A 112,272-nucleotide genomic window follows, 5' to 3' on the forward strand; every position below is an offset into this window, starting at 1 on the left:
TGGTGGATCAGGGCTTCAACCTGATTCCAACCGCACCCGGGCGATTGCTGCTCGGGGCCACCGTGGAACCCGGCGATCGCGCTTCGGAGGATCCTCTGACCCTGATGCGCAACCTGAATGAGCGGGCACCAGAGTGGCTGCGCTCAGCCACGGTGGTTAGCCATTGGAGTGGCCTGCGAGCCCGGCCCGTGGATCGCCCGGCCCCTCTCCTGGAAGAACTGGAACCCGGGTTGATCCTTGCCAGTGGGCACTATCGCAACGGCGTTCTGCTCACGCCCGGCACCGCCGAGTGGGTCGCCGCTGAACTGGAGCAGAAATCACTCGAGCAGGCATAAAAAAGGGCCCCGCAGGGCCCTAACGCGATGGTGAATTAACCGATCACTTGGTCTCGGTGAACTCCGCGTCGATGACGTCGTCACTGGCATCGCCACCACCGGCGTTGGCACCGGCACCGGCGTCAGCACCAGGCGCACCAACACCAGCTGCAGCCCCTTCCTGCTGATAGACGGACGCACCCACGGTGTAGAGCTCCTGCTGCAGTTCCTCCAGCAGGGTCTTCATCGCGTCGTAGTCGTCCTTCTCGGTGGCTTCTTTGAGCTTGAGGCGCTTCTCCTCCAGCTTCGCCTTGGCGTCGGCATCAACCTTGTCGCCCAGTTCTCCCATCTGCTTTTCAGCCTGGTAGACGAGGGTTTCGGCCTGGTTCTTGAGGTCGATCTTTTCGCGCTTTTCCTTGTCAGCGCTGGCGTTGGCCTCGGCGTCCTTGACCATCTTGTCGACCTCGGAATCCGAGAGAGTCGACGCACCGGTGATCGAGATGGACTGCTCCTTGCCGCTGCCCTTGTCCTTGGCGGTGACGCTGAGGATGCCGTTGGCGTCGATATCGAAGGTCACTTCGATCTGAGGCACGCCCCGGGGAGCCGGGGGAATGCCATCGAGACGGAAGGTTCCAAGCGACTTGTTGTCGGACGCCATCTCGCGCTCACCCTGGAGCACGTGGATTTCCACGTTGGTCTGACCATCCACAGCCGTGGAGTAGGTCTCGGTCTTCTTGGTGGGAACCGTGGTGTTGCGGGTGATCATCTTGGTCATCACACCGCCGAGGGTCTCCACACCCAGGGAGAGGGGCGTGACGTCGAGCAGAAGGATGTCCTTCACCTCGCCGGCCAGCACACCGCCCTGAATGGCAGCACCAACAGCCACCACCTCATCGGGGTTCACCGTCTGGTTGGGGTCTTTGCCGGTGATGCGCTTGACCAGTTCGAGCACGGCCGGAATGCGGGTGGAACCACCCACCATCACGATCTCGTCCAGCTCGCCGGAGGAGAGCTTGGCGTCCTTGAGCGCCTGCTCCACAGGCATGGCGCAGCGGTCGATCAGCTTGGAAGCCAGTTCCTCGAACTTGGCGCGGGTGAGGGTGAGATCCAGGTGCTTGGGACCCTCAGGCGTGGCCGTGATGAACGGCAGGTTGATCTCGCTCTGGGTGGCGTTGGACAGCTCCACCTTGGCTTTTTCAGCGGCTTCGGTGAGGCGCTGCAGGGCCTGCTTGTCCTGACGCAGATCGATGCCTTCGTTGGATTTGAAGGTCTCAGCCAGGTGATCAACGATCACCTTGTCGAAGTCGTCACCGCCGAGGTGCGTGTCACCAGCGGTGGACAACACCTCAAACACGCCGTCGCCAACTTCCAGAACGGACACGTCGAAGGTGCCGCCGCCCAGGTCGAAGACCAGGATGCGCTCATTGCTCTTCTTGTCGAGGCCGTAGGCCAGAGCCGCAGCGGTGGGCTCGTTGATGATGCGCAGCACCTCAAGGCCAGCGATCTTGCCGGCGTCCTTGGTGGCCTGCCGCTGGGAGTCGTTGAAGTAGGCGGGAACGGTGATCACCGCTTGGCTGACGGTTTCACCGAGGTACTTACCGGCGTCCTCGGCCAGTTTGCGCAGCACCTGAGCAGAAACCTCTTCAGGCGCGAATTGCTTGTCGAGAACAGGGCACTTCACCTTCACGTTGGAGCCGGCCTTTTCGACGCCGTAGCTCACCTCTTTCGATTCCTCGTTCACCTCATCAACCCGACGGCCGATGAAACGCTTGACGGAATAGAAGGTGTTATCCGGGTTCATCACCGCCTGACGTTTGGCGATCTGACCCACCAGCTGATCCTGGTTCTTGGTGTAAGCAACCACGGAGGGCGTGGTGCGGAAGCCCTCGGCGTTCGCGATCACGGTGGGCTTGCCGCCCTCCATCACGGAAACACAGCTGTTCGTAGTGCCAAGGTCAATGCCGACAACCTTGCCCATCGGTGCCCACCTCCAGAAATGGTGATTTGAATGGGCTCATCCTCCACAGCAGACCCGGTGACAGGCGAGGTGTGGTTCCCGAACAGGCAGGCTGGTGGAGCGATCCGGCCCTGGCAATGATCAACGGCGGCACCAGCCTTGTGGGCCTGCTTGGCAATCCAGTGCGCCACTCGCTTTCGCCGGTGATGCAGAACGCCGCCCTCGAAAGCATGGGGCTCAACTGGCGCTACCTGGCCCTGCCCTGCACAAGCGAAAACCTTGATCAGGTGCTGAAAGGTCTCAGAGCCGTTGGCTGCCAGGGCCTCAACGTCACCATCCCCCACAAACAAGCCATCGCCGAGCTCTGCGAGGAGCTGAGCCCACTGGCGAAACGGCTCGGTGCCGTCAACACCCTGATTCCGGGAGCAGGCGATGGCTGGTTCGGCACCAACACCGATGTGGAAGGCTTTCTGGCGCCCCTCGGTGCCAACGAGGCCTGGGCAGGTCGCCATGCCGTGGTGATCGGCTGCGGCGGATCAGCTCGAGCCGTGGTCGCCGGTCTGCAGACCCTGAACCTCAGCAGCATCACCGTTGTGGGACGGCGAAGCAAGGCACTACAAGCCTTCATCACTGATCTGCAGCAGAGCCACGCCCCCCTGACGGCCTGTCTCGACACCGCTGTTCAGCTCAACGAGAACGTGGCTCAAGCGGCTCTCGTGGTGAACACCACCCCGGTGGGAATGGCCCAGCACGGTGACCCCGAGGCGATGCCACTGGGGGCCGAGCTCTGGCAAGACCTGAACGGAGAAGCGGTGTTGTACGACCTGATCTACACACCAAGGCCCACCAGCTGGCTTGCCGCTGGGCAACAACGGGGCCACCGCTGCATTGATGGTCTCGAGATGCTGGTGCAGCAGGGTGCTGCCTCGCTGCGGCTCTGGAGTGGACGTGACGACGTTCCTGTCGCGGCGATGCGCAGCGCCGCCACCACTGCTCTTGCGACCTAAGGTCCCAACAATCCCTAGCTCCACCGTGCAGATTCCCCTCTGGCAGCGGCTGCTTGCACCGCTGGTGTACCTGCTCCCCTGGAGTGACGCCATTCCCTTTGGCCTCGGGGCTGACGGTGTGTTCAACCAGATCCCGTTGCTGAGACTGCTGATCGTTCCTGCGGTACCGCTGATCCAATTGGATCGGGGGGTTCCCTTCGGTGGCCTGCTGCTGTTCTTCGTGCTGTTTCTTGCGGTGGTGCGGAATCCGGCCGTTCCCTACTTCCTGCGCTTCAACACCCTGCAGGCCCTGCTCACCGACATCGTGATCGTTGTGCTGAGCTTCGCGTTTGGGATCCTTCTCCAACCGATTGCCGGAGGCAGCCTGCTGCTGGGCACCCTGTCCAGCACGGTCGTGGTGGCGGTGCTGGCAATCCTTCTGTTCGCCCTGGTGGAGTGCTGGCGCGGTCGCGAACCGGATCTGCCCGGCATCAGCCAGGCCGTACGCATGCAGCTCTACTGAAGCTTCTGGGGCACCCCAGGGGATAAGGTGTTGGATCCGTCGCTCACTTCGGTGAGCCTGATGCCCCCTTCGGTGCTGCCCATGACGCACGATCCGTATTACGAAACCATGTACATCCTTCGTCCGGACATTCCGGAGGAGGAAGTTGAAAGCCATCTCACCAAGTATCGCGACATGCTCGTGGAAGCTGGTGCCGATGTGCTGGACAACCAGATGCGTGGGAAGCGCCGTCTGGCCTATCCGATTGCAAAGCACAAGGAAGGCATTTACGTGCAACTGAGCCACAACGGCGATGGCCAGCACGTTGCTGTTCTCGAGAAGGCAATGCGCCTCAGTGAGGATGTGATCCGCTATCTGACCGTGAAGCAGGAAGGTCCCCTTCCCGCACCTCGGGTGATGCCGGGCAGCGAAGCTGCTCAACAGCAACAGGCCGAAGCCGCTGCATCAGCTGACTGATCAGCATTGTTGGATTCGTGGGTGGGCGATACCGTCCGCCCATGGATTCGAAACACGACCACCCTCAACCAACCGAACCTGTTTGGAACGAGCGTCATGGCGACGCTGAAGTGATTCGGTTGCTGAAACAGAGAATTTCCGAGCTCGAGGGCGAGATCGAGGCCTACAACGAGCTTCTGGCCGAACTGCCTGAGGTCTTTGAACGACGTTTCCAACAGCGGCTTGAGCCGTTGATGGAGCGTTATCAACTGCTGGCTGAACAGGTTGATCAAGACCAGATCGAACGGCCTCAGCCAGCCCTGCCTGGAAGCTCAGACCCAGACAACGTTGTGCGTTTTCCGGGCCTGAGGCTTCTCAACTTCCTGCAGAAGCGGCAGCGCTCAGCTTGAACGGCGCTGGGATGCTGACCAGAGGCGGGTCGGCAGACCCCAGACGTAGATAAAGCCCTCTGCAGCGCGGTGATCGAACTGATCCTCACTGCCGTAGGACGCCATTTCGGGGACGTAAAGGCTGCTATCGGCTGAGCCGCGGCCGGTGACCCTGGCCGTTCCTTTGTGCAGCCGAAGACGAACAACACCATTGACGGTGGTCTGGGTGCGGTCCATGAAGCCGTCCAGAGCATCCTTGAGAGGGCCAAACCAAAGGCCCTGGTAGACGAGATCGGCCCACTGCATTTCCAATTGCCGCTTGCTGCGCAGCACATCGGCGGCCATGGTCAGGCTTTCCAGTTCCTGGTGGGCCTGGATCAACAGCAAAAGGCCGGGCGTTTCGTAGATCTCCCGGGATTTGATCCCCACCACACGGTTCTCGATCATGTCGAGACGGCCGATGCCATGGGTGCCCGCCAGGCGGTTGGCTTCACGGATCAAGGCCACCGGGTCCAGCTGCTGACCGTTGATCGCCACAGGATTGCCTGCTTCGAAAGCAATCTCGATCTCTTCAGAGGCATCCGGAGCAGCCTCCACCGATCGCGTCATCGCAAACACCTCCTCCGGCGGAGCCACCATCGGGTCTTCAAGGGGTCCGGCCTCAATGCTGCGGCCCAGCAGATTGAGATCGATCGAGTAGGGCGACTTCTTGCTCACCGGTGCGGGCAGACCAAAGCGTTCGCCGTAGGCGATGGTCTCCTCACGGCTCATGCCCCACTCACGGGCTGGGGTGAGCACCTTGAGATCCGGTGCCAACGCAGCGATGGCCACATCGAAACGCACCTGATCATTGCCCTTGCCTGTGCATCCGTGGGCGACAGCATCGGCACCCACTTCCCGGGCCACCTCCACCAGGCGCTTCGCGATCAGAGGCCTCGCCAGGGCCGTGGAGAGGGGGTAACGGCCTTCGTAGAGGGCGTTGGCACGAATCGCCGGAAAGGCGAAATCCTTGATGAAAGGCTCGATCAGATCTCCCACCAGCGACTGACTGGCACCGGCATCCAGCGCTTTCTGACGAATCGGCTCCAGCTCGTCGCCCTGGCCGAGATCAGCGGCAAAGGTGATCACATCCTCAACACCCCATTCCTGCTTGAGGTATGGGATGCAGACACTGGTATCAACTCCCCCGGAATAGGCGAGTACCACCTTCTTGGCGCGGCCCATCAATGGGTCTCCTGATCACAATCGTCTGATTCTCTCGTCTCGCCGGCCGCCACCTGTGGAGAAGCCACAAGCAACCATGCAGCCAACACCGCAGCCGGGACAAAGACCAGCAGCAGCGCCAGAGTCCAGGAGGTCTGCAACGGTTCAGGCCGCTGCAAACCCCACCAATGCAGACCAGAACTGATGATCAGGGCCAGACCCCACAGAAGAACGAGCAGCGCAGATTTGTTCAGTGGAGGGTCAAAGACAGCACATGGTCTATATTGGTTGATTGGCCCGCGTCCCTCCCTGCATGAGTGCTCTGGTTGATTTAAACGCCCTGGACAGCGTCAACCCGTCCCTCACCCGCTACGGGCGCCGCGACCCTGCACCCGTGCTGCCCCTGCGTGAGGAGCCTGACCTTCTGTCTTGGCTGGAAACCAGCGGCCGTCTCGTTGCCGACGAAGAATCCGGTTCACCTGAAGTGAGCACCGTCGAAGAGGAGGAACTCTCCGCGCTCATGGGTGAGAAAGAGGATTACAACAAGGATGACGAGCAAAACGAGGAGCAGTGGGAGGACTGACGTCCCCCAAGCACTGAGCTGGTCGCCACTGAGCGACTCACGTAGGGTCCCAGCGATCAGTCCAGTGCAGCTTTGCAATCCACGGATTTGAACCACCGTCCTTGGTGGGAGAACGGCTCATTGAGTGCCAGCTTGCTGATGCTGGTGGTCTTGATGACCAGCTTTGCAGCCGACAAGTGGATCACCAATGCGCAACTGAGCCTGCCGCTCTTGATTTCAGCGGTCTGCGCAACAGCGACTGCAGCCTTGGGCATTCCCCTTCTGCGGCGCTTGAAGATGGGGCAGTTCATCCGTGAGGAAGGCCCGAAAGCCCATCACAGCAAGGCGGGAACGCCAACAATGGGGGGCCTTCTGGTGGTTCCCGTCGGGGTCATTCTCGGGAGCCTGATCACACGGGACGCCGTGGCGTCACAACAACTGCTCTGCTTGGCAGCCCTGACCCTGACGTTCATGCTGATCGGCGGCATCGATGACTGGAGCAGCCTTACCAAACACACCAATGCTGGCCTGACGGCGCGAGGAAAATTGCTGCTGCAAGCCATGGCAGCCGCAGCCTTTCTGGCCATCGCTGCCTGGCAGGGCTGGATCAGCAGCAGCATTGCCCTGCCCTTTGGCCTTGAACTGCCCTTAGGGCTTCTGATCTGGCCGCTGGGGCTGTTTGTCGTTCTGGCGGAGAGCAACGCCACCAACCTCACCGATGGCCTGGATGGCTTGGCCAGCGGCTGCGGAGCACTGGTGTTTACCGGTCTGGCACTTCAACTGATGCTCCGGGGAGACAACGGAGATCCCGCCTTGGCTGGCTTCTGCATGACCATGGCCGGGGCATGGCTTGGGTTTCTGGTGCACAACCGAAACCCGGCTCGGGCCTTCATGGGCGACACGGGATCCCTGGCGATGGGAGCCGCCCTCAGCGGTGTGGCTCTGTTGTCCAACAGCCTCTGGCCCCTGCTGGTGATGGGAGGCGTCTTCGTCGCGGAATCCCTCTCCGTGATCATCCAGGTTTGGGTGTTCAAGGCCACAAAAGGCCCTGATGGTCAGGGGCGACGCGTGTTCCGCATGGCGCCGCTGCATCACCACTTTGAGCTGGGCGGCACCGATGAACGAAGCGTGGTGCCTGCGTTCTGGCTGGTCACAGCAGGGCTTGTCCTCCTCGGACTGGTGCTGCGTCCCTAAGCGCCGATCGTTTGATCCAATCCCGAGGACCATCATTGAAGTGAGCTGAAGGATGCAGTTGCTTCAGATCGACAACGAAATTGAACTTGGTTGCGTAACGCAGAAAGTCAATACCTGCTTAAAAATGGCCCTGATACAGAAAAGAATGACCGACATTTTCAAGCTTTTTGAGTGACCACAACACGGGGTCTCTTTGAAGGGAGGCCTGAACGACACAGTCGGTACTCACAGGATTTTTGAGATCCAAAACGAACGCTTTGCACCGCTCACATCCCTTAAAGTCATGTTTTAAGGCGGCAAGGCAGGATGACCTATTTCACCTGGCGTGAATCCGGTCTCACCGCTGACTGCTCAAGCCTCGAGGCGATGGCTGCCCGCTTTGAGGAGTCGGCCAGTTTGATGCGGCGCATGTCAAGCGAAGGGTTCCAAATGGAGCGCCATGGAACGGAGCAGCGCATCACGCATCCCGATCCCACCGTGTTTGAAGCCTGGGGTTTCGTCAGCGAAGCATCACCGGTTCGCCAACTCACGCTGATCCCCGATCTTCAGAACTGATGGACAACCTGCTTGCCAAAACCGCTGAGCTGCTCGCCAGCGCCGCTGCAGATCCTGATCGAGTTCTGCGGTGGGTGCTGATCTATTTCGGTGTGTCGTCGCTTGGATTCATGGGCGTGTGGCTGATCGGCGAAGTGCGCCGTCAGAGCAGCACCGATTCGAACTGAGCCCTCAGCGGCTCGCTTCCACCGAGCGCTGACGCCATTGAGGCGTTTCCCAGCCTTGAGTGCCGACAGCAGCAGGCACACGCAAACGAAGCTGCCCCTGCTCGAGAAGGATCAGTTGACGGCTGGAACGATGCAGCACCAGCTGCTTCTTGGCACGGGAACGAACAGCAGCGGGCAGCAAGGCCAGTGCCTCCGCATCACTGAGCCAGGGGGCAACCGGTGGAATCGGATCCGCAGGCCTGGCCTGAACAGACTCGAGCTGGAGACAGGCTCCAGCAAGAACCGCCAACAACTTCGCCCGAAGCACTGGACTCAATCAACAACGCATCCTTCACCTAGCGGGAGATCGGGCGCTGCACCCCAGGCTGCGGAAAGTCTCAGGACTTGCGTTGATTGATGATGCAGGCAGGCCATACAAGGATCACCATGCCGTCGTTTCCACGCACCGTGATGCTGCTGGGCAGCGGGGAGCTGGGCAAGGAAGTGGCCATTGCTGCCCAACGACTTGGCTGCCGAGTGATCGCCTGCGATCGCTATGCCGCTGCCCCGGCCATGCAGGTAGCGGACGTGGCCGAAGTGCTGCCGATGACGGATGCCGATGCCTTGCTGGAGGTGGTCAGGCGCCACCAACCCGACGTGGTGATCCCGGAGATCGAAGCACTCGCCGTGCATGCCCTGGCGGAACTTGAACAAGAGGGCATCACCGTGATTCCCACGGCCCGCGCGACGGCCGTCACGATGAACCGAGACCGCATCCGCGACCTGGCGGCCGGCGAACTCGGTCTCCGCACCGCCCGCTTCGCCTATGCCTCCAGTGCTGAAGAACTCACAGCCGTGGCGGAACCACTGGGCTGGCCCGTCGTGGTGAAACCGGTGATGAGTTCCTCCGGCAAAGGCCAGAGCGTGGTGACCTGTGCAGACGATCTGCCCAAGGCCTGGGAGGCCGCCATGGCCGGCGCACGGGGCACCTCAACCCAGGTGATCGTGGAGGAATTTCTCCATTTCGATCTGGAGATCACCCTGCTCACCATCCGCCAGCGCAATGGCGAAACCCTGTTCTGTGCACCGATCGGCCACGAACAGGAAGGAGGGGACTATCAATGCAGCTGGCAGCCCGCTCAACTCACCGACCAACAACTGCGTCAGGCCCAGGCCATGGCCAAAACCGTCACCGACAACTTGGGCGGTGCCGGTCTCTTCGGGGTGGAGTTTTTCCTCTGTAGCGATGAGGTGATTTTTTCTGAACTATCGCCCCGGCCGCACGACACTGGCCTGGTGACCCTGATCAGCCAGAACCTGAGCGAGTTCGAGCTGCATCTGCGTGCTGTTCTCGGTCTACCGATCCCCACCATCACGGCAGCTGATGCGGCCGCCAGCCGCGTGATCCTGGCCCAAACGAACATGGAATCCGTGGCTTTTAAAGGAGTCGAACAAGCACTCACGGAAGCGGACACCCAAGTGCTGCTGTTCGGCAAGCCCACAGCCCGCCCCGGTCGTCGCATGGGTGTGGCCCTGGCAAGGGGAGGAGATCGGAAGGAAGCACAAGCAAAGGCCGACAGGGCAGCCGCCAGTGTGACCGTGATTCCAGGATCAACGGCTGCCTGAAAACCGGTAGTGGGTTAAGCCATCCAGCACGGCTCCAACACTGGGGCGTTTCGAGACGTACACCCGCTGCTGGGTCCGTTGGCCCAACAGGCAGGGATCGTGATCCGCAGGAACCACGGTGGCGGGCAAACCATCCAGCAACTCTCCATCCCCCTGCTGACTGGCCACCACCAGAACCTGCTGCAAAGGGAGCTGCCAAGACTGGGCCAGAAAACGGATGGCCTCACTGCGGGAGGCGCGCTGGGGAAGAACATCCAAAAACCAATGGCAGCGGAGCTGAGGCTCCGCCTGCAGACCATGGCGGCGCAGGCACTGACGGGCCAAACCAATCAGACCGCGGTTGGATGCACGCAACAGGTAGCTGACCTTGAAGGGACTCTGATGATCCGGGTCCTGAAGCTGAAGGTGTTCCTCGAGTTGACCCATCGCTGCGAGCACAGCCTCACGATCCCAGGCTTGGCTGATGCGCTTCGCCCACACGGGATCTTCCACGCGATCCGAGCTGTGGTGAATCTCGGTTCCAGCCCGGCAGATCCAGGCCTTGGGTTCGGGAAGATGCAACTCCTGGTAGCGCTGACGCGCCTGATCCAGCGACCGCCCCGTGAGAATCACCAAGCCTGTCGACGCGGCGAAGGGTTCGGCATGAAGCCGATCGCGCAGATGCGCCAGGGAGCGTTCCTCCGGCAGCTCCAAACAGCTGTCGAGATCCAGCGCCAACAGCCTGGAGACGGGGCTGGACCGCCGCACCACCGACATCCCACGCACTGGTGACACGCGGATTTTCTGCTGCATCAGGGCGAGGTACTGACACACATGGGCATCCCAGCTGAAATACCGGCTGATGGCCTCAACCCCGTTGTCACTCCAACAGCGCCAACGGGAGCGATCACTGCCGGCCAATTCCAGGGCCTCCTGAAGTGCCCCGGGATCGGTGACGTCTGCCAGAAGACCGTTATCGCAACGGTGTTGGATATCCCGTGGACCGCCATCGTCGGTGGCCACCATCGGCAAACCACAGGCCGCGGCCTCCAGAAGGGTGAGCCCGAAGGGTTCGGTCAACGCCGGGTTAACAAACAGCCCCCCACGGCGCGCCGCCCAGCGGTAGAGGGCAGGAATCTGGGCACGGCTGTGTTGTTTGGGATAGGCCACCTGGCCATAGAGATCAAAGCGATCCACCAGATCGAACACCTGCTGAAGCACATCGCGCTGCTGCTTCTCGAGCTGACGCGGGTCATCCCGGCAGCCCAGCACAAGCACCAGGTTGTGACGCTGCCGCAGCACCGGCGACTGACCAAAGGCTTCCACCAGAGCGGGAATGTTCTTGCGCCGCACCGCTCGGGAAATCGCCAGCAGGGGCGGACGATCCGGGTCCCTGAGGAAAGGCTGCAACAGGCTTTGCAACGCGGAGCATTCCTGCGATGAACCGTGGGGATGGAACCGGGAAGCATCAACGCCAGGGGGCACCACCGCCGCCTGATCCGCCTGAAAGTGACCGTAGCGGCAGTACTGCTGATCCGCCTCCTGACGGGTGCTGGTGATCACCAGATCCGCCTGGGCCAGAGCACGCTCTTCGGCGTCAATGCGCCGGCTGATGGCATAGGTCTGCTCAAGTTGAGAGCGATCCAAGCCACCAGCCAGGAGACGACGCTGTTTCTCCCGGCCGAGGGAATGACCCGTAAAAACAAGCGGAATCCCTAACCGCTGACTAACGAGAGCACCCACCAGACCGGCATCGGCGTAATGGGCATGAATCCAATCCACCCTCTGGCCAGGCTGGCTCAGGTGTTCCACCAGCTGATCAGCCAGCTCCTCGAGATGGGGCCAAAGCAACTCCTTGCGCAGATACCGCTTGGGACCGAAGGGAAAGCGCAGGATGCGGGCCCCTGGAGCAATGGCTTCAACGCGTTGGCTGTAATCGAGATCGACCCGACGGTCCTGAATCAGGCGGGTGACCACATCAACCTGCTCAACCTCAGCCCGCTGGGCCAGGCTGCGCACGAGCTCCAGCACGTACAACGTCTGACCACCGGTATCAGCATCCCGCCCCAGTTCGAGCTCATGGGAACGAAACAGACCGTGAAGGTGCAGATGCAACAACCGGATCCCCATTCGCTCCACTCACAAACAACAACGGGACGCAGATTCGGTGCCGTTGGTTTTTCTTTAGAGGCGGAAGAAGGAGTAAAAAATGAAAAAAACCTTAGAAGACCTGCGAATCAAACCGAGTAAGAAAGCTGAGTTGTGCTGTCGTGCAATGGATCTGAGCCGTATGGACAACAGTCAAAGGCTCGGCTTGTTGTAACAAGCCAGCAACGTCAGAGGCGGGCGCTGACATCAACAAGGCTGCCCTGCTCGTCACCCCAACCACCCGCAGAGAAGGTGGAGCCATCCACCTCAAGCTGCTCGTTGATCCAGCCAAGGATGACCGGCCCAAGCTGTGCCAGGAATGGCTCACCCCGAAAACTACGAAGGCTGAAGTGGTCTGCACCCTGCACCAACACCAAGCGATGCCCCAAACGAGCAGCCTTGCTTTCACGCATCGGAGCGATCGCTTCGGGACCCGAAGGCACCACCCAATCGCGGGTACCGCTGATCAGCAGCAACTTGGCTGGAAGCCTCTCCAGGCGACTGCCGTCGAACACCAGACGCAAGGGCGGGCTGACGGCCACAACAGCCTTGACCCTTGGGTCAGCAACAGCGGCTTGGTTCACATTGGAGCACCCAGCTGATGTTGCGCTCCGGATCCTTGAGGTCACTGCAACGGGCTTTGAGCCTGGAATCAACAGGAACACCACCGGCCAACTGAAGCGTCGTGGTGGCTCCCCAGGAGTGACCCACCACCGCAACGGCCTCGGTGTTCAACCTGGCCCCAGGCAGAAGACGCCCTGAACTGGTGGCATCCAACAAAGCGGACACATCCAGGGGCCGAAGCCGCAACTCTTCAGGCCCCGGCGGCGGCACATCACCAGCGAGCATCGCCTTCTGCTGATTGAAATCACTGCCGGGGTGGTCGGGCAGCAGCACGGTGTAGCCATGGGCAGCCAGCACCTCACCCCAACCTTCAAAGGATTCCGGATCGTCCCAGAGCCCGTGGGAGATCACGACCAAACGTCCGTTGGCTGGCGCTGCAGGCTGAAGCGTCAGAACCCGCAAGGGTCTGGGCCGATGGGGCACGGACACCTGAACAACCTCACGGGACCCACCGGAACGCAGAGGCTTCCGCAGAGCAGCCGTCACAGATACAGCTTCAAGGGAACGGGCCAGAGCAACCCCCTCCTCAAGATTGGTTTTAAGCCGGTTGGCCACCTCAGCGAGGCGGGATAAATCGATCGACGCCTGCTCTCCGGGCAACTCCCTCAAAAAGCCAAGAATGTTGGGTTGCCCACGGCGTTCAGCGCGAATCAAGGCTTCGGTCAGCATCCGCCCGCTGTCGTCCAGCTCAACCCCCTCAAGAGACACAACCTGCGTCGCCGCATGGAGGGCCTGCTCCAGCAGCGGCTGACCGGTCGATTCAGCCAGCAATGCCTTGGTCTCCAGGGGCAGCGGCGTCAGGAACACCTGGCGCAGCAGCGGCAACAACTTGCCACCACTGGCCAGTTCCAGATCCTGCAGATCCGGACTGGCCTGAATCAATTGTTCAGCCGACTCACCGTCAGCGAAGTTGATCGTGATCTCCGTCTCCAGAAACGGCAGGCGCAACACGAACCGCTCCAAAGCTGAAGCTGGGCCTCCACCAAGGGCCAGTGACATGCCAAACGCCAGAGCCGCCAGGTGGGTGCGAAGTCGGGCCATCAAGCCGCCAGGGAAACGGGGAGTTCTGGTGGATGCTGCTCCAAAACGCGAGCCAGGTAGCGGCCGGTGTGACTGGTGGGGTGCTGGGCGACCTCTTCTGGAGTGCCGGTGACCAGGATCTCGCCACCCTTGTCACCGCCCTCAGGGCCAAGATCAATAATCCAGTCGCTGCAACGGATCACGTCAAGATTGTGCTCGATGCAGATGATCGAGTTTCCCTTGTCCACCAACCGCTGCATCACATCCATCAGCTTGTGCACGTCGTAGAAGCTGAGGCCGGTGGTGGGCTCATCAATCAGATAAAGAGTCTTGCCAGTGGCCCGCCGTGACAGCTCCGTCGCCAGCTTCACCCGCTGGGCCTCACCCCCCGAGAGGGTTGGCGCCGGCTGGCCGAGCTTGACGTAGCCAAGGCCCACATCCACCAAGGTGCGCAAGCGATCGGCCGCCTGAGGAATCGCATCAAATACCTCAGCGGCCTGCTCCACCGTCATTTGCAGCACATCGGCGATTGTGTGGCCCTTGTATTTCACCTGCAGGGTTTCGCGGTTGAACCGGGCGCCCTTGCAGACGTCGCACTGGACATACACATCCGGCAGGAAGTTCATCTCAATCACGTTCACGCCCTGACCACGGCAAGCCTCACAGCGGCCACCCTTCACGTTGAAGCTGAACTGACCCACCTGGTAACCGCGAGCCTTGGCCTCCACCGTGGCGGCGAACACCTGACGGATCGGATCAAAGGCACCGGTGTAGGTGGCTGGATTGGAGCGGGGCGTGCGTCCAATCGGGCTCTGGTCGATCACGATCACCTTGTCGATCGACTTCAACCCACGCAGCTCACCCAGACCCTGCGGAAAGGGCACTTTGAGACCCAGTCCGTTCTCAAGAGCCGGGTGCAGGAGCTCATTCACCAGGGTGCTCTTGCCGCTGCCACTCACCCCGGTGACGGACACCAACCGACCCAAGGGAAACTCAACCGAAACGTTCTTGAGGTTGTTGCGGTTGCAATCGATCAACTTGAGCGAGCGGGAACCGCTCTGGCGACGTTCAGCCGGCGTTGGAATCGAGCGACGGCCACTCAGGTAAGCGCCGGTGAGCGATTCACTGCTCGCCACCAGATCATCGAAACTTCCCTCCGCCACGATGTGGCCCCCATGGACGCCGGCACCAGGGCCGATGTCCACCACGTGATCGGCAGCACGAATAGTGTCTTCATCGTGTTCCACCACCACCAGGGTGTTTCCAAGATCCCTGAGCCGAACCAGGGTGTTTAGGAGACGGTCGTTGTCCCGCTGATGCAGGCCGATGCTCGGCTCATCCAGCACGTACAGCACCCCGGTGAGACCAGCACCGATCTGGGTCGCCAGGCGGATGCGCTGAGCTTCACCGCCGGAGAGCGTCATCGCCGGTCGATCCAGGCTCAGATAGTCGAGACCAACATCAAGCAGGAATTTCAAACGCAGGCGGATTTCCCTGAGCACCAGATCACCGATCTGGATCTGACGGGCATTCAGCAAGGGCTCTGAGCCCTCATGGGCGCCCACACCCATCAGTTTTTCGATCCGTTCCAGGGTCTGACCAACGCTGACGGCCGTGAGTTCTGGAATCCGGTACGGCCCCACCTTCACCGCCAGGGCCTCGGGACGAAGTCGCTGACCGGCACAGCTGGCACAGGGAACCAACTCCAGATATTTCTCCAGCTTCTGGCGCTGCGACTCGCCGCTGGCATCACGGAGCTGACGCTCAAGGATCGGAAGAATTCCTTCGAAAGGTCGGGTGTATCCGCCTTTGCCCTTGCGGTAACGGCTGTCGGCCTGGATCAGAATCGGTTCGCGGCTTCCATTGAGCAGCACATCCCGCTGCTCATCGCTGAGTTGATCCCAGGGGGTCTTGATCTCGAAGCCAAAGGCTTCCCCCACCGAGAACAGCAAGGAGAAGTAGTAGCTGTTGTCCTTCTCTGCCCAAGGCGCCACAGCCGCATACACCGGCTGACTGGGATCCGGAATGACCCGGTCACAGGTGAACTTGCGCAGATGGCCGATGCCATGGCAGTCCTCACAGGCGCCGTAAGGGCTGTTGAACGAAAACAGTCGCGGTGACAGCTCCTCCATCACAGCGCCGTGAACGGGGCAGGCGAAGTTTTCGGAGTAGAGACGCTCCCGCTCAATGCCGTCGGGAAGCTCCTCTCCTTTCTTGGGCACTACCTCCACCAACGCCAGACCATCGCCGCGTTTGAGGGCCGTGCGCAGCGAATCGGTCAGCCGTTCCTGGATCCCCTCGCGGGCCACAAGACGATCGACCACCACTTCGATGTTGTGGCTGTGGTTCTTGTCGAGCTCGATGTTGTCGGCCAGCTCACGCACCTCACCGTCGATGCGCACCCGGGCGAAACCTTCGGCCGCCAAACCGCTGATCAATTTGGTGTGGGTGCCCTTCTTGCCGCGCACCACCGGCGCCAGCAGCTGATAGCGGGTTCCTTCCGGCAGCAGAAGGATCTGATCGACCATTTCGTCGATGCTCTGGGGCCGGATCGAGCGTTCACATTGCGGGCAATGGGGCTCGCCGGCGCGGCCGAACAGCAGACGGAGATAGTCCTGAATCTCCGTGACCGTGCCCACCGTGGAGCGGGGGTTGTGACTGGTGGATTTCTGATCAATCGAAATCGCCGGAGACAGGCCCTCGATGGCATCAACATCGGGCTTGTCCACCTGCCCGAGAAACTGGCGGGCGTAGGCCGAAAGACTTTCGACGTAGCGGCGCTGTCCCTCGGCAAAAATCGTGTCGAAGGCGAGTGAACTCTTGCCGCTGCCACTCACTCCGGTGAAGACCACCAGTTTGTTGCGGGGAATGGTGACGTCGACGTTCTTGAGGTTGTGCTGGCGAGCGCCACGCACGCGGATCACATCTTCAAGACTTCCGCCCGAAAGGTTCACGGGGGCCTTCTGACCGGTGCTCTTGGCAGCAGCTGGCGCCATCAGGACCCGTTGGAAAGCTCAAGAGCTTAGGAAGAACTCAAGCCTTCAAGCTGTTCGCTGGTCCAGCAGGCTCGCTGCATAGGCATCGGCTTGATCGCCACCAGCGAGGTCTGCCAGCTCCTGGCGGCGTTCCTGAGTGTCCCGCAGTCGGGACACTCGCGAATGGGTGATGCCGTCTTCAACATGCTTGCTAACCCGGAAATGGTGATCGGCCACTGCCGCCACGAGCGGTTGGTGGGTGACGCAGAACACCTGACGCTGACGAGCCAGGGTCTGAAGCAGATCGGCCATCGCTCCACTGACGCGTCCACTGACCCCGGCATCAATCTCATCAAAAAGAAGCGTGCTGGATCCATCCACTGCGGCGAGGGTGGTCTTGAGTGCGAGCAGAAAACGGGACATCTCACCGCCGGAGGCCACCTCCGTTAGCGGTGCCATCGGTTGACCGGGATTGGCGGAGAACAGGAATTGAACAGCGTCCGCCCCATGCTCAGCCGGATCACAGGGGGTGAGATCCACCTTGAAGCGCACGTTGGCCAGGCCCATGGGTGGCAACAGCTTCAGCAACGAGGCCTCTAAGGCCTCCGTCGCCTTAAACCGCTCGCGACGCAGGGCCGCATTGGCCTGATCACGCGTCTGGCGACGGACGGTTTCGGCCTGTTGCAGGCGGGCGAGATCCGCCGCGAAGCCTTCCGATCCCAAACGATGAAGCAGCTCGTCGCGCCGCTGAATCAAACCGGCCAGATCAAGGCCGTAACGGCGCTGCAGCCGTTTTAAAACCGACAAACGGTCCTGAATCCGCTCCAGCTGGTCTGGATCGCTCTCCAGCGCCAGACCGTATTGATCGAGGGAGCGCAACAAACCGTCCACACCTGCTTCGAGATCCAGCGCCTGATCACGCAGGGGCTCAAGCGAACCATCCAGCTGCGCCATGGCCTGCAGCTCCTGGATGCACGCCGCGAAATGTTCCTGCAGGGAAGGCGCCTGATCCACACCGTCGCGGAGACGCCCAAACAACAAGGCCAAACCCTCCAGCAGCCTCACGCCATGGACGAGGCGGTCTTGATCCTGTTCCAGCCGCTGCTGCTCGTCGGGGTCGTCGAGATCGGCAGCTTGCAGCTGCTCCAACTGCTCTTCCTGTTCAGCCTGCTCCTGTTCGGAGCGCTGCTGCTCCTGCTCAAGTGCCGTCAGGGCATCTGCGGCCTGGCGCCATTCGGTCCAGGCATCAGCCACCTGAACTTTGAGCTCAGCCAATGCCGATCCACCGAGACGGTCAAGCCAGAGCCGTTGCTGCCCCGCCCGCGACAACAACTGGGTCTGTCCCTGAACTGTGAGATCAATCAACAGCGGCCTCAGCTCAAGCAACTGATGACGGTTCACTGTGGAGCCATTCAGCCGACAGCGACTGGAATAACGATCACCCTCCTGCCGTTTCCATTCCCGGCTAATCAGAAGCTCTTCTTCGGGATCAAACTCCGCCGCAATCAACCACTGCTCCAGGGCAGGGTTGAGTTGAAACGCAGCCTCGATCCTGGCGCGATCCGAACCTGTCCGCAGCAGACGAACGCCGCTGGAGCCCTGCGCTCCACCCAGCACCGCATCGAGGGCATCAAGAAGGATCGATTTACCGGCGCCGGTCTCACCGGTGAGCACCGTGAAACCCGAGCTGAACTCCAGTTCAAGACTCTCAATCAGAGCGATGTTCTGCAGCAGCAGACCGGTGAGCACGTCCAGCCCTGTGATGATGCCGACCGTAGCGGCAGCTCGGTTCGTTTAGAAGGGGTGTCGGACATCCCGATGAATTGATGGCGCAGGAGCTCGGGGATTTCATCGAAGCCGCTGGGTTGCTCGAGTACGACCCCGCCGCCATCACACGTATTTATGCCGGCCATCCCCAGCGGCTGATCCGCCGGCTCTGGCAAACCCTCGTACCCATCGGCCTGTTGCTGCTGGGCGTCGCCTTCGACTGGATCTTCCAGTTGCTGAAGGATGAGGAACGGGCCCGGGCTCGAGCTCGCGAATGCGCTGAACTTCTCGTGGATCTTGGTCCCGCCTTCATCAAGGCCGGCCAGGCGCTCTCCACCCGACCGGACATCGTCCCCCCGCTGCTGCTGGAAGAACTGGCCCAGCTCCAGGACCAACTGCCCGGCTTCGACAGCGGCCTGGCCATGGCCTGCATCGAGGAAGACCTGGGCGCACCAGTGGATGACATTTTCGAGCAGCTGGACCGGGAACCGATCTCAGCCGCCTCCTTGGGTCAGGTGCACAAGGGAACCCTCAAGGGTGGCGCAAGGGTGGCGGTGAAGGTGCAGCGCCCGGGGCTGCGCGAACAGATCACCCTGGATCTGTACATCGTGCGCAACATCGCCGCCTGGTTGAACAGCAACATCGGATTGATCCGCAGCGACCTCGTCGCCCTGATCGATGAACTGGGGCGACGGGTGTTCGAAGAGATGGATTACCTCAACGAGGCCTCGAACGCTGAGACCTTCGCTGAGCTGCATCAACACAACCCTCGCATTGCTGTTCCGACGATTTATCGCAACGCCACCAGTCGCCGGGTGCTGACGATGGAGTGGATCGACGGCGTCAAGCTCACCAACCTTGATGCGGTTCGCGAGCTCGGTGTGGACCCGGACGACATGGTGGAAGTGGGCGTGAACTGCAGCCTTCAACAGTTGCTTGAGCATGGCTTCTTCCATGCCGACCCCCACCCCGGCAATCTCCTGGCTCTGGAGGACGGTCGCCTCTGTTATCTCGACTTCGGGATGATGAGCGAAGTGAGCCGCGAGTCACGCACCGGCTTGATTCAGGCCGTGGTTCATCTTGTGAACCGGAACTTCGGGAAGCTCTCCAAAGACTTCGTCACCCTGGGGTTCCTGGCGGAAGACGTGAACCTGGAACCGATTGTTCCCGCCTTTGAAAAAGTGTTCAGCCAGGCCTTGGAAGCCGGCGTCAACCGCATGGATTTCAAAGCGGTCACCGACGACATGTCCGGTGTGATGTACAAATTCCCCTTCCGGGTGCCGCCTTACTACGCCCTGATCATTCGATCACTGGTCACCCTGGAAGGCATCGCCCTCAGTGTTGATCCGAACTTCAAGATCCTCGGTGCTGCCTACCCCTACTTCGCCAGGCGGCTGATGGAGGATCCCGATCCCCAGTTGCGTCAGAGCCTTAAAGAGATGCTGTTCGACGGGGACGCGTTCCGTTGGACTCGTCTGGAAAATCTGGTCTCCAGTGCTGCAAGCCAGGCCCAGCTGGATCTGGAGGCCTTGCTCGATCAACTGCTCGACTTCCTGTTCTCACCCAAGGCAGGACTGCTTCGGGATCAACTGGTGACCGCGACGGTTGATCGTCTGGATGCTCTGGGTTGGTCGACGATGCAACGCCTGGGTCGACGCCTCCCCAAACGACTGCAACCCTCCGCCATTGCCCAGACACCTCCCGGGCTCTCCGATCCACTGATGCAACTGGAGCCGGTGCGGGAATTGATCCAGGTGTTGCAATCCTTGCCGGGATTCACCCCTGAGCTTCTGCTGCGTCGAATGCCAAGGGTGCTCAATGAACCAGACACCCGGCGCATGGGCTTCAAGGTGGCTCAGGGGCTAGCCGAACGGGGAGTTGTCCGCTTGGTGCGGGTCGCCGCTGGAGTTCCGGCCTAACTTCCGGCCAACACCTTCAGCGTGATGCTCCCCAAGCCCTTCACCCGTTCCTCTCTGCTGGCGATGGCGGCAGGGCTTGGGCTTAGTTTGAGCTGCGTCATGCAACCCCTGCATGCCGCCACGGAGGTCGCCCTAGTGAGTGGTGCCTTCCGCCGCTCCATTCCAGTGAAAGAAATCGAACACCTCGCCGAAACCGGTGATGCCACTGGTCTGCTGGAGGATCTGCTGGAGCTCTCCGAGCAGGACCCCAACGAGGTGGCGCAGATGCTCAACCAGAGCCTCGAGCTTCCCCTGGTGCTCACAAGCCGTCTGATCAACACACGGATCGGTGAAGCCATCCTGCGTCGTGTCGCACGCATCATTCATCCGATCTACACACCGGAACCTGAGGTGAGTGTTCCGGCGATCCGCGCCGGAGTGATCAGTGGATTGCAAAGCGAAGATGGCCTCACGGCAGTGAGCTTTTTGAAGAGCTACCCCAATGCCGTCATGGCGGTGAATCTTCCGGCTCTGTTTGGAGTGATCGAAAAAGCGGAATCCATCGCCGGTCTGGTGCAGTTTTTCTCCGACTCCCCCTTGGACGGATTGAAGGAAGCGCAACCCTGACCAAGCCCTGAACGGACGCCGCCTAGATTCCGGCAATCCCCCCATCCCAGCCGGTGTCCCTGTTTCAGAACCTCCGTCGGCGTTTCACTGCCACCCCTGTGATGCAGGACTGGCCTGGACTGATTGAGGCCTATCGCAGCTGGCTGCCCGTCAGCGATGCGACGCCCGTGATCAGCCTGCGTGAAGGCGCCACCCCTCTGATCCCCGTGCCATCGGTTGCGGAACAGATCGGCAAGGGCGTGAAAGTGTTCGTGAAATACGACGGCCTGAACCCCACAGGGTCCTTCAAGGACCGGGGCATGACCATGGCCATCAGCAAAGCCAAGGAAGCCGGTTGTGAAGCGGTGATTTGTGCCAGCACGGGCAACACCAGTGCTGCGGCTGCGGCCTATGCCAGGCGGGGTGGGATGCGGGCCTTCGTCTTGATCCCGGATGGCTATGTCGCCCAGGGAAAACTGGCTCAGGCGCTGGTGTACGGCGCTGAGGTGTTGGCAATCCGCGGCAACTTCGACCGCGCCCTCGACATCGTTCGCGAAGCGGCAGAGAAGTATCCCGTCACCCTCGTGAACTCGGTGAATCCCTACCGGCTGCAGGGCCAGAAAACGGCGGCCTTCGAAATCGTGGATGCCCTCGGTGATGCACCCGACTGGCTGTGCATTCCCATGGGCAACGCCGGAAACATCACCGCCTATTGGATGGGTTTCCAGGAATATCAACAGGCCGGCCGGAGCCGCAGCCTGCCCCGAATGATGGGATTCCAGGCCAGCGGATCCGCCCCACTGGTGAACAACACCACGGTGACGGACCCCGAAACCATCGCCACCGCCATTCGCATTGGCAACCCGGTCAACCGAGCCAAAGCGCTGGCAGCTCGCGAAGCCAGCAATGGCGCGTTCCTGGATGTGACCGACGCGGAGATCCTCTCGGCCTACAAGCTGCTTGGCGGCCAGGAGGGAATCTTCTGTGAACCCGCCAGCGCTGCCTCTGTGGCAGGCCTGCTCAAGCGCAAAGATGAAGTGCCAGCCGGCGCGACTGTGGTCTGCGTTCTGACCGGCAACGGCCTCAAGGATCCCGACTGCGCCATCAGCAACAACGCCGCCGCCTTCCACACCGACCTCAATCCAGATCTGGGCACCGTCGCCAGTGTGATGGGCTTCTGACACACCGACTTGCATCAACGCACTTCTGCCCCCGTCAGGGGGCTTTTTTATGGCCGTAAGACAAAACCAACCGACAAAGCGGCTGCGGAAGACGCCCGAAAACCATCCCAACACGCTGTGGAAAACAGGCGAGAACTATCCAGCCGTTTGTCGCGCGGGTTTTCCACCCGCTGTGAAGAGGTGGAAAACAAAGCCTCACTCCCCATCCTGTGAAAAATTCTCCTCAGCCCTGGCTCATGGAGAACTGTGATGAGCGCTGGTTTCTGAGCTACTTTCCCCCTTTTCCCCAGGCCCTACGACGGCTGTTTTTGTTTTTTATTTTTTAAATCCATAAGAACCAAACAGCCGAACAGAGGCTCCCGAACCGTTGGCCATTGCACTTCCCCTCAGCCTGTGAAACCGTGGGACACCTCAGCGCGCTCAGGTCTTCAGGACGATGAAGGTGGTCTGTTCACAGTCCGAACTGAATAGCGCTCTGCAATTGGTGAGCCGTGCAGTCGCCACACGCCCCACGCACCCGGTTTTGGCCAATGTCTTGCTCACCGCCGATGCCGGCAGCAACCGCCTCAGCCTGACCGGTTTTGACCTGAGCCTGGGAATTCAGACGTCCCTCGCCGCCAGTGTGGAAACCAGCGGGGCCATCACACTGCCGGCCCGGCTGCTGGGAGAAATCGTGTCTCGCTTGTCCAGCGATTCTCCAGTCACCCTCGCCGTAGACGATTCCGGTGAGCAGGTTCAGCTCACCAGCCTCAGCGGCAGCTATCAGATGCGCGGCATGAGCGCTGACGACTACCCCGATCTTCCGATGGTGGAGAGCGGTATGACGCTCAAGCTGCAACCTGAACGGTTGGTGCAGGCTCTCAAAGGCACCCTGTTTGCCAGCAGTGCTGATGAAGCGAAGCAACTGCTCACCGGCGTGCATCTCAAATTCAACCAGCGGGCTCTGGAAGCGGCTGCCACCGATGGTCACCGCCTTGCTGTGCTCAATGTTGAAGATGCCCTGCAGGATGCGGCCCTGACCGATGCGGTGCACGACGAGGGGTTCGCCGTGACGCTTCCATCGCGCTCACTGCGGGAGGTGGAGCGGCTGATGGCGTCCTGGCGGTCCGATGAACCGGTCAGTTTGTTCTGTGATCGCGGCCAGGTGGTGTTTCTTGCGGCCGACCAAATGGTCACCAGCCGCACCTTGGAAGGCACCTATCCCAATTACGGCCAGCTGATCCCCGATGGTTTCACCCGCACCTTTGGAATGGACCGTCGCGCTCTGATCGCTGCTTTGGAGCGGATTGCTGTGCTTGCTGATCAACACAACAACGTTGTGAAATTCAGCAGTCAGCCCGAGGACGGTGTTGTCCAGATCAGTGCCGATGCGCAGGATGTGGGCAGTGGATCTGAATCGCTTCCCTCCAACTTGGAGGGTGACGCCATGCAGATTGCCTTCAATGTTCGCTACCTGCTGGATGGCCTGAAAGCCATGGGCTCTGATCGGATTGTTCTGCACTGCAACGCGCCCACCACGCCGGCTGTGCTCCGTTCCGAGGATGCGTCCGAAGCCTTCACCTATCTGGTGATGCCTGTTCAGATTCGTTCCTGATGTGTCGCTACCGGATCAGCTGCTCCTCAGTGATCTTCTGAGTCATACGGTTCGTTGTGATCTGGGTCTGGATCACGGGCCTGGGGTCATGGCCTGGATGCATCCGCCGGTGCATCGTCTTCTTGGCTGGGTCAGCCGTCCATCGGCTCTGCGCATGTCACGGGATGTCTGGCGTTTGAACCAGTGTTGTGGTTTGAGCGATCAACAGGTGTTTGTGCGTGGCGAGCCGGCGGTCACCGATCAGGTGACCCTGGAGCGCTTGCCCACGCTGATGGATGCAGCCTTGCTGGATCGTGACGGTGAGCGGATCGGCAGCGTTGTGGACCTTGATTTTCGACCTGCCGATGGCGCGATTCTTCACTACCTGATTGCCCGCAGCGACCCGCGTTTGCCGGGGAGTTCCCGATGGCGTTTGGCTCCCGATCGCATCCTTGATCAACAACCGGGTCAGATCCAAACCGGCCTGATGGGATTGGACGATCTGCCCATGGCCCGCGCCAGCGTTCGGCACGATCTACTCCAACGCACACAACTCTGGCGGGACCAGTTGCGTTCCATGGGTGATCGGGCCAGCGATCGCCTGGAGGGTTGGTTGGACGACTCGCCCATCGATGAGCTGCGATCGGAAAGCGTGCGCTTCAGAACCGACGACGAGGACGAACCAAGAAAGGTGTTTGGACCTGAAGTCTGGGATGACGAAAGCTGGGATGAGCCCCCCTCTCGCCGCCGCCGCGAGGACGAAGATCCCTGGGTCTGACGGGCGGTCGGCAACACTGGGGGGAGGTGCTCCGCGATTCGTGGTTTCCTCCCCTGCGTACGACATAGCTGCAGCCCTGAAGCAGGAAGGGCTCAAGCCCAGTGACTGGGATGAGATCTGTCGGCGTCTCGGCCGCGAGCCGAATCGAGCCGAACTGGGCATGTTCGGCGTGATGTGGTCCGAACACTGCTGTTATCGCAATTCCCGGCCTCTCCTGAGTGGCTTCCCCACGGAGGGACCACGCATTCTTGTGGGACCCGGTGAAAACGCTGGTGTGGTGGATCTCGGTGGGGGCCATCGGTTGGCCTTCAAGATCGAAAGCCACAACCACCCCTCCGCCGTCGAACCCTTTCAGGGGGCAGCCACAGGGGTGGGCGGCATCCTGCGTGACATCTTCACGATGGGGGCCCGTCCGATCGCGCTGCTGAACGCTCTGCGCTTCGGTCCTCTTGAGGATCCCGCCAACGTTGGCCTGATGGAAGGCGTTGTGGCCGGCATTGCCCATTACGGCAACTGTGTTGGGGTGCCGACGGTGGGTGGCGAGGTGGCTTTTGATCCCTCCTATTCCGGCAATCCGCTGGTGAATGCCATGGCCCTTGGCCTGATGGAGACCGAGGAGATCGTCAAATCCGGTGCGATCGGCGTCTGCAATCCTGTGGTGTACGTGGGCAGCACCACCGGTCGGGACGGCATGGGGGGAGCCAGCTTTGCCAGTGCTGAGCTCAGTGCCGATTCCTTGGACGATCGCCCCGCCGTTCAAGTGGGCGATCCGTTTCTGGAGAAAGGGCTGATCGAAGCCTGCCTTGAGGCCTTCGCCAGTGGTGATGTGGTGGCAGCGCAGGACATGGGTGCCGCTGGTCTCACCTGCAGCTGTTCGGAAATGGCGGCCAAAGGGGGCCTGGGGGTGGAACTGGATCTGGACCGTGTTCCGGCTCGTGAAACCGGGATGACGGCTTACGAGTTCCTGTTGTCGGAATCCCAGGAACGGATGTTGTTCGTGGTGAAGGCCGGCCGGGAGGACGCCTTGATGCAGCGCTTCCGTCGCTGGGGCTTGCAGGCGGCGGTTGTGGGCAAGGTGCTCCAGGAACCGATTGTGCGGGTGTTGCATCACGGTGCCGTCGCCGCTGAGGTGCCGGCCACGGCTCTTGCCGACGACACCCCAATCGAAAAACATGCCCTGTTGCAGGAGCCCCCGGCAGACCTTCAGGCGCTCTGGAGCTGGACCGAGCAGGAGCTTCCGGAGCTGAGCGATGCCGCGGCAGCACTGCTGCAGCTTCTGGATGACCCCACCATTGCAAGCAAGCAGTGGGTTCACCGTCAGTACGACCAGCAGGTGCTGGCCAACACCGTGGTCTCGTCTGGAGCTGCTGATGCCGCTGTGGTGCGTCTCAGACCTCAGCAAGGCGATGGATCCATGGCTGCAGCCAATCGAGGTGTTGCCGCCACGGTGGATTGCCCCAACCGTTGGGTTGCCCTGGATCCCGAACGCGGCGCTCAGGCGGCCGTTGCCGAAGCGGCACGCAACCTGAGTTGTGTGGGGGCGGAGCCTCTAGCGGTGACCGACAACCTCAATTTCCCCTCACCGGAGACACCCAAGGGCTTCTGGCAGCTGGCCATGGCCTGCCGTGGGATCTCCGATGCCTGCCGTGCCCTCAACACCCCTGTCACTGGCGGCAATGTCTCGCTCTACAACGAGACCAAACAGGATGACGGCACGATGCAACCGATTCACCCCACGCCGGTGATCGGCATGGTTGGTGGTGTGGATGACATCAGCCGTGTGACTGGCTTGGCCTGGCAACAGCCCGGCGATGCGATCTTCCTCATCGGTGTTCCGCCGGAGGATGGTGCCGATCCCAGCCTTGGTTTGGCCGGCAGTGCCTATCAGCAGCAGACCCTTGGCTCCTTGGCCGGACGACCGCCCAAGCCCGATCTTGCCGTCGAAGCAGCGGTGGGGCATTTGGTGCGTGAGGCCATTGCTCAAGGTTTGTTGGCCTCCGCTCACGATTGCAGTGATGGCGGCTTGGTCGTGGCGTTGGCTGAATCCTGCATCGCCTCTGATCTGGGCATCAGCGTGACCTTGTTAACAGGCTCAGCGCGCCTGGAGCGGGTTCTGTTCGCTGAAGGCGGCAGCCGGGTGATTGTGTCGGTGAATGCAGCATCCCTCCCTGCATGGGAGCAGTTGATCGGATCCAATCCAGCGCTTTGTGTCACCCAGCTGGGCAGCGTGACCGCGGAGTCTCGACTGGTGATCCGATCCGAATCGGCTGTTCAGCTCGATCTTGAGGTGCAACGCTGTGCTGCTGTTTTCCGTGATGCGTTGCCCCGAAGGATGCATTCGGAGTGATTGAGTCAGGCGTTGCCTGACGGTCGTTTCTCTTCCTTATCTCTCTGACTTCGGATTCATCATGTGCGGCATTATCGGAATGTTCTGTGTTGACTCGGTCAACCAACAGATCTACGACAATCTGCTTCTGCTTCAGCACCGCGGTCAGGATTCGGCAGGGATTGTCACGATGGACAATCACACCTTCCATGTGCACAAACAAAGGGGACGTGTGCGTGAAGCCTTTCGCACAAGAGACATGCGAAAGCTGCTGGGAAATGCCGGGATTGGCCACGTTCGTTATGCCACCCGTGGTGCTGCTGCGTCAGAAGAGGAAGTTCAGCCGTTTTATGTGAATGCCCCCTATGGCATCACTTTCGTTCACAACGGCAATCTCACCAACACCCTTCAGCTTGAGCAAGATCTGTTCAAGATTGATCGTCGTCACACCAATTCCACCAGCGATACGGAGATGCTGGTCAATGTGTTGGCCACGGAGATTCAATCTCAACTCACAGGACGTGATCTGACACCGGATCAGTTGTTTGATGCGGTGGCGTCACTCCATCACCGCGTTCAGGGCTCCTACGCGGCGATCGCTTTGATTGCGGGCCACGGAATGCTGGCCTTCCGGGATCCCTACGGAATTCGTCCCCTGATTCTCGGCAGGCGGTTGTCTGACCAGGGTCGTGAGGAGTGGATTGTCGCCAGTGAATCGCTGGTGATTGAAAACAGTGGCTATGAGATCGTTCGCGATGTTGATCCCGGTGAGGCGGTGTTCATCGACGCTGATTCGAACTTGCACCAGCGTCAGTGTGCTGAGTCTCCCCGCTTGATTCCCTGTGCTTTTGAGTACGTGTATTTGGCGCGGCCGGATTCCGTTATGAACGGCATTTCCGTGTATGAGTCGCGCTTACGAATGGGTGATCGTCTGGCTAAGACCATTGCTGAAACATTGCCTTCTGGTGATATTGATGTTGTGATGCCGATTCCTGATTCAGCAAGACCTTCGGCGATGCAGGTGGCCAAGCAATTGGGTCTTGAGTATCGAGAAGGGTTTTACAAAAACCGTTATGTCGGCCGCACTTTCATCATGCCGGGTCAAGCTGAAAGGAAGAAATCAGTGCGGCAGAAGCTCAATGCTCTCGGAACTGAATTCGCCGGGAAGAATGTTCTGATTGTCGACGATTCGATTGTTCGTGGAACAACATCCCGCGAGATTGTTCAGATGGCACGCAGCGCTGGAGCCAACAAGGTGACGTTCACGTCGGCTGCTCCACCGGTTCGCTACCCCAATGTTTATGGGATCAACATGCCAACCCGTGCGGAGCTCCTTGCCCACGGTCGAACCAGTGATCAGATCTCAGATGTTCTCGGGGCTGATCATGTTGTTTATCAGACCGTTGAGAATCTGCTGGAAAGCATTGTTGAAAACACTGAGATCAAGGATCTCGAAATGTCTTGTTTCGACGGCCACTATGTGACCGGCGGAATCGACGAAGATTATTTCCAGTGGCTGGAGCAGAATTGCCGCTCCTGATCGGGGGTTAGGAATTCGATTGAATCGCGTTAATCACATCAACGATGGCCTCTCCCTTTTGAAGAGACGCCTGCTGCGTGGGTTTATCTCCGGATTTTGAGATCTTGATGTTGTCCGGATCCAAGCGCCCGTGACGATCCTTGCTGGTGCGCACACCAACAAGACCGGGTCCAGTGCTGATGCCCACCAGGCGATCCGATTCCGCATCAATCTGTACCGCCATGCTGCCGAGATCGCCCCGCTGGTTGTAGCGCAGGCCTGAGCAGTCGATTCGCACGATTACCCCCTGTTTGGTGATCAACATCAGTGGTGTCTGTTCCGTGCATACGGCTCCAACCATCTGTTCCCCGGGGAGCAATCGCATGGTCATGGGTCCCTGTGCCAATCGACCCATCAACGGAAGTGAATCTTCAGTGACTCGCAGTCGCAGCAGGCGACCGATGTCGCTGATCAGCATCAGTGTTCCCTGATCGCGGCAGATCACTGCACTGTTGAGCTCGACTCCCTCTTTTAACTTGAGAACGCTGGTGGCTCGACCGGAAAGGTCCACCACTTCGCTGAGGGGGAGCCGCTTAAAGCGTCCATCGCTGCTGAGCAAGCCCAGACTCAGGTCGTCGATGTTCTGGCTGGGCAGCGACAGCAGCGAAACGATGGGGTCCCCGTCGAGGCCCGTGGGCAGGAATCGGTCAATCGGGCCGGGTTGCTGTCCAGCAAATTCCCAGCGCACCTGGGCGATGCGTCCCCCCGCACTTACTGCCAACAGTCGTGGTGGTGGCTCGATCGGCAGGATCACCCGTGCCGGAGATGGTGCATCACCAATGGGGCAAGGATCATTGAGGTGCAGTCGGCCCAGCACCTGGGGGGTGACGATCTTCACTTGGCCATCGGCCTGGATCAGCACCCGTCCATCTCCGGGAAGTGCAGCCAGGGCCTGCTGACGCAGCAGTTCCGTGTTCGGCCGTTGGCTGGCTGCCCGTTCGGCCATCAGGGCATCACCGCCCTCCACCAGGCGGGTTCGCCGCGGGGTGCTGAAGTGTTTTTTCAACGCCTTGAGCTCTGTCACCATCGCGTCCAGCAGCTGATCCCGGTTGTCCAGGAGCAACTTCAGGCGTTGACGTTCCGCTCGAAGCTCATCCAGCTCCTGGCGCAGGCTTTCCTGTTCGAGTCCGGTCAGGCGCCTCAGGGGCATGGCCAACACCGCATCCGCCTGCCGTTCGCTGAGCTCGAGGCGCACCATCAGGCTGGCGCGGGCTGAGGCGGCGTCATTCGCCTCCTGAATCATGGCGATCACAGCCTGAAGGTTGCTCAGGGCTGTGATCAGTCCTTCCACCACCTCAAGCCGATCTTCGGTCTTGCGCAGGGCATGGCTGGTGCGCCGGATCAGGGTCAGTTCCCTGAAATCGAGGAAGGTCTGCAGCAGTTGGCGCAGCGACAGTTGCTGGGGTTGTCCATCCACCAGGGCGAGAAGGATGGCTCCGAAGTTGCTCTGCAGTGCCGTTCGCCGTTGCAGATCCTTCAGCACCTTCTCGGGATCTGCATCGCGACGCAGCTCCACCACCACACGCATGCCTTCGCGATCGCTTTCATCGCGGATGTCTGCAATTCCGCCGATTTTTCCGTCGTTGACGGACTCCGCCAGTTTTTCGATCCAGCCGGCCTTGCTGAGCTGGTACGGCAATTCGGTGACGACCACGGCATTGCGTTTGTGGCGCCCTTTGCCCGGTTGCACTTCTTCGGTGTGGGCCACGCCGCGCATCGGGATGCTGCCGCGTCCATGCAGGTAGGTGTCCCGCAGGCCTGAGCTGATCAGCACTTCACCGCCTGTGGGGAAGTCGGGCCCTGGGATCAGCTCCATCAGTTTTTCGTCACTCAGCTCCGGTTTGCGGATCAGGTCGATCAGGCCATCCACAACCTCTCCCAGGTTGTGCGGGGGAATGCTGGTGGCCATGCCAACGGCGATGCCGGAGCAGCCGTTCAGCAGCAGGAAGGGAAGCTGGGCTGGAAGAACGGTGGGTTCCTGCTGGGACCCATCGAAGTTCGGTGCGAAATCAACCGTGTCCTCACCGATCTCCTCCAGCATCGCCTGGTGAGAGATCGGCGCCAGGCGGGTTTCGGTGTACCGCATGGCCGCCGGTGGGTCGTCATCCACCGAGCCGAAATTGCCATGGCCGTCGAGCAGTGGATGACGGCTGGAGAAGCTCTGAACAAGCCGCACCAAGGCGTCGTAAACGGCTTGATCACCGTGGGGGTGGTATTTGCCGAGGACGTCTCCAACAACCCTCGCGCATTTCCGATAGGGACGGTCTGGGGTGAGCCCCAGTTCCTGCATCGCGTACAGAATCCGCCGCTGGACGGGTTTGAGACCATCGCGGGCATCGGGCAACGCCCGACCCACGATCACGCTCATCGCGTATTCGAGGTAGGAGCGCTGCATCTCCTGATGCAGGGCGATCGGTTCTACGCGCTCCTCAGCCATTCGGTCTGTCGCTCTCCGACCGGAAGGCGCTCAGCCTACAGATGATCACTGGCTTTTCTTCCACGTTGCGTTGGCTTGGGCTCGTTCCACGCTGTTGGTGAGCTGCGGCTCGCTCAGCAATTCTGCCGTCGCCTCACGGATGCGCACACCCCAAAGCTGTTCGGCTTGATGCAGGGGCAGAACGTAGTTGGGGTTCTTGGCCAATGCTGTGGATGCCAGCTGGATCGCCTCGGTCTGCTCACCTTGTTGATGCAGCGCTGCGGCCAGGGCCAGCATCGGTTCTGCGTTGGTCTCCAGCTTCAACACCCGGCGCCAACGCCGCACGGCTTCCTGCCGCTGGCCCATCTCAAAAAGCACCAGGGCCTGGTTGTTCAGGGCTTCCCAGAACTCCGGCTTCAGGGCCGTGGCTTGTTCGAACGACTTCAGGGCCAGATGGAGTTCGCCCTGCATGATCCTGGCGTTGCCGAGGTCGAAATAGGCCGAAGCGTTGTTCGGATCCAATTGGAGTCCGCGGGTAATCAAGGGAACGGCATGGTCCGGTCGCTCTGCCCGCAGGGCGATCGCTGCTTCGGCGAACCACAAGCCGGCTTTTTCAGGATTCAGCTGCTTGGCCCGGGCCAGAGATCGGCTTGCGTCCTTGAGGTCATTGTTGCGCAGTTGAGCTTCCGCAAGGATCGACCAGAATCGTTCGTCATTGGGGTTGAGCCGCACCGCCAGAGCCGCCAGTCGTGCTGCGTCCTTGGCTTGTCCCAGCTGAAGCAGCTGTGCAGCGGTCCGACCGATGCCGATCGATGAGCCCTTGAGTTCCGCTTCGGTAGGCAGATAGACGTAGGGGATCAGGGCGTTGGCTGCCGGGGCGCCGAACCAACCCCCCAGAACGACCAGTGCAGCCGCCAGCGTTCGACGCAAGCCAATTCGACGCAGCACTGGAGCGAGAGTGGAGTCGCTAAAGCGTAGGTGTGGGATCCGGTTGTGCTGCAGCGGCGTTGCGACGCCACATCCAGGGTTTGATCCGTCGCAACGCCGATCCCCGCAGGTTTTGGTCCCAGGCGCTGTCGTCCCAGCTCTGGATCTGCTCCTTATGCAGATTCAGCAGCCATCGGCGTGGCTGCACCTCGGGATCATTGCTTTGGGGCAAGCTTCGATGGTTCCAGGGGCAGACGTCCTGGCAGATGTCACAGCCCGCCACCCACGGTCCAAGGGCGGCGCGAATGTTCTTCGGTAAGTCGTCCTCACGGTTTTCGATTGTGTGAAAGGCCAGGCACCGTCTTGCATCCACCACAAAAGGTTCGCGGATCGCATGCGTGGGGCAGGCATCGATGCAGGCAGTGCAGCGTCCACAGAGGCTGCGGGCTGGTGGGTCGGCGTCCAAGGGCTCCGTTGTCAGCAGATGGCCGATCACCATCCAGGAGCCCCGTTCGGGGTGAATCAGGTTGCTGTGCTTGCCGATCCAGCCCAGGCCGGCTTCCTCAGCCCAGGCCTTGTCCAGCAGCGGTGTGGCGTCAACACAGGCGCGCCAGCCGCAGTCGGGCCGTTGTTCCGTAAGCCAGCGACCGATTCGTCGCAGCCGTTGATCCACAACCCGGTGATAGTCCCGCCCCCAGCCGTAGCGGGCGACTTTGAGGGAGCCGGGGGAGGCTTGAGCGTCGACGTAATAGTTGAGGCCAACGGCGAGAAGGCTGTTGGCTCCGTCCAACAGCAGCCTGGGGTCTCTCCGACGGGGGGCGGCCATCCAGGCCATGTCAGCTTGATGGCCATGGTCCAACCAGCGCTGCAGAGCTTTGGTGCGCAGCTGCAGCCGTGGGCTTCCCGGGATTCTGGCAATGCCAACGGGATTGAACCCTTCCTCAGCGGCGCGGCGCTTCAGAGCCTCGCTTAAACGAGTTTGTTGATCGGTGACATGCCCTTGCATCGACCTTAAGGTTGGGCGCTTATCAGCATCTTCTATGTGACCGGCACTGAGACAGGACGGGTTGCTCCCTTGCTGCGCTGGCTTGGTTTGACCCTCGTGGTGATCCTCGTCCTGCAGATGCTGGCTGTTCTTGTCGGTGTCGACTGGGGTGCTGATGCTCCACGCCCGCAGGTCACCGGACCGCTTGTTGCCCTTGCTCCTCTGGGATTTGCCGGTTTGTTGATCTGCCTGGTCGGATCACGGCTGGATCATCCCCATCAGCAGCGCACTCCTTTGCGTCTGCTGATCGCCGTCCTTTCTGCGCTGTTGGCCCTCGGCATGGTGATTGCCGTGCCCATGTCTCTGGATGGGGGTGCGGGTGACATGGCCCGTCAGCGCAATCTGGAACTGGGCCGCGAAGCGCTGAAGGATGCCCGAGCCTTCCGTGCCGATGCAGCGCAGGTCACCTCCCTTGGTGAGCAGCTGGCCCAGGCCGGTCAACTCGCTGCCGATGCCACCGAGGACGACAAGCTGCGGGCGGCTCAAAAGATGGTGGACGATCAGATCGCCCAGATGGAAGCCCAACTCAAGACTGTTGAGGCCGGCCAGGCCCGTGAATCCCAGCAGCGGTTCATCGGTGGAACCATCACGGCTGTGGTTCTTGCGATTGCGTTTGCGCTCCTTGCGTTCACGGCAGTGCTCTGATCGCTGGTTAGGTTGGTCAGACTTCACTCAAAGCTGGGCGCAGTAGCTCCTTGGTCCAGTCCAATCCCAGACCTGATCTGCCGCTGTCCGCAAGGCTTCGGCAGGATCTGAAAAACGACCTGATTGCAGGGTTGCTGGTGGTCATCCCGCTGGCGACAACGATTTGGCTGTCAACGATCGTCAGTCGCTTTGTTCTGGCGTTCCTGACCTCGATACCGAAGCAGTTCAATCCGTTCATCACCCTGAATCCACTGCTTCAGGATCTGATCAATCTGGCTCTCGGTCTCACGGTGCCTCTGATGGGCATCCTTCTGATCGGCTTGATGGCCCGAAACATCGTGGGTCGCTGGCTGTTGGAGTTCGGTGAAGGCACCTTGAGCCGGATTCCCCTGGCTGGATCGGTCTACAAGACGCTGAAGCAGCTGCTTGAGACCTTTTTCCGCGACAATTCCTCCCGCTTCCGTCGTGTTGTTCTCGTTGAGTACCCACGGGAGGGATTGTTCAGCGTTGGTTTTGTCACTGGGGAGGTGGGGCCTTCCCTTCAATCCGATCTGAAGGAGCCTCTTTTGAGTGTGTTCATTCCCACCGCTCCGAATCCCACCACCGGTTGGTACACCCTTGTTCCAGCTGGATCCGTCCGAGAGCTTGAGATCAGCGTTGAAGAAGCTTTCCGAACGATCATTTCGGCCGGCATCGTCAACCCCGATGATCGTGAAGCTCCAGTGAATCGGAGTTTCTCCAGCCTCATGGCCCAGTTACGGGCTTCTGCATCTCCTTCCAGCTGAGTCATGGCCACACGATCCCTTACACGCGAGCTGGCCTTGCTGGTGCTTGGTCAGGTGCCGGAACAGAAGTCAGTCTCAGTTGCTGACCTGGCCCTTGATTCGATCCTGGACCAGGCTCTCGACACCCTCACCCAGCACTGGCGTGAGTCGCTTGATGCCAGTGCTGCAGAGCTCGATCAGGCGCAGCAGTCCCTGCTGGACAGCGAGCTACAGCAGGGCGAATCAGGAACCCATGACACCGTCCGCACCCATCTGCGCACCTCTTTGAGTTCCGCTGAACAAGTGCTGAATGGTTTGTCCGCCAGTCTTGAGTTGCCTCGTCTGCTGTTGCTTGGCGACCAGGAGCAGATTCGCCGCGGCGCTATGGAGCGGGTTCAGAAGGTGCTCACCCAGCGCGAAGGCATCGACAAACGGTTGGATCAGGTGATGGAGGGCTGGAGACTGACCCGGCTTCCGCGGATTGATCGGGACATCCTCCGGTTGGCTGTCGTTGACCTGGAAAGCCTTCGTACTCCGGCTCCGGTGGCGTTCAACGAGGCGGTTGAGTTGGCCAACCGTTACAGCGATGAGCAGGGTCGCCGGATGATCAATGGTGTGTTGCGTCGCTTCCATGACGCTCAATCGAAAGCATCGGCCTGATGGTGTTCAACTGGTTCGAACGACAGGCTGAGGAGTCACCGACGCCGGAGCCGACGCCCACCCCCGCGCAGACGCCGGAACCGACGGCTGGTGGGACTGATGCTCCCGTCTCAGCAGCGCCGGAGCCGACTCCAGCTCCTGCAGCCAGTGAGGAAGAGGATGAGGCTCTGGTTTGGGCTCGCGAGGCCTATGCCCGGCTTAAGGCTCAACAACAGGCTGCGGCCTCTGTTGCCGAAGCGGCCCCCGAGTCCACCCCTGCGCCCAGTCCAGAACCAGCGCCTTCACCTTCACCAACCCCAACACCAGGACCGGCACCGCTACCAACCCCGTCTCCAGCACCCTTACCGACGCCGGCTCCGGCGCCAGCCCCCGGACTGTCGCTGCTGGAGCAGGCCGCGGCTCAACGCCAGCAGCGACAGCAGGATCTGGATGAACGGGCTCTCGAGGCTCCCCCTGCACCCACGCCGGCTCCCACCCCTGCGCCAGCTGTCGACTCAGAAGAGCCTCAGTTGGGTGATTTTGATCAGGATTTCACCTGGTCTGCTGAGGTGCTTGCAGCCCAGGGCCGTCGCGTTGATCAGGTTTCCCTCGAGGAAATCGATTGGTTGGGTCGGCTGCGCCGCGGTCTTGAAAAGACCCGTCAGGGCTTTGTCACCAGCCTTCTGGAGAATCTCGGTGACGATCCGCTGACGCCGGAGGTTCTCGATGATCTCGAAACCCTCCTGCTGAGGGCGGACGCTGGCGTCCAGGCCACCGATCAGGTGCTGGATGCCCTGCGACAGCGGATGAATGAGGAGGTGGTCGATCCTGCGGAGGGGATTCGGTTCCTCAAGGAACAGCTGCGTGGCCTGTTGGATGCCCCGATCCAGGCCAGTGGTGTGCCTCTTCTGGCGCCCGAACGGGATCGCCTCAACATCTGGTTGATGGTGGGGGTGAATGGGGTTGGTAAGACGACCACCCTTGGAAAACTTGCCAACCTTGCTGTTCGTAGCGGCTATTCAGCTCTGATCGCGGCCGCCGACACCTTCCGGGCTGCAGCAGTCCAGCAGGTTGAGGTCTGGGGAGAGCGCAGTGATGTTCCGGTGGTGTCCAACCCCAGCAGCAATGCCGACCCCGCTGCCGTTGTCTTCGACGCGATTGGTGCCGCTCGCTCGCGGAACTCTGATCTGCTGTTGGTGGATACCGCCGGACGCTTGCAGACCAAGCACAACCTGATGGAGGAACTCCAAAAAGTCAGAAAGATCATCGACCGTTTGGCGCCGGAGGCGAAGGTTGAATCCCTGCTGGTTCTTGATGCCAGTCAGGGTCAGAACGGGCTTCGCCAGGCCATGGCCTTTGCCCAGGCGGCCGGTCTCACCGGCGTTGTGATCACCAAACTCGATGGCACGGCCCGTGGCGGTGTCGCGCTGGCGGTGTCGTCTGAGGCCGGATTGCCGATTCGTTTCATCGGCGCTGGGGAAGGGATTCGTGACTTGCGCCCCTTCAACAGTTTTGAATTCGTTGAGGCTCTGCTGGCTGGACGCTGATGCGTTGCTACCTTGCGGACCCTGGGGGTGCGAGGTTGAGCAGCAAGCCGCCCGGACGACATCCCAGTTCTGCGCAGCGGATCGGGAACCCCTCGCCCGAGGCCATGGCTTCGTTGCGACAGCTGTTTGACAGCCTCAGCAGTGAGCAGCGCCGTAATCAGGATCTGTTGGTCTCCCTGGGGTTTGCCCTCCGCAGCTTCACCAACCTCCAGCGCTTTCTTGAGCTTGTGCCTGTCGTGGCCTCGCGTCTGGTGGGTGTTGAGGGGGCCTTGCTTGTTCCGTTTCAGTCGGATGGTCGCCTCTGGCGTGATCAGCTGCAGGGGAGTCCAGCTGAGCCGTCCCAGGATCTGTTGCGGCGTTTGGCAGCCTTTGAACCCGGCTCTGCTGTGGGCTTCGGCAGCGACGATCAGCAGCTGTTGGCGCTTGACCGGCTGGTGCAACGCTGCCTTCCCAAAGCTGCTTTGTTTGCCACGTCTCTGACGGCCCGTGGTCGGACGCGCGGCCGCCTTTACGTGTATGCCCGCAACGGCTCGATGGTCTGGACAGAGGTGCACCGTCGGCACGTTCAGTTGGTGGCGGATCTTGCTGGTGTTGCGATTGAAAACGACCAGATGCTGCAGGATGCCCGCCGCCATGAGCGGGTGGATCGGCAACTCAGCATCGGTGCAGAGATTCAGGCCCAGTTGTTGCCGGATCGTTGCCCCGTGATCGAGGGGGTTGATCTGGCCGCACGCTGTCGGCCTGCATTTCAGGTGGGCGGTGACTACTACGACTTCATTCCCACCCGACCGGAACTCATCGGTCGACGCCGTGAGCGCGGTCGTTGGGCCCTGGTGATGGGTGATGTCATGGGCAAGGGCGTGCCCGCTGGTTTGCTGATGACGTTGCTGCGCGGGATGCTGCGCGCGGAGGTTCTCAGCGGTCTGCCACCGGATCGGATTCTCCACGATCTCAACCAGCTGGCGCAGGAAGACCTGGCGCAGTCGCACCGGTTCGTGACGCTGTTTTATTCCGACCTGGATCCGCGCACGCTGCGGCTGCGTTATGCCAATGCGGCCCACAACCCGCCCCTGCTTTGGCGTGCCGAGCGACGGGTGATCATGCGGCTCGATGCGGCTGGGCTGCTGATCGGTCTGCAACCCGAAGCTGAGTTCGCCCTTGGCGAGATTCGCCTCGAACCGGGAGACGTGTTGCTCTATTACACAGACGGTGTCACTGAAGCACCGGGGATCACGGGCGATCGCTTCGATGAAGCGCGGCTGATTCGTGCCCTTGAAACGGCCTGCCGCAGTGGTCAGGGGGCGCAGGGAATACTTGAAAGCCTGTTTGAACGCTTGGACCGTTTTGTTGGTCCGGATCGTCAGCTGGAGGACGACGCCTCGCTCGTGGTGCTGAAAGTTCCGGAGGCGGTCACGTTGCCGAGTGTGCAGGGACGGTCAATCGCCTGACAAGCTGAGGAAATCGACGGATGAATTGATGGCTGGTGGGGTGACCGGTGGTGCTGCGGGCACTTGGAGCGATCGTTTTGAGCAGGGTCTGCATCCCTTCATCGAGGCGTTCAACGCCTCCATCGGTTTTGACCTGACCCTTCTTCAGGAGGATCTCGATGGGTCGATCGCCCATGCCCGGATGCTCGCCAGCGTGGGAGTGATCACGGAAGCGGAGGCTGAGCAGCTGGTGGAGGGTCTGGAGACCGTTCGTGCTGAGGCGGCATCCGGCAGTTTCCAGCCCGGCCTGGCAGATGAGGACGTTCATTTCGCCGTGGAACGCCGGCTGATTGCCTTGCTTGGTCCCGTGGGCAAGAAGTTGCACACCGGACGCAGCCGCAACGATCAGGTTGGGACTGACCTCCGCCTCTGGCTGCGGCGACGGTTGGATGGCTTGGATCATGATCTGCAGCGGTTGCAGGGGGCGTTGCTGACCCAGGCGGATCGCCATCGCCGCACCATGATTCCTGGGTACACCCACCTGCAGCGGGCTCAGCCGCTCTGTCTCGCCCATCACCTGCTCGCCTATGTCGAGATGCTTGAGCGCGACCGTGAGCGACTTCAGGATGTGCGGAAACGCGTGAACATCTGCCCGCTTGGCGCTGCCGCCCTGGCGGGTACGCCGGTTCCGATTGATCGCCAGCGCACCGCGAAGGAGCTCGGTTTTTCAGAGGTTTATGCCAACAGCCTCGATGCGGTCAGTGACCGCGATTTCTGCGTTGAGTTCTCCGCTGCCGCCTCCTTGGTGATGGTGCACCTCAGCCGTCTGGCGGAAGAGGTGATCGCCTGGGCGTCCGAGGAATTCGGCTTCGTGCGGCTCAGCGACCGCTGTGCCACGGGCAGCAGCCTGATGCCTCAGAAGAAGAATCCCGATGTGCCTGAGTTGGTTCGGGGCAAGACCGGACGGGTCTTCGGACATCTCCAGGGATTGCTGACCATGATCAAGGGTCTTCCTCTGGCCTACAACAAGGATTTTCAGGAAGACAAGGAGGCGCTGTTTGATGCCTTCCGCACAACCCGTGATTGTGTTGAGGCGATGGCGATTTTGTTTGAGGAAGGCCTTGATTTCAGGGTCGGGCGCCTCAATGAAGCGGTGGAGCAGGATTTCTCCAACGCAACGGATGTTGCTGACTATCTGGTGTCTCGCGGTGTTCCATTTCGCGAGGCTTATCAATTGGTCGGTGCTGTCGTCCGGCGCTGTCTGGAGCAGGGATGTCTGTTGCGGGACCTTGATCTGAGTGCCTGGAAGGAACTCCACCCGGCCTTTGAGGCGGATCTGCATGACGCCTTGGCTCCCCGTGCTGTTGTGGCCGCCCGTCGCAGTGAAGGGGGGACAGGATTTGAGCGTGTTGATGAACAGCTTCAGCGCTGGTTACATCGTTTCAACGGAACTCAGCCGGTGGGATGACTCTCACCCATAACCGGGTCTACGCTTAATCAGCCAGAGGTATGTCACTTCGTTCCGGAGTCATGGCCCGATGGCAATGTTCAAGGCCTCATCGGTCCACTGTTTCGTACCCGGTCCACGCAAAACGTGAGCATTTTTGTCGGCAACCTTCCCTTCCGCGCTGAGCAGGAAGATGTGATCGAACTGTTTGCCCAGTTCGGTGAAGTGACCAACTGCGCGCTGCCCCTCGAGCGGGATACAGGCCGCAAGCGTGGTTTTGCCTTCATTGAGATGGCCGATGAGTCCACCGAAGAGGCAGCGATTGAGGGGCTGCAGGGTGCCGAACTGATGGGCCGTCCTCTGCGGATCAACAAAGCGGAGCCCCGCGGCAGCGCCCCCCGTCGTGGCGGCGGCGGTTATGGCGGTGGCGGCGGTGGTGGCTACGGCGGCGGTGGTGGTGGCTACGGCGGCGGTGGTGGCGGTGGCGGTGGCGGTTATCGCGGTGGTGGTGGCGGCTACGGCGGTGGCGGCGGTGATCGTCCTTCCGGTGCACGGGGCTGGGAAGACCGCAGCTATGGCGCCCGCGATAACGCTGGGGAGGGCAATGCCTACGACGAAGGGCGCAGCCGTCGTCGCCGTGGATCGTCCAGTGGCGGTGGCGATGACTATTCCGGTTACGGCGGAGCTGAGGGCTGACCTCAGCCGTTGATCAGAGCCCTGCGTCCTTGAGCTGCTGCCCGGCATTGAGCAGCACATCCAGATCGGCCCCGGGGCGCTGGGCTTTCTCCCCCAGCTCCCGGCGCCAGTGCCGTGCACCCCGGACGCCTTCCACCAGTTGCACCAGGTGACGGCAGAGGTCCCAGATTCGTCCTCCTCGCTCCAGATGAGCGGCCGCATGGGGAAGCAGTCCGTTCACAACGTCTGACGCCAGGATCTGGCGTGATTCCTCTCCAAAAATGAGCGCATCGACGCTGGTCCAGCGCAGGGGATGGCTGTAGGCCGCTCGGCCCACCATGGCGCCATCGCATCCTTCCAGTGCCTGAAGGCAGTCTTCAGGGGATTCCAGCCCCCCGTTGAGTTCAATCACCAGGTCGGGGCGGCGTTGCTTCAGCGCCACCACGCGCTCATGCTGCAGCGGAGGAATCGTCCGGTTCTGCTTGGGATCAAGGCCCTCCAGCCAGGCCTTACGGGCATGAACAGCGAAGCGGCTGGCCCCTGCCAGCGCCACCCGATCCACGAAGTTCGTCAGCAGCGCATCGCTGTCCAGATCGTCAATGCCGATCCGATGCTTCACGGTCACGGGGAGTCCCCCTGCGTCCACCATGGCTTCCACGCAGCGGGCAACCAGATCCGGTTCCGCCATCAGGCAGGCTCCGAAATTTCCGGCCTGCACCTTCTGGCTGGGGCAACCCACATTGAGGTTGATCTCGTCGTAGCCCCAGCCCTGCGCCAGTCGTGCCGCTTCGGCCAGCAGGGCTGGGTCGTCCCCCCCCACCTGCAGGGCGATCGGATGCTCCACAGGATCGAAGTCCAGCAGCTTGTTGCGTCGCTTGCTGTGGTGCAGCGCCTGGGCCACCACCATTTCGCTGTAGAGCAGGGCCCTGCGGCTGATCTGCCGCATCAGCACCCGGAAGTGGCGGTCGGTGCAATCCAGCATTGGGGCCACACTGAAGCGGTAGGCAGCGGTGGATCCGGAGGCAGTCATCAATCCATTAGAACCGCCCGAGATTCCCGCTTCAGCACCGATGAGCTTGAGTGCCGCTGTTCTGTCCCGTCGATCGTTGCTGTTGGCGGCAATGGCAGGGGTGTTTGGCAGTCTCTGGAGACCTCAGCCTGTGCTGGCCGCATCAAAAGCTGGCGATCCCTCGTGGGATCTCAATGCCGACCAGTGGCGTGAGCGGTTGTCTCCCCAGGCCTATGACGTGTTGCGCAATGAGGGAACGGAACGTCCCTTCACCAGTCCGCTCAATGGGGAGAAGCGTTCCGGCACCTATCACTGCGCTGGTTGTGATGCAGCCTTGTTTTCGTCGGAGGCCAAATTCGATAGCGGCACCGGCTGGCCCAGCTTCTGGCAGCCCCTGGATGGAGCCATCGCCACGAAAGTAGATTTCAAACTGATCCTGCCGCGCACGGAATACCACTGCAGCCGTTGTGGTGGGCACCAGGGCCACGTGTTCAATGACGGACCGCGACCCACCGGCAAGCGCTTCTGCAACAACGGTGTCGCCCTCCGCTTCCAGCCCGTTTGATCTGATTGTTGTTGGCGGTGGTCCTGCCGGATACATGGCGGCGATCACTGCAGCTGAGCAGGGGGTTCGGCGGGTGCTGGTGCTGGAAGGCACCCCTGAGCCCCTCCAGAAGGTGCGCATCAGCGGTGGCGGTCGCTGCAATGTGACCCATGCCTGCTGGGACCCCCGTGAACTGGCGACCCATTACCCCCGTGGCAGTCGACCCCTGCGGGGGCCCTTCAGTCGCTTCGCCTGCGGCGATGCGATCGCCTGGTTTGACGAGCATGGGCTCACGCTGGTGGAGGAACCTGATGGACGGATGTTTCCACAGCAGAACCGTTCTGAGGCCGTGATTCAGTGCCTGCAGAAGGCGGCAAGGGCGTCGGGTGTCCAGCTGCGCACGAAGGTGATGGTCCAGCAGGTGCGTGTTCACCCCGAGGGGGGGTTTGTGCTCGAGGGCCGCGGCCTCGAGCCTTTGCATGGGGGCTGCTTGATGCTGGCCACGGGTGGGCATCCCAGTGGCCGAAACCTGGCGGCAGCCCTCGGCCACCAGGTGGTGCCGCCGGTGCCGTCGCTGTTCAGCCTTGCCCTGCAGGCACCGGCCCTGGCGGCCTGCAGTGGCATTGCCATCGACGATGTGGGCCTTGATCTCAAGCTGGGCGATCAGCGCTTCCGCCAGACCGGGCGGGTGCTGATCACCCATCGCGGTCTGAGTGGACCCGCCACGTTGCGCCTCTCAGCCTTTGCCGCCAGGGCTCTGCATCAGAACCGCTACAGGGGTGAGCTGAAGTTGGATTGGAGTGCTGGGTTGGGACGGTCGGGGCTGACCGAGCGGTTTCAGCAATGGCGACAGGAGCAGGCCAGGCGAACCCTTTCAGCAGCGAAGCCCTTCGAACATCTGCCGCGGCGGTTGTGGCAAGCCTTTTTGACCATGGCTGGTGTGGAGCCAGAGCGCCGTTGGGCGGATCTGCCGATCAAGGCGGAGCGTCGATTGGTGGAGCTGCTCTGTGCGCAGAGTGTGCCGATCCAGGGACGTGGACCCTTTGGGGAGGAGTTCGTCACCGCCGGCGGTGTCGCCTTGGGGGAGGTCAACCTGGCCACGATGGAGAGCCGCCGCTGCCCCGGTCTTTACCTGGCGGGTGAACTGCTGGATGTGGACGGGGTGACCGGCGGTTTTAATTTTCAGGCTTGCTGGAGCGGCGGTTGGTTGGCGGGCCAGGCCATCGCTGGAGTGCTCACTGGATCTGATCAAACACGCTGAACATCGGCAGGTACATCGCCATCAGGATTGATCCGACGATCCCTCCCACCACCACGATCATCACGGGTTTCTCCCACCAGCAGAACGTCCGGGTCCTGGCGCATGAAGGCCCGCAGAGCCGTGGCGAAATCGAAGCCCTTGTCTCGGTTCACCTGGCACTGGGTGATGCCCGGAAGGGTGTATTCGATCGGGTCCTCCACCGTGGAGATGTTGATGCCCGGATCGTTGCGCTCGGCGAGAAGTGAATAGAGGGTGGTCGACTTGCCGGAGCCCGCGTTGGTCCGGTGACCAGGATCATTCCAAAGGGTTTGGACCCCAGCTCCCGCACCAGGGCCAGGGCATCGGGATCGTCGATCAGCTTGTCCAGCCCCAGTTGGGTCGCTCCACTGTCCAGCAGGCGCAGACAGACCTTCTCCCCGAAGCGACTGGGCAGGGTGTTGACGCGGAAATCGATCACCCGGTCGCGGTATTTGCGACGAATGCGGCCGTCCTGGGCCTGGCGTCGTTCGGCAATGTCGAGATCCGCCAGGATCTTGAAGCGGGATGTCACCGCAGGAACCAGGCGACTGGGGAGCGGCTCCACGTATTGCTGGAGCACACCGTCCTGGCGGAAACGCAGACGCAACCCCTTCTGCTGTGGCTCCACGTGGATGTCACTGGCCCCCACTGACATCGCCTGCAGCAGGATTCGGTCCACCAGCGTCACCACAGGCGAGGCTTCTGCATCGTTGAGGCTGGCCTCAAGATCAATGGCATCCCGGGCCAGTTGGGCGTCGCTGTCTTCCTCGCTCTCCAGCACCTCATCGGGGCTGAAGCCGTGGAGAAACGACTCAGCATTCAGATCGAGAGTGCTTGCTGTCTCTGCCTGAGCAGGGTTGCTCGACTGTTCTGTGGCTGGCGGATTTTGTTCTGTTGGTGGTTGGTCCGTTTCTTTGGCCAAGGCCCGCTGCAGATCCGCTTCGATGGCGGGGTAAAGGCGGCTCGTGCCGTGTTGGTCCGGCAGCTGATCGATCAGGTGTTGCCATTCCTGGTCTCGCCACTGGCTGGGGATCGCAATGTCCAGGTGGTCAGCATCGATTGCGATCGGCATGGCCTGCAATGCCCGCCATTGATCCGGGCTGACGTCCGGAAGGGTGTTGCTGAGCAGGTTGCGGCTTGCCAGCAGTTGCTCTGGGCCTGGAACCGGTTGCTGCAACAGCAATTCAAGGGCGAAACGCTGCCGTGCCGTGTCGCCGGCATCGGGGGTGGGCAGCGTCAGAGTCATGAATGGCGACCGAGGTGCGGGCTTCCGCAGCTTGTGGGAGGTAAGCGTTGGCCTTCAACATGTCTAGACAGAAATTCCTGAGCGGTCAGCATGAGCGGCGACGCCTCCACCCCAGAGCAGGACCAGACCGTTGAGTCCGGTACTGCTCCAGCCACGCCGGAGTCCGCTCCTGATGCGCCCGAGGCAACGTCTGAACAGGCTTCTGCAGCGGTGGATCCGGCCGATCGGATGCAGCAGCTCGAGCAGGAGTTGAGCGCGTTGAAGCAGGAGCACGAGACGCTCAACAGCCAATACATGCGCATTGCGGCGGATTTCGACAACTTCCGCAAGCGCCAGAGCCGCGACCAGGAGGACATGCGTCAGCAGCTGGTCTGCTCGACCCTCACGGAGATTCTCCCTGTCGTCGACAACTTCGAGCGGGCCCGTCAGCAGCTGAATCCTGAAGGTGAGGAAGCCCAGGCGCTGCATCGCAGTTACCAGGGTCTGTACAAGCAACTGGTGGAGGTGCTGAAGCAGCAGGGGGTGGCCCGGATGGAAGTGGTTGGCCAGGAGTTCGACCCCAACCTGCATGAGGCCGTGCTGCGGGAGGAAAGCAACGAGTTCGCTGAGGACGTGGTCTGCGAGGAGCTCCAGCGCGGCTACCACCGCGATGGGCGTGTGCTGCGCCACGCCATGGTGAAGGTGTCGATGGGTCCAGGACCATCCGATCCAGCGTCAGCGCCCGCTGAGGCCGCAGCGGCACCGGATCAGACGGCGGCGGAGGAGGCCTGATGGCCGACTTCTACGACCTGCTCGGCGTCAGCCGGGATGTGGATCCCGACAGCCTCAAGCGGGCTTATCGGCGCATGGCGCGTCAGTACCACCCCGACATCAACAAGGATCCGGGAGCTGAAGACCGTTTCAAGGAAATCGGCCGCGCCTACGAGGTGCTCAGTGATCCTCAGACCAGGGCCCGTTATGACCAGTTCGGTGAAGCCGGACTTGGTGGTGCGGCCGGTGCCCCCGACATGGGGGACATGGGCGGATTCGCGGATCTGTTCGAGACGTTTTTCCAGGGCTTCGGTGGACCCGGGGGTGCTGGAGCTGGTCGGCCGCGGCGTCAGGGCCCTCAGCAGGGGGATGACCTTCGTTACGACCTGACGATTGATTTCGAGCAGGCGGTGTTTGGTCAGGAGCAGGAGATCAAGATCCCGCATCTGGAGACCTGCGACACCTGCGGCGGCAGCGGTGCCAAAGCGGGCAGTGGACCCACCACCTGCGGCACCTGTGGCGGCGCTGGGCAGGTGCGCCGTGCCACCCGGACCCCCTTCGGCAGTTTCACTCAGGTCGCCGAGTGCCCCAACTGTGGAGGCACGGGCCAAGTGATTTCTGATCCCTGCGGGTCCTGTGGTGGCCAGGGTGTCAAACAGGTGCGCAAGAAGCTGCGGATCAACATCCCTGCTGGGGTGGACACCGGTACACGGCTGCGTGTGACCGGCGAAGGCAACGCCGGACCCCGGGGAGGCCCGTCCGGTGACCTTTACGTGTTCCTCACCGTTCGCAATCACCCGCGCTTGCAGCGGGATGGCCTGAACATCTTCTCGGAGGTCAAGGTCAGCTACCTCCAGGCGATTCTTGGCGACAACATTGAGGTGGAAACCGTGGATGGCAGCAAGGAGCTGGACATCCCCGCCGGCACCCAGCCCGGCACGGTGCTCACCCTGCCGAACCTGGGCATTCCCAAGCTCGGGAATCCAGTGGCACGGGGCGATCAGCGCGTGACGGTCACCGTGGATCTGCCGAAGCGGATCAGTGATGTGGAGCGGGAGCTCCTCGAGCAGTTGGCGGGTCACCATTCCGCCCGCGGCAAGCAACACCATCACCACAACAGTGGTCTGTTCGCTCGCTTGTTCGGTCAGAAGGGATGAGCAGGCGTTCCCTGGATCTGCGGGGAACGCCCTGTCCGGTGAATTTCATTCGCTGCAAGCTCACCCTCGAGCAGATGAGCAGCGGTGACTGTCTGGAGGTCTGTCTCGATCGGGGTGAGCCTGAGGCCATGGTTCTTCCAGGTCTGAGGGATGCAGGCCATCGTGTGGAGTGCATTGATCAAACGCCGGATGCCATCACCATCGAGGTGATCTGCGGTGGCTGACACCGGCCGTTCGGTGGCATCCGGGATGGTGGTGGCGCTCCAGGCCAACTACCTGGAGGTGGAGCTGGATGTCGCACCTGATGGATGCCCAGGGCGGCTGCTCTGCACCCGTCGCACCCGGCTCAGCCATCGGGGTGAAGCCGTTTATGTGGGCGATCGGGTTCGCGTCGAGGCGATTGATCCAGGCCAGGGGCGTGCCGTGGTGGCCGAGGTCGAGCCACGCCACAGTTTTCTCACACGCCCACCGGTGGCCAACGTCTCCTTGGTGGCTGTGGTGTTGGCAGTGGAACAGCCCAGTTTTGACCCTGATCAGGCCAGTCGCTTTCTGTTGACGGCGGAACGGACCGGCCTGGAGGTGATTCTTCTGCTCACCAAGACAGACCTTCTTTCAGGTGCAGCGCTCGATCGGCTGGTGACCCGGTTGAAGGGGTGGGGCTATGACCCGCTGGCGCTGTCCAGTGCAGCCGGAACGGGCATTGATGTTTTAAGGCAGAGTTTGGCTGGTGCGCAGCTGTCGGTGCTGTGTGGGCCTTCTGGGGTGGGCAAGAGCAGCCTGCTGAACCAGTTGCGCCCTGACCTTCAACTGCGTACGGCTGCGGTGTCCGGTCGACTGCAGCGCGGGCGCCACACCACCCGCCACGTTGAGCTGTTTCCCCTGGGGCCGAGCGCGAGGGTGGCTGATACCCCCGGGTTCAACCGCCCCGATCTGCCGGATGACCCCCAGGAACTGGGGATTCTCTTTCCGGAGCTGCGGCAGCAACTTGATCCCTGGCCCTGTCGCTTCCGCGACTGCCTGCATCGCGGTGAGCCCGGCTGCGGTGTGTCCACGGACTGGGAACGCTATGCCCTGTACAAGGCCGCGTTGATCGAGCAAAGCAGCCTCAGCCGCCCATCCCGGGGAGGTTGAGATTCAGGCCACCGGTGAGTTCTTCCATCCGGCCCTTCATCGTGGCGGTGGATTGCTCATAGGCCGCCTGCAGAGCTTCAAGGGTTGCCGTTTCGCTGGCCTGTTGGCCCTCCTGCAGCAGGGCTGGGTCCAGTCGTACCCGCAGGGGTTGCTGGTTGCCCGACAGCCAAACGCTGGCGCGGCCATCGCTGCTCTTGCCTTCGATCTCCATCCCGTCCAGTTCGTCCTGCAGGGCCTGAGCGTTCTGCTGAATCTCCTGAGCCTTCTTGAAGGCTTCTGTGAGCTGGCCGAAATTGGGGAGTCCGAACCCTGCCATGGCGATCCTGTGGGAGCCGGAAGGTTAAGCCGCCGAAGCGAATCCCAGCCGCTTCACTTCGGGGTGCAGACGGATTCCGTGTTCGGCTTCGATGCGGTTCTGCACCAGCTGGATCAACTTGGCGATGTCCTTTGCCTCGGCATCACCGGTGTTGACGATGAAATTGGCATGCACGGTTGAGATTTCGGCGCCGCCGATCCGGGTTCCCTTCAGTCCTTGCTCTTCGATCAGCCGTCCGGCCTTGAGCGGTTCGGGATTGCGGAAAACACTGCCGCAGCTGGGTTGTTGGTAGGGCTGCGTGGTGGTGCGGTGACTGAGGTTTGCCGTGGTGACCCGCTTCAGTTCATCCGGATCGTGACCGGGCTGCAAGCGGAACCGTGCCGACAACACCACGAGGTTGTCGTATTGAAGACGGCTGTGCCGGTAGGCGAAGTCCAGTTGATCCCGCTGCAGCTCAAAGCAGTTGCCTCCTTCCATGGGCATGACCCGCACCGACTCCAGCCATTCCGCTGTGCAGCCTCCCTGGGCTCCTGCATTCATCACAGCCGCACCGCCAGCGGTTCCCGGGATGCCAACCGACCACTCCAGACCATGCAATCCAGCGCGGGCAGCGCGTCTTGCCAGTGACGGGATCGGTTCGCCGGCGAGCACCTCCACGGTCCCCGTGGTGGCATCAAGCTGCAGCCCCTGAAGTTTGCGCAGACAGAGCGAGAGCCCCGGTAGGCCGTCATCGTGAATCAGCAGGTTCGACCCAGCGCCGATGACGCGGCAGGGCATGCCCTGGTGAGCGGCCCATTCGATCCAGGCCTGAGTTTCCTCAAGGCTGGCGGGTTCGGCCAGCCATTCGGCCGCTCCTCCCACCCGCCAGGTGGTGTAGTCCGCCAGTTTGACTCGGGCCTGCGGTAGGCGGGCATCACACTGCTGGGTCATGACGTCAGCCTTGACCACAGTCCATTCACGTCGCCAGCACCCATGGCCAGTACAAGATCGTTCTCGCGGCTGTGCTGAATCACCAGCTCGGTGAGTTGATCGAGGTTGTCTGCGACGGCGATTTCAAGATTCGGTTTCAGCTTGCGCACCCGATCCGCCAGGACGTTGCTGCTGATGCCCTGCAGCGGTTGCTCGCCTGCGGGATAGACGGGAGCCAGCAGCAGCAGATCACAGTTCTGTAGGGCTTTGGCGAAGCCATCGAGGAACTGCTTGGTGCGGCTGAAGCGGTGCGGCTGGAACACCGCCAGGAGCCGTTGTGGTGCTGTGGGGAGCGGACTGCGGCCACTGCGCACCATCAGGCGTGCCATCTCCAGGGTTGCCTGCACCTCACTGGGATGGTGGGCGTAGTCATCAACGATGTGACGGCCCTTCCAGGTGCCCCGAAGATCAAATCGGCGGCCCGGTGCCTTCAGGCCAGCGAGGCCCTCCACCAATTGGTCAAAGGGGAGACCTTCCATGCGGCAGGCGGCCAAGGCGCCTGTGGCATTGCTGAGGTTGTGCAGCCCGGCCATCGGCAGGGTGAAGTCGCCGACGGGGTGGCCGGCTTCATAGAAACGGGCGACGCAGCGATCGCCTTCAAGGCTCAAGGGCAGGGCGGCGAAGTCAACGGATTCGGCGCTCTGGTTGGACCACCAGGCCGTTGGCTGGAAGTGTTCCTGAAGGATCGGGCAGTCGTGATTGGCCAGCACGCGATCGCAACCCCCTGCGAAGCGTTGCAGGGTGGAGATCAGCTCGTCGAGGCTGGAGTAGTGATCGGTGTGATCCAGCTCTAGGTTGGTGATTACCCCCAGGCTGGGGCTGAACTTCACCAGGGACCCGTCGGATTCATCCGCCTCGGCCACGAGCAGCTTCCCTTGGCCAGCGTGACCATTGCTGCCGAGGCTGGGGACGATGCCTCCAATCACAGCTGTTGGGTCCTGATCGGCCTCCAGCAGCAAGGTGGTGATCAAGGTGCTGGTGGTGGTCTTGCCGTGGCTGCCGGCGACTGCAATGGAGGGTTGCTGCTCGATCAGAGCCGCCAGTAGATCGGAGCGATGCCAGATCTCCAGCCCCTGCTGACGGGCTCGTTGCAGTTCCGGATTGCTCTCCGGGATGGCTGTGCTGATCACCACCACCGGCGAGCCAGCGGCTGTTGCTTCCGTGACGGCATCAATGCAGGTGGCGTCCTGCTGACGGAAGACCTTCACCCCGAGGGTCTTCAGCTGTTGCGTTGTCGCATTGTCACGCTGGTCTGAGCCGCTGACGAAGTGACCGCGGTCAACGAGAATCCTTGCCAAAGCCGACATACCAATTCCGCCGACACCGATGAAGTGGACTGGTGTCTGACGGTCGAGCAGGCGCGGCAACGGAGGGCTTCAGTCGGAAGAAAGATAAGTCAGTTGCCGCTGCTTGTCTGCCGTGCTGAGGGCCGGATCGAGCTGATTGAAGCGGGGTGGAACAAGGTATTTCTGCTGATTTCTGTATGATCGGCGGCCAAAACCCTTGCGCGGCTTTGCCGCTTCTGCCATGACCCTGCGCGTTGCGATCAATGGATTCGGCCGGATCGGTCGCAATGTTCTGCGGGGATGGATCAGCCGGGGTGCTGACACCGGCCTGGAAATCGTGGGGATGAACTCCACGTCCGACCCCGCCACCAGCGCTCACCTGCTGACCTACGACTCCATCCTTGGGCGTCTCGATCCCTCCGTGGACATCAAGACCACGGACACCTCGATGTTCGTCAACGGTAAGGAGATCAAATTCTTCGCCGACCGCAATCCCCTCAACTGCCCCTGGAAGGAGTGGGGCGTTGACCTGGTGATCGAGTCCACCGGTGTGTTCAACACCGATGAGAAAGCCAGCATGCACATCCAGGCTGGCGCCAAGAAGGTGATCCTCACCGCCCCTGGTAAGGGTGATCGCGTCGGCACCTTCGTTGTGGGCGTCAACGACGACCAGTACCGCCACGAGGACTGGGACATCCTCAGCAACGCCAGCTGCACCACCAACTGCCTGGCACCGATCGTCAAGGTTCTGGATCAGAACTTCGGCCTCGACTGGGGTCTGATGACCACCATTCACAGCTACACAGGCGACCAGCGGATCCTGGACAACAGCCACCGCGACCTGCGCCGCGCCCGTGCTGCAGCTCTGAACATGGTTCCCACCACCACCGGTGCAGCCAAGGCCGTGGCTCTGGTTTACCCCGAGGTGAAGGGCAAGCTCACCGGCTTCGCCATGCGCGTTCCCACCCCGAACGTCTCCGCTGTTGACCTCACCTTCGGTCCCTCCCGCGCCGCCAGCGTCGACGACATCAAGGCCGCCATCAAGTCGGCTTCCGAGAACGGCATGAAGGGGATCATCAAGTACAGCGATCTGCCCCTGGTGTCCACCGACTACGCCGGCACCAACGAGTCCACCATCTTTGATGCCGACCTCACCTACGCCATGGGTGACAAGGCTGTGAAGATCCTGGCCTGGTACGACAACGAGTGGGGCTACAGCCAGCGTGTTGTTGACCTCGCCGAAGTGGTGGCCAAGAACTGGAAGTGATCGCCAGTTGATCGCTTTTTTGATCCCTCCCGACCTGGGGGGGATTTTTTTTGGTCAGGCACAGTCGCTTAGGGGGTCGCTCAGGGCTGACCGAAGTGATCAAATCCGCTTGTGGCCACTGGCTCGTGGTTGTGGGCCCAGCGGATGACGCCCGCTTCAGCATTGATCTGGCCGATGCGCTGGCTTTCGGGGATGCATCGCTGCCATGCATCGGCCCAGGCTTCGGGAAGGCTCAGCACCAACTCAAAGTCCTCTCCTCCGGCGAGGCACCAATCCGTCCATCGAGCTCCCTCAGGCCAGCCTTCGGCCGTTGGAAGCTGGTCGTTGTGCAGCACCGCTCCGCAGCCGCTGCTGCTGCAGAGACCTGCGACGGCAGAGAGCAGTCCGTCGCTGCTGTCGGTTCCCCCCGCACGCCAGGGCAGATGCTCCGGTTTGCAGGCCAGCAGTTGCTGGACGTCCTTCAGCCGAGGTGTCGGGCGTTGGTGGCGTGCGATCGACTGGTCCCGCAGGGTTGAGCACAAAGCGATCTCACGCACGCTTGGTTCGTCCTGCAGGAGGGCGAGGCCCAGTCGGCTGAGCCCATGGGGCCCACTGGTGACCAGCACATCGCCAGGGCGGGCTGCGTTGCGATGCAGACGCAGGGGTCCGAGGCGGCCGAGTGCCGTGATCGAGAGCAGCCTCTGCTCTCCTTTGGAGCAGTCACCCCCCAGCAGAACGCCGCCGTACTGCCCCAGGGCGGCACTGATGCCTTGATACACCCCGTCCACCCAGTCCCAATGGGTGTGGCTTGGGGCGACCAGGGCCACGGTGATTCCATCGATGTCGACGGCACCACTGGCGGCCAAGTCGGACAGGTTGGCGGCAACGGCGCGCCAGCCCACATCCATGGCGGTTGTGGTGGCATCGCTGAAATGGATGCCATCCACCAGAACGTCGGTGTTGATCAGTAGCGGCCGGACGTCGGCGGCCAGGGCTGCAGTGTCGTCACTGAGCTGATCGGGCGGAGCGAAGCGAGCCAGCCGCCTGAGCAGCTCCGCTTCAGTCAGCTCCGCCAGGGTCGGGCTCATGCGTGGCTTTTGAGCTGCTCCGCTCCCTCAACAACCTTCATGGCGGTGATCCGGTCATCGACGCCCAATTCCTCCACAACATCGAATCCATCCACCACGTACCCGAAGGCTGCATTGCGGCCATCCACGAGGTTCAGACCAGCCGGGGTGAGCTCCGCCTCGTAGAGAAACATGAAGAACTGCGAGGATCCGTCGTCGAGCGCCTGGTCTGAATGGGCCCAGCCAAGGGTGCCCAGGGTTGCGAACGGAAGGGTTGGTGTGGCCATGAACAGGCCCACGTCTTCAAAGGTTTCGTTGTAGATCGTGTCGTCTTCGCCCGGCACGCGGATCTCCAGGGGCACATGGCGCTCCTGCTTGGTCTTTGGATCCACGTAGCCGATCTCCGGACCTTCCGGATCACCGCTCTGAAGCACGTAGAAGTCTTCGGCTCGGATGAAGGGCAGTCCGTCATAGAAGCCCTTGAGAGCTAGATCGACGAAGGCGCCTGCGGTGAGTGGGGCGTTGTAGCCATCCACCACGGTGGTCAGCTCCCCTTGGGTGGTGCTGATGTTGAGGGTGGCTCGTCCCTGCAGCCGTGGCAGGGCATCGAATTCTGCGGGGATCTCCCGTTCAAAGCCGTCGGGCACCAGCAGGGCCTCCACATCACCGATGAAGCTCAGCGTCCGGCGTCGATCGGCGATGAAGCCTGGTTTGTCGGTGGCTTTGACCTTCTCTTTGAGGTCTTCAAGGCCCTGATCCACTCGCTCAAACAGTGCTTCAGCCGTACCGCGCTTGGTTTCAGGCACCGCGTTCAGGATGGTGTTGCGGCGGGTGTTGAGCAGCGATTCAGTGCGTGACACCGTCTTGCCGAGGGCTGTCCAGCGTTTGGCCCGCAGATCGTCACTGGTGAGTTCCAGCCGATGCTGTAGTTCGCGGATGTCGTCCTGATCGAAGGGAAGCGCGTCGCGAAGAATCGCGGCAGGGTCCTTCACAGCATTGCCCTGGGGCAATGCGGCCCAGGCAGGGGCGGCGATTGTGATCAGAGCAATGCTGATCAGAACAGCAAGGACGGCGTTCAAACGCTGATGGACCAAGGGGGAACCCCAGTGCTGACGGGACTTTGGCACAGCCGTATAGTCCGATGAACCGTTCGGTGGGAATGATCTCCAGTAACGACTTCCGCACCGGCACCACGATTGAGATCGATGGGGCCGTCTGGCGTGTTGTCGAGTTCTTGCACGTCAAGCCCGGCAAGGGATCTGCCTTCGTGCGCACCAAGCTCAAGGCGGTGAAGTCCGGCAACGTGGTGGAGAAGACCTTCCGCGCCGGGGAAATGCTTCCCCAGGCGATGTTGGAGAAATCCTCGCTTCAGCACACCTACATGGAAGGTGAGGACTATGTCTTCATGGACATGGCCACCTACGAGGAGACCCGCCTCAGCGCCGACCAGATCGGCGAGAGCCGCAAATACCTCAAAGAGGGCATGGAGGTGAACGTGGTGTCCTGGAACGACACCCCCCTCGAGGTTGAACTGCCCAACTCCGTGGTTCTGGAGATCAAAGAAACCGACCCTGGCGTCAAAGGCGACACCGCCACCGGTGGCACCAAGCCCGCCATTCTTGAGACCGGTGCACAAGTGATGGTTCCGCTCTTCCTTTCTGTGGGAGAAAAGATCAAAGTGGACACCCGCAACGACAGTTACCTCGGGCGCGAAAACGGATGACCATGCAGCTGGATCACGAACAACTGCACCGCTTGCTGGAGGCGCTCGGGGAGAGCGACATCCAGGAGTTCCGGTTGGAAGGGGACGATTTCCGTCTGGAAATCCGTCGCAACCTGCCGGCCCAAGCCGTCATGGCCCCGGTCATGCCTGCTCCCGTTGCTGCTGCACCAGCGCCCGTTGCGCCCGCCGAGCCTGCAGCTGCACCGCCTGCATCCACCGCAACCCGCAGTGACCTGCTCGAAGTCACGGCTCCCATGGTGGGCACCTTCTACCGCGCTCCCGCTCCGGGCGAAGCTGCCTTTGTTGAGGTGGGCAGCCGGATCAACGTTGGCCAGACCGTCTGCATCCTTGAGGCGATGAAGCTGATGAACGAGCTGGAGTCTGAGGTTGGTGGTGAAGTGGTGGAGATCCTGGTCGACAACGGCACGCCCGTTGAATTCGGTCAGGTTCTGATGCGGGTCAAGCCGGCCTGAGTCAGCTCAGGTCCCAGGCGGCCTGAATGGCTGCCGTCGTGCTCTCAGGGCTGGCGATCCCTTGGCCTGCAATGTCGAAGGCGGTGCCGTGGTCGGGGGAGGTGCGTAGGAACGGCAGTTCCAAAGTGGTGTTCACCGCTGCGTCGAAGGCCAGCAGCTTCACGGGAATGAGCCCCTGGTCGTGATACAAGGCCAGGATCCCGTCAGGACCAGGCTGGTTTGGCGACTGCCAAGCGCGAGCAGCGCTGATCCAGCAGGTGTCCGGAGGAACGGGACCCACCAGCTGCCCCTGAGGATGGTCCTTCCGCCATTGATCCAGCAGTGGCAGCATCCATTCGGCTTCTTCGTGGCCCAGTTGACCGGCTTCACCGGCATGGGGATTCAGACCGGCAATGCGCAGATGGGGTGTGCTCGTGAAGCGACGACAGAACCCATCCAGCACGTTCAGTTTGTGCTGCACCAGGTCTGGGGTCAGCGCTTCAGGGACCTGGCTGAGGGGGATGTGGGTGGTGGCCAGCAAGGTGTTCAGGCGCCAGCCGCTGGTTGGAGAGACGGCCGTGAACAGCATTGAGGAGCGCTGGCGTCCAGCCAACTCAGCCAGCCGTTCGGTCTGCCCGGGATAGCGGTGGCCGGCAGCATGCCAGAGGTGTTTGGCGATGGGCGCGGTGACCAGGGCGCGGGACCCCCGTTCCTGCAGCAGTTCGACGGCGCGGGTCAGCCAGCGAAACCCTGCATCGGCTCCGCTGGTGGTGGGCTGCCCTGGCTGAACGCTGGCCTCCAGCGGTTGGTCGTCGATCCTGAGGGCTGCGGGGTTGGCAAGGGGGTGGCTCGTTTGCCGCTGCAGTCGCGCGTGGGTGCTGATCAGCGTGCGTCGGCAACCCACCAGCAGGGGTTGGAGCTCTGGGGGGAGCGTGGGTGAGGCGAGGGCTTTGAGCACCACTTCCATGCCGATGCCCGCGGGATCGCCGAGAGCGATCACCAGCTCATGCCTAGGGTTCGTGGAATCGTGGAGGCCCATCGCTGTGCTGCGTTTGCTGCTGCTGGGGTGTCTGTTGGTGGGATTGGCCGCTGGCCTGAGCAATGGCTGGATCGAACTGCATCTCTCCCGTTTCCTTGAGGATGTGGGGCTATCCCTGCCTGAGGACGGCGAGGGTTTCGATTTCAACCGTTGGCTGATTGAGGGGGAGAACGCAGGTCAGACGGATTGAGTTTGTCCTGGTTCAGGCAATCCTGCAGCCCAACGCGGTAGTTCGGATGCAGCAACGCGTAACCGAGCTCATCGCAGAGCCTGTGGTTGCTGACGCGGCGGTTCTCGCTCCAGAACGACTGCGCCATTGGACTCATGCTGTCCACGATCTGGTCGAACGGCTCCAGCGGCGGCAGGTCACAACCCAACAGGTCTGCCGCGTACCGCATCAGTTCGGCGGTGGGAGCCGGGAGGTCATCCACCACATTCACGATGCTTCCATTGCCCGGGCTTGCCGGAGCGTCCTGTCCGGCGCGATGCATCAGGTGCCAGCAGGCCCCTGCGATGTCTTCCACATGGATGCGGCAGAACACCTGGCCAGGCTTGTCGATCAAGCGGGCCCGCCCTTGCTGCAAGCCGTTGAGCACTGACCGGCCCGGTCCATAAATGCCTGGTAGACGCAGAATTTGGATCGGCAGCCCTGAGCGCAACCAAGTTTGTTCGCAGTTGAGGCGGCGCATGCTGCGGTCCAGCGCTGGTGCCGGGTCGTCCTGTTCCGACACCCAGCCGCCCTGACGATCGCCGTAAACCCCTGTGGTGGAGAGATAGCCCGCCCAGCGCAGCGGCAGGCTTCTGAGCGTAGGCAGCAGCTTCAACAAGACCGGATCGTTGCCTTCGCGATCCGGGGGGATGGTGGACAGCAGATGGGTCACGCCCTCCAGGGCAGCAGGGTCGAGCTGGTCCTGACCGTTGCTGTCGAAGAGCAGATCCGCCTCGGCAGAGTCGAGGGAACGGCGGGTGCAGAGCACCGGTGTTCCCAGGGCTCGAGCCAGCCCGGCCAGACAACGTCCGCTGTATCCGCCGCCCAGCACCAGCAGCTTGGTGTCAGCCGCCAGCCGCTGCGACCGCTTGACAAGATCAGCAAGCATCAGTACACCTGTATTAGATCAAATGTACTGTCGTGACGTCGTCGTCTCTCCATCGTTCCCGCTCCGGGCCCATCCTGCTCCGGCCCATCCTGACGGCTGCCCTACTCGCCGGTGCTGTGGTGCTGGCCCCTGAAGACCCGAGTGTTCAGGCCTCCATCTGCCAGCGTCACCACTCCTCGGATGTCTGCCGGGTTTGGTGAGCCTCAGGCAGCCTGAGCTGCAATCGAGATCTCGTCCGGCTCGTTGATGGGGTGATCCGGTTGGGCCCACTGCAGCAGGCGAACGGCGAGCCGAAGGTCGCCATCCATCCAGGCCCTGATCGCCATGGCGCGGCGTGGGTCATAGAAGCGCTGTCGCCGGTACCAGTCGAAAACGTCGGCGTCCGATTTGTGGCCATTACAGGACAAGCAGGCCGGCACACAGTTTTCAGTAACGCTTGAGCCCCCTTTGGCCTGGGGGTGAATGTGGTCAATTGATTCGGAAGGTTTGCCGCAGTAAATGCAACTTTGTCCGGTAAAAGTGTGAAGAGACTGTCGCCATCTTCGAACGCGTAATTTGGGACAGAGTTCGTCGAGAAAAACCGCGTCCCTGCTATGCATCCGAATGCATCGGTTGCGGCAATTCTGCCTTGAACGAAAAGTCCGTCAATGTGTCGAGCGCTGCATTTTCGACAATTTTTTAGCCTGTGATGTGAATCTTGATCTCAATGCTTGCGCGCTGATCTGAGTTCACTAAAGTGATTGTTTGTGGGGGGCTGTTGGTGCCACTAAAACCCACATTGACCTGCTGTCTGGACCTCTCTCCAGCAGGGCTGATCCGGGTGGTCAGCCCGTTTGATGCGGTGACCCAGTCCCAGTTGCGTCGGATCAAGCCCCGAGGGCGTTGGAACGGCGCTGGCCAGGGGTGGGATTTTCCCTTGGCCGCAGCCGATGCGCTTCAGCAGGCCCTGGGGCGCCGTTTCCCCGTCACCTCCTCATTGCAGCAGTGGCTCGACTGGTGCCAGCAGCCGCTGCCACCGCTGCCACCGCACCGGACCCTTGTGGCTGCAGCCGATCTCGACGAAGTCCTGCAGGATGGTCGTCAGCCTCTGCGCCATCAACGCTCCGGGGTCCGCTGGCTCCTGGCCCGTCGCGGTGCCGTTCTGGCCGATGAGATGGGGCTGGGGAAGACCCTCACAGCTCTGTTGGCGGCCCGTGCCCTGATGCGTTGCGCTGAGCTGCGGTTGCTGGTGGTGGCTCCCGTCGGCCTGCATCCCCACTGGCGCCGGGAATCAGAGGCCCTTGGGATTGAGCTTGAGTTGGTGAGTTGGGCTCGGCTTCCCGACACCCTGCCACCAGCTGGGACGCTCCTGGTGGTGGATGAAGCGCACTACGCCCAGTCGCTTCAGGCGCAGCGCACGGCCGCTTTGCTGCGTCTGGCCCGTCATCCCCGTCTACGGGCGATCTGGATGCTCACGGGAACCCCGATGAAGAACGGTCGCCCGTCCCAGCTGTATCCCCTGCTGGCGGCCATGGATCATCCGATTGCTCGGGATCAACGCCAGTTTGAAGAGAGGTATTGCCAGGGGCACTGGCGGGAGGGTCGAACCGGTAAACGCTGGCAGGCGTCCGGCGCCAGTCAGCTGGAGGAGCTGCGGCGCTTGACTCGACCGTTGATCCTGCATCGCCGCAAGCAGCAGGTGGTGGACCTTCCTCCCAAGCAGCGGCGTCTTCACCCCGTGGAGCTGTCGGAGGCTGAGCTCACAGGTTTCGACCATCGTGTCGAGCTGGTACTGGATGACTACCGGCGTCGGGTTCAGCTCGGAGAGGTGCGACGGGATGCCGAGCACCTGGCTCTGCTCACCTCCATGCGCCAGATCGCTGCGGAATTCAAATTGCCGGCGGCCCGGCAGTTGGTGGACTCACTGCGCCGTCAAGGCGAGGCTGTGGTGCTGTTCAGTGGCTTTGTGGCCCCATTGCAGCTGTTGCAGCAAACCCTTGGCGGCGAGTTGTTAACCGGTCGCCAGCGCCCTGCTGAACGCCAGGAGAGTGTGGATCGGTTTCAGCAGGGTCAGAACGACTGTCTGCTGGCCACCTTCGGCACCGGTGCCCTTGGTTTCACCCTGCACCGGGCCCGTCATGTGGTGTTGCTGGAACGCCCTTGGACGCCAGGCGATCTCGACCAAGCCGAAGACCGCTGTCATCGTCTGGGAATGGGAGATGGCCTGACCTGCCATTGGCTGCAACTCGGCGCAGCCGACCAGCTGGTGGATGGCTTGTTGGCGAGCAAGGCGGAACGGATAGAGGTGTTGCTGGGGCCCCAGCGCTTGTCGCTGCAACGTCAATCACTCCCCGCCATGGTGCGGGATTGTTTGCAGCTGCTCTGACGCACCTGGAGTTCGTGCTGCAGCATCGGGTCGACCGGCTGGCTCGACCGCTTCAGCAGCGATACTGCCGTTGCGACGTCGTCGCAGGCTTTGGCTTGATGGCCAAGCAGGGTCAAGACAAGGGCGCGGTCGCGATGCAGATCGGCCTGATCCGGTGTCTGCTCGATGGCCTCATCACATCGTTTGACCATCAGCTCAAGGTCATCCATGCGGAACCCGCTGAGGCAACTGGAGACGAGCGGCGTCGGTGTGTTGGCAGGCGTCGCGGGTTGCTTGCTCTGGCAGCCAGCCACCAACACGGCAGCCAGAAGCATCAGCCCCAGAAGCCCTGAGGGCTCAGTAGCTGTAGCGCGTGGTGTCGTCGCTGCTCTCGATGCTGCTTTCGGTGTCGGATGAGGAGTTTGCAAGGGCGGCAGCGGTGGCTGGTTGAGTGTTCCCGCCGAACAGATCACCAAGGAACTGGCCACAGTCGGGGAAATTGCCGGGGTCCTGGACGACGGCTTCCGTAATCATCACCGAGGCATGCTCCGGGGATGTTTTGAACACGCCGCTGCGCTGCCGCTTGATCACGGCGTAGGCGGCATTCCAGCTCACCTCGTGGTCGTTGCCGCTGGACCGCATGAAGCAATAGATCTTGGCCCCCTTCTCTTCGTTGGCTTCGGCCGCTTGCAGGGGGGAGGTCATGGTGCTGAGAGCGCCGATCAGGGCCGCGGCGGAGAGAACCAGCGATGACCTGATGGGACCCATGACGTCAGTTGTGGATTGGTCCCAAGGTATCGATCAGCTTCCAGCTGTCGAGGGGACGATCAGCCGTACCACCAACGGCAGCACCAGCAGCACGGTGATCAGCCGCACGGCATGGAGGGCGGCCACCGCGGCACCGACGCCGAATTCGGCACCGACCAGGCTCATGCCACTGATGCCACCCGGGGCAGCGCCAAGCAAGGCCACGACGGGATCAATGCCGAGCAAGCGGCTGGTCCAGAGGCCGACGACCAGTCCTGTCAGCACCAGCGCCAGGGTGATCAGAACCGCTGGTTTCCAGAGAAGTTGCAGTTGCTCCAAGGACGCTCGCGTCAGGCCAGTTCCGATCACGGTGCCGATGCCGATCTCCAGAACCGTGCGCGTTCCCGCTGGCCATGTGGCTTGTTCCAGCTGGCCGCTCATGCTGACGATGCCAGCACCCAGCAAGGCTCCCGCCAGAGGTGCGGCGGGAATGCCGCTGAACAGAGCCAGCAGTCCGATGGCGGTTCCAGCCAGCAGGTACAGCACCAGCGTTGCCAAGGAAGGCATCGGTCTCGATCGCGTCATGTCAGCTTGATCTTGAGACAGCGGCGCTCCTGTGTTGTCATCAGCGCAACCATCAGCTTTCGGTGATGACGTCCTCCGTGTCCTTTCGGATCACCCGCACAGCGGAAGATCTCGCTCAAACCATCACGGCTCTGTCGCAGCGCTTGGTGAAACTGGAACAGCGTCAGGAAGCGCTCGAGCTCCAACTGCGCCATCAGCAGCAGAATCTGAATGCTGTCCCAGACGAAGAGATCTCCACGCTCGAGGGCGTAGAAGCTCTGCTGCGGGAAACGCGGGAGCTGTTGGAGAGCACAGCTCCGATGCCAGAGCCTGAAATGGCTGAGGAGTCCTCCCAGAACCCTGCCTGGGGTCAGGAGGCCGAAACAGAAGCGGGCCGCGATGTCGCGTAGGGGTGGCGCGCGGTGCCAAAATAAAAAGAAAGGCAACTATGGCGACCACCATCCCTGCCTCCAATGCTTGTGCCTCTCGCACCCTGCATGGCATGACCATCTGGACCCGGTCAGGTTTCCTTGAAGGTGGTCATCAGCTCGAGAAGCTGGAGTTCGCGCTCGCCCTCGCTGAAGCCAAAGGCGATCAGCGCCGTTGCTCGCAGTTGCGGGACCGGATTGCCGATCTGGGGGGCAACGCAGAGGAACCGGGTACCTGATCTGAATTCAAGCGATCGACGGGGTTGATCAACAATCGGGCAGATCGCGTGTGGGATGGTCTAAATATCAATTAGAGCTAATCTTTTGTTGATAAGGGAATTCGAACGTTGACCCTGACGCTTACAAAAACAAAACAATCGGAGACGGCTGCTCAACAACGTCAGGACCATGAATCGGCAGCTCAGGCTCTGTTCATCAAGGCTCGCCACTGCGCTGAAGATGGCCGAATCAATGAGGCGGGCTCGTTGATCTTGCAGGCCCTGGAACAAGAGCGTCGTGCTGGGTGCGCTGGGCCTCAGGTTCTCCAGCTCGTCAAGTCTCGTTCTTGATGAGCGTTTGAAATTTGTTCAAGCGGGTGACCGGACTCGAACCGGCGACGTTCAGCTTGGGAAGCTGACATTCTACCACTGAATTACACCCGCAAAGGGACGAGATCGCTCTCGCCACCTGTGTTTTAGCCGAGAGCGGCGGAGGCTGCAGCCACCCCTGCTCCCATGTTGCCTTTGTGTAGACCAAGGGACTGAAGGGTGGATTCAATCGCAGCGACGGCGGTCAGCACATCCCGGTCGCAGACGTAGCCGAGATGGCCGATGCGGAACACCTGACCTTTCAGATGGTCTTGTCCTCCAGCCAGAAGAATGTCGAACTTTTCCTTCACGGCTTTACGCAACTGTTCGGCATCGATGCCTTCGGGGGCCACTGCGGTGATGGCCGGGCTGCCGCAACCCTCGGCGGCAAACAGGGGCAAGCCCATCGCCTTCATGCCTGCCTGGGCGGCAGCGCGATGGCGGGCGTGGCGGGCAAAGATCGCGTCCAGACCTTCCTTCTGCATCATGTCCAGAGCAGCTTCCAGGCCGAAGTAGAGGTTCACGGCAGGGGTGAAGGGGTTGCTGTCCTTCGCCGCCGTTTTCCTGTAAGGGCCCAGATCCAGATAGAACTTGGGTAGATCGGAGCGCTCATAGGCCTCCCAAGCCCGTGCACTCATGGCCACAAAACTGAGGCCCGGTGGAAGCATGTAGCCCTTCTGTGCGCCTGAGGCCACCACATCCAGTCCCCATTCATCCATCGGGACGTTGGTGGCACCAAGGCTGGTGACGCAGTCCGCCAGGGTCAAGGCCGTGCCGTGGGCCTTCACGTGACGGGCAATGCTCTCCAGGTCATTGATCACCCCTGTCGAGGTTTCCGAGTGGGTGAGGATCACGGCCTTGATCGCTTTGGCGCTGTCGGCTTCCAACGCTGAGCGGAAGGCTTCGGGATCGAGGGGTTGGCCCCACTCCGCCTTGATCACCTCAACATCCAGTCCGTAGGCGCGGGCCACCTTGACCCAGCGTTCGCCGAACTTGCCGTTGTCACCGCAGAGCACCTTGTCGCCGCGGCTGAGGGTGTTGATGATCCCTGCTTCCATGGCAGCGGTTCCGCTGCCGGTGATCACCAGCACGTCGCTTGTCGTCTGGTGCAGCCACTTGAGCTGTTCGGTGGTGCGCCGCACGATGGCCTGGAACTCCCCGCTGCGGTGGCCGATGGGGTGACGACCCATGGCCTTCAGCACCGTTTCCGGCACCGGGGTCGGGCCCGGAATCATCAGGGTGAGCTTGTCCTGCATGGCGCGGGGGATGCCAATCGGCGACTCTAGAAAACAGCTAGTCCGGTCCCATCGCCCCCTCCAGCCCTGGAATGACCCTGCCGGTGTGGGTGGCGGCGGCGGCCAAGGCGGCCCTGCAGGTGTTGCTTGGTGAGCCGTTTGAGCCTGAGCAGCAGTTGAGTCAGGGCTCAGATCAACCCTCGATGCAGGTGCCGGTCTGCTCGGCGGCTCCTCTGGCCCCAGGAGAGGCCCTGGGCATCAGCCGTTGTGATCCAGGGCCTGGCCTTGACCTGACGCGGGATCTTGAGGTCTGGGTGCGGGTGGCCTGGATCGCTGCATCCCAGCCGGTGCTCGAGCTGCAGGCCGGAGAAGGGGTGGGTCGTTTTGGTGCTGAGGGGGACGTCTGTCTCTCCGGTTTTGCCCGTGAGCTGTTGGAGCGGAATCTGCTGCCCCTGGTGCCGCCAGGTCGGGGCTTGCTGGTGCAGCCGATTCTTCCGAGGGGACGTGTCCTGGCCGAACGCACCAGCAATGCTGCCTTCGGTGTTGTTGATGGTCTGGCGTTGATCGGCACCCAGGCGGAGGTGCAGCGCAGCGCCGCACCGGATCAACTGCAGCAGGTGCTGGCAGACCTCAGGGCGCTCGCTGCGGATGCGGCGTTTCAGGGACGCCTCGTTCTGGTGATCGGTGAGAACGGCTTGGATCTGGCCCGCCAGCAGGGTCTGGGGCCCGTGCTGAAGGTGGGGAACTGGGTGGGGCCCGTGCTGGTGGCCGCGGCGGAAGCCGGTGTTCGCGATCTGCTGCTGCTCGGTTACCACGGCAAGTTGATCAAGCTGGCCGGCGGCATCTTTCACACCCATCACCACCTGGCCGACGGCCGTCTGGAGGTGCTTGTGGCCCTTGGCCTGGATGCCGGTTTGTCGGTGGCTCAGTTGCTGCAACTGCGGGGTGCTGCATCCGTTGAGGAGGCCTTTCAGGCACTGGAGGTTGAGCAAGCCATGGCCCTCGGGCAGCATCTGGCTGCGATCGTGGAGCGGCGCAGCCAGTCCTATGTGGATCGCTACGGCGCCTGGTCCATGCGGATTGGTGCTGCTCTGTTCGACCGAAGCCGCACCCTGCGCTGGTGGGGACCGGAGGGGGAGAAGCGCTTCTTTACATTGAGGGATTGACGCTCGTCCGCGAGCGATACCTCCCAGGATCGATGTCCCAGCCCTCGTCCGACGGTCAGCGTCAGCCGGCCATCGTCATCCTTGATTTCGGCTCTCAGTATTCGGAGCTGATCGCCCGGCGCGTGCGCGAGACCGAGGTCTTCTCGGTGGTGCTCGGTTACAGCACGTCGGCCGAGGAGCTGCGACGCATGGCTCCGAAGGGAATCATCCTCAGCGGTGGCCCAAGTTCCGTGTATGCCGAGCATGCGCCGCTCTGCGATCCCGGCATCTGGGATCTGGGCATTCCCGTGCTGGGGGTTTGCTACGGGATGCAGCTGATGGTGCAGCAGCTTGGGGGCGTTGTGGAAGCCGCCACGGGCAAGGCCGAATACGGCAAGGCGCCCCTGGAAGTGGACGACCCAACGGACCTGCTCACCAATGTCGACAACGGTTCGACGATGTGGATGAGCCATGGCGACTCAGTGAAGGCTCTGCCTGATGGGTTTGTGCGCCTGGCCCACACCGCCAACACGCCGGAGGCGGCGGTGGCGCACCTGCAACGCAAGCTTTACGGGGTGCAATTCCACCCCGAGGTGGTGCATTCCACCTGCGGCATGGCCCTGATCCGCAATTTCGTTTATCACGTTTGCGGTTGTGATCCGGATTGGACCACCGCGGCGTTCATCGATGAAGCCGTTGGTCTGGTGCGGGAGCAGGTGGGCGACAAGCGCGTTCTGTTGGCTCTCTCCGGTGGGGTGGATTCATCCACCCTCGCCTTCCTGCTCAAAAAGGCGATCGGTGATCAGCTCACCTGCATGTTCATCGATCAGGGCTTCATGCGTAAGGGTGAGCCCGAGTTCCTCATGGACTTCTTCGATCGGAAGTTCAACATCCATGTGGAGTACATCAATGCCCGCCAGCGGTTCATCGGCAAGCTGAAGGGCATCACCGATCCGGAGGAGAAGCGCAAGATCATCGGCACCGAGTTCATCCGTGTGTTCGAAGAGGAGAGCAAGCGGCTCGGACCCTTCGATTACCTGGCCCAGGGCACGCTCTATCCCGACGTGATCGAAAGTGCTGGCACCAACGTGGACCCCAAGACGGGCGAGCGTGTTGCCGTGAAGATCAAGAGCCACCACAACGTGGGCGGCCTTCCCAAAGACCTGCAGTTCAAGCTGGTGGAGCCCCTACGCAAACTGTTCAAGGATGAAGTGCGCAAGGTGGGCCGCAGCCTCGGCCTTCCCGAGGAGATCGTGCGCCGCCATCCCTTCCCGGGGCCTGGTCTGGCCATCCGCATCCTGGGTGAAGTCACCGACGAGAAGCTGGACTGCCTGCGTGATGCCGACCTGATTGTTCGCCAGGAAATCAAGGAGGCAGGGCTGTATCACGACATCTGGCAGGCCTTTGCGGTGCTGCTGCCAGTGCGTTCGGTTGGGGTGATGGGGGACAAACGCACCTATGCCTGGCCGATCGTGCTGCGATGTGTGTCCAGTGAGGACGGCATGACCGCAGATTGGTCCCGTCTTCCCTACGACCTGATGGAGACCATCTCCAATCGGATCGTGAATGAGGTGAAGGGGGTGAACCGGGTGGTGCTCGATATCACCAGCAAGCCCCCCGGCACGATTGAGTGGGAGTGATCCACGGCTGGCGACGGCCCTGCATCACCGATACCTTGGGCCACCGGCCTTTGGGATATGACGGCGACACAACAGCAGGATGTTCAGCTGCAGCGTCGGCTGCAGCAGGACAGCATTCAGCTGGGTGGCCGCACGATCTATCTGAACCCCTTCCTTTATTGGCGGCGGTTCGACAGCAACACCGATCGCTGGCTGCGGGAGCCCGGTCAGCTGACGGAGGATCAGATCACGGCCAACCGCAGCCGTTTTTACCCCGAACTCGACTGGGGCCAGCTGGATGATCACGCCACCGCAGTCCACGATGGCGCTGTGGAGATGTTCCTCAAGAGCCTGGAGCTGATCAGCACCTTCCATCCCGAACTGGGTTCCGGGCAGATGCTCGAGGTGGAACGCAAGATGACGATCACCAAGAAACGGGCCTTCGAGCGTTGGGTGGACAAGGCGATCCGCCGGCGTCAGCGCGACGAAACCCGTGAGTACCGTCGCTTTGAGCGCAGTCGTTTCTGGCGTGCCTGGCGCGAGTGGATCCTGCTGGACACCACCCAGAAAGCCCTGGTGCCTGTGGTGATGCTGATGGTGCTCAGTGGCGTGATGGGCTGGTCCCTGGCGGCGGATCGTTCCGCTTGTCCGACATTGGCGCTTCCTTCGGGACAGACTGGGGTCCGTTGATCTGGCCCCATGGCCGCTGATTCCAACTCCGACAACCCGCTCGATCAGTTGCGTCTGTCCTTGATGCAGGACGTGCTCCCTGTGGGGCTGGCCGTGCTGGAACGGGCCCGGCAGGGGGGGGCCGGCAAGGTGGTGGAGGTGTTCACGGCCGGCTCGGAGGACCCCATCGCTGATTTGCGTCAGGAGGGTGAGCCCGTGGCCCGCGACGTGCGAGAACAGCTGGATGCCGTGAGCCCAGGGCTGGGCAATCCGGTGATGCCGGTTTCGGTCTCTGTGGACGAACCGGCAACGGTTGAACAGGACGGCCCCGACGACTTGCTGCCGACCTTGCGGCGGATCGAAGAGCGCCTCGAGGAGTTGCGCCGCCGTTTGCCAGCGCAGCAACAGGAATGACCCGTTCCGCCCAGCAGCGTCAGACCGGTCTGCGTCAGCAACCCCTGGTGCTGCTGGTGTTGGTGCTGCTGTTCTGCAGCGCCATGGTCAGCCGCCTGGTCTGGATGCAGCTGCTGGAGGGATCGCGCTTTCGCGAACTGGCGGACGAAAACCGCATCCGTCTTGTGCCTCGCTCGCCCATTCGCGGTCGGTTGCTTGATCGCAAAGGCCGGGTGCTGGCCACCAGCAAACTCACGTACTCCCTGTACCTTGAGCCGCGTTTGGTCAGCGATGACGACTGGCCTGATCTGCGGGATCGCTTGGCACGGTTGCTGAGCCTGAAGCCTGATCTGCTCGACCAGCGCCGGCAGAAGGGCCTGGATCGGGATGGTTACCGCACCACATTGGCCCTCGATCTCAAGCCGGAACAGGTGCTGCGCTTTCGGGAACAGGCCCTGGGGTTGCGGGGTGCCCAGGTGGATGTCGACATCCTGCGCTCCTATCCCAATGGAACCCTGGCGGCCCACGCCCTCGGCTACACCCAGCCGATCACGGAAAGCGAATTCGAAATCCTGGCGGAGAAGGGCTACAAGATCCGCGACCGCATTGGTCGCACCGGTGTTGAAGCGGCCTACGAGCGCCATCTGCGTGGGAAGTGGGGTGGCCAGATGCTCGAGGTGAATGCCATGGGCGAGGTTCAGCGCAACCTGGGCGATCGACCCTCTCAAGCAGGAAAGGATCTGGTGCTCACCCTCGACCTGGATCTGCAGCGGGTGGCGGAGCAGGCGCTGGCCGACAAGCCCGGTGGCGCAGTCGTGGCGCTGGAGGCGGCAACGGGTGCTGTGTTGGCCTTGGCCAGCCGTCCCAGTTTTGACCCGAACTTCTTCTCCAAGCTGATCACCACCCAGAAGGAGTACGACGCCCTCTTCTCCAATCCGAAGAAGCCGCTGCTGTCCCGGGCCATGAATCCCTATGACCCCGGCAGCACCTGGAAGCCGGTGACGGCGATGGCGGGCATGGAGTCGGGCAAATTCCCGCCTGACACCAAGCTCCACACCACGGCCTGCATCACCTACGGCGGCCATTGCTTCCCGGATCACAACGGGGCTGGCTTTGGCCACATCGGCTATGCCGATGCCCTGCAGTTCTCCAGCAATACCTTCTTCTATCAAGTGGGCGTTGGGGTCGGCTCCAAAGCCCTCAAACAGGCGGCTGATCAGCTGGGCTTCCAGCAGAAAACCGGCATTGAGATCGGCTGGGAAGAGAGCGTCGGCCTGGTGGGAGATGAAGACTGGGCTGCCCGAGGCCGCGGCTGGACCGATCCCGGCACCACTCCATGGATCCCTGAGGACATGGCCAGTGCCTCCATCGGTCAGTCCGTTGTGCAGATCACTCCCCTGCAGTTGGCCCGCGCCTATGCGGTGTTTGCCAATGGCGGTTGGTTGGTGACGCCGCATCTCGCCGCCGGCGAGATCGACTGGATGAGTCCGGAGCACCGCACCAAGGTGCCGATGAAGCCATCAACGTTGCAGACGATTCGGGAGGGCCTGCGCAAAGTGGTGGAGGCTGGAACTGGTGCCGGCCTCAATGGCCCTGGCATTCCTGTGGCGGCTGGCAAAACCGGAACGGCTGAAGACAGCACGGGAGGGCCTGATCACGCCTGGTTCGGCTGCTATGCCCCCTATCCCGACGGCAAGATCGTGGTGGTGGCCTTTGCCCAGAACACCCCTGGAGGGGGATCGGTTCACGCTCTGCCCATGGCCAAGAAGGTGCTGGCGGAGTGGGAGCGGACCCGGCAGCGCTAGGCAGCCGTGAGTTGAGGCGCAGACAGCACCGTGCGGTAGTAGGTGCGCAGTTGTTCGGTGGCGCCTGCCCAGCCCCAGCGCTCGGCTTCGGCGCGGGCAGCGCTGCGCAGGGACTGGCGTTCCAGGTCGTTGCCCAGCAGGCGGCGGGTGGCTTCGATCAAGCTTGCGGCGCCACCATCGGCGCCGTCGGGTTCATAGAGGCACCCGTTAACCCCGTCGGTGATGATGTCGGGGATGCCGCCACGGTTGGCGCCGACCACGGGACAACCGGCTGCCATGGCTTCCAGCAGCACCAGCCCCAGCGTCTCGGTGCTGGAGGGGAAGAGGAAGGCATCGCCGCTGGCGTAGGCCCCTGCCAGTTCGTCACCGGCGAGGTAGCCAACGAAGGTGGTGGCGGTTCCCTCGAAGTGCTTCTCCAGTTGTTGGCGGTGGGGACCATCGCCCACCAGGGCCAGCCGTGCATCGGGAAGGGCCTCCAGCACAGGGCGGATCCGTTCGATCTGCTTCTCCGCGGAGAGGCGGCCGACGTAGAGCAGCAGGGCACCACGGTCGTCATGGCCGCCGAGAAGCCGCTGGCGCAACTCCGCGCTGCGCAGCTCGGGACGGAACAACTCCGTGTCAACACCCCGCTGCCACAGATCAGTGTGCTGAATGCCTTTGTCGCTGAGTTCCTTCACCATGGCGGTGGAGGTGCACAGATTCAGCAGGGCCTGGTTGTGGGCGGCCTTGAGCATCTCCCACAGGAGTGGCTCCAGCATTCCCAAGCCGTAGTGCTCGAGGTACTTGGGCAGGTGGGTGTGATAACTCGCCACCAGAGGGATGCCTTTGTTCTTCGCGAGCCAGATCCCGCCAAGACCCAGCACCGCCGGGTTAACAACGTGGATCAGATCGGGTTGAAACGCATCGATCGCGTCGGACACTGCCGGGCGAGGCAAGGCCAGTTTGAGCTCGGGATAGAGCGGCAGAGGCATCGCTGGAACGCCGATCAGGCGTGCCCCCATGTACTCATCGGGACAACCTTCCGGGCAGAAGACCACCACCTCATCGCCGGCGTCCACCAGATGCTTCACCGTCTTGGTGAGACGGGTGACGATGCCATCGACCTTCGGCAGGAAGGTTTCGGTGAAGAAGGCGACTTTCAAGGATGAAGCTCGATCAGGACGCGGTGCCGATGGCCTGGGCCTGGGTTTTGGTCCAGGCGGAGGTGCAGAGGATGCGATTGCGGTCGCAACGGTCGGCGTAGCGGGTGGCGATCTCCACCACTTCCTTCAGCAGGCCGTCATCGAGGGTGGTGGGGTTGAGGCCCAGCTCGATGAAGCAGCGGTTGTCCACGATCAGATCGTTTTCAACAGCCTCGTTGCGCGGGTTGGGCAGGTTGTTGACCTGAGCACCGGTGAGGGCAGCCACCTTCTTGGCCAGTTCACCCACCTGATGGCTTTCGGTCATCTGGTTGAAGATCTTCACCCGCTCCCCTTGTTCCGGAGGGTTCTCCAGCGCCAGCTGAACGCAGCGCACGGAATCGCGGATATGGATGAAGGCGCGGGTCTGGCCCCCGGTTCCATGCACGGTGAGCGGATAGCCGATGGCGGCTTGCATCAGGAAGCGGTTCAGCACTGTGCCGTAATCGCCGTCGTAATCAAAGCGATTGGTGAGCCGCGGGTCACGGTCTGTGGCATCGGTGTTGGTTCCCCAGACGATGCCCTGGTGCAGGTCAGTGATGCGGACCTTGTCGTTCTTGTTGTAGTAGAGGAAGAGCAGCTGATCGAGCGTCTTCGTCATGTGATAGACGCTGCCGGGGCTTGCCGGGTGGAGGATTTCCTCTTCAAAGCGGCTGCCGTCGGGCTGGGGCACTTCCACCTTGAGGTAGCCCTCAGGGATGGTGGCGCCGCGGTGGGAGCCATAGCCGTAGACGCCCATCGTGCCGAGGTGCACCACGTGGATGTCCTGACCGCTTTCAACGATGGCCGCCAGCAGGTTGTGGGTGCCGTTGACGTTGTTATCGACGGTGTAGCGCTTGGTGGCGCTGCTCTTCATCGAATAGGGGGCGGCCCGCTGTTCCGCGAAGTGGACTACGGAATCAGGGCGCTCGTCCCGAAGCAGATCCAGCAACCGCTGGTACTCATGGGCAATGTCCATGTGGACAAACCTCATCGGCTTGCCGCCGGTTTCCTCCCAGGCTTTGAGGCGCTCACCGATGCTCACGATCGGCGTCAGCGACTCAACTTCAAGGTCGATGTCGATCTTGCGACGGCTGAGGTTGTCCACGATCAGAACGTCGTGGCCCTGATCCGCCAGGTTCACCGCACAGGGCCAGCCGCAGAAGCCGTCACCGCCGAGAACGAGAACTTTCACCCCAAACTCCTGCTGGAACGAGCGTGATGCTCAGTCTTGGCAAGCTACTACAGGGATTTTCAGTGTGAACCGTCTCAGCTGATGGCGACGGTCACCGCCACCATCGCGGCCACGACCAATCCACCGCTGATCAGCATCATCATTGAGCTGCGGTTGCGGCTCTGGCTGGTGGTGACGTCCATCACCTCCATGCGTGGCTCCTTGGCGAAGGCGTTGAGACGACCGCCGTCTTCCGTGGTGACCGACATGGGTCCAATGCGACTGGTCGGACCTTATGAGTCCAAATGCTCATTGCCTGCCTTTGTGAAGCAGGCTTCACCTCATTTCACGTCTCTTCACCTCATTGGGGTGACTGCACCAGGCCCGTGGTCGGTGAGCTGGCAGAGGCCTGATCCCTCCGCGGCAAGCGTCCGGAGAGGTGGGCGGTCCGTCCGGCCATCACCGCCTGGCCCATGGCCTCGGCCATGGCGGCGGGGTCGCCGGCCAGGGCGATGGCGCTGTTGACCAGCACGGCATCGGCTCCCATTTCGAGAGCCTGTGCCGCCTCACTTGGAACACCAATGCCGGCGTCCACCACCACCGGTACCCCGGCGTTTTCGATGATCAAACCGATGTTGGCGGCATTGTTGAGCCCCTGGCCCGAGCCGATCGGAGAGCCCAGAGGCATCACCGTGGCGCATCCCACCTCCTCCAGCCGCTTGGCCAGCAGGGGGTCGGCATTGATGTAGGGCAGCACCGTGAACCCTTCTTTCACCAGGCGTTCGGCGGCGTTCAGGGTGCCGATCGGATCGGGCAGAAGATGCCGGGCGTCAGGAATCACCTCCAGCTTCACGAAGGTGTTGTCTTCCTGTCCCGCCAGCTTGGCGAGCTCCCGTCCAAGCCTGGCGACACGCACCGCTTCCTCCGCATTGGTGCAGCCCGCGGTGTTGGGCAGCATCCAGATCCGTTGCCAATCAATGGCTTCCATCAGGCCCTCATGGCCTGCCGCCACGGTCTGCACCCGACGCACAGCCACCGTGACCATGTCGCAGCCGGATCGCTCGATGCTCTGCTGCATCGACGTCATGGATGGATATTTGCCGGTGCCCGTGAACAGACGGCTGTTGAACTGACGCCCGCCAATGGTCAGGGGGTCGGAGCTGGGGGAGGGCGAATCCATGACGCGTCTGAGCAAAAGGGCCTACCGTTCCTTCATCATCCATCGTCTTCCATGCCGTTCCTGCTTGCCATGCATCTCCCGGCTGGCAGCCAGGTGCCGTTCCAGGCCAATCCCCAGTTGCCTCTGGATCCGATTCAGTTGGCGGTTCCACTGGAGCTCAAGGAACTCGAAGTGGAGAGTTTCGATCCAGTCGCACGCGCTGCAGAGCTGGCGGAATCGCTGCCCCGTCAGTGGTGCGGCACCTTTGAGCCTTTTGATGGCAACCCCACCGTCGATGTCACGTTGGACATCACCCAGATGACGGCGATGGGCCAGATGGTGGATCTCCGGGGCACGATGACCCTTGGTTCCGTCACCACGCCGGTTCAAGGCAATGTCCATGCCAAGTCGGATCAGCTGGATCTCATCCCCTTGGCGGATCCCCTGATCGCTGGCGTTGAGCCTGGCGGCGTCTTCCTAGGCCTGCAGATGTTCAGTCCCACCAGCTGGCAGGCGCCTCGATTGATCAATGTGGCCGACCCCAGTACTGGAGTGGGTGGACGCTTGGCGATGACCGCAAGCTGCCAGGAAGAACCTCCGGTTCAGCCGCTCTGGTGAACCCAGTCTGTTGGGGTTCTTAGGGCAACTGAAAGAACTCAGCCGTTCCGACGCTTGAGTTTTTTCAGTCCTTTCTTTGCGGTGGTGTTGTCGGGTTCCAGTTGAAGCGTCTTCTCGTAGAGGGAAATCGCTTCAGCATCCTTCAGCAGCTTTTCCTGGGCGAAAGCCAGGTTGTTGAGGGCGACGGGGTAGTCCGCTTTCGCCTTCAGGGCGAGTTTGTAGTGCTTGGTGGCACCGGAGTAATCCTTTTGTGCGGCCAAGGCAAAGCCAAGCGCATTTTCGATCAGCGCACGGGCTTCATCCGGCTCACCACTCAGGCGTTTCAGGGCCTGCTTCAAGGTTGCAGCCGCCTGCGGGTACAACCGCTTGCGCAACTGAACGGATCCGAGTTCGTAGAGGTCTGACGCCTGTCGTGACGAGGCCGTGTCGGATTTTTCGAGCTCAATCAGGCGTGCTTCATCGCGACGCACGCGCAAAAATTGCCGGCCCACCACCACCGCAACGATGGCAAGCAGGCCGACCAGGCCCAGCAGGTAGGTCTGGGGCAGCAGGTTCACGGTTGGAAAATTCAGCTCTTGGCTGCAGCCACGACGTTGGTGAAGCTGCCGGGGTCAACGACCGCCAGCTGAGCCAGCATCTTGCGGTTCAGGCGCACATCGGCCTTCTTGAGACCGCCCATCAGACGGCTGTAGCTCACACCATTCAGGCGGGCTGCGGCGTTGATGCGGGCAATCCAGAGGCGACGGAAATCGCGCTTGCGACGACGACGATCGCGGTAGGCATTGCAGAGGGCTTTCATCACCCGCTGGTTTGCTGTACGGAACAGGGTTCCGTTGCCACCACGGAAGCCACGGGCCAGCCGCAGGATTTTGTTGCGGCGTTTACGGGCGACGTTGCCTCTCTTGACGCGGGCCATGAGGTTGGAAGGGTTGGATCAGGTCTTGTTGAACGGTCTCGTCTGAGCAGCTGTGCTCAGGCGTAGGGCATCATCAGGGTCACGCGCTCTTCATCGGTGCGGTCCACCACGGCCTTGGTGGCCAGATGACGCTTCTGCTTGGGGGTTTTGTGGTCCAGCAGGTGGTTCCGGAAAGCGCGACGACGCAGAAATTTGCCAGTGCCGGTTGCTTTGAACCGCTTCGCGGCAGCTTTGCGGGTCTTCAGCTTGGGCATTGGTCTGCTCGTTCGGACACAAACGTCAACAATACGTCCCGACGTGCCCCCCGCTGAATGATTCGGCTCCTGACGCTCACATTGCTGCTCTGCATGGGACTGGGCTGCCGCGCCCGTGAGCAGGCTGATTCTCTCCAACCCACTGTGACTGAGCCCACTCTGGTGGAAGCGGTTCAGCGGGCGACGCACCGTTCCGTCGCTGACCCACCGCGGGTTGAAGGTCATGAACCGGTGCTCTGGGTGGCCTTGGCGGATCATCTCGGTGCTGCGGAAACAGCAGCTCCTTTGAATCTGCGGGCCTTTGCTGGCTCGCTCAGCCTTCGCGATGCCACCGGGGAGCAAGGCATTGATTCAGGGTTCGTGATCAGCTGGCGAAGCGTGCCTTTGGACCGTCCGCTGCCGTTGGCCCGCCGGATCGCAGGTCCCTATGCCAGTTTTGAGTCGGCGGATCGTGTCGCCTCCCGCTGGCGAGACCTAGGGGTTGCAGCTGAGGTGGCCCATCCCAAGGAATGGGAGGTGTGGGCGCCGGAAGGTTCTCCTGTGCCCGAGGGTCTGGCCGTTCGCGATTGGCAAGGCACCGTCACCAGCACCGTCCAACCGGTGCTGCAGACGCCGGAGGGGGGACGCCCCCTGCAGGGACCTCTTCTGATTGAGGCCTCGGATGGGTTGCTCTGGGCTGGTGGACGTTTTGAGGGGCCCTTCCGCTTGCAACGGGATGCCTACGGCAGCTGGACGCTGGTGGAGCAGGTGCCGGTGGAGCGCTACCTCGAGGGGGTGGTGCCCCATGAGATCGGTGCGGGTTCACCGATGGCGGCGTTGCAGGCCCAGACTGTTTTGGCGCGCACCTGGGCTTTGGCTAACAGCCATCGCTTCAGCATTGATGGCTATCACCTCTGCAGCGACACCCAGTGTCAGGTCTACAGCGATCCCCGCCATGCGGGAGCTGCTGTGCGTGAGGCGATTGCGGCCACCCAGGGCAAGTTGCTCAGCCTGAACAACCGGCCAATCAGCGCGGTGTATCACGCCACCAATGGCGGGGTGATGGCTGCCGGTCCGGAAGCCTGGGCCATGCAGCCCACCACTTATTTGCGTGCAAAGCCGGATGGGGATGAGGGCTGGAGCAACCGTCATCCCTTGCCCTTGCAGCAGCGCAATGCGGTGGAAGCGTTGCTGGCGGATCGCAGCGGGGCCTATGGCCAGCGCCACCCCCGCTTCCGCTGGACGCGAATCCTTTCGGGTCCGACCTTGCGTCAGGCCCTCGGAGCCGCCGCAGACCCGCTGGTTTCGCCTTTGCAATTGAAGGTGCTGGAGCGGGGTGCCAGCGGCCGGGTGCTGGCCTTGCAGATCTCAGGCAGCAGCGACGCCGTTCCGGTCACCCTAAAGTTGGATGCCATTCGTCGCACCCTTCGCACTCTGCCCAGCACCCTGTTCGTCTTGGAGCCTCAGGGGGCAGAACGCTGGTTGGTGGTGGGTGGTGGCTTTGGCCATGGCGCCGGTTTGTCACAAGCTGGAGCCATTGATCTGGCCTGGCGTGGCTGGCCCGTGGAGCGGATCTTGAGCCATTACTACCCAGGGACTGTCTACGGCCCACTCTCAACACTGGTGCAGTCGCCTTAAAGTCCTTCCCACCTGGGCAGCTGGATGAGCTCGAACGCCACATCGGGTGATCACCGTCGGGTGAAATCGGCAGCGTTTCTGTTTGCCTGTGGATGTGCTGGTGCTGCTCCCCACTGGCTCGACTCCGCCCGTTCGCTCTGGCCGGCCATCAGCCTTGCCCTGATGCTTGGAGGCTATGGCCTCCGTTCCGTGATGCGTGGGCAGCTGACGCGTGGGTCATCGGAGTCCGTGCCAACGATCGATCCGGCCAAACTTCCCAGCCTTGATGTGGTGGTTGCGGCCCGCGATGAAGAGGCGGTGGTGCCGCGTTTGGTGGAACGGCTCACATCTCTTCGTTATCCGTCGGGCCAACTCACCACTTGGGTGATCGACGACGGCAGTCTTGATCGGACGCCTGCGTTGCTCGACGATCTGGCCACCCGGCACCCGGGACTCAATGTGATCCATCGCCAGCGCAATGCCGGTGGTGGCAAGTCGGGTGCGCTCAACACAGCCTTGAGCCGGCTCAAGGGTGACTGGCTGCTGGTGCTTGACGCGGATGCTCAATTGCAGGACGACCTGCTCGAGCGTCTTGTCCCCTACGCCCTGGATGGTGGTTGGTCGGCGGTGCAGCTGCGCAAGGCCGTGATTGATGCCGATCGCAATTGGTTGACGCGATCCCAGGCGATGGAAATGGCTCTGGATGCGGTGATCCAGTCAGGCCGCCTGGCCAATGCAGGCGTGGCCGAACTGCGGGGGAACGGACAGCTGATCAAACGCTCCGTGCTCGAGTCCAGTGGTGGTTTCAACGAAGACACCGTCACCGATGACCTGGATCTCAGCTTTCGTCTTCTGACCCACGGAGCTTTGGTTGGGTTGTTGTGGGACCCTCCGGTCCAGGAAGAGGCGGTACCCGGTCTTCAGGCCTTGTGGAAACAACGGCAGCGCTGGGCGGAAGGTGGCTTGCAACGCTTCTTCGATTACTGGCCGGTGCTCACCTCAGCGCAGTTGAGTCTTCGCCAGCGCTGGGATCTGACGGCCTTTTTTCTGCTCCAGTACGCCTTGCCGGTGGTGTCCTTCGCTGATCTGGGCACGGCTCTGATCACCCGAAGCGTGCCGGTCTACTGGCCCTTGTCTTTGGTGGCGTTCAGCGTGTCGGGTCTGGCCTATTGGCGCGGATGTCGCGATGGCAGTGAAGGGCCGGCGATTCCCTCAGCGAGCTTGTCCAATCTCCTTGTCGCAATTGCCTACCTGGGCCACTGGTTTGTGGTGATTCCCTGGGTGACATTGCGGATGTCACTCCTCCCCAAACGCCTGGTCTGGGCCAAAACCAGCCATGGTCAGGACCAGCCCGTCCAGGTCTGATGGCTCCGCCCTTTTCGTTGTTCGATCAGGCGGAGGATCGCTTTGAGGATTTGGCTTGGGGCCAGGTTCTTGTCACCCCCTTTGAGCTGGGGGCTTGGGCGTTGCTGGAGCCGATGGGGGAGCAAAACCATGCGCCCCAGTTGTGTTGGATCCGGTCCGATCTGTTGGGCTGTGTCTGGATGGCAGGCAGTGGAGAGGGCACCGCTGGGATGTCGGTGTTTCTGTCTCTATTGGGGGCTGAGGGCGGAGGTTGGTCGGAACCGCAGCGGATTTCCCGAGATCAGGAGCGGTCGGAGCAGAACCCCTTGCTGTTCGTCTCTGACGGTTGTTTGCACCTGATTCATTCGGCCCAATTGGTTCGCGATCCAGAGGATCGCGCTGCTGTCGACGCATCCAGCAGCTTTTCCATGCAGTGGACAGCTGTGCTCCGGCATCAGTGGCTGGCGCTGGACGGCCTCGATCCTTCCGAATCTGAGACCTGGTCGGCCGAGGCATGGTCGACTCCCGTTGACCTGTTTGACGATCCCGCCTTCTGCCGAAATCCCCCCTATCCCCTGGAGAACGGCCAGTGGTTGTTGCCGATCTACCGCAGCCTGGAAGCGGGCGGGGCCTTTGGTCACGACCACAGCGAGATGGTGCGTTTGGATCCGTCTGGTCAGTGTCTGGACAAGCCGTTTGGCATTCCAGACAGCACTGGCAGGGTGCATGGCTCCGTCGTTGCCTCGCGCGATGGCGAGCAATTGATCCAGTTCTTTCGCAGTCGCCTCGCGGATCAGATCTACCGAAGTGTGAGTTCAGATGACGGTCACACCTGGTCAGCTCCGGAGCCCACTCAGCTGCCCAATAACAACAGCTCTATCTAGGCCTGTCGTTTGGCGAGTGGGCGATTGGCGATGATTTTCAACCGCTTTGGCTTTGCGCCGGATCCGGCCGCGTCGGGGGAGCCGCCGGAGTGGGGGGAGGCCCGTTGGCCGCTAACCCGATGGCCGTTGTCGATCGCTATCAGCGATGACGACGGCCTGAATTGGCCGTGGATTCGCGACATCGATACCGGTTTCGGCTTTTGTGGGCCGATGAATTGGGACCTCAATGGGCAATTGGCCTACCCAACCCTGATCGAGGGGCAGCCCGGTGAGCTGCATGTGGCTTATTCCTGGGCGGGGCGTCAAGCCATTCGCTACGTCACGCTGCGTGAACAGGAGGTGATTGGGTACGACCCTGCCGCCACTCCCTTTGGTTCGTTCTGACGTCAGCCGAATCCATCAACTGATCGCATCAACTGAGTTCATCAACGTCGAGCACCTGACCATTGAAGAAGTCCGCCAGGTTGCGGGCCTGACGATCCAGGCCTGACGGCGGGCTTGGTTGAGGGCTGGATTCGGCTGTGGGTGGAGTTGGTTTCGGCTCGATCGGTTCGGGTTGGGTGCGCGGCAGTTCCGGTGCAACTGCCGGTGCCGGTGCTGGTGCCGGTGTTGCTGGGGGGGCCGGGATCGGTGCAGCCGTGGGTGCTGGTGTTGGCGCCGGTGTTGGCGCGATTGGTGTTGGCGCGATTGGTGGTGGAGTGATTGGTGGTGGAGTGATTGAGGGTGTTGCGACCGGAGCTGTTGCCATCGCAGGTGGCATGGCGCTGTTGCTGGCCTCCAGCACCAGCTGCCTCGAGCCTCCAAGCGCTTTGGCCACGGCCTGTTCCAGCAGGGATGCCCGGCTCTGCACCATCCCCATCCAGTTGCCTGCCACCTGAACAACGGCGCGGTTGGCATCAAGGCGCACCAGTTGGGCCTGCTGCGACAGCAGCATCCGGGTGGAGGGCAGTTCGAGGCTGCCCAGGATCTGTTGCCATAGCTCGGGCAGGTTTGTGCTGGCTGCCGGTGCAGGGGTGGAGACCGTCGGCAGTTCCGGCGATGGAGCTGGGGCGGGGGCAGGTTTTGGGCTGGGGGCCTCGATTGCTGGGGCTGCTGCAGGTGCTGCGGCGGAATCCGTGGGAGCAGGAGGGGCGACTGGCGTTGTCGGTGGGCTTCCTGTTGCTGCCGGTTGCGTTGTCGCTGGTTGTCTTGGGGCCGGAGCAGTGGCTGTGCTCTGAGCCGCCACCGGTTCCGCCAGCAACCCCAAAAGCAGCACTTCCAGCCACAGGCGCGGCTGCACGCTTTGGCGCAGTTGTTGCTCGGTGCCGCGCAGTTGGGCCTGCCATTGCAGCAAGCGGGCCCGGCCGATGGCCTTGGCGAGGGCGGGCAGCTGCTCGCGGAACTGGGGCGACACGCTGGTGAGTTCCAGTCGGTCTGGAGCGGCCGCCATCAACACCAGATCCCGCAGCATCCCGGCCAGACCCTGCAGCACGGCCCCGGGATCCCGGCCCCGGTCCAGCAGGTTGCGGGTGGCCTCCAGCAGCTGCACAGGTTCGGCGCTGCTCATGGCCCCCACCAGTTCCAACAGCTCCTGTTCGGGGACTGCCCCCAGCAGATCCCACACCGCAGCGGCTTCGATCGGCGGCGGCAGCAGGCTCAGCTGATCCAGCAGGCTTTCCGCATCCCGCAGGCCTCCCTGGGAACGCTGGGCCACCACATGAATGGCCTCAGGCTTGATTTCGATCGCTTCCTGTTCGGCGATCCAGCTCAGATGTTTGTTGAGGGCATCCAGAGGAATGCGCCTGAAATCAAAGCGTTGACAACGGCTCAGGATCGTCGGCAGCACCCGTTGCGGGTCGGTGGTGGCGAGCACGAACACCACCTGCGGCGGTGGCTCCTCCAGGGTTTTCAGCAGGGCGTTGAACGCTGCGGTGGAGAGCATGTGGCACTCGTCCACCACGTACACCTTCCAGCGGGCCTGCACCGGTGCGAAGCGAGAGCGTTCGATCAGCTCGCGGATGTTGTCGACGCCGGTGTTGGAGGCGGCATCAATCTCGATCACATCCAGAGCCGTGCCGGCAGCGATCGTTGTGCAGAGCTCGCAGGTGCCGCAGGGCTCTGGGGTTGGCCCTTCGCTGTTCAGGCAGTTGAGCGAGCGGGCCAGGATGCGGGCGCTGGAGGTTTTGCCGGTGCCGCGGGGGCCACTGAACAGATAGGCCGGGGCAATTCGATTGCTGGTGAGGGCGTGGCCCAGGGTGGCGGCAATTGCCTCCTGTCCCACCAGCTGATCAAGGCGCTGGGGCCGGTATTTGTGATGCAGCGGCTGGTAGGCCGAACTCATGCGCCGCGAGCGTTGAGAGGAGATTACTCAGAGGAATCTGAGCCTGGAAGGGCGGGGTGCTGCTGGAGCAGCGCATCAATCCGTTGTTTCAGGTCTTCGACGGCGGCCAGTTCATCGGCCAGGCTCTGGCCCGTGAGCAACAGCCGGCGATCGGTGCCCTCTCCTGCCCGTTCAAGCAGACCCTCCAACTTGTGCAGCAGCGAGAGGCGCAGGCGTTCCAGCTTCTCCACACCTCGCCTGGCCATGGCGCGGGCGTCGTCATCGAGCAGGCCCCGTTGCACCAGGACCTCCAAGCCCCGCATCAGCGCCGAAGGCATCAGCCCGCTCCAGTGGCGGGCCCGCTCCAGCACGGAGTCCACCTGGCCACTGCGATGACGTCCGGTTTTGCACCAGGTGGCGAAGTGCTCGCAGTTGTTGAACAGCAGGTTGTAGTCCTGTTCCCCCAGGCGCCCCATGGCCCGGCGCAGGGTCACACCCTGCGGAGACGCCTCGACGTAGTTGATCACCCGCAGCGGTTGCCCCTGGCTGAACTCCTCCAAGGAGCTGCGCAGGATCTCACGCCCTTCCAGATAGTGGGCGATGGTTCCGTCGCCTAGATCGATGCCGTGGTGGTTGAAGAAGCCGTGCTGACGCGGCACCTCCAGGTGGTCAGCGGCAGCCAAAACTTCAGGCGGTCTTCTGTTGTTCCGTGCCAGGCAGGGGCAGCACCTTGCCACCCGTGTGTTCCTCCACCATCGCCCGGGTGACGGTGAACTCCTTCACCGATGTCTGCGATGGCAGGTCGTACATCAGGTCCAGCATCAGCTCCTCAACGATGCCGCGCAGGGCGCGGGCCCCGGTCTTGCGCCGGTGCGCCTCCTGGGCGATCGCCTCGATGGCGTCATCGGCGAATTGCAGTTGCACGTTGTCCATGCTCAGCAGGGTGCGGAACTGCTTCACCAGAGCATCTCGGGGTTCGGTGAGAATCGATTGCAGGGCGCTTTCGTCCAGGGGCTCCAGCACGGCACTCACCGGCATCCGCCCGATGAACTCGGGGATCAGGCCATAGCGCACCAGATCATCCGGCTCCAGGTGCCGCAGCACCTGGGCGGCCTGAAGGTCGCGGTTGGCGCGGCTGCGTCCACGGCCGTCGCTGGGCATGAAGCCGATGGCATTGCGGCCCATGCGTTTCTGCACCACGTCGTCTAGACCGACGAAGGCACCACCGCAGATGAACAGTATCTGGCTGGTGTCGATCTGGATGCAGTCCTGATAAGGGTGCTTGCGCCCTCCCTGGGGCGGCACGTTGGCCACCGTGCCCTCCAGCATTTTCAGCAGGGCCTGCTGCACACCTTCCCCGGACACATCCCTCGTGATTGAGGGGTTCTCGCTCTTGCGGGCGATCTTGTCGATTTCATCGATGTAGATGATCCCCCGTTGGGCCTGCTCCACATCCATGTCGGCCTTCTGCAGCAGCCGCAGCAGGATGTTTTCCACGTCTTCACCCACGTAGCCCGCTTCGGTGAGGGTGGTGGCATCGGCCACGGCGAAGGGAACGTCCAGCATTTCGGCCAGGGTCTGGGCCAACAGCGTCTTGCCGCAGCCGGTGGGTCCGACCAGCAGGATGTTGCTCTTGTGCAGCCGGGTTGCCGTTTCCTCGGTTTCGCCCTGGCCATCTCCCTGCCAGGCCAGACGTTTGTAGTGGTTGTAGACCGCCACCGACATCACCTTTTTGGCCGCGTCCTGGCCGACCACCTGCTGGTCCAGGAAGCTCTTGATGTCCTGGGGCCTTGGAATGGAAGCCAAGGTCGGGGCCGGCTTGCTGCTCTTGCGGGCGGCTGGGGTGGCCTTTCGGCTCGGCTCATGGCTGTGGCGTGGGTTGCCCTGCCCATCCACCAGCTCTTCATCCAGGATCTCGTTGCAGAGATCGATGCATTCGTCGCAGATGTAAACGCCAGGTCCGGCGATCAGCTTGCGCACCTGGTCCTGGGATTTCCCACAGAACGAACACTTCAGATGGGCGTCGAACTTGGCCATCGAACGCTGGGCACCACGCAGGAGAACAACTCAGGAATCAACCGATGGGGTCTCCCTGAACACACAGGATCGAGAACGGAAGGGCGTCTGTCAGCCCTCCGTAATGATTCCTCCGTCCCCGGAACTGTCCACCACGCGATCGATCAGGCCGTATTCAACCGCTTCTGCCGGAGAAAGGAAGTAGTCGCGGTCGGTGTCTTCCGAGATCTTGTCGAGCGGCTGGCCGGTGTGATCCGCCATCAACCCGTTCAGGGTTTCCTTGAGATACAGGATTTCCTTGGCCTGGATCTCGATGTCCACTGCCTGCCCCTGGGCGCCACCAAGGGGTTGGTGAATCATGATCCGGGCATTCGGCAAGGCGAGTCGCTTGCCTTTGGTGCCTCCGGAGAGCAGGAAGGCACCCATGCTGGCGGCGAGGCCGTAGCAGATGGTCACCACGTCAGGGGCGACCTGCTGCATCGTGTCGTAGATCGCCAGACCAGCTGTGACTGACCCTCCCGGGGAGTTGATGTAGATCTGAATGTCCTTTTCGGGATCCTCGGCTTCGAGGAACAGCATCTGCGCCACCAGGGCATCGGCAACGGCGTCATCCACGCCGGTGCCAAGGAAGATGATCCGCTCCCGCAGCAGGCGGGAATAAATGTCGAAGGCGCGGTCGCCGCGACCGGACTGTTCCACAACCGTGGGCAGCGGCCCCGGTGCCGAGACGGGCATGGCGGCCCGCCAGCGGTTCTGGATGGGGTGGTGACTGCGGGCGTCGATCACGCGATCGGTATGCGGTGAAGTTGGGCCAATCTATGGGCGTTGCTCAGTCCTTGGCGTCCGCCTTGGACTTGCTCTTGGCCGTGGTCTTCTCGGCGGTGGGCTTTTTCTTGGCTGCAGGCTTGCTGTCATCCGCAGCCGGTGCCTTTTCGGTGAGGATGCTGTTCTCCTCGAGCCAGCCCATCAGACGATCCTGCATCAGGTCGTCCATCACGGCCTGACGCAGGCGCTCGGGATCGATCTTGGCGTCGGCGGAGAGCTCTTTCTTCACCTCCTTGATCTTGGCGTCCACGTCCTTGTCGTCGAGCTTGATGTCCTCCGTTTCAGCCAGTGCGGTGAGGGCAAAACTGCGGCGCAGACGCTCTTCCGCCTCAGGGCGGGAGTTCTGCATCAGGTTGCGCACCAGATCGGGAGTGAACAGTGATTTCACATCCATGCCCTGCTGGGCGAACTGGGCTGCGGTCTGCTCCAGCAGGTTGCGGCTTTCCTGTTGGATCAGGGCTTCCGGCAGCTCCACCTCCAGCTGCTCCACCAGGGCGGCGACGAGGGCATCGCGGCGGTTGCTGGTCTGACGGCGTTCGGCGTCGTCCTTGAGCCGCTGCTCCAGATCTTTGCGCAGGTCCGCCAGGGTCTCCTGTTCGCTGGCCTGCTTGGCGAATTCGTCGTCCAGCTCGGGCAGTTCGCGGGTCTTGAGGTCCTTCAGCTCGATCTCGAAGGCGGCCTTACGTCCGCGGGCGTCCTCCTTCGGGTAGTCATCAGGGAACTGGCAATCCACGGTTTTGGTCTCGCCGACCTTCATGCCGATGACCCCTTCGATGAAGCCGGGGATCATCCGGCCGTTTTCCAGGTCCACATCCATCGAATCGGCGCTGCCGCCCTCGATCTCGCTGCCGTCATCGCTGTAGGTGCCTTTGAAGCCGAGCACAGCGATGTCGCCGTTCTTGGCGGCACGACCTTCCACCGGAACGACCGTGGCCATCTGCTTGCGGGAGTCCTCAAGCATCGCGTCGACCCGTGAGGCGTCGTAGGCGACGGTTTCGAATTCCGCCTTCAGGCCCTTGGTGGTTTTGAGCTTCGGCGTCGGGGCGACGTCGGCTTCCAGGGTGAAGGTGAGTTCCTTGCCGGGCTCAAAGCTCTCCAGCAGACCGTCGAAACCACTGCTCAGATCAGGTTGACTGATCGGTTCCAGCGATTCCTGCTTGATGGCGTCACGCCAGGCGTTATCGATCAGCTTTTCCAGAGCCGTGGCTTTGATCCGCACGCCACCCAGCTGCTGCACCAGCACCGTGCGCGGCACCTTGCCCTTGCGGAAGCCCGGCAGGTTGATGCTGCGGCTCAGGTTGGTGATGGCGTCTTCGTAACTGGTCTTGCAGCGCTCCCCAGGAACGGTGACCGTCACCGCCAGGCGGCTGCTGGGGCGGGCTTCGGTGGTCACCTTCAGGGCTGCAGCGCTCATGGGGGAAGGGAAAGGGCAGCCCAGCACTTTATGCAATCGGTGAATTCAGGCTGGATCGGTAAGCTGAGCGCGTCGCTAGGCCGGCATCACGTTCTCTACGTAGTGATGTCGGATCTGAGAAACGACGGGTTTTCGTTCAGATCGTTCACTCCACCGCTTGTCTTCGACACTTCCCAATCGCGCTCTCAATGTTGCTGTTCTCGGTGCCAGCGGTGCTGTTGGCCAGGAACTGCTGCTGTTGCTTGAAGAGCGCCGTTTCCCAGTTGGCGAGCTGAAACTGTTGGCGTCGGCCCGTTCGGCCGGCCAGAATCAAACCTGGAACGGCCGCACCCTCACGGTGGAAGAGGTCTCGGCCCAATCCTTTGAAGGGGTCGATCTGGTGCTGGCGTCGGCCGGTGGTTCTGTGTCAAAGCAGTGGCGCGAAGCGATCACCGCTGCCGGTGCGGTGATGGTGGATAACTCCAGTGCTTTCCGGATGGAGGACGGTGTGCCGCTGGTGGTGCCCGAGGTCAATCCCGATGCGGCCTTCGCCCACAAGGGCGTGATCGCCAATCCAAACTGCACAACGATCCTGCTCACCCTGGCTTTGGCTCCTTTGGCAGCCAAGCGGGCGATGCGCCGGGTGGTGGTGAGCACCTATCAATCCGCCAGTGGTGCCGGTGCCCGGGCCATGGAAGAGCTGAAAAACTTGTCGCAGACGGTGCTGGATGGCGGCACTCCGAAGGGAGAGGTGCTGCCTTACTCCCTGGCGTTCAACCTCTTTCTGCACAACTCTCCCCTGCAAGCCAATGGCTATTGCGAGGAGGAGATGAAGATGGTGAACGAGACCCGCAAAATCATGGGTCTGCCGGATCTGCGCTTCACCGCTACCTGCGTGCGGGTGCCCGTGCTGCGGGCCCATTCGGAAGCCGTGAACATCGAGTTTGAGTCTCCCTTCCCGGTTGATGAGGCACGTGAGTTGCTGGCGGCGGCCCCCGGTTTGGAGTTGATTGACGACCCGGCGGCGAACCGTTTCCCGATGCCGACGGATGTGACCGGTCGAGACCCGGTGGCGATCGGCCGGATCCGTCAGGACATCAGTGATGCCAATGCTCTGGAGCTCTGGCTTTGTGGGGACCAGATCCGCAAGGGAGCGGCGCTTAACGCTGTTCAGATTGCAGAACTGTTGATCGAGAAGTAATGACCCAGGCCGCCACCCTCTCGCCAACGCCCTTCGGCCGTGTGGTCACCGCGATGGTGACCCCTTTTGATGCCAGCGGTGCTGTGGATCTCAGTGTTGCCGCAAACCTGGCCCGGCATCTTGTGGATCAGGGATCCGATGGATTACTGGTGTGCGGCACCACCGGTGAATCGCCGACCCTCAGCTGGGACGAGCAGTTGCAACTGCTGCAGGCCGTTCGTGATGCCGTGGGCGGTAACGCCAAGGTGTTGGCGGGCACGGGCAGCAACTGCACAGCCGAAGCGGTGGAGGCCACCAAGGAAGCGGCGGCGGCCGGTGCCGATGGCGCTCTCGTTGTGGTGCCCTACTACAACAAGCCTCCCCAGGAGGGTCTGGAGGCCCATTTCCGGGCCATCGCTGGAGCGGCACCTGAGCTGCCGTTGATGCTTTACAACATCCCTGGCCGCACCGGTTGCAGCATCGCCCCGGCCACGGTGGCCCGGCTGATGGACTGCCCCAATGTGGTGAGTTTCAAGGCCGCCAGCGGCACCACGGAAGAGGTCACGGCCTTGAGGCTGGCCTGCGGTCCGCAGTTGGCGATTTACAGCGGTGACGACGGCCTCACCCTGCCGATGCTTGCGGTGGGTGCCGTGGGCGTCGTGAGTGTGGGCAGCCATGTGGCGGGCCCTGAGATTCGCGCCATGATCGAGGCCTATCTGAACGGCGATGGTGCCTCCGCACTCGCCCTGCACGACGCGTTGATTCCCCTGTTCAAGGCCCTGTTCGCCACCACCAATCCGATTCCCGTCAAGGCTGCCCTGGAACTCAATGGCTGGTCTGTCGGTGCGCCCCGTCCGCCCCTGTGCCCTCTCTCTGACGACATGAAACGTTCGCTCTCCACCGCCATGGCCGCCCTCCGTCAGACCTAGCCCGGTCCGGCTTATCGGCTCACGCAACTCGTTCTTTTACCCATCGTTTTTCATGGCCAACAACGCGCGATCCAGCAAGGGTCAGGAGCCCTGCCTTCGGGTGATTCCCCTGGGTGGTCTTCACGAAATCGGCAAGAACACCTGTGTGTTCGAGTACGGCGATGACCTGATGCTGGTGGATGCCGGTCTGGCCTTCCCCAGTGACGGCATGCACGGGGTGAATGTGGTGCTGCCCGACACCAGCTTCCTGCGCGAGAACCAGAAGCGGATCCGCGGCATGATCGTCACTCATGGTCATGAAGACCACATCGGTGGCATCGCCCATCACCTCAAGCACTTCAACATTCCGGTGATCTACGGGCCGCGGCTGGCCCTCTCGATGCTTACCGGCAAGATGGATGAGGCCGGTGTCCGCGACCGCACCACCCTGCAGACCGTCGGTCCGCGCGATGTGGTGAAGGTGGGTCAGCACTTCTCCGTGGAGTTCATCCGTAACACCCACTCGATGGCCGACAGCTTCTCGCTGGCCATCTCCACACCAGTGGGGACCGTGATTTTCACGGGTGACTTCAAGTTCGACCACACCCCGGTCGACGGCGAAAACTTCGACATGGCCCGCCTGGCTCACCACGGTGACAAGGGCGTCCTCTGTCTGTTCAGCGATTCCACCAACTCCGAGGTTCCTGGCTTCTGCCCGCCGGAGCGCTCAGTCTTCCCCAACCTGGATCGCCACATCGCCAATGCCGAAGGGCGGGTGATTGTCACCACCTTCGCCAGCTCGATTCATCGCGTGTCAATGATTCTGGAGCTGGCCCTGAAGAACGGCCGCAAGGTGGGGCTGCTGGGCCGCTCGATGCTCAACGTGATCGCCAAGGCGCGGGAACTGGGCTATATGCGCGCGCCGGATGAACTGTTTGTGCCGATCAAGCAGATCAACGATGTGCCCGATCGCGAAACCCTGCTGCTAATGACCGGCAGCCAGGGTGAGCCGCTGGCTGCCTTGAGCCGCATCTCCCGCGGTGAGCACCCCCAGGTGAAGGTGAAGACCACCGACACGATCATCTTCTCGGCCAGCCCGATCCCGGGAAACACGATTTCCGTGGTCAACACCATCGACAAGCTGATGATGCTGGGCGCCAAGGTCGTTTACGGAAAGGGCGAAGGCATCCACGTTTCCGGCCATGGCTTCCAGGAAGACCAGAAACTGATGCTGGCCCTCACCCGGCCCAAGTTCTTCGTGCCGGTGCACGGTGAGCACCGGATGCTGGTGCAGCACTCCCGCACCGGCCATGCGATGGGGGTTCCGGTCGACAACACCCTGATCATCGATAACGGTGATGTGGTGGAGCTCACTCCGGATTCGATCCGCAAAGGCAATGCGGTGAAGGCGGGCATCGAGCTGCTGGATCAATCCCGCAACGGCATCGTTGATGCCCGGGTGCTGAAGGAACGCCAGCAGCTGGCGGAAGACGGCGTGGTGACGATCCTCGCTGCCATCAGCACCGATGGCGCCATGGTGGCTCCGCCGCGGGTGAACCTGCGGGGTGTGGTCACCACAGCTGATGCCCGCAAGATGTCGTTGTGGGTGGAGCGCGAAATCAAGTGGGTGCTTGAAAACCGCTGGAAGCAGCTCTGCCGCAACACTGGTGGCAAGGCACCGGAGGTGGACTGGATGGGTGTGCAGCGTGAAGTGGAGGTGGGCCTTGGTCGCCGGATGCGCCGTGAACTGCAGGTGGAGCCGCTGATCCTCTGTCTGGTGCAGCCCGCTCCTGGTGGCACACCGGTCTACAAGGGTCGTGCCGATGCTGAGCCCGATGACCGTCCGGCTCCCCGCGGTCGCGGTGGCCGTGGCGGTGGCTCTCCCTATGGCCGTCGCAACGGCGGTGGTGGCGGTGGAACCCCCGCTCCGGTGCGGAACAACCAGGGCAACGGCCGCTCTGGCTCGGCTACCCCTGCCCCCGTGCGTGCAGCGGCGGCCACCGCAGTGGTGGAGAAAGTGGCTCCTCAGCCGGTGGCTGAAAAGGCTGCGCCGGCTTCTCCTGAGCCGGAGATGCCTGCAGGTCGTACCCGTCGTCGCCGTTCAGCGGCCAGCTGACCGGACGAAGACCCCTTTGATCCTTTCGATCAGCCCCATCGGCTCCACGGAGTCGGTGGGGCTTTTGGTTTCAGGCTGGAGTTGAACGCGGAGCCATGAGTGTTCCAAAAGCTTTGTGCCTGCAGGCTCCTGGGGTTGGGGCGCTGGCTCGATGGTGTCGAGGGGTGGTTCTTCTGCAGTGGGTTCTGGTTCCTGCTTCTGTACCTCGGCCTGTGAATTGGCTTCTGGGGTGAGCGTGGGCTGTGGACTTGGCACAGCAGCCTGGCGAGGAGCCGGAGTGGGAGAGGGATCTGGAGTTGGCATGGCCCGAGGTTCTTCGTCACTGGTCAACCACGGCATTGCGGTGACCAGATCAGCCGGTGCTGGCCTGGTTTGATCGGGATTCGTCTTCAGGAAGGGATCCTTGAGCAGATCTGGGATGGCGCCATTGGTTGCGGGCGTCGTGCCTGCTCCGCTGGCGATGTCTTCCGATTGGCAGCGCTCCAGCCCCTGTTTCGCCAGGGCTGCGATGGTGGCGTCCACGTCACCCTGCAGCACCCGTTCGTAGGAGATGGCGGCTTGTTCCGGTTGCTTGAGCCCATGCAGCTGGATGTGACCCAAGAGCAACGACACCACCGCTCGCCAGCCCAAGATCAGGCCTGGGTCGTGCTCGTTGGATGCGCTTTGGAGTTGATCCCACAACGCTGAGGTGAGGGCTTGGGCCTTGGCGTACTCCCCGAGGCCATAGGCCCGTTCCGCGGCTTGGTAGTGCTGCTCGAAATCGGCGTCCACGCGTTGGGGGCCAGTCCCCCCGTTGTAGACCGTTAGTCGGGGTCGTGCGGTGAAGCGGTGCCTTGGGCGGTGTGACGCTCCTCACCTCCCAGCCCGAATCCGGCGTGCACCACCTGGAGTGCCTGAACGCCAGCCTCTTCGGCCACCACACAGCTGGTTCTGATTTCGCTGGTGGCGATCAGACCGATGTTGATGCCGGCGTCCGCCAGCGCACGAAACATCCGCCCCGCTGTGCCGGGTGTTGCCGGCATCCCCGCGCCCACAGCACTCACCCGGGCAATGGCCTCACCATCCTCCAGAGCGGCACCGGGCCACTGGGCCAGCAGGGGGGCCAGGGCCACATCGGCGCGGGCGCGGTCGTCCTTGCGCAGGATGAAGGTGATGTCGCGCGATCCGTCGTCGTGCTGACGCTCCGATTGAACGATCGCATCGAGGCTGATGCTGTTGTCCGCCAGGGCTGAACACAGCGCCGCTGCGGTGCCAGGTCGATCGGGCACGTGGCGAACACTCAGTTGCACCTGGTCGCGGTCGAGGGCGACGCCGCGCACTTCCGGTTCGCCGTTGCCGTTGTCGGTGGGATTGATGCGGATTTGCGAGTCCTCCAGGTCGAAGGCCTCCTGCACGGCTTGAACCGCCTTGCTGCCGGCGCCGGAGTCGATCACGCAGCTCACCTTCACCTCACTGGTGGCGATCAGGCGGAGGTTGATGCCTTGCTGACACAGGCAGTTGAACAGGCTGGCGGCAATGCCAGGGCGCCCCATGATTCCGGCCCCGCTTATGCTCAGTTTCGTCAGTCCTGCTTCGGACGCCAGATCGCCGCCCAGTTGATCCAGAACCTTCTGGCTTACAGCGCGGGCCAGCTCGAGATCCGCTTCCGCCACCGTGAAGGTGATGTCGTTGCTGCTGCCTTCATGGGTGGCCTGAATGATCAGGTCCACATTGATTCCCGCCTCGGAGAGGGTTTCGAATAGGCGTGCGGCAATCCCAGGCTGATCGGGAATCTGGGAGAGGGCAAGCACGGCCTGTCCGTCCACTTCCTCCATCCCATCCACAGGACTGCCGAGCTCGAGGCCACTGCTGCTGATCGGACGGGCTGAACGGCTGGTGATCCGGGTGCCGGGGGCATCGCTCCAACTGGAGCGCACCACAAGGTTTACGCCGTAGTTGCGGGCGATCTCAACGGCCCTGGGATGCAGCACGGAGGCCCCAAGGCTGGCGAGTTCCAGCATTTCGTCGCAGCTGATCGTCTCCATCAGCTGGGCATCGGACACCTTGCGCGGATCGGTGCTGAGCACACCCGGAACGTCGGTGTAGATCTCGCAGGCATCGGCGCCCAGGGCCGCCGCCAGGGCGACAGCGGAGGTGTCGGAGCCACCGCGCCCGAGGGTGGTGATTTCGTTGAGGCCATCGCTGCTGGTGCTGGTGCCCTGGAAACCGGCCACCACCACCACCTGGCCAGCCGCAAGGCGGTTGCGGATTCGGTCGGTGCGAATCCCGAGGATCCGGGCCCGGCCATGGGTGGATTCCGTGGCGATGCCCACCTGTGGACCGGTCATCGACGTCGCACTGACCCCCTGAGCGTTCAAGGCCATCGCCAGCAAGGCGATCGACACCTGTTCGCCACTGGCCAGCAGCATGTCCATCTCCCGCCGGGTGGGGGCAGAGGTGATGGCGTTGGCCAGACCGGTCAATTCATCGGTGGTGTGGCCCATGGCGGAGACCACCACAACCACGTCGTGCCCCTCCTCCCGGCAACGTCCGATCCGATCAGCCACCGCCTTGATGCGTTCCACGCTGCCGACGGAGGTGCCCCCGAATTTCTGCACCAGGAGGGCCATGGACAGGGCTTCAGCAACGCTGGATTTTCTCACCTGGCGGGCAGCGATCAGCCCAGCAGGCCGTCGCGGAAGGCGTCGCCCGGCTGAGCGCCGCGTTTCAGCCGGGCCTCCACCTCCAGTAGACGGCCCAGGAGTGAGAGAAAGCGCTTGGGCGGGCGGCCCTGTAGCTGCTTGCGCATCACGTAGATGCGTTTGGGGTTGCCGATCCCAGCGGCTTTGGCGATCACCGCCACATCCCGTTCCCCCTGCTGTTCCAGCAGGCTTACCCAGAGCCAGCCGCGGATCTGGCCGGTGAGGGTGGCCACGATGCGCAGGGCTGGTTCCCCGGCTTCGATCAGGGCATCCCAGCGGGCGATCGCTTCGCCGGGGTTGCCCTCCAGCAGGGCATCGCCCACGGCCAGGGCGTTGGTGGAGCGTCCTCCCACCAGCTCCTGCACCCGTGCGGCGGAAATGCTGGTGTCCCGCAGGGAGAGCTTGCGCAGTTCCGATTCCAGTCGGGCGCTGTCGGTGCCGATGGCCTCCACCAGGGCATCGATGGCATCCGGCTCCACCTTCAGGCCCAGGGCCTCGGCCGTGCGTTGCACCAGCTGACGCTGGCCGTTGCCATCCCAGGCGGCCGGCAGCGGAAAGCTCTGTTCGTGATCGAGCCCGCTTTTGATCCGTTTCTGCAGGGTTTTGGTGGTGCGCAGGCGACCATCGGGTTTGGCTGGGTTCACCAGCACCAGGTGGCTGCTGTCGGGGATGAGCTCGAGGGCGGCTTCAAACCGGTCAGCCAGCTCACTGGGGCAGCCATTGCAGAACGGACTGCGCTGCAGCAGCACCAGCCGTTCGCCCGTGGCGAAGGGAGGAGTGCGGGCCTCCTCGAGGGCCTGCAGGGCCTGACCGGCGTCGGCCCCATCCAGGCGGCTGAGGTTGAGGCTGCTCCAGCTGGGGTCGACAACCTGGCCGATCAGGGCATCGATGGCCCGGTCCCGCGCAGCGGCGTCATCACCCCAGAGCAGATGGATCGGCATGGGTTGATGATGGCGTGGATGGCCCAGGACCACCCGATCTTCACCGAAAGCATCCGGCGGATCCGGGCGGCACTGGGGGAGACGGGCCTGCCGCCGTTGCAACAGCAGGTGTTGGAACGTCTGGTGCACAGCAGCGGTGATCTCTCGTTGGGAATACTGCTGCGGTTCAGCGAGGGGGCCTGTGAGCAGGGTTTGGCAGCGCTGAAGCAGGGAGCGCCGATCCTGACGGACACCGCGATGGCGGCGGCGGCGGTGGCCCCGATGGCCCAACGCACCCTCGGCACTGCCGTGCACACGGTGCTGGAGTGGGCGCCCGAGGCAGCGCCGGCGGGTTCAACGCGCACGGCGGTGGGCATGGAACAGGCCTGGCGCTCACTTGCTGCGGCGTCACCGGCTCCGGTGGTGCTGATCGGCAGTGCGCCAACCGCCCTTGAGGTGCTGTTGCAGCAGGTGGCCGCCGGTGCTCCAGCCCCCAGCCTGGTGATCGGCATGCCGGTGGGTTTTGTGGGGGTTGCCGAAAGCAAGAAGCATCTGGCGGCCAGTGGCCTGGCCCAGATCCGTTTGGAGAGCAGCAGGGGTGGAGCGGGTCTGGTGGCCGCGGCGGTTAACGCTCTGCTGCGCGCTGCTGCAGCACCAGCTCCGCCCCTTTCCAGCTGAGTTGCCAGCCCCCGGCAAGATCGGCCGCACCGCCGGGGGCACCGCCTTCCAGTCGCCGGCTGAGCTCGTCCAGTTGGCTGGCCGGCAGGGCTGGCACCCCCTGCTGCTGCAGCCAATGCGCCAGCAGCAGGCGGCGGCTGGCTGAGCTCAACGCTCCCAGGCCGCGGCGGTCCAGGCCGGCAGCGGTTTGCAGAAGCTTCAGGGCCATCTGGCTGAGTTCCGTCTGACTGTCCCGCACCTGGGACATCCGTTCGGCCAGATCGCTCATCCTTTGGGTGCTGCCTGGATGCAACGCCTCCAGCACCGGCAGCACCTCCTGGCGGATCCGGTTGCGGCTGAACTCCGGGGATTGGTTGCTGGGGTCCTCCCAGATCGGCAGCGCCAGCTCCCGGCAGATCTTGAGGGTGTCTTTGCGCTGCAGGTGCAGTAGCGGCCGGCGCAGCCGAGGGCCTTCCGGGCTGAGGGGGCGGACGCTGGGCAGGCCCGCCAGGCCCGCCAGGTCGCTGCCGCGGGCCAGCTGCAGCAGCATCGTTTCGGCCCGGTCGCTGGCGGTGTGGCCCGTCACCACATCGGCGCCCGCTTGGCGGCCCCGTTGTTCCAGCCGTTCGTAACGCCACTGCCGGGCCTTGGCTTCGCTCGGCACCTCTCCCGGCGCTGCCTGGTCCACCTGCAGGGGGAGCTGCCGCTGCTGGCACCAGCTGCTCAGTTCCGCGGCGATTCGGCTGGAGCCGTCGTGCCACCCGTGATCGCCGTGCCAAAGGCTCAGGCTCCAGCCATGCAAGGGCGCCAGATCCTGCAGCAAAGCCAGCAAGGCCATGGAGTCCTGTCCGCCGGACACCGCCAGCAGCAGAGAGCTGCCTTGGGGCAGCAGCTGCGGCTGCATCAGCAGGCGCCGGTGCAGGCGGTCATGCCAGAACGTCCAGCCCAAGAAGCAGGGGTGCGTTTCCCCCACGGTGTGAGAATCAGGGCATCGCTGTCCAGTCCCCCATGACCCGTCTTCAGCAGCTGCCCGTTTCTCTGCAGCGCAGCCTTGAGCAGCGCTCTGCGCTCAAGGTGATCGCTGGCCTGATGAATTTCGATGCCGCCAGTGTGGAACGGGTCGCCCGTGCCGCCGGGCTTGGCGGTGCTGATCTGATCGACGTGGCCTGCGACCCCGCCCTGGTGCGTCTGGCGATCGAAGCCTCCGGTGGCGTGCCCGTGTGCGTGTCGTCGGTGGAGCCTGAGCAGTTCCCCGCGGCGGTTGAAGCCGGTGCGCTGATGGTGGAGATCGGCAACTACGACGCCTTCTATCCCCAGGGCCGGATCTTTGATGCGGCTGAGGTGCTGGAGCTCACCCGCCGTACCCGCCAACTGCTGCCCAACGTGGTGTTGAGCGTCACCGTGCCCCACGTGTTGCCGATGGATGAGCAGGAGCAGCTGGCCATCGATCTGCTCGCGGCCGGTGCCGACCTGATCCAAACCGAGGGCGGCACCAGTGCCAAGCCCTTTAGTGCTGGCCACCTCGGCCTGATTGAGAAGGCTGCCCCCACCCTGGCGGCGGCCCACAGCATCAGCCGCGCCGTCGATGTGCCCGTTCTCTGTGCCTCGGGTCTGTCGGCGGTCACGCTGCCGATGGCCATCGCTGCCGGTGCGGCCGGCGTAGGCGTCGGTTCAGCGGTGAACCGCCTGCAGGATGAGCTTGCGATGGTGGCGGTGGTGCGTGGTCTGCGTGATGCCCTCGGCAGCGCTGTTACGACCCGCGTCTGACCCTGAATCTGCGCTGAGCGGAGGCCTCTTCCCCTTCATGGTGTGAAGAGTGCTCCGCTTGCTCGCGGGAGCAACAGCTCTCGTGTGAAAATTGGCCCCTGACTTCCAGCTCCATGCAGTTCATCAACACGCTGACCGTTCTGGCCCTGGTGGTGGCGTCCTTCGCTTTGATCGTTGCGGTGCCGGTGCTGTATGCCTCCAGCGAAGACAGCGGCCGCTCCAACCGTCTGATCCTGCTGGGCAGTGCTGTGTGGGTGGCGCTGGTGCTGCTGAACTGGGGTGTGAGCTTCTTCGTCGTCTGAGCTCAGCCTCAGGCAGAACCTGGCGGGTGCCACGATGGCTGAGATTCCGTCGGCACCTTCCCAATGGCCACGTTTGAAGGACGTTTCTCTGACGCAGCCGGGCTGCGCGTCGGCATCGTCGTGGCCCGTTTCAATGATCTGGTCACCGCCAAGCTGCTGAGCGGTTGTCTCGACTGCCTCAAGCGCCATGGTGTGGATGTTTCGGAGACCAGCTCCCAGCTGGACGTGGCCTGGGTGCCGGGTTCGTTCGAACTGCCGATCGTGGCCCAGCAGATGGCCCGCTCCGGTCAGTACCAGGTGCTGATCACCCTGGGGGCGGTGATCCGCGGCGACACGCCCCATTTCGATGTGGTGGTGGCGGAGGCCAGCAAGGGCGTTGCAGCGGTGGCGCGCGACACCTCTGTGCCGGTGATCTTCGGCGTGTTGACCACCGACACGATGCAGCAGGCGCTGGAGCGGGCGGGCATCAAGAGCAATCTCGGCTGGAGCTACGGCCTGGAAGCCCTCGAGATGGGCAGCCTGATGCGGGCCTTGCCGTCGGCTTGAGACTTCAGGCCGCCAACTGATCGAGCACCTGACGGGCCCGTTGCACCACGGGCTTGGGAACGCCGGCCAGGCGTGCCGCTTCGATGCCGTAGCTGCGGCTGGCGCCGCCGGCCTGCACCTGATGCAGGAACACCAGGTCCTCACCGGTTTCCTCCACCAGCACCTGGAAGTTGGCCACGTTGTCGCGTACGGAGGCCAGGTTGTTGAGCTCGTGATAGTGGGTGGCGAACACCGTTCGGCTGCCCAGATCGCCGGCCAGGTGCTCGCTCACGGCCCAGGCGATCGAGAGGCCATCGAAGGTGGCGGTGCCCCGCCCGATCTCATCGAGCAGCACCAGGGAACGCTCGCTGGCGTGGTGAAGGATGTTGGCGGTTTCGGCCATCTCCACCATGAAGGTGGACTGGCCGGCGGCCAGATCATCCACAGCACCCACCCGGGTGAAGATCCGATCGGCAATGCCGACCGTGGCTGAGCCAGCCGGCACCCAGCTGCCGATCTGAGCCATCAACTGGATCAGGCCGATCTGGCGTAGATAGCAGCTCTTGCCACTGGCGTTGGGGCCCGTGAGCACCACCAGATCGGTGCCCTCACCCAGCTGCACATCATTGGGGGTGAACGCGGTTTCCACCAGCCGTTGCTCCACCACCGGGTGGCGGCTGGCCTCCAGCTGCAGCCCTCGGCCGTCGGTGATGGTTGGTGCGCAGTAGCCACCGCTGGCGGCCACGTCGGCCAGGCCGGTGAGGGCATCGAGGGCAGCAACAGCGCGGGCCGCCTGGCGGATCGGAGCGGCCATGGCCCCAACCTGCTCACGCAGCTGGCAGAACAGCTCGTATTCCCGCTGGCAAGCCCGAGCCCGCAGCTGGAAGATGCGGCCCTCTCTCTCCTTGAGATCCGGGGTGATGAAGCGTTCCTCATTGGCCAGGGTCTGGCGCCGGATCCAGTGGTCCGGCACAGCTGTGGCCTTGGCTTTGCTCACCGCCAGGAAATAGCCGAAGGTGCGGTGGTGCTGCAGCTTCAGGGTGCTGATGCCACTGCGTTGGCGCTCCTGCTGCTCCTGCTGGCTGAGCCAGGCGTCCTGATCGTCCAGCTGGTTGCGCAGCCCATCCAGCAGCGGGTCGACGCCGTCATGGATCAGGTCGCCCTCGGAGAGGGAGAGCGGTGGGGCCTCCACCAGGCTGTGGCGAATCGTTTTGGCCAGCTCGGCCAGGGCTGGATCGGGGCTGAGCAGCTGCTGCAGCCACTCCGGCCCCGCGCTGATTGCGGAGTCCAGCCGAGCGGTGAGTTGGGGTAAGCGTTCCAGGCCATCGGCGATGGCCACCAGATCGCGGGCACCGGCATGGCCCGCTCCGGCCCGGCCGGCCAGCCGCTCCAGGTCGCCCATGGGCCGCAGCAGCTGGCGGATCGCCAGCCGCAGGCTGCGGTCACCCACCAGGCTGCTCACCAGATCTTGGCGCTGCTGAATGGCCTGGCGGTCCATCAACGGTGCTTCCAGCCAGCGGCGCAGGCAACGGCCGCCCATGGCGGTGAGGGTGCGATCGATCGCCCAGAGCAACGATCCCTGCAACTGGTTGTCGCGTTGGGTGGCGGTGAGCTCGAGGTTGCGGCGGGTCTGGGCATCCAGCACCAGGGCGTCACCGCGGTGCACGATCGCCGGCACCTCCAGGGGAATGCGGCTGTCCTCCTCCAGGGGTTGGGTGTCCTGCAGGTAGCGCAGTAGGCCGCCGAGGGCCTGCAGGGCCAGGGGGTGCTCCGGCAGGCCCAGGCCATCGAGGCTGCTGAGCCCGTAGTGCTGTTGCAGGGTGCGCTCCGCCTCCGCTGGGCTGAAGGGGGTGCTGGCCATCGGCGTCAGCCGCAGCCGCTCCGGGCACCAGGCTGGCCGCTCGGCGTCGTGGGCGGCGGCCCAGAGCAGTTCGGAGGCCTCCTGTTGGGCCAGCTGTTGGTGCAGGGCGCTGCTCTCCTCCCGCTGCATCACTTGCACCTCGCCGGTGCTCACATCGGCGCTGGCCAGGCCCCAGCGCAACGGTTGTTTCCCCTGGGCTGGCTCCACCACCACCGCCGCCAGCCAGTTGTTGCGGCGGGCGCTGAGCATGCCATCCTCCAGCACCGTGCCGGGGGTCAGCACCCGGGTGATGTCCCGCTTGAGCAGGGCACCCTTGGTGGGGGTGGTTTCGAGTTGATCACAGAGGGCCACGCTGTAGCCCTGCTTGATCAGTTCGGCGCAGTACCGCTCAGCGGCGTGGTGGGGGATGCCCGCCATCGGCACCCGCCCAATCGCCTTGCCGCCCTCCTTGCCGGTGAGGGTGAGCTCCAGCACCCGTGAGAGTTCGATCGCGTCTTCGAAGAAGCATTCGAAGAAGTCGCCCAGGCGGTAGAGCAGCACCCGTTCGGGATGGGCCGCTTTCAGCTCCACGTAGTGGCGCAGCATCGGTGTGAGCTGCAGCGGGTCCAGCTGGCTGTGGTGGGCCCAGGCCGGTTCGTCGCTGCTGGGTTCTGAATCGTTTGCTTCTGGAGCTTCGCTGCTGGCCTCGCTTGCCGTGGCCTGACGCGTTCGGGGCCGGGCGGCGGCATCGGCGCCGAGTTCGTCGTCGCTGAGGTCGTGGCTGGCGGCCTCAGGCTCGCTGCTGGGCGCAGTCGATGTGGCCGGCTCCGGCGCCCCGAACAGATTGCCCTGCAAGGCGTCGTCAGGGGACTGGGACGCGGACCGGGGCATCGGCTGATCTGACGGATCCGGATCGTACCGGGATTAACAGAATTGAGATGCCTCAGCGGCGCAGCACCATCAGCTGCTGGGGATTCGCATCCTGGAAGCCCAGTTGCCGGTAGAAGCCGGCACTTTTGGTGGTCATCAGATACACCCGTTCCACGCCCACCACCGGCGGGGTGTGCAGCAGTTCTTCGATCACCCGGCGGCCGAGGCCATGGCCTTGGAGATCACCGGCCACCACGATGTCCCAGAGGACGGCCCGGCTGAAGCCATCGGAGGTGGCCCGGCCGAAGCCCACCAGCCGCTTGCCGCGCCAGAGGCTCACCACGGCATCGCTACCGGCCAGTAGGCGCCGCAGCTGAGCAAAGCTGCGGCCGCGGGCCCAAAAGGCGTGGCGATCGAACAGCCGTTGCAGTTTGAGCAGCGCCCGGCTCGGGCGCAGATCCGGCCCGAGGCCCAGCCAACGGAGGCCGGGGGCACCGGGGGCATGGTGAACCAGCCGGATCGGGGTCACGGGTGGGGGAGCCGCAGCACTTCATCTTGCTCCCCGGCGATAATTGACGGCCGCCGCTTGGCCCCGTAGTACCCATGCCCGCCTACGACCTCACGGCTCCGTATTCGCCGAAGGGTGATCAGCCGACGGCGATCAAGCAGCTTGTGGCGGGGGTGAACAGCGGCGAGCGCTATCAGACGCTGCTGGGGGCCACGGGCACGGGCAAGACGTTCACGATGGCCAACGTGATCGCCCAGACCGGCCGGCCGGCTCTGGTGCTGGCCCACAACAAAACGCTGGCGGCCCAGCTCTGCAACGAGCTGCGGGAGTTCTTCCCGGAGAACGCGGTTGAGTACTTCATCTCCTACTACGACTACTACCAACCGGAGGCCTACGTTCCGGTCAGCGACACCTACATCGCCAAGACGGCGTCGATCAACGAGGAGATCGACATGCTGCGTCACTCGGCAACGCGTTCGCTGTTTGAACGGCGCGATGTGATCGTGGTGGCCTCGATCAGCTGCATCTACGGCCTGGGCATTCCCAGTGAATACCTCAAGGCGGCGGTGAAGTTCGAGGTGGGCGAGACCCTCAACATTCGCAGTCAGCTGCGGGAGCTGGTGAACAACCAGTACAGCCGCAACGACACCGAAATTGCCCGCGGCCGTTTCCGGATGAAGGGGGATGTGCTGGAGATCGGCCCCGCCTATGAAGACCGATTGGTGCGGATTGAGCTGTTCGGCGACGAGGTGGAGGCGATTCGCTACGTCGACCCCACCACCGGCGAGATCCTGCAGAGCATGGACGCGGTGAACATTTACCCGGCCAAGCACTTCGTCACCCCGAAAGACCGGTTGGAGTCCGCCATCAGCGCCATCCGATCAGAGCTGCGGGAGCGGCTGGATGTGCTCAATGGCGAAGGCAAGTTGCTGGAGGCCCAGCGGCTGGAGCAGCGCACCAAGTACGACCTGGAGATGCTGGGCCAGGTGGGCTATTGCAACGGGGTGGAGAACTACGCCCGCCATCTGGCCGGCCGCGAAGAGGGCACCCCGCCGGAGTGCTTGATCGATTACTTCCCCGACGACTGGCTGCTGATCGTGGATGAGAGCCACGTCACCTGCTCGCAGCTGCAGGCGATGTACAACGGCGACCAGGCCCGTAAGAAGGTGCTGATCGAGCACGGCTTCCGCCTGCCCAGTGCGGCGGACAACCGGCCGTTGAAGGGGGCCGAGTTCTGGGAGAAGGCACGCCAGACGGTGTTCGTCTCAGCCACCCCGGGGGATTGGGAGATGGAGGTGAGCGGCGGTGAGGTGGCTGAGCAGGTGATCCGCCCCACCGGCGTGCTCGATCCGGTGGTGGAGGTGCGGCCTACCACCGGCCAGGTGGACGATCTGCTTGGAGAGATCCGCAATCGGGCGGCCAAGAACCAGCGGGTGCTGGTCACCACCCTCACCAAGCGGATGGCGGAAGACCTCACCGATTACCTGGCGGAGAACGAGGTGCGGGTGCGCTACCTGCACTCGGAGATCCACTCGATCGAGCGGATCGAGATCATTCAGGACCTCCGCCTCGGCGAATACGACGTGCTGGTGGGGGTGAACCTGCTGCGGGAGGGGCTGGACCTGCCGGAGGTGAGCCTGGTGGCGATCCTTGATGCCGATAAGGAAGGCTTCCTGCGGGCCGAGCGCTCCCTGATCCAGACCATCGGCCGTGCGGCCCGCCACGTGGAGGGGGTGGCGCTGCTCTATGCAGACAACATGACCGACTCGATGGCCAAGGCCATCTCCGAAACCGAGCGGCGCCGGGCGATTCAGCAGACCTACAACGAGAAGAACGGCGTGGTGCCGACGGCGGCGGGTAAAAAGGCCAGCAACTCGATCCTCAGCTTCCTGGAGCTGAGCCGCAAGCTCAAGCAGGACGGACCCGATGCCGATCTTGTTGAGGTGGTCGGCAAGGCCGCCAAGGCCTTGGAGAACGATCCCGATGCCGGGCTGGCGCTGGAGGCGCTGCCGGAGTTGATCGATCAACTGGAGGCCAAGATGAAGGAGGCGGCCAAGAAGCTTGACTTTGAAGAAGCGGCCAACCTGCGGGATCGGGTGAAGCAGCTGCGCCAGAAGATGGCGGGGTCGCACTGATCCGCGACTCAAAAAGGCGTCAATCAGATTTGAATTGACCAAGGGCACCTCCGTGGTGCATCATCATCATGTCGCTGAGATCACTTCCAGCCGACACCTTGCGGATGTAGCTCAGTGGTAGAGCATCTCCTTGCCAAGGAGAGGGTCGAGAGTTCGAATCTCTTCATCCGCTTATTGGATAACTTTTGAGCGAATAAGTATATTGAGCTTTTGTTGTTTACAATTGTTGATCAACTCTTTTCGCGTTGATTTATGTGCCTGTCGCGCTGATCTGCTTCGCAAACATTAATTTGATGCCCAAACTTGCAGCAAAACAGAATTTTTGTTGTTGCTCGCACATGTGACAATCTCTGCGAAGGTGCAGAGACCTCTGTTTGAGACTGATGTTTGGTTTTGGAGGAGGTTGTGGTGATCTTGGCTTGCAATCGAAATGAATGATCAGCGAGCGCTGATCATTCGAGCGTTGTTGCTCGATGGCGCCGGTCAGCTGTTGATTCTTGGTTTCATTCTCTGGGTGCCGCCCTTGATCGGTTGGCCGATCGGTGGGAGCAATTTGGATGGACAGGGGAGCTGGCTGTTGTTCTCGTTGCTGCTTTACCCCTTCTTGGGCTGGTTGTTTGGCAGCTATACGGTGTTGCGCTGGCGGCGTCTCGCTCTGCCGATGCTGTTGCAGCGGCTGGTGATCACAGCTGTGGTGAGCGTGATGGTGGTGGCTGTTGTCCGCTGGCTGATCAATCCTGACGATTCCGTATGGCTGGTGTATCGAAGCGTTCAATTGTTGTGGATGCTCGCGCTCACCGGTTGGGCCCTGTTCGTGCGTCTGGCACTGCGGAGAGGTCTTCTGCTGCCTGAGAGTCCAAGGCTGTTGTTGCTGGCCCAGCAGAACGAGATCTCTACCGTGCTCGCGGCCTGGCAGCGCGTTCCCCACCGCCAGCGTTTGTCCCCTGTGGATGCTTTGCGTCTGCAAGGCCGACTGGAGCAGCCGGAACAACCTCTGTTGGTGGCTGTGAGTTCGGAGATGCGCCGTGATTCAAGCCAGCGCTTGCTGCTGGAGAGCCTCGAGATGCGCGATCCACGGGTCGTGTGCAGTGTGTCGGTGCTGAGATTGTTTGAACAACAGCAGGAACGTCTACCACCCGTGTTGATGGGGGATGTTCCCTTCACTTATGACGACCTCCCCTGGGCATCCACCTTCAGTGTTCAGGCCCAGCTCAAGCGACTGGCAGACCTGGTGGTGGCGGCCCTGTTGCTGTTGATCACGGCGCCGTTCATGGCTGTGGCGGCCTTGCTGATCTGGCTCGAGGATCGTGGACCCGTTTTTTACGCTCAGCAACGCAGCGGTTGGCTAGGGCGCCCGTTCACCGTGCTGAAGCTCCGCACCATGACGGTGCAGCCAGCTGACGCCCCTGCGGAATGGACGCAGGTTGGTGATCAGCGCATCACGGCTGTTGGAGGTGTGCTGCGCCGGGTGCGGTTGGATGAGCTCCCCCAACTGCTGAATGTTCTCAACGGGGAGATGAGCTTGATTGGCCCAAGGCCAGAGCGCCCGGAGCTCGAGCATCAACTCGAGCAGAGCATTCCTCACTACCGCAAGCGTCACTGGATGCGTCCGGGCTTGAGCGGTTGGGCTCAGGTGTGTGCGCCCTATGCCAGCACCATCGAGGATTCAGACCTCAAACTGTCCTATGACCTCTACTACCTCAGGCACTTCAGCACCTGGCTGGATTTGGTGATTCTTTTCCGAACGATTAAGACTGTGCTCAAGGCCAGTGGACGCTGATCTCTCAGGTTTTCTTGTGGGATCAATCAGGTGATGTAGAGGTTCAGTCAAATTTTTCCACTCAATCCAAGTATCTTTAGAAGTGACTCTTCGAGACTTGGGTTCCCGTGTGCCTACTTTGTGATCAAGCACGCGTAGGACTTCTTCAGATCAATGGTCGTAGCGATGGTTTGGCGCTCTTTGGACTGTCAATTGCTCCGGAATACTTAATCGATGAAGACTTTTTGACGGCCACGCGTCTGGCGACGGCCACAGATGACGTGCTGGATTACTACCTTCATACCTCAGGCGGTGCTGTCAAAGTCTCTGGTGGAGGGTTCGGAGAACAGACCATCCAGTCCGTGTTGATTCCAAGCTCTGACCAGGCTTACTTCGATGCAATGGTGCAAAGGCTCGACAACATTATCGACCTGGACTTCCGTAGGAGCAGCACTGCGATTGAGGCTGATGTGGACATCTACTACGACAAAGAAATTGAGTTGGATGGTGGCAAAACGCTTGGCTTGGCTACAAGCAGTGGCGATCACGGCTGGGAGCTCTTCGTGAATTATCCCGAGGTTGAATTTGATCAGGCTTATCGTCGTTATGTGTTAATTCACGAGTTTGGTCATTCTCTTGGCTTGGAACATCCTTTCGGAGCAGCTGATGGTGATGTGCTCAACGGCATCACCGACCCTTGGCAGAGCGCTTATCCGGAAGACACGGTGATGGCTTACCGCAATCCATTAAGCGGCCAATGGCCTGATTTTCTTGCCGATAACGATCTCAATGCGTTGGTTGAGGTTTGGGGAGCAGAAATACGACGGCTTGGAGATGGTGGGCAGGTATTCGCTGGTAAGAATTACAGCGAAGCTGTTGAAGGTGGGCGAGGAGATGATCAATTTAAGGGCGGGGGAGGTGATGACACACTGATCGGGTTTCGCGGTTTCGACACGTTAGAGGGTGATGAGGGTGACGATGTTCTTCGGGCTGGAAATGGTCGTGATTTTCTTGTAGGTGGGTTGGGATCTGATGTTATTTATGGTGGGTTCGGAAGGAACACCTATGACGGAATGCGAGATGGGTCCATAGACTATATTTTCTTTAAAAGTGATCAATGGGCTGAAAATTGGCTTTATGGATCGGCGGGGAATAACCAGGAGGGAGAAAAAGCGGATGTTTTGCAGAACTTAGACTCTTACGATCGTGTTTTCCTGCAGGGAGTTAGTGACGAGATGATTGACGTAAGTCCTGTTATCCATGAATTTGGTGATGAACAAGTTGTTGAGGGTATAGGGATTTTTGCTGCTGGTTATTTGGAAGCTATTTATACAGGAAATGAACTAAGTGAATTTGAAATTATGTCTTTGACAAGCGGAATTCCTATTTAAGTACTTTGTTCTGGGTGATTGACACATTTATAAGTTCTTTGCTTTGTCTCTAATCCATCGTAGTGGTGCTGTCAACTTCCAACTGCTTGAGCTCTTGAGTTGATCGAGCTCAATGCGCGCTGCCTTGAGTTCGTTCGTTAAATCTTTTGTGATTGCAGGTTTTTTTTGCCACCCTAATACTGCACTACAACGTAAGATTATTTCAGGGGTGCTCGCAAAGCAAGCCTTTAACTGCTGAATATTAAAGTCTGAATCATAGATTTTTTTGTAGATATTTGTACATGTTTCTGCCATTTCTTGCCATTCTATTTCTGGCAGGAAAGTGCGTGATAATTCTTCATTGTTTCGTTTCCAGTTTGGTTTAACTTTTCGCTCTAGATTGTTTCTTAGAGAATCGGATGTGCAATGGATTTCAGGGATATTATTGGTAATGAATTCTGATAATTTATTGATCGTGTTTTCCTCGAGATCGACCAATGACTTGTAGCTGACCAAAGCATCTCCGTTGATTATGGAGCGGGAGAGATGTTGGTTGTAAAGAAACCAAATGACCAAACCCTTTGCCAGGGGAATCATGTCGCGGGTCTGTAATGAACCTGCTACTTCCATGGGGTGCCGAATCACAGCAGCGATAGGTGTCCGTTTTAAGAGGACGTGCTGATATGCCGTATACGTCAGGCAAAGGCGTGGATCCTTGTCGACCCATGCTTGGTTGAGGGCTTGTTGGGCAAAGGTTTTTCTTGCCGCATGCAGCCTTGGGAGAAATTCAGCGCTTTGCCATTGGATCGCATGGAGTGGTGGGTGCTGCCAGTCGACCCCTAGCTGGTCAAGAAGGGCTTCATTCAAATCGACCAACTGTCGAGTTTCAAAAAACCCTCCTGGATTGTCTACTTGGGCTGCAAGTTGCTCTGGCAGTTCGCTATTTTTCTGTTCGGCGAGCGAATCTGAAATGATGCCTGCAAGGAGAGATGTTCCTGATCGATGACAACCCAGTACAAACATGCTGCTACTTCTTGCTTTTGATTCCTTATGAAAGGTACCCTACGTCAGCTTCGGGCAAAATTGGGTTGGCGCCACCCAAGGCCCTTGCCTCATTTCCTTGTCATTGGGACGCAAAAGGGAGGCACCACAACCCTCCATCACCTCCTTTCTCAACATCCAGGCATTTTTTTGCCTGAGGTGAAGGAAGTGCATTACTTCAGTCAGCACTTTCATCAGAGCCGCCAATGGTATGCAGATCATTACCAACTCGCTAAGCCTGGTCAGATGCGCGGCGACATCACGCCTTTTTATATGTTTCATCAGGCTGTGCCTGAACGGATTCGATCAGTCCTACCCAATGTGAACCTGATCGCTCTTCTGCGTGACCCTGTTGAACGCACTCTCTCTCAATATTTTCATGCACGTCGTCATGGTTATGAACAATTGGACCTCGTGCCAGCTTTGGCGGCGGAGGAAAATCGCATGTCCGGAGCCAATGCAGTGGTGAGTTCAGCTGACGGATTTCATTACAGTTATCAAAAGCATTCTTATGTCAGTCGGAGTCGCTACGAGCTACAGCTCATACGCTATCGGCAGTTTTTTCCCAAACATCAATTGCACGTACTGCGGAGTGAAGATCTCTTTGCACATACCGATGCTTGTTGGGATGGCTTGTTGAGGTTCATCTCGGTGGCCCCGATGCCCCTGCCAGCCAGTCTTCCCCACTCCAACTCTGGCAAGGGTGAGGCAGCCTCTGTGCCGTTATCGCTTCGGCGCGATCTGCGTCAGGAGTTGGCAGCGACTTACAAGTGGGTAGAGCGTGAATACGGCATTACTTGGCCCGAGCCCTGACTGGTTCACCACGAACGCGCATCAGTAATGGAACGGTGAGCGTTGCCCAGTGGCTGATGCCGTGTTCCCAGAGCCCGTCTTCTCCCCAGCAGTCGCCGTGATCAGCACAGAGGATTACCGTCTCGTTGGCAAACCGGTTCAACAAGCGCTCTAGTTCTTGATCCACCCATTCCAGGCAGGCTCGCTGTTGGCGGCGAGAGTGCCGCCTTGAGTTATTCGGACTGTCAAAGGGCACACAGGGTGATGGTTCCCTGGGCCAGTCGGCGTCTTCGTGCCAATACGGCACATGGGTTTCTCCCACGTTGAGAAAGACAAATGCTGGATCACTGGCTGTGAGTATTTCCAGTTGTTGATCGATCCATTCCAGCTGCTGGCGCAGGCTCCAGGTGTTTCCTGGATAAAAAAAAGCATCAAACGGTTGACTCAGCACTGCTCCTGTTTCGGTGCCGGGGTCGAACCAACCCACTGCGCCGGTCCCGATCGTGCGATAGCCAAGCCGTCGGAATCCTTCAATCACGTTTGGACCACTGAGCTGGATGCCGTCGGCGTCATTGCCTGAAAAACCGGCGTTAGCCATCCGCATCAACTTGCCGGCCTTGGGGTTGAGCCATGGCTGTCGGGAGTGGGTTAGCCCAGGAGTAAACCCCATCCAGATTGCTGCATGACTGCCGTAAGTGAAATAACTGGGTGCTTGAGCTTTGTGGACGGGGCCCACCTGACTGAGGTGAGGTGTGCGTGCTCGTTGAAATGTGTCGAAGCGACAGGAATCCAGGGTGATGAGCAGCACATGCTCAGGCCGAGCGCTGGTATGGGTTTTGGGCATTTAGAGCACGCGCAGGGTTAGCGCTGTACTTACCATCAACATCACGCTCCCGGATACGTAAGACAGCACCAAGCTTGGCAGGCGTTGCTGTTGTTTCTGGGGTGGGGCTACTGCCATGGCCACCATCAGGGCTGGTACGAGGAAATAGCGTCCTTGCACGCCTTCGATCAGCAGGGCATTGGCTGGATCCGGGGTCCAGGCCACCAGAAGCAGTAGGAAAACACTCATTGCACTGAGCATGGCCATCCCTACCAAAAGCCATCGCGTTTGCTCAAGGAGCATTCGCCAAGTCCGTTGGCTTATCCAGTTCAAAGTGAGGACTGTGAATATTGCAAGCATCAGGCCCAGCATCTGGTAGGCCTTGGAAGGCTCAAGAGGGAGATGCAGCCAGCCCAGCACACCGATAAATGAGCGAAAGTAGAAGTTCTGGAGTTCGTGGTTGGTGAGGGTCCGCAAAACCAGGGCAATTAGTTCGCCGGGATGGGAAAGAGAATGAATTGCGGTCTGGACTGTGTCAGTGCTCAGTTCTGCGCGGCGTAGGTCAACGGTGTTGCGGCTCACGCTGGCCACCCAGTTCAGCACTGTGGAGAGGCAAGCCAGACTGGTGAACCAGGCCCAGACTGACTTGATTTTGCGGGCCGAGAGGAAAAGCAGGATCAGCAGTGGCCAGAGATGTAGACGAGCCGGCACGACGATCAGGATGCTGGACACCAGGCAGACGTGGATGATTGGCCGGTGACGAGGCTGAGCTTCTGGCAGGGACTGATAAAGGCTTATCGCTAGCATTGCCAAGCCGGTGCTGAATCCATCGAGAGCAGCCGAGGCCAGCTGAAACAAGCTCATCGGAAGCGTCAGAAGTGCCAACTGCAGGGGGTTCGGTGTGACCAATAGGAAGGCCGCAAATAGAACGGCGGCACTTGTGGTTAATGACACCAACCTTGCGAGCGCGTAAGCCGTTGCCATAGGCAAGTGCAGTGCTCGAGCGCTAAATAGGGCGAGGCCCTGGGGCAAGTAGGCAATAGGGGGGTAAACGGCGGCACCTGGGGCCGAGATAGATATCGGCTTCGCAGATTCCGAAAGGCTGGTGTTGCCGGCCGCCACTAGTTCAGCGGTGGTTGGTGGTGGGCCAGGAGATCGCCCGACGGCAACACGATTGCTCTCACGGTGAACGTTGATGTATTTGGCTAGTGCGGGGTCTACCCAGGCTGCGGTTGATCTCCCTGCAGGGGTGTGCATCCTCCATTCACCCGAGATCAGGGTGTAAGCCCGAACCAGATGAGCATGTTCATCTGGTGAAAGCAGAGGGGGGGTTGTTCCGCCGATCAGCAAGCCGCTGACTACCAGCAGCCCACAAAAAATCGCAGCGAAGGTCCGTTTCAACTGCGAACAGCGATGGTGACTCCGGTCACAATCATCGTTACCCCGAGCCAGTAAGTCGCTTGCAGCCGTTCCCCCAGGAGTACTGCACTCAGCAGCGGCACAATCACGAAGGCCAGTGCCATCCAGGGATAGATTTTGGAAAGAGGTCCCTGCTGCAAGGTCCAGATCCAGCCGAAGGTGGTGACTCCATAGAGCAGAAGGGCTGAAAGCAGCCACAGGAGAGTGCGGGGGTGCAGATAGCTACCGCTTAATGTCTGGGAATTGGCGGTGCATTTGAACAGCAATTGCCCGGCCGCGATTCCACAAACGCAGAGCAGGGCAGCGAGGTAGGTGGGCATTGGTTTAAGAGTGTTTCTGCAGGCGGGGTGCGAGGGTGCGTCGCGGGTAGTTGCTTACATCGAAGCTGAGAAATGCCAGTAGGCATTGTGTTGCGATGATCAGAGTTGTGCTGGCGATGACCACGGTGCCGCTGGTGCGTGGGATGCCGGTGTGGATTGAGGCTGCCCAGTTCAAGCTGGTGAACACCAGACCTGCGACCATCAAGATGGAACCGAGGAGCAACTCCAGTGATGCTGGATAAAAGCTTCTCAAGAAGTAGGTATAAAAAAGTCTGCGGACCGTCGTGCGCAGGTGGCGGAACAAAAAGGGCAGGAGTACCACCAGTGGTCTGAGGCTGCTGGATTCGTTGCCGTATCGGGCTGGGTGGGGTAGTTCTTCAACAACAGCGCCCAGCAGATACAGGCGGGCGAGCAGGTCGGTTTCAAAAAAATATCGCTGACTCAATCGCTCTTGCACCAGCAAAGTGGCAATTCGACTCTCGATGGCGATGAAGCCATTGGTGGGATCAAACAGCTGCCAGTAACCTGTTGAGGCTTTCGCGAGAAAGGAGAGAGCAGCATTCCCGAACAATCGGAGTGGTGGCATGGTATTTAGGCCCTGCAGTCCATGAAACCGATTTCCTTTCACATAATCGGCCCGTCCGGCTTGGATTGGTGCCACAAGGGCTCCTATCAGGGTTGGATCCATCTGCCCATCGCCATCAAGCTTGACGATTAGATCCGCATCGTCAGCTAGGGCTGCACGCATGCCAGTTAGTACTGCCCCTCCTACACCGGTGTTACGGGGATGCAGCAGCACCTGTACACGTGGATCAGAGCAGTGTTCTTGCACGATCGCGCCGGAGCCTTGGGGGCAGGCGTCATCCACAACGTAGATCTTATGCACTTCAGTGCCGATGCCGGCTAGTACAGCCAGGATCTGATCCGCAACCCTGTAAGCCGGAATCACCACCGCCAGTAAGTCGTGTGTGCTCACTGGAGGATGCCGAGAATTTGCTCTTCCATTAGGTGGAGATAACGGATCGCCTGACGGCCCGCCCATGAGTACGCAATGTGTAGTTCGCCTGGTAGCCCTTCCACGATCGAGGGATAGGCGAGCTGACCGTTAAGAAACCAGTTGGCGTCACCAGCAAAGCCATCGCCATGGTCAAGATCGCGCACCCAAGGCCAGGTGTCACCGTCGTCATCGCTGAGGGCGACGCTTAGGGGCCAACGGGTGCGAGGCCAGAAGGCTTCTCCCCAGGTCTCTTCACTTGCTGGTTCGCTTTGCAGATTGAAGCGGTTGAAGATCATGGCCAGGCGGCCAGACCGCAGGCGAAGGGCCTGGATTGAACTGTTGTTGTTGGGCAGGGGGATGGGTTCTGGTGGGCTCCAGTGCTTGCCATCGATGCTGCCGGTGGAGCGATAGATGCAGTCGGCCTGACGGCTGCGAAAGAACTGAAGCAATTGGTTGCCATCGGCTGAGAGCACCAAAGATCCATGCACCCTGCCGGTGCTCTGGGGAATGGGAATCACTTCATCAGTCGGGCTTCCGTCGGCGTTGAGCAGCAGAAGCTCGGAGTGGTCATGGCCAAAGGCGCCGCCGGCTTCCAAGCTGCGATAGATCGGCAATAGCCAGCGGCCATCCTCAAGCTGATGGGGCGGGTGCCTGCAGAAGGCAGGTATGTCAAGCAGATCCTGAGCGGTGCTCCAACGTCCTCCTCGTTGTGCTCGTTGCTGGCGCCGCAGGACGGCGGTCCACTGCATGGAAAAGGGGCTTCCATCTTCAGACGCTTCGTCTTGTTTGCGCACCCGCTGAGCGGTGTGGATTAGCTGCAGCCTGGATGTACCAGTTTCCGACTTGCTTACGAATAACAGTGGGTTTTGTTCGGAGCGCTCACCATCCTGAGAAATTGATCGGGGGCGGCTCCAGCGGCGGCCGCCACGGCGCAGGGTAGAAAGCACAATACGCATCCCAGCTGTTCCTTCTTGGCCACCGGCCATCCACACACAACCGAGCTGATCTTGTGAGAGCCAGCAGAGTTGGGGGGCATGATTTTGGGGGCCTGCGGGTTCAAGCACCGCCCAGGTGCCGAGTTGCATCGGGCTCTGCACCAGCTGACCCAGGTGCAGCCTGCGGTTTAGGTCGAGGGCGTGGGCGGCTGGCGAAAACATCAGACCGGCAACTGCGACTCCCAACGAAGCAACGCCTGCTCCACACTCTTAACCATCGCGGGCCATGAATAGAGCTGCCGCACTTGATCGGATAGGGCCTGGAGTTGGTTCACGACGGTTTGGGGCCGCTCCTGCACTGCGTGGATCAGAGCCTCTGTTCCATCGAGAAATCCCTGCCAGTCTCCATAGCCCACTTCCCATCCCACCCCTTGAGTGCTTGCCATGGTCAGGAGTTCCCGGCCCCCGAGGCCTGAATAGCCAATTAAGGCACAGCCGCAGGCGGCGGCTTCGGCAAGAGGAAGGCCGAAGCCTTCCGGATGCCCGAAGGAAAGAAATCCAATACTATTTTGCAATTTTCGGGCGACTTCGACCTGGGGCAAGCCTTGGATTGGCTCCAGGCTCCAACCTGCAAACCAGGGTTGTGAATGCAGTAGAGCGGCGACTATTGCCGCATCGCGGCTGTTTTTGCGTGGCATGAAAGAGAGCACACGCTTTTTATTGCTCACACCAGGTCGGAATACATCGGTTTCGATCGCATTGATTAAACGGCTCACTCGGTGCGAACCCAATCTGAAACCTTGCTTTAACAACTGTTCATCGTGTTGCGAGACGCAAACCACGTGGGCAAGATCAGAGTGGCTGTACAGCTTCAATACTGCTTCAGCAGTGTCGGGGAAACCATCGCCGTCTTTAAGGCCGAAGCTGTAAGACCCGTTCTGATTAAAGATCAGTTTCGGGAGGCCGGGCTTATAGCGATGCAAGGCTGGTATGAAGGTTTCGGGCAGCACCACCATGTCCTTGCGCGGATCCAGATCAGATCGTTGGTGCCAGTCAGTCAAAGAAATAGTATTAACTTTGCTTTTAAACCACCCTGGATGAAAGTCGGCTCTTTCCTGAATTAGGGTCGACTGTCGCCCGCAGCTCATCAAGGCTTCTGCAAAGCGGTGCATCTGTTTTGCACCACCGATTGGTTTTTGGATATCGGGATGCAGGGCTAGCCAGTAGCGGCGAGGGGTGGTCATGATGAAGTGACCTTTGCAAAACCATGCTTCAGCAGCCAGCCCATGGTTTCGGGTAGACGCTCGGCCTCCTTAACAGCCCAGCAGTGCTCGGGGAGGTTAAGCAACCTGTTGAGGCTGGCGGTTCCAAGGCTTTGAAGTTGCTTGAAGACCTTTTGGATCAATTCAGGAGGAGGCAACTCTTTTCGATAAATTTGCACCATCGCCAACTGCAAGTGTTTTTGCAGTTCTGTGATCTCGCCGCATGGCTTGATAGGTGTATGAAAGTTGATCTTGCGGCTTGGCCATGCTGCGAATATTTGAGTCAACGGAGGGATTGGGTGATGGCTGGCTAATGGTGCGAGTGCTGGATCGGCCTTGGCATCTTGTCGTCTCTTCTGTAGATCATCCATCAGTTCGCTATAGCGGTGGAGGACCACTGACCAGTCGTAATGCATTTTTGCCCGTTGCTCACCTAGGCAACCCATCGCGACAGCCATCTCCGGGGATTTGGCGAGACGAGCGAGAGCTGAACCAGCGGCAGCAGCATCAACACTGATTTGGCCACTGATTCGAGTGCTGACAGGATCTAGTGAAGTGTCTTCATAAGCCAGTTGTTGAATTTTTAAATCGTCCCAGCCGGGTTCGAAGGATTGGGTAGAGACGCGAAAGCCCGTGCGTCCATCCACAACGGTGTCGCGATATCCATTCCAGTCGCTTACTACCACAGGCAGGCGAGACGCCATTGCTTCGATGGGTGTGAGCCCGAAAGTTTCTTGCAGACAGTCCACCAAGCTCAGAAAGCTGTCGCTAGCAGCCCTAGCAAGAGCACCAAGACTGATGTCATGGCCATTGAGAAGGCGAACTTCTACATTTGGGCAAATCGCAGCAGCAGCTTCAAGTAGTGCCGGAGGAATCGTGGGCATTACGGCTGTGCCGTACATGAGTAGTACCCACGGCCGCTGCGGGTGTGCCGCAGCTGCATGGGCTAGGGCACGGAAGGTTGCTCCATGGTGGGCCTTGCAATGCATCTCAAGTCGGCCAGTCCAGAGCACTACAGCTGCATCCGTTGGCAACTGAAGACGTTGCCGAGCCTCTTTGCGGCTACACACAGGCCGGAATTCATCGGTGTGAATACCAAGCGGAATTACAGGCAGTTGGGGCCGGCTTGGAGTAGGAAAACCACGAATTTGTAATAATTCACCGCTGTGTTGCCATATAGCTTCTAAAGCTGAACGGGCGGCTCGGCTGGTGCATATCAGTGCGTCCCAGGTGTGTAGCTGTGCTTGGGGGAGCCTCATGAGACATCGAAGAGCTGCAGGTGTGCTCAGCGTGTGTGTAATCCCGATTAGGCTGAAGTTTCGAGGGTCGTTCCAGTGCCGTTCAGAGGCATAAGGAAAAAGGTTGGGGTCTCCTGTAAATAATCCTTCCCAAATGGGTTGTCCTTCTCGCAATATTTGGGAATTAACCCCAGGTCTGAGGAGTTGAAGCTTCTTTTTACCGTGACAACTCAGTGCATCGACGAAGCTTTTGCTCGCGATATGTCTACCCATCTTGCGAACGGTTGTGTCTTCATGTATGAGTGCAAGCCGAGCAGCGAGTTGTCGAGTCACGAGACTTTCAGGTAAAGCGGCCAGGAGCGCGTTGGTCTAAATTGATTTGAAAAGGACTGCTGCTTGTTTTTGGCGCTCCTTCAGGGAATAAGGTGTTCTGAACTTGTTTGAGCTGTGGATGGTCGGGTTGGCGCTGAGCAAGTAACTCAAGCCAATGAATTGCAAGGCACTGATCACCACGCATGGCTGCAAGATTTGCGAGATTCAACGCTACGG

The 112,272-nt window shown here is 61.6% G+C and carries 109 protein-coding genes, 2 tRNA genes and 2 pseudogenes (2 of these 113 cut by a window edge); 60 read left to right on the forward strand and 53 right to left on the reverse strand.

The annotated features are described in order from the left end of the window. On the forward strand, positions 1-335 hold the 3' end of the coding sequence (locus DXY04_RS03590) for an FAD-binding oxidoreductase (protein ID WP_115161014.1). It extends 733 nt beyond the left edge of the window; the window shows 335 of its 1,068 coding nt (coding positions 734-1,068); the start codon falls outside the window, past its left edge; it ends in the stop codon at positions 333-335. 43 nt (positions 336-378) lie between these two features. On the opposite strand, the gene dnaK is transcribed toward DXY04_RS03590, so the two are convergent. Continuing rightward, positions 379-2,292, reverse strand: coding sequence for a molecular chaperone DnaK (gene dnaK / locus DXY04_RS03595; protein ID WP_115161015.1), 1,914 nt, complete (start codon positions 2,290-2,292; stop codon positions 379-381). Positions 2,293-2,408: 116 nt separating this feature from the next. Here dnaK and DXY04_RS03600 point away from each other — a divergent pair, with 116 nt between their 5' ends. The 4 genes from DXY04_RS03600 (at position 2,409) to DXY04_RS03615 (ending at position 4,625) form a co-directional block, all read left to right on the forward strand. Further along, positions 2,409-3,278, forward strand: coding sequence for a shikimate dehydrogenase (locus DXY04_RS03600; RefSeq protein ID WP_115161263.1), 870 nt, complete (start codon positions 2,409-2,411; stop codon positions 3,276-3,278). Beyond that, positions 3,268-3,780 (forward strand): Tic20 family protein, encoded by a 513-nt coding sequence (locus DXY04_RS03605; RefSeq protein WP_256377333.1) that lies wholly within the window; start codon positions 3,268-3,270, stop codon positions 3,778-3,780. The genes DXY04_RS03600 and DXY04_RS03605 overlap by 11 nt, the downstream gene beginning before the upstream one ends. Before the next feature lie 81 nt (positions 3,781-3,861). Further along, positions 3,862-4,236, forward strand: a complete 375-nt coding sequence (rpsF, locus tag DXY04_RS03610) for a 30S ribosomal protein S6 (RefSeq protein WP_114988800.1) — start codon at positions 3,862-3,864, stop codon at positions 4,234-4,236. Between the two features lie 41 nt (positions 4,237-4,277). Continuing rightward, complete coding sequence (locus DXY04_RS03615; RefSeq protein WP_115161017.1) at positions 4,278-4,625, forward strand: hypothetical protein; 348 nt, start codon at positions 4,278-4,280, stop codon at positions 4,623-4,625. On the opposite strand, the gene DXY04_RS03620 is transcribed toward DXY04_RS03615, so the two are convergent. Further along, the gene (locus DXY04_RS03620; protein ID WP_115161018.1) at positions 4,617-5,828 is read right to left on the reverse strand and encodes an argininosuccinate synthase; all 1,212 of its coding nucleotides are present in this window, start codon (positions 5,826-5,828) and stop codon (positions 4,617-4,619) included. The genes DXY04_RS03615 and DXY04_RS03620 overlap by 9 nt on opposite strands. A 292-nt stretch (positions 5,829-6,120) precedes the next feature. Between DXY04_RS03620 and DXY04_RS03625 the strand changes: the two genes are divergently transcribed. The 4 genes from DXY04_RS03625 to DXY04_RS12025 all read left to right on the forward strand — a co-directional run bounded on the left by DXY04_RS03625 (position 6,121) and on the right by DXY04_RS12025 (position 8,285). Continuing rightward, complete coding sequence (locus tag DXY04_RS03625; RefSeq protein WP_006850710.1) at positions 6,121-6,390, forward strand: DUF3134 domain-containing protein; 270 nt, start codon at positions 6,121-6,123, stop codon at positions 6,388-6,390. Positions 6,391-6,528: 138 nt separating this feature from the next. Continuing rightward, positions 6,529-7,563 carry a phospho-N-acetylmuramoyl-pentapeptide-transferase gene (gene mraY, locus DXY04_RS03630; RefSeq protein WP_244278580.1) on the forward strand — a complete coding sequence of 345 codons (1,035 nt, stop codon included), beginning with the start codon at positions 6,529-6,531 and terminating at the stop codon, positions 7,561-7,563. 306 nt (positions 7,564-7,869) lie between these two features. Next, entirely contained in the window at positions 7,870-8,118 is a 249-nt protein-coding gene (locus DXY04_RS03635) for a hypothetical protein (RefSeq protein ID WP_114988805.1), read from the forward strand. Further along, complete coding sequence (locus tag DXY04_RS12025; protein WP_170951322.1) at positions 8,118-8,285, forward strand: hypothetical protein; 168 nt, start codon at positions 8,118-8,120, stop codon at positions 8,283-8,285. The genes DXY04_RS03635 and DXY04_RS12025 overlap by 1 nt, the downstream gene beginning before the upstream one ends. 4 nt (positions 8,286-8,289) lie before the next feature. Here the strand turns inward: DXY04_RS12025 and DXY04_RS03640 are convergent, their stop codons facing one another. Continuing rightward, positions 8,290-8,574, reverse strand: a complete 285-nt coding sequence (locus DXY04_RS03640) for a L,D-transpeptidase (protein WP_179948478.1) — start codon at positions 8,572-8,574, stop codon at positions 8,290-8,292. Positions 8,575-8,711: 137 nt separating this feature from the next. Here DXY04_RS03640 and purT point away from each other — a divergent pair, with 137 nt between their 5' ends. Then, a complete protein-coding gene (purT, locus tag DXY04_RS03645) occupies positions 8,712-9,890 on the forward strand; it encodes a formate-dependent phosphoribosylglycinamide formyltransferase (RefSeq protein WP_115161020.1) in 1,179 nt (392 codons plus the stop codon). Here the strand turns inward: purT and DXY04_RS03650 are convergent. The 4 genes and pseudogenes from DXY04_RS03650 to recN form a co-directional block, all read right to left on the reverse strand. Then, entirely contained in the window at positions 9,876-11,999 is a 2,124-nt protein-coding gene (locus DXY04_RS03650; protein WP_115161021.1) for an HAD family hydrolase, read from the reverse strand. The genes purT and DXY04_RS03650 overlap by 15 nt on opposite strands. Before the next feature lie 206 nt (positions 12,000-12,205). After that, positions 12,206-13,682, reverse strand: a pseudogene (locus tag DXY04_RS03655) (alpha/beta fold hydrolase). Further along, positions 13,682-16,657, reverse strand: coding sequence for an excinuclease ABC subunit UvrA (gene uvrA / locus DXY04_RS03660; protein WP_115161022.1), 2,976 nt, complete (start codon positions 16,655-16,657; stop codon positions 13,682-13,684). Before uvrA ends, DXY04_RS03655 begins: the two are co-directional and overlap by 1 nt. A gap of 45 nt (positions 16,658-16,702) precedes the next feature. Continuing rightward, complete coding sequence (gene recN, locus DXY04_RS03665) at positions 16,703-18,385, reverse strand: DNA repair protein RecN (RefSeq protein WP_115161023.1); 1,683 nt, start codon at positions 18,383-18,385, stop codon at positions 16,703-16,705. 77 nt (positions 18,386-18,462) lie between these two features. Between recN and DXY04_RS03670 the strand changes: the two genes are divergently transcribed. From DXY04_RS03670 to purF, 7 genes are all read left to right on the forward strand, one after another. After that, positions 18,463-20,322, forward strand: coding sequence for an AarF/ABC1/UbiB kinase family protein (locus DXY04_RS03670; protein ID WP_115161024.1), 1,860 nt, complete (start codon positions 18,463-18,465; stop codon positions 20,320-20,322). A gap of 24 nt (positions 20,323-20,346) precedes the next feature. Then, positions 20,347-20,928 carry an alpha/beta hydrolase gene (locus tag DXY04_RS03675; protein WP_115161025.1) on the forward strand — a complete coding sequence of 194 codons (582 nt, stop codon included), beginning with the start codon at positions 20,347-20,349 and terminating at the stop codon, positions 20,926-20,928. Positions 20,929-21,029: 101 nt separating this feature from the next. Next, positions 21,030-22,088, forward strand: coding sequence for a threonine synthase (thrC, locus tag DXY04_RS03680; protein WP_115161264.1), 1,059 nt, complete (start codon positions 21,030-21,032; stop codon positions 22,086-22,088). 436 nt (positions 22,089-22,524) lie between these two features. After that, positions 22,525-23,682 carry a DNA polymerase III subunit beta gene (dnaN, locus tag DXY04_RS03685; protein WP_115161026.1) on the forward strand — a complete coding sequence of 386 codons (1,158 nt, stop codon included), beginning with the start codon at positions 22,525-22,527 and terminating at the stop codon, positions 23,680-23,682. Between the two features lies 1 nt (position 23,683). Further along, on the forward strand, positions 23,684-24,439 hold the full coding sequence (locus DXY04_RS03690; RefSeq protein WP_115161027.1) for an RNA methyltransferase: 756 nt from the start codon (positions 23,684-23,686) through the stop codon (positions 24,437-24,439). A gap of 40 nt (positions 24,440-24,479) precedes the next feature. Continuing rightward, complete coding sequence (purL, locus tag DXY04_RS03695) at positions 24,480-26,786, forward strand: phosphoribosylformylglycinamidine synthase subunit PurL (RefSeq protein WP_115161028.1); 2,307 nt, start codon at positions 24,480-24,482, stop codon at positions 26,784-26,786. 61 nt (positions 26,787-26,847) lie between these two features. Further along, positions 26,848-28,305 (forward strand): amidophosphoribosyltransferase, encoded by a 1,458-nt coding sequence (gene purF / locus DXY04_RS03700; RefSeq protein WP_115161029.1) that lies wholly within the window; start codon positions 26,848-26,850, stop codon positions 28,303-28,305. A gap of 7 nt (positions 28,306-28,312) precedes the next feature. Here the strand turns inward: purF and DXY04_RS03705 are convergent, their stop codons facing one another. The 3 genes from DXY04_RS03705 to queG are packed head-to-tail and all read right to left on the reverse strand — an operon-like array spanning position 28,313 to position 32,693. After that, a complete protein-coding gene (locus tag DXY04_RS03705; protein WP_115161030.1) occupies positions 28,313-30,781 on the reverse strand; it encodes a DNA topoisomerase (ATP-hydrolyzing) subunit A in 2,469 nt (822 codons plus the stop codon). Positions 30,782-30,826: 45 nt separating this feature from the next. After that, positions 30,827-31,690 (reverse strand): tetratricopeptide repeat protein, encoded by an 864-nt coding sequence (locus DXY04_RS03710; RefSeq protein WP_244278559.1) that lies wholly within the window; start codon positions 31,688-31,690, stop codon positions 30,827-30,829. Between the two features lie 37 nt (positions 31,691-31,727). Next, positions 31,728-32,693: a tRNA epoxyqueuosine(34) reductase QueG gene (queG, locus tag DXY04_RS03715; protein ID WP_115161032.1), complete on the reverse strand. Its 966-nt coding sequence runs from the start codon at positions 32,691-32,693 to the stop codon at positions 31,728-31,730. A 36-nt stretch (positions 32,694-32,729) separates the two neighbouring features. Here queG and DXY04_RS03720 point away from each other — a divergent pair, with 36 nt between their 5' ends. The 7 genes from DXY04_RS03720 (at position 32,730) to DXY04_RS03750 (ending at position 39,897) form a co-directional block, all read left to right on the forward strand. Further along, positions 32,730-33,377, forward strand: a complete 648-nt coding sequence (locus tag DXY04_RS03720; protein ID WP_115161033.1) for an HpsJ family protein — start codon at positions 32,730-32,732, stop codon at positions 33,375-33,377. A 50-nt stretch (positions 33,378-33,427) separates the two neighbouring features. Beyond that, complete coding sequence (locus tag DXY04_RS03725) at positions 33,428-34,162, forward strand: DUF502 domain-containing protein (protein ID WP_006849770.1); 735 nt, start codon at positions 33,428-33,430, stop codon at positions 34,160-34,162. Positions 34,163-34,165: 3 nt separating this feature from the next. Continuing rightward, positions 34,166-34,801 carry a transcription antitermination factor NusB gene (gene nusB / locus DXY04_RS03730; RefSeq protein ID WP_115161034.1) on the forward strand — a complete coding sequence of 212 codons (636 nt, stop codon included), beginning with the start codon at positions 34,166-34,168 and terminating at the stop codon, positions 34,799-34,801. Continuing rightward, positions 34,801-36,327, forward strand: a complete 1,527-nt coding sequence (ftsY, locus tag DXY04_RS03735) for a signal recognition particle-docking protein FtsY (protein WP_115161035.1) — start codon at positions 34,801-34,803, stop codon at positions 36,325-36,327. The genes nusB and ftsY overlap by 1 nt, the downstream gene beginning before the upstream one ends. Positions 36,328-36,362: 35 nt before the next feature. Continuing rightward, positions 36,363-37,775 carry a PP2C family protein-serine/threonine phosphatase gene (locus DXY04_RS03740; protein WP_115161266.1) on the forward strand — a complete coding sequence of 471 codons (1,413 nt, stop codon included), beginning with the start codon at positions 36,363-36,365 and terminating at the stop codon, positions 37,773-37,775. Between the two features lie 28 nt (positions 37,776-37,803). Beyond that, a complete protein-coding gene (gene argH, locus DXY04_RS03745) occupies positions 37,804-39,222 on the forward strand; it encodes an argininosuccinate lyase (RefSeq protein WP_115161265.1) in 1,419 nt (472 codons plus the stop codon). Positions 39,223-39,348: 126 nt separating this feature from the next. Beyond that, the gene (locus DXY04_RS03750; RefSeq protein ID WP_115161036.1) at positions 39,349-39,897 is read left to right on the forward strand and encodes an RNA-binding protein; all 549 of its coding nucleotides are present in this window, start codon (positions 39,349-39,351) and stop codon (positions 39,895-39,897) included. 13 nt (positions 39,898-39,910) lie between these two features. Here DXY04_RS03750 and dusA read toward each other — a convergent pair whose 3' ends face one another. Then, complete coding sequence (gene dusA, locus DXY04_RS03755; RefSeq protein ID WP_115161037.1) at positions 39,911-40,906, reverse strand: tRNA dihydrouridine(20/20a) synthase DusA; 996 nt, start codon at positions 40,904-40,906, stop codon at positions 39,911-39,913. Between the two features lie 40 nt (positions 40,907-40,946). Between dusA and msrB the strand changes: the two genes are divergently transcribed. Beyond that, a complete protein-coding gene (msrB, locus tag DXY04_RS03760; protein WP_115161038.1) occupies positions 40,947-41,450 on the forward strand; it encodes a peptide-methionine (R)-S-oxide reductase MsrB in 504 nt (167 codons plus the stop codon). Next, complete coding sequence (locus tag DXY04_RS03765; RefSeq protein WP_115161039.1) at positions 41,422-42,690, forward strand: NAD(P)/FAD-dependent oxidoreductase; 1,269 nt, start codon at positions 41,422-41,424, stop codon at positions 42,688-42,690. The genes msrB and DXY04_RS03765 overlap by 29 nt, the downstream gene beginning before the upstream one ends. A gap of 59 nt (positions 42,691-42,749) precedes the next feature. On the opposite strand, the pseudogene DXY04_RS03770 reads toward DXY04_RS03765, so the two are convergent. Beyond that, a pseudogene (locus tag DXY04_RS03770) lies at positions 42,750-44,046 on the reverse strand (GspE/PulE family protein); the annotation flags it as partial. On the opposite strand from DXY04_RS03770, the gene grpE reads away from it, so the two are divergent. The 4 genes from grpE to rsgA are packed head-to-tail and all read left to right on the forward strand — an operon-like array spanning position 44,045 to position 46,992. Then, positions 44,045-44,725: a nucleotide exchange factor GrpE gene (grpE, locus tag DXY04_RS03775; protein WP_115161040.1), complete on the forward strand. Its 681-nt coding sequence runs from the start codon at positions 44,045-44,047 to the stop codon at positions 44,723-44,725. The pseudogene DXY04_RS03770 and the gene grpE sit on opposite strands and share 2 nt — an antisense overlap. Next, the gene (dnaJ, locus tag DXY04_RS03780) at positions 44,725-45,861 is read left to right on the forward strand and encodes a molecular chaperone DnaJ (protein ID WP_115161041.1); all 1,137 of its coding nucleotides are present in this window, start codon (positions 44,725-44,727) and stop codon (positions 45,859-45,861) included. The genes grpE and dnaJ overlap by 1 nt, the downstream gene beginning before the upstream one ends. After that, the gene (locus DXY04_RS03785) at positions 45,858-46,085 is read left to right on the forward strand and encodes a sulfurtransferase TusA family protein (RefSeq protein ID WP_114988831.1); all 228 of its coding nucleotides are present in this window, start codon (positions 45,858-45,860) and stop codon (positions 46,083-46,085) included. Before dnaJ ends, DXY04_RS03785 begins: the two co-directional genes overlap by 4 nt. A 25-nt stretch (positions 46,086-46,110) precedes the next feature. Continuing rightward, the gene (rsgA, locus tag DXY04_RS03790; protein ID WP_170951344.1) at positions 46,111-46,992 is read left to right on the forward strand and encodes a ribosome small subunit-dependent GTPase A; all 882 of its coding nucleotides are present in this window, start codon (positions 46,111-46,113) and stop codon (positions 46,990-46,992) included. On the opposite strand, the gene DXY04_RS03795 is transcribed toward rsgA, so the two are convergent. From DXY04_RS03795 to DXY04_RS12030, 4 genes are read right to left on the reverse strand one after another with little or no spacing between them, the layout of a single operon-like run. Further along, the gene (locus tag DXY04_RS03795; RefSeq protein ID WP_011363068.1) at positions 46,967-47,308 is read right to left on the reverse strand and encodes a YbaB/EbfC family nucleoid-associated protein; all 342 of its coding nucleotides are present in this window, start codon (positions 47,306-47,308) and stop codon (positions 46,967-46,969) included. The two genes, rsgA and DXY04_RS03795, sit on opposite strands and share 26 nt — an antisense overlap. Positions 47,309-47,332: 24 nt before the next feature. Next, on the reverse strand, positions 47,333-48,238 hold the full coding sequence (gene murB / locus DXY04_RS03800; RefSeq protein WP_115161043.1) for a UDP-N-acetylmuramate dehydrogenase: 906 nt from the start codon (positions 48,236-48,238) through the stop codon (positions 47,333-47,335). Next, positions 48,235-49,644, reverse strand: a complete 1,410-nt coding sequence (gene murC, locus DXY04_RS03805) for a UDP-N-acetylmuramate--L-alanine ligase (RefSeq protein ID WP_115161044.1) — start codon at positions 49,642-49,644, stop codon at positions 48,235-48,237. The genes murB and murC overlap by 4 nt, the downstream gene beginning before the upstream one ends. A gap of 9 nt (positions 49,645-49,653) precedes the next feature. Then, positions 49,654-49,806 (reverse strand): hypothetical protein, encoded by a 153-nt coding sequence (locus tag DXY04_RS12030; protein WP_170951323.1) that lies wholly within the window; start codon positions 49,804-49,806, stop codon positions 49,654-49,656. Here DXY04_RS12030 and gap point away from each other — a divergent pair. Beyond that, complete coding sequence (gene gap / locus DXY04_RS03810) at positions 49,805-50,830, forward strand: type I glyceraldehyde-3-phosphate dehydrogenase (protein ID WP_115131442.1); 1,026 nt, start codon at positions 49,805-49,807, stop codon at positions 50,828-50,830. The two genes, DXY04_RS12030 and gap, sit on opposite strands and share 2 nt — an antisense overlap. An 80-nt stretch (positions 50,831-50,910) precedes the next feature. Here gap and thiL read toward each other — a convergent pair whose 3' ends face one another. Continuing rightward, the gene (gene thiL / locus DXY04_RS03815; RefSeq protein ID WP_115161045.1) at positions 50,911-51,897 is read right to left on the reverse strand and encodes a thiamine-phosphate kinase; all 987 of its coding nucleotides are present in this window, start codon (positions 51,895-51,897) and stop codon (positions 50,911-50,913) included. Continuing rightward, on the reverse strand, positions 51,894-52,970 hold the full coding sequence (locus DXY04_RS03820; RefSeq protein WP_115161267.1) for a peptidylprolyl isomerase: 1,077 nt from the start codon (positions 52,968-52,970) through the stop codon (positions 51,894-51,896). Before DXY04_RS03820 ends, thiL begins: the two co-directional genes overlap by 4 nt. A gap of 65 nt (positions 52,971-53,035) precedes the next feature. On the opposite strand from DXY04_RS03820, the gene efp reads away from it, so the two are divergent. Continuing rightward, positions 53,036-53,599, forward strand: a complete 564-nt coding sequence (gene efp / locus DXY04_RS03825; RefSeq protein ID WP_011363074.1) for an elongation factor P — start codon at positions 53,036-53,038, stop codon at positions 53,597-53,599. Then, entirely contained in the window at positions 53,596-54,072 is a 477-nt protein-coding gene (accB, locus tag DXY04_RS03830) for an acetyl-CoA carboxylase biotin carboxyl carrier protein (protein WP_115161046.1), read from the forward strand. The genes efp and accB overlap by 4 nt, the downstream gene beginning before the upstream one ends. Position 54,073: 1 nt before the next feature. On the opposite strand, the gene pdxA is transcribed toward accB, so the two are convergent. Continuing rightward, entirely contained in the window at positions 54,074-55,090 is a 1,017-nt protein-coding gene (gene pdxA / locus DXY04_RS03835; RefSeq protein ID WP_115161047.1) for a 4-hydroxythreonine-4-phosphate dehydrogenase PdxA, read from the reverse strand. Between pdxA and DXY04_RS03840 the strand changes: the two genes are divergently transcribed. Next, complete coding sequence (locus DXY04_RS03840) at positions 55,071-55,280, forward strand: hypothetical protein (RefSeq protein ID WP_244278560.1); 210 nt, start codon at positions 55,071-55,073, stop codon at positions 55,278-55,280. The genes pdxA and DXY04_RS03840 overlap by 20 nt on opposite strands. On the opposite strand, the gene DXY04_RS03845 is transcribed toward DXY04_RS03840, so the two are convergent. Further along, complete coding sequence (locus tag DXY04_RS03845) at positions 55,234-56,187, reverse strand: SDR family oxidoreductase (RefSeq protein ID WP_115161049.1); 954 nt, start codon at positions 56,185-56,187, stop codon at positions 55,234-55,236. The two genes, DXY04_RS03840 and DXY04_RS03845, sit on opposite strands and share 47 nt — an antisense overlap. A gap of 32 nt (positions 56,188-56,219) precedes the next feature. Between DXY04_RS03845 and DXY04_RS03850 the strand changes: the two genes are divergently transcribed. Continuing rightward, the gene (locus tag DXY04_RS03850; RefSeq protein WP_244278561.1) at positions 56,220-56,387 is read left to right on the forward strand and encodes a serine protease inhibitor; all 168 of its coding nucleotides are present in this window, start codon (positions 56,220-56,222) and stop codon (positions 56,385-56,387) included. Positions 56,388-56,390: 3 nt separating this feature from the next. On the opposite strand, the gene DXY04_RS03855 is transcribed toward DXY04_RS03850, so the two are convergent. Continuing rightward, positions 56,391-56,786, reverse strand: a complete 396-nt coding sequence (locus DXY04_RS03855) for an HNH endonuclease (RefSeq protein ID WP_115161051.1) — start codon at positions 56,784-56,786, stop codon at positions 56,391-56,393. Positions 56,787-57,001: 215 nt separating this feature from the next. Between DXY04_RS03855 and DXY04_RS03860 the strand changes: the two genes are divergently transcribed. After that, positions 57,002-58,552 carry a DEAD/DEAH box helicase gene (locus DXY04_RS03860; protein WP_244278581.1) on the forward strand — a complete coding sequence of 517 codons (1,551 nt, stop codon included), beginning with the start codon at positions 57,002-57,004 and terminating at the stop codon, positions 58,550-58,552. On the opposite strand, the gene DXY04_RS03865 is transcribed toward DXY04_RS03860, so the two are convergent. The 3 genes from DXY04_RS03865 to DXY04_RS03875 are packed head-to-tail and all read right to left on the reverse strand — an operon-like array spanning position 58,507 to position 59,845. Then, positions 58,507-58,866: a hypothetical protein gene (locus tag DXY04_RS03865; RefSeq protein ID WP_244278562.1), complete on the reverse strand. Its 360-nt coding sequence runs from the start codon at positions 58,864-58,866 to the stop codon at positions 58,507-58,509. The two genes, DXY04_RS03860 and DXY04_RS03865, sit on opposite strands and share 46 nt — an antisense overlap. 22 nt (positions 58,867-58,888) lie before the next feature. Further along, positions 58,889-59,299, reverse strand: a complete 411-nt coding sequence (locus DXY04_RS03870) for a DUF6554 family protein (RefSeq protein ID WP_115161052.1) — start codon at positions 59,297-59,299, stop codon at positions 58,889-58,891. 33 nt (positions 59,300-59,332) lie between these two features. Continuing rightward, complete coding sequence (locus DXY04_RS03875) at positions 59,333-59,845, reverse strand: AbrB family transcriptional regulator (protein ID WP_115161053.1); 513 nt, start codon at positions 59,843-59,845, stop codon at positions 59,333-59,335. 83 nt (positions 59,846-59,928) lie between these two features. On the opposite strand from DXY04_RS03875, the gene DXY04_RS03880 reads away from it, so the two are divergent. After that, entirely contained in the window at positions 59,929-60,252 is a 324-nt protein-coding gene (locus tag DXY04_RS03880; protein WP_115161054.1) for a chemotaxis protein, read from the forward strand. A gap of 38 nt (positions 60,253-60,290) precedes the next feature. Beyond that, on the forward strand, positions 60,291-60,509 hold the full coding sequence (locus DXY04_RS12035; RefSeq protein ID WP_038551887.1) for a hypothetical protein: 219 nt from the start codon (positions 60,291-60,293) through the stop codon (positions 60,507-60,509). 351 nt (positions 60,510-60,860) lie between these two features. Here the strand turns inward: DXY04_RS12035 and DXY04_RS03895 are convergent. Both DXY04_RS03895 and DXY04_RS03900 read right to left on the reverse strand, forming a co-directional pair. Continuing rightward, a tRNA-Gly gene (locus DXY04_RS03895) sits at positions 60,861-60,932 on the reverse strand. Between the two features lie 32 nt (positions 60,933-60,964). Then, positions 60,965-62,113, reverse strand: a complete 1,149-nt coding sequence (locus DXY04_RS03900; protein WP_115161055.1) for an alanine--glyoxylate aminotransferase family protein — start codon at positions 62,111-62,113, stop codon at positions 60,965-60,967. Between the two features lie 71 nt (positions 62,114-62,184). Here DXY04_RS03900 and cbiD point away from each other — a divergent pair, with 71 nt between their 5' ends. Genes cbiD through mrdA form a run of 5 tightly spaced genes read left to right on the forward strand, consistent with a single transcriptional unit; the run spans position 62,185 to position 67,723 of the window. Continuing rightward, positions 62,185-63,258, forward strand: a complete 1,074-nt coding sequence (gene cbiD / locus DXY04_RS03905; RefSeq protein WP_115161056.1) for a cobalt-precorrin-5B (C(1))-methyltransferase CbiD — start codon at positions 62,185-62,187, stop codon at positions 63,256-63,258. A gap of 32 nt (positions 63,259-63,290) precedes the next feature. After that, the gene (gene guaA, locus DXY04_RS03910; protein WP_115009697.1) at positions 63,291-64,877 is read left to right on the forward strand and encodes a glutamine-hydrolyzing GMP synthase; all 1,587 of its coding nucleotides are present in this window, start codon (positions 63,291-63,293) and stop codon (positions 64,875-64,877) included. 57 nt (positions 64,878-64,934) lie between these two features. After that, complete coding sequence (locus DXY04_RS03915) at positions 64,935-65,546, forward strand: hypothetical protein (RefSeq protein ID WP_115161057.1); 612 nt, start codon at positions 64,935-64,937, stop codon at positions 65,544-65,546. A gap of 9 nt (positions 65,547-65,555) precedes the next feature. After that, a complete protein-coding gene (locus tag DXY04_RS03920; protein WP_115161058.1) occupies positions 65,556-65,939 on the forward strand; it encodes a hypothetical protein in 384 nt (127 codons plus the stop codon). After that, a complete protein-coding gene (gene mrdA / locus DXY04_RS03925) occupies positions 65,936-67,723 on the forward strand; it encodes a penicillin-binding protein 2 (protein WP_115161059.1) in 1,788 nt (595 codons plus the stop codon). The genes DXY04_RS03920 and mrdA overlap by 4 nt, the downstream gene beginning before the upstream one ends. Here the strand turns inward: mrdA and DXY04_RS03930 are convergent. The 4 genes from DXY04_RS03930 to DXY04_RS03945 all read right to left on the reverse strand — a co-directional run bounded on the left by DXY04_RS03930 (position 67,720) and on the right by DXY04_RS03945 (position 71,234). Next, positions 67,720-68,865, reverse strand: coding sequence for a glycosyltransferase family 1 protein (locus tag DXY04_RS03930; protein ID WP_115161060.1), 1,146 nt, complete (start codon positions 68,863-68,865; stop codon positions 67,720-67,722). The genes mrdA and DXY04_RS03930 overlap by 4 nt on opposite strands. A 13-nt stretch (positions 68,866-68,878) precedes the next feature. Next, positions 68,879-70,075, reverse strand: coding sequence for an NAD-dependent epimerase/dehydratase family protein (locus DXY04_RS03935; RefSeq protein WP_115009693.1), 1,197 nt, complete (start codon positions 70,073-70,075; stop codon positions 68,879-68,881). A gap of 74 nt (positions 70,076-70,149) precedes the next feature. Then, positions 70,150-70,323 carry a photosystem II assembly protein Psb34 gene (psb34, locus tag DXY04_RS03940; protein WP_115161061.1) on the reverse strand — a complete coding sequence of 58 codons (174 nt, stop codon included), beginning with the start codon at positions 70,321-70,323 and terminating at the stop codon, positions 70,150-70,152. Between the two features lie 92 nt (positions 70,324-70,415). Then, positions 70,416-71,234, reverse strand: a complete 819-nt coding sequence (locus tag DXY04_RS03945) for a thiazole synthase (RefSeq protein ID WP_115161062.1) — start codon at positions 71,232-71,234, stop codon at positions 70,416-70,418. A 51-nt stretch (positions 71,235-71,285) separates the two neighbouring features. Between DXY04_RS03945 and DXY04_RS03950 the strand changes: the two genes are divergently transcribed. Next, the gene (locus tag DXY04_RS03950; protein WP_115161063.1) at positions 71,286-71,831 is read left to right on the forward strand and encodes a hypothetical protein; all 546 of its coding nucleotides are present in this window, start codon (positions 71,286-71,288) and stop codon (positions 71,829-71,831) included. Between the two features lie 38 nt (positions 71,832-71,869). Here DXY04_RS03950 and DXY04_RS03955 read toward each other — a convergent pair whose 3' ends face one another. The 3 genes from DXY04_RS03955 to rpmI are packed head-to-tail and all read right to left on the reverse strand — an operon-like array spanning position 71,870 to position 73,001. Then, complete coding sequence (locus DXY04_RS03955) at positions 71,870-72,388, reverse strand: hypothetical protein (protein WP_115161064.1); 519 nt, start codon at positions 72,386-72,388, stop codon at positions 71,870-71,872. An 11-nt stretch (positions 72,389-72,399) separates the two neighbouring features. Further along, the gene (gene rplT, locus DXY04_RS03960; RefSeq protein WP_011363098.1) at positions 72,400-72,747 is read right to left on the reverse strand and encodes a 50S ribosomal protein L20; all 348 of its coding nucleotides are present in this window, start codon (positions 72,745-72,747) and stop codon (positions 72,400-72,402) included. 56 nt (positions 72,748-72,803) lie between these two features. Beyond that, entirely contained in the window at positions 72,804-73,001 is a 198-nt protein-coding gene (rpmI, locus tag DXY04_RS03965; RefSeq protein WP_006852081.1) for a 50S ribosomal protein L35, read from the reverse strand. A gap of 57 nt (positions 73,002-73,058) precedes the next feature. On the opposite strand from rpmI, the gene DXY04_RS03970 reads away from it, so the two are divergent. Genes DXY04_RS03970 through DXY04_RS12425 form a run of 4 tightly spaced genes read left to right on the forward strand, consistent with a single transcriptional unit; the run spans position 73,059 to position 77,209 of the window. After that, positions 73,059-74,618: a SpoIID/LytB domain-containing protein gene (locus DXY04_RS03970; protein WP_115161065.1), complete on the forward strand. Its 1,560-nt coding sequence runs from the start codon at positions 73,059-73,061 to the stop codon at positions 74,616-74,618. 24 nt (positions 74,619-74,642) lie between these two features. After that, the gene (locus tag DXY04_RS03975; RefSeq protein WP_115161066.1) at positions 74,643-75,962 is read left to right on the forward strand and encodes a glycosyltransferase family 2 protein; all 1,320 of its coding nucleotides are present in this window, start codon (positions 74,643-74,645) and stop codon (positions 75,960-75,962) included. Then, a complete protein-coding gene (locus tag DXY04_RS03980) occupies positions 75,962-76,825 on the forward strand; it encodes an exo-alpha-sialidase (protein WP_244278564.1) in 864 nt (287 codons plus the stop codon). The genes DXY04_RS03975 and DXY04_RS03980 overlap by 1 nt, the downstream gene beginning before the upstream one ends. 24 nt (positions 76,826-76,849) lie before the next feature. Next, on the forward strand, positions 76,850-77,209 hold the full coding sequence (locus DXY04_RS12425; RefSeq protein ID WP_244278565.1) for a sialidase family protein: 360 nt from the start codon (positions 76,850-76,852) through the stop codon (positions 77,207-77,209). 28 nt (positions 77,210-77,237) lie between these two features. Here the strand turns inward: DXY04_RS12425 and DXY04_RS03985 are convergent, their stop codons facing one another. From DXY04_RS03985 to tig, 5 genes are all read right to left on the reverse strand, one after another. Further along, positions 77,238-79,145, reverse strand: coding sequence for a DNA polymerase III subunit gamma/tau (locus tag DXY04_RS03985; protein ID WP_115161067.1), 1,908 nt, complete (start codon positions 79,143-79,145; stop codon positions 77,238-77,240). A 23-nt stretch (positions 79,146-79,168) separates the two neighbouring features. After that, positions 79,169-79,807, reverse strand: a complete 639-nt coding sequence (locus tag DXY04_RS03990) for a lecithin retinol acyltransferase family protein (protein ID WP_115161068.1) — start codon at positions 79,805-79,807, stop codon at positions 79,169-79,171. A gap of 4 nt (positions 79,808-79,811) precedes the next feature. Then, on the reverse strand, positions 79,812-81,161 hold the full coding sequence (clpX, locus tag DXY04_RS03995) for an ATP-dependent protease ATP-binding subunit ClpX (RefSeq protein ID WP_115161069.1): 1,350 nt from the start codon (positions 81,159-81,161) through the stop codon (positions 79,812-79,814). A gap of 90 nt (positions 81,162-81,251) precedes the next feature. Next, on the reverse strand, positions 81,252-81,926 hold the full coding sequence (clpP, locus tag DXY04_RS04000; protein ID WP_038551825.1) for an ATP-dependent Clp endopeptidase proteolytic subunit ClpP: 675 nt from the start codon (positions 81,924-81,926) through the stop codon (positions 81,252-81,254). Positions 81,927-81,969: 43 nt separating this feature from the next. Next, positions 81,970-83,379 carry a trigger factor gene (gene tig, locus DXY04_RS04005; protein ID WP_115161070.1) on the reverse strand — a complete coding sequence of 470 codons (1,410 nt, stop codon included), beginning with the start codon at positions 83,377-83,379 and terminating at the stop codon, positions 81,970-81,972. A 157-nt stretch (positions 83,380-83,536) separates the two neighbouring features. Here tig and DXY04_RS04010 point away from each other — a divergent pair, with 157 nt between their 5' ends. The 3 genes from DXY04_RS04010 to DXY04_RS04020 are packed head-to-tail and all read left to right on the forward strand — an operon-like array spanning position 83,537 to position 87,562. Then, positions 83,537-84,559: an aspartate-semialdehyde dehydrogenase gene (locus DXY04_RS04010; protein WP_115161071.1), complete on the forward strand. Its 1,023-nt coding sequence runs from the start codon at positions 83,537-83,539 to the stop codon at positions 84,557-84,559. After that, entirely contained in the window at positions 84,559-85,467 is a 909-nt protein-coding gene (dapA, locus tag DXY04_RS04015) for a 4-hydroxy-tetrahydrodipicolinate synthase (protein WP_115161072.1), read from the forward strand. The genes DXY04_RS04010 and dapA overlap by 1 nt, the downstream gene beginning before the upstream one ends. Positions 85,468-85,519: 52 nt before the next feature. Further along, a complete protein-coding gene (locus tag DXY04_RS04020; RefSeq protein WP_115161073.1) occupies positions 85,520-87,562 on the forward strand; it encodes a ribonuclease J in 2,043 nt (680 codons plus the stop codon). Here the strand turns inward: DXY04_RS04020 and DXY04_RS04025 are convergent. The 3 genes from DXY04_RS04025 to holA are packed head-to-tail and all read right to left on the reverse strand — an operon-like array spanning position 87,548 to position 91,184. Then, positions 87,548-88,333, reverse strand: coding sequence for a hypothetical protein (locus DXY04_RS04025; RefSeq protein ID WP_115161074.1), 786 nt, complete (start codon positions 88,331-88,333; stop codon positions 87,548-87,550). The two genes, DXY04_RS04020 and DXY04_RS04025, sit on opposite strands and share 15 nt — an antisense overlap. 32 nt (positions 88,334-88,365) lie before the next feature. After that, positions 88,366-90,171, reverse strand: a complete 1,806-nt coding sequence (locus DXY04_RS04030; RefSeq protein WP_115161271.1) for an aspartate kinase — start codon at positions 90,169-90,171, stop codon at positions 88,366-88,368. Between the two features lie 47 nt (positions 90,172-90,218). Beyond that, a complete protein-coding gene (gene holA / locus DXY04_RS04035) occupies positions 90,219-91,184 on the reverse strand; it encodes a DNA polymerase III subunit delta (RefSeq protein WP_115161075.1) in 966 nt (321 codons plus the stop codon). A 9-nt stretch (positions 91,185-91,193) separates the two neighbouring features. Here holA and DXY04_RS04040 point away from each other — a divergent pair, with 9 nt between their 5' ends. Next, positions 91,194-91,841 (forward strand): precorrin-8X methylmutase, encoded by a 648-nt coding sequence (locus tag DXY04_RS04040; protein WP_115161272.1) that lies wholly within the window; start codon positions 91,194-91,196, stop codon positions 91,839-91,841. Here the strand turns inward: DXY04_RS04040 and tilS are convergent. Further along, a complete protein-coding gene (gene tilS, locus DXY04_RS04045; RefSeq protein ID WP_244278566.1) occupies positions 91,789-92,793 on the reverse strand; it encodes a tRNA lysidine(34) synthetase TilS in 1,005 nt (334 codons plus the stop codon). The genes DXY04_RS04040 and tilS overlap by 53 nt on opposite strands. A gap of 35 nt (positions 92,794-92,828) precedes the next feature. Between tilS and DXY04_RS04050 the strand changes: the two genes are divergently transcribed. The 3 genes from DXY04_RS04050 (at position 92,829) to ribH (ending at position 94,435) form a co-directional block, all read left to right on the forward strand. Further along, positions 92,829-93,587, forward strand: coding sequence for a DUF561 domain-containing protein (locus tag DXY04_RS04050; protein WP_115161077.1), 759 nt, complete (start codon positions 92,829-92,831; stop codon positions 93,585-93,587). A gap of 113 nt (positions 93,588-93,700) precedes the next feature. Continuing rightward, entirely contained in the window at positions 93,701-93,889 is a 189-nt protein-coding gene (gene psbZ, locus DXY04_RS04055) for a photosystem II reaction center protein PsbZ (protein ID WP_006850156.1), read from the forward strand. 63 nt (positions 93,890-93,952) lie between these two features. Beyond that, positions 93,953-94,435 (forward strand): 6,7-dimethyl-8-ribityllumazine synthase, encoded by a 483-nt coding sequence (gene ribH, locus DXY04_RS04060; protein WP_115009674.1) that lies wholly within the window; start codon positions 93,953-93,955, stop codon positions 94,433-94,435. A gap of 4 nt (positions 94,436-94,439) precedes the next feature. Here ribH and mutS read toward each other — a convergent pair whose 3' ends face one another. Both mutS and DXY04_RS04070 read right to left on the reverse strand, forming a co-directional pair. Further along, positions 94,440-97,145: a DNA mismatch repair protein MutS gene (gene mutS / locus DXY04_RS04065; RefSeq protein ID WP_115161078.1), complete on the reverse strand. Its 2,706-nt coding sequence runs from the start codon at positions 97,143-97,145 to the stop codon at positions 94,440-94,442. A gap of 52 nt (positions 97,146-97,197) precedes the next feature. Then, positions 97,198-97,653, reverse strand: coding sequence for a GNAT family N-acetyltransferase (locus DXY04_RS04070; protein ID WP_115009672.1), 456 nt, complete (start codon positions 97,651-97,653; stop codon positions 97,198-97,200). Between the two features lie 74 nt (positions 97,654-97,727). Here DXY04_RS04070 and uvrB point away from each other — a divergent pair, with 74 nt between their 5' ends. The 4 genes from uvrB (at position 97,728) to DXY04_RS04090 (ending at position 102,917) form a co-directional block, all read left to right on the forward strand. After that, positions 97,728-99,767 carry an excinuclease ABC subunit UvrB gene (gene uvrB / locus DXY04_RS04075; protein WP_115161079.1) on the forward strand — a complete coding sequence of 680 codons (2,040 nt, stop codon included), beginning with the start codon at positions 97,728-97,730 and terminating at the stop codon, positions 99,765-99,767. A 100-nt stretch (positions 99,768-99,867) separates the two neighbouring features. After that, positions 99,868-99,939, forward strand: a tRNA-Gly gene (locus DXY04_RS04080). 258 nt (positions 99,940-100,197) lie between these two features. Further along, positions 100,198-101,547, forward strand: coding sequence for a sugar transferase (locus DXY04_RS04085; protein ID WP_115161080.1), 1,350 nt, complete (start codon positions 100,198-100,200; stop codon positions 101,545-101,547). A gap of 170 nt (positions 101,548-101,717) precedes the next feature. Continuing rightward, positions 101,718-102,917, forward strand: a complete 1,200-nt coding sequence (locus DXY04_RS04090) for a hypothetical protein (RefSeq protein WP_115161081.1) — start codon at positions 101,718-101,720, stop codon at positions 102,915-102,917. A 27-nt stretch (positions 102,918-102,944) separates the two neighbouring features. Here the strand turns inward: DXY04_RS04090 and DXY04_RS04095 are convergent, their stop codons facing one another. After that, positions 102,945-103,919: a hypothetical protein gene (locus tag DXY04_RS04095; protein ID WP_136975361.1), complete on the reverse strand. Its 975-nt coding sequence runs from the start codon at positions 103,917-103,919 to the stop codon at positions 102,945-102,947. Between the two features lie 84 nt (positions 103,920-104,003). Here DXY04_RS04095 and DXY04_RS04100 point away from each other — a divergent pair, with 84 nt between their 5' ends. Beyond that, the gene (locus tag DXY04_RS04100) at positions 104,004-104,750 is read left to right on the forward strand and encodes a sulfotransferase (protein ID WP_170951324.1); all 747 of its coding nucleotides are present in this window, start codon (positions 104,004-104,006) and stop codon (positions 104,748-104,750) included. Here the strand turns inward: DXY04_RS04100 and DXY04_RS04105 are convergent. The 8 genes from DXY04_RS04105 to DXY04_RS04140 all read right to left on the reverse strand — a co-directional run. Beyond that, the gene (locus DXY04_RS04105; RefSeq protein ID WP_170951325.1) at positions 104,731-105,537 is read right to left on the reverse strand and encodes a sulfatase-like hydrolase/transferase; all 807 of its coding nucleotides are present in this window, start codon (positions 105,535-105,537) and stop codon (positions 104,731-104,733) included. The two genes, DXY04_RS04100 and DXY04_RS04105, sit on opposite strands and share 20 nt — an antisense overlap. A 36-nt stretch (positions 105,538-105,573) precedes the next feature. After that, positions 105,574-106,953, reverse strand: coding sequence for a DUF2142 domain-containing protein (locus DXY04_RS04110; protein WP_170951326.1), 1,380 nt, complete (start codon positions 106,951-106,953; stop codon positions 105,574-105,576). Beyond that, positions 106,950-107,291 (reverse strand): EamA family transporter, encoded by a 342-nt coding sequence (locus tag DXY04_RS04115; RefSeq protein WP_115161086.1) that lies wholly within the window; start codon positions 107,289-107,291, stop codon positions 106,950-106,952. The genes DXY04_RS04110 and DXY04_RS04115 overlap by 4 nt, the downstream gene beginning before the upstream one ends. A 4-nt stretch (positions 107,292-107,295) precedes the next feature. Next, positions 107,296-108,267 (reverse strand): glycosyltransferase family 2 protein, encoded by a 972-nt coding sequence (locus DXY04_RS04120; RefSeq protein WP_198409842.1) that lies wholly within the window; start codon positions 108,265-108,267, stop codon positions 107,296-107,298. Further along, positions 108,264-109,445 carry an exo-alpha-sialidase gene (locus DXY04_RS04125; RefSeq protein WP_115161088.1) on the reverse strand — a complete coding sequence of 394 codons (1,182 nt, stop codon included), beginning with the start codon at positions 109,443-109,445 and terminating at the stop codon, positions 108,264-108,266. Before DXY04_RS04125 ends, DXY04_RS04120 begins: the two co-directional genes overlap by 4 nt. After that, entirely contained in the window at positions 109,445-110,467 is a 1,023-nt protein-coding gene (locus tag DXY04_RS04130; RefSeq protein ID WP_115161089.1) for a glycosyltransferase family 4 protein, read from the reverse strand. The genes DXY04_RS04125 and DXY04_RS04130 overlap by 1 nt, the downstream gene beginning before the upstream one ends. Then, positions 110,464-111,996, reverse strand: coding sequence for a glycosyltransferase family 4 protein (locus DXY04_RS12040; protein ID WP_115161090.1), 1,533 nt, complete (start codon positions 111,994-111,996; stop codon positions 110,464-110,466). The genes DXY04_RS04130 and DXY04_RS12040 overlap by 4 nt, the downstream gene beginning before the upstream one ends. A gap of 67 nt (positions 111,997-112,063) precedes the next feature. After that, positions 112,064-112,272: the final stretch of a tetratricopeptide repeat protein gene (locus tag DXY04_RS04140; protein ID WP_115161091.1), read on the reverse strand. 865 nt of this gene lie beyond the right edge of the window; only the last 209 of its 1,074 coding nucleotides appear in the window; the start codon falls outside the window, past its right edge; its stop codon occupies positions 112,064-112,066.

The organism is Synechococcus sp. UW86 (genome assembly GCF_900474085.1).
In the GTDB taxonomy this organism is placed as follows: Bacteria; Cyanobacteriota; Cyanobacteriia; order PCC-6307; family Cyanobiaceae; genus Parasynechococcus.

What these genes read in the sequence shown, in the direction of transcription:
- nusB (WP_115161034.1), top strand. Translation starts at nt 34,166, where the DNA reads ATGGCCACACGATCCCTTACACGCGAGCTGGCCTTGCTGGTGCTTGGT.
- DXY04_RS03865 (WP_244278562.1), bottom strand. Translation starts at nt 58,866, where the DNA reads ATGCTTCTGGCTGCCGTGTTGGTGGCTGGCTGCCAGAGCAAGCAACCC.
- DXY04_RS03670 (WP_115161024.1), top strand. Translation starts at nt 18,463, where the DNA reads ATGGCGCAGGAGCTCGGGGATTTCATCGAAGCCGCTGGGTTGCTCGAG.
- DXY04_RS03785 (WP_114988831.1), top strand. Translation starts at nt 45,858, where the DNA reads ATGAGCAGGCGTTCCCTGGATCTGCGGGGAACGCCCTGTCCGGTGAAT.
- DXY04_RS03870 (WP_115161052.1), bottom strand. Translation starts at nt 59,299, where the DNA reads ATGGGTCCCATCAGGTCATCGCTGGTTCTCTCCGCCGCGGCCCTGATC.
- DXY04_RS03915 (WP_115161057.1), top strand. Translation starts at nt 64,935, where the DNA reads ATGACGGCGACACAACAGCAGGATGTTCAGCTGCAGCGTCGGCTGCAG.
- DXY04_RS04125 (WP_115161088.1), bottom strand. Translation starts at nt 109,445, where the DNA reads ATGTTTTCGCCAGCCGCCCACGCCCTCGACCTAAACCGCAGGCTGCAC.
- DXY04_RS03975 (WP_115161066.1), top strand. Translation starts at nt 74,643, where the DNA reads ATGAGCTCGAACGCCACATCGGGTGATCACCGTCGGGTGAAATCGGCA.
- DXY04_RS03970 (WP_115161065.1), top strand. Translation starts at nt 73,059, where the DNA reads ATGATTCGGCTCCTGACGCTCACATTGCTGCTCTGCATGGGACTGGGC.
- clpX (WP_115161069.1), bottom strand. Translation starts at nt 81,161, where the DNA reads ATGGCCAAGTTCGACGCCCATCTGAAGTGTTCGTTCTGTGGGAAATCC.
- tig (WP_115161070.1), bottom strand. Translation starts at nt 83,379, where the DNA reads ATGAGCGCTGCAGCCCTGAAGGTGACCACCGAAGCCCGCCCCAGCAGC.
- grpE (WP_115161040.1), top strand. Translation starts at nt 44,045, where the DNA reads ATGAGCGGCGACGCCTCCACCCCAGAGCAGGACCAGACCGTTGAGTCC.
- purF (WP_115161029.1), top strand. Translation starts at nt 26,848, where the DNA reads ATGTGCGGCATTATCGGAATGTTCTGTGTTGACTCGGTCAACCAACAG.
- msrB (WP_115161038.1), top strand. Translation starts at nt 40,947, where the DNA reads ATGAGCTTGAGTGCCGCTGTTCTGTCCCGTCGATCGTTGCTGTTGGCG.
- dnaN (WP_115161026.1), top strand. Translation starts at nt 22,525, where the DNA reads ATGAAGGTGGTCTGTTCACAGTCCGAACTGAATAGCGCTCTGCAATTG.
- efp (WP_011363074.1), top strand. Translation starts at nt 53,036, where the DNA reads ATGATCTCCAGTAACGACTTCCGCACCGGCACCACGATTGAGATCGAT.
- psbZ (WP_006850156.1), top strand. Translation starts at nt 93,701, where the DNA reads ATGCAGTTCATCAACACGCTGACCGTTCTGGCCCTGGTGGTGGCGTCC.
- dnaK (WP_115161015.1), bottom strand. Translation starts at nt 2,292, where the DNA reads ATGGGCAAGGTTGTCGGCATTGACCTTGGCACTACGAACAGCTGTGTT.
- DXY04_RS03650 (WP_115161021.1), bottom strand. Translation starts at nt 11,999, where the DNA reads ATGGGGATCCGGTTGTTGCATCTGCACCTTCACGGTCTGTTTCGTTCC.
- DXY04_RS03795 (WP_011363068.1), bottom strand. Translation starts at nt 47,308, where the DNA reads ATGGCAGGGTTCGGACTCCCCAATTTCGGCCAGCTCACAGAAGCCTTC.
- psb34 (WP_115161061.1), bottom strand. Translation starts at nt 70,323, where the DNA reads ATGTCGGTCACCACGGAAGACGGCGGTCGTCTCAACGCCTTCGCCAAG.
- rplT (WP_011363098.1), bottom strand. Translation starts at nt 72,747, where the DNA reads ATGGCCCGCGTCAAGAGAGGCAACGTCGCCCGTAAACGCCGCAACAAA.
- DXY04_RS12035 (WP_038551887.1), top strand. Translation starts at nt 60,291, where the DNA reads ATGGCGACCACCATCCCTGCCTCCAATGCTTGTGCCTCTCGCACCCTG.
- uvrB (WP_115161079.1), top strand. Translation starts at nt 97,728, where the DNA reads ATGCCCGCCTACGACCTCACGGCTCCGTATTCGCCGAAGGGTGATCAG.
- DXY04_RS03675 (WP_115161025.1), top strand. Translation starts at nt 20,347, where the DNA reads ATGCTCCCCAAGCCCTTCACCCGTTCCTCTCTGCTGGCGATGGCGGCA.
- DXY04_RS12040 (WP_115161090.1), bottom strand. Translation starts at nt 111,996, where the DNA reads ATGGGTAGACATATCGCGAGCAAAAGCTTCGTCGATGCACTGAGTTGT.
- dapA (WP_115161072.1), top strand. Translation starts at nt 84,559, where the DNA reads ATGACCCAGGCCGCCACCCTCTCGCCAACGCCCTTCGGCCGTGTGGTC.
- DXY04_RS03900 (WP_115161055.1), bottom strand. Translation starts at nt 62,113, where the DNA reads ATGCAGGACAAGCTCACCCTGATGATTCCGGGCCCGACCCCGGTGCCG.
- mrdA (WP_115161059.1), top strand. Translation starts at nt 65,936, where the DNA reads ATGACCCGTTCCGCCCAGCAGCGTCAGACCGGTCTGCGTCAGCAACCC.
- DXY04_RS04020 (WP_115161073.1), top strand. Translation starts at nt 85,520, where the DNA reads ATGGCCAACAACGCGCGATCCAGCAAGGGTCAGGAGCCCTGCCTTCGG.
- DXY04_RS03950 (WP_115161063.1), top strand. Translation starts at nt 71,286, where the DNA reads ATGCCGTTCCTGCTTGCCATGCATCTCCCGGCTGGCAGCCAGGTGCCG.
- DXY04_RS03875 (WP_115161053.1), bottom strand. Translation starts at nt 59,845, where the DNA reads ATGCCTTCCTTGGCAACGCTGGTGCTGTACCTGCTGGCTGGAACCGCC.
- DXY04_RS03615 (WP_115161017.1), top strand. Translation starts at nt 4,278, where the DNA reads ATGGATTCGAAACACGACCACCCTCAACCAACCGAACCTGTTTGGAAC.
- DXY04_RS04095 (WP_136975361.1), bottom strand. Translation starts at nt 103,919, where the DNA reads ATGTTTGTACTGGGTTGTCATCGATCAGGAACATCTCTCCTTGCAGGC.
- DXY04_RS03625 (WP_006850710.1), top strand. Translation starts at nt 6,121, where the DNA reads ATGAGTGCTCTGGTTGATTTAAACGCCCTGGACAGCGTCAACCCGTCC.
- DXY04_RS04130 (WP_115161089.1), bottom strand. Translation starts at nt 110,467, where the DNA reads ATGACCACCCCTCGCCGCTACTGGCTAGCCCTGCATCCCGATATCCAA.
- mutS (WP_115161078.1), bottom strand. Translation starts at nt 97,145, where the DNA reads ATGCCCCGGTCCGCGTCCCAGTCCCCTGACGACGCCTTGCAGGGCAAT.
- mraY (WP_244278580.1), top strand. Translation starts at nt 6,529, where the DNA reads ATGCTGGTGGTCTTGATGACCAGCTTTGCAGCCGACAAGTGGATCACC.
- uvrA (WP_115161022.1), bottom strand. Translation starts at nt 16,657, where the DNA reads ATGGCGCCAGCTGCTGCCAAGAGCACCGGTCAGAAGGCCCCCGTGAAC.
- cbiD (WP_115161056.1), top strand. Translation starts at nt 62,185, where the DNA reads ATGACCCTGCCGGTGTGGGTGGCGGCGGCGGCCAAGGCGGCCCTGCAG.
- DXY04_RS03600 (WP_115161263.1), top strand. Translation starts at nt 2,409, where the DNA reads ATGATCAACGGCGGCACCAGCCTTGTGGGCCTGCTTGGCAATCCAGTG.
- DXY04_RS03920 (WP_115161058.1), top strand. Translation starts at nt 65,556, where the DNA reads ATGGCCGCTGATTCCAACTCCGACAACCCGCTCGATCAGTTGCGTCTG.
- pdxA (WP_115161047.1), bottom strand. Translation starts at nt 55,090, where the DNA reads ATGGGCCTCCACGATTCCACGAACCCTAGGCATGAGCTGGTGATCGCT.
- purT (WP_115161020.1), top strand. Translation starts at nt 8,712, where the DNA reads ATGCCGTCGTTTCCACGCACCGTGATGCTGCTGGGCAGCGGGGAGCTG.
- ribH (WP_115009674.1), top strand. Translation starts at nt 93,953, where the DNA reads ATGGCCACGTTTGAAGGACGTTTCTCTGACGCAGCCGGGCTGCGCGTC.
- DXY04_RS03705 (WP_115161030.1), bottom strand. Translation starts at nt 30,781, where the DNA reads ATGGCTGAGGAGCGCGTAGAACCGATCGCCCTGCATCAGGAGATGCAG.
- DXY04_RS12030 (WP_170951323.1), bottom strand. Translation starts at nt 49,806, where the DNA reads ATGGCAGAAGCGGCAAAGCCGCGCAAGGGTTTTGGCCGCCGATCATAC.
- DXY04_RS03985 (WP_115161067.1), bottom strand. Translation starts at nt 79,145, where the DNA reads ATGAGTTCGGCCTACCAGCCGCTGCATCACAAATACCGGCCCCAGCGC.
- queG (WP_115161032.1), bottom strand. Translation starts at nt 32,693, where the DNA reads ATGCAAGGGCATGTCACCGATCAACAAACTCGTTTAAGCGAGGCTCTG.
- DXY04_RS03845 (WP_115161049.1), bottom strand. Translation starts at nt 56,187, where the DNA reads ATGCTTGCTGATCTTGTCAAGCGGTCGCAGCGGCTGGCGGCTGACACC.
- DXY04_RS03855 (WP_115161051.1), bottom strand. Translation starts at nt 56,786, where the DNA reads ATGCATAGCAGGGACGCGGTTTTTCTCGACGAACTCTGTCCCAAATTA.
- DXY04_RS04085 (WP_115161080.1), top strand. Translation starts at nt 100,198, where the DNA reads ATGAATGATCAGCGAGCGCTGATCATTCGAGCGTTGTTGCTCGATGGC.
- DXY04_RS04040 (WP_115161272.1), top strand. Translation starts at nt 91,194, where the DNA reads ATGGCGTGGATGGCCCAGGACCACCCGATCTTCACCGAAAGCATCCGG.
- thiL (WP_115161045.1), bottom strand. Translation starts at nt 51,897, where the DNA reads ATGAGCCCGACCCTGGCGGAGCTGACTGAAGCGGAGCTGCTCAGGCGG.
- DXY04_RS04050 (WP_115161077.1), top strand. Translation starts at nt 92,829, where the DNA reads ATGACCCGTCTTCAGCAGCTGCCCGTTTCTCTGCAGCGCAGCCTTGAG.
- murB (WP_115161043.1), bottom strand. Translation starts at nt 48,238, where the DNA reads ATGACCCAGCAGTGTGATGCCCGCCTACCGCAGGCCCGAGTCAAACTG.
- dnaJ (WP_115161041.1), top strand. Translation starts at nt 44,725, where the DNA reads ATGGCCGACTTCTACGACCTGCTCGGCGTCAGCCGGGATGTGGATCCC.
- ftsY (WP_115161035.1), top strand. Translation starts at nt 34,801, where the DNA reads ATGGTGTTCAACTGGTTCGAACGACAGGCTGAGGAGTCACCGACGCCG.
- argH (WP_115161265.1), top strand. Translation starts at nt 37,804, where the DNA reads ATGGCTGGTGGGGTGACCGGTGGTGCTGCGGGCACTTGGAGCGATCGT.
- gap (WP_115131442.1), top strand. Translation starts at nt 49,805, where the DNA reads ATGACCCTGCGCGTTGCGATCAATGGATTCGGCCGGATCGGTCGCAAT.
- DXY04_RS03980 (WP_244278564.1), top strand. Translation starts at nt 75,962, where the DNA reads ATGGCTCCGCCCTTTTCGTTGTTCGATCAGGCGGAGGATCGCTTTGAG.
- accB (WP_115161046.1), top strand. Translation starts at nt 53,596, where the DNA reads ATGACCATGCAGCTGGATCACGAACAACTGCACCGCTTGCTGGAGGCG.
- DXY04_RS12025 (WP_170951322.1), top strand. Translation starts at nt 8,118, where the DNA reads ATGGACAACCTGCTTGCCAAAACCGCTGAGCTGCTCGCCAGCGCCGCT.
- DXY04_RS03620 (WP_115161018.1), bottom strand. Translation starts at nt 5,828, where the DNA reads ATGGGCCGCGCCAAGAAGGTGGTACTCGCCTATTCCGGGGGAGTTGAT.
- DXY04_RS03635 (WP_114988805.1), top strand. Translation starts at nt 7,870, where the DNA reads ATGACCTATTTCACCTGGCGTGAATCCGGTCTCACCGCTGACTGCTCA.
- holA (WP_115161075.1), bottom strand. Translation starts at nt 91,184, where the DNA reads ATGCCGATCCATCTGCTCTGGGGTGATGACGCCGCTGCGCGGGACCGG.
- rsgA (WP_170951344.1), top strand. Translation starts at nt 46,111, where the DNA reads ATGGTGGTGGCGCTCCAGGCCAACTACCTGGAGGTGGAGCTGGATGTC.
- DXY04_RS03945 (WP_115161062.1), bottom strand. Translation starts at nt 71,234, where the DNA reads ATGGATTCGCCCTCCCCCAGCTCCGACCCCCTGACCATTGGCGGGCGT.
- DXY04_RS04030 (WP_115161271.1), bottom strand. Translation starts at nt 90,171, where the DNA reads ATGGCCCTCCTGGTGCAGAAATTCGGGGGCACCTCCGTCGGCAGCGTG.
- guaA (WP_115009697.1), top strand. Translation starts at nt 63,291, where the DNA reads ATGTCCCAGCCCTCGTCCGACGGTCAGCGTCAGCCGGCCATCGTCATC.
- dusA (WP_115161037.1), bottom strand. Translation starts at nt 40,906, where the DNA reads ATGACTGCCTCCGGATCCACCGCTGCCTACCGCTTCAGTGTGGCCCCA.
- rpsF (WP_114988800.1), top strand. Translation starts at nt 3,862, where the DNA reads ATGACGCACGATCCGTATTACGAAACCATGTACATCCTTCGTCCGGAC.
- DXY04_RS03880 (WP_115161054.1), top strand. Translation starts at nt 59,929, where the DNA reads ATGACGTCCTCCGTGTCCTTTCGGATCACCCGCACAGCGGAAGATCTC.
- rpmI (WP_006852081.1), bottom strand. Translation starts at nt 73,001, where the DNA reads ATGCCCAAGCTGAAGACCCGCAAAGCTGCCGCGAAGCGGTTCAAAGCA.
- thrC (WP_115161264.1), top strand. Translation starts at nt 21,030, where the DNA reads ATGCAGGACTGGCCTGGACTGATTGAGGCCTATCGCAGCTGGCTGCCC.
- DXY04_RS04115 (WP_115161086.1), bottom strand. Translation starts at nt 107,291, where the DNA reads ATGCCCACCTACCTCGCTGCCCTGCTCTGCGTTTGTGGAATCGCGGCC.